The sequence below is a fragment of the Erwinia magellanica genome (assembly GCF_039023495.1).
Lineage (GTDB): Bacteria > Pseudomonadota > Gammaproteobacteria > Enterobacterales > Enterobacteriaceae > Erwinia.
Genome location: NZ_JBCHVC010000001.1, coordinates 1,205,005 through 1,320,347, shown reverse-complemented (window position 1 = coordinate 1,320,347; position 115,343 = coordinate 1,205,005). Strand labels below are relative to the sequence as shown.

The following is a 115,343-nucleotide window of genomic DNA, read 5'->3' as shown; positions in this document are numbered from 1 at the left end:
TCTGGCTATATCAAGTTTTTTGTTGGCCTTTTTGCCCTGGTGAATCCCGTTGGCATTATTCCCGTGTTCATCAGCATGACCAGCTATCAGGTTCCTGCTGCCCGTAATAAAACCAACATGACCGCTAATCTCTCTGTAGCGATCATTTTGTGGACATCCCTGTTCCTGGGGGACTCTATCCTGCACATTTTCGGCATCTCTATTGATTCGTTCCGTATTGCAGGCGGGATTCTGGTGGTGACCATTGCTATGTCGATGATCAGTGGCAAGCTGGGGGAAGATAAGCAGAACAAGCAGGAGAAGTCTGAGACTGCCATTCGCGAAAGTATTGGCGTGGTGCCGCTTGCGCTTCCTTTAATGGCGGGGCCGGGCGCCATCAGTTCAACTATCGTCTGGAGTACGCGTTATCACAGCTGGCTGAATTTGCTGGGTTTCAGCCTGGCCATTGCGCTGTTTGCCTTCTGCTGTTGGCTTTTATTCCGCGCTGCTCCTCTGATGGTGCGGGTGCTAGGCCAAACCGGCATCAACGTGATAACCCGTATTATGGGGTTGTTGTTGATGGCGCTGGGGATTGAGTTTGTGGTCACCGGCATCAAAGCGCTGTTTCCGGGCCTGGTTAACTAGTCGCATCCCCTACTGCAAAAGGCTGTTAAAAGCGCATATTCTGCGCTTTTTTTCTGTCTGCTCTGTTACGGAGCACCATAATAGTGCCTTGCCAGGTTTTTATGCCCCAATCTGGTGCGGTTATTCAACTGGCTTAATATTCTTTCACTGATATTAATGCCACTACTGCAAAATCATGTAACGCTCTCATTAAGAACGCTTTCCTGCCTGTATGTGATTTATTTAACAATAATAAAATGGGGATAAATCCATAATAAGGCAGTGCGATACACTGCCTTTCTCGCCCAGTGCCATTTTAAATTCCAAAAACAGCCTGTTGCCAGCAAAACTGTTCATTTTAGCATCGTCTGGTGTCGCGCTTATGCCTGAATTATCAACAATCACCCTATTTAACAGCTTAAATTCATAAGCTTATGCGTTATTTTTTCCCGTTAAATAACGTTTCTGAATATTAAATAAATGTGATAAAAGAGAATTAGTTAACATTTTTGTTATTTTGCTTTGGCGCATAAATCAGCGTTCTGATAGTTTTTGGGGCTGGTCGGCAAAACTGGCATCGGATGTGCAAATAACTCCTCTTTTTCCGGTCCGTCCGCAGATTAACGAACACAGGTAGTTACGCTTAATGAAATTTCTTTCATGTCCACGTCAGTCACTGCCTGTTTCCCTGCTGGTTTTCTCAGGGGTGTTTACAGGAAGCGCAGTAGCCGCCACGGTGCCAGCAGGCGTTGAACTGGCAGAGCAGCAGGCGATAGCCATCAATAACGGCAGTGAAGTCTCATCGCTGGATCCGCAGAAAATAGAGGGCGTACCTGAAAGCAACATTATTCTTAATCTGCTTGAAGGGCTGACGACCACTGACAACCAGGGCCATGTGGTGCCTGGTGCCGCAGAGAGCTGGCAGAGCGAACAGGGAAAAGTCTGGACCTTTACCCTACGTAAAGAGGCCAAATGGAGTAACGGCGAGCCTGTCACCGCTGCGGATTTTGTTTACAGCTGGCAGCGCCTGGTCGATCCAAAAACCGCTTCTCCTTATGCAAGCTATCTGCAATATGCGCATATAGAAAATATTGACGCCATTCTGAGCGGCAAAAAAAAGCCGGATGCGCTGGGTATCAAGGCACTGGATGCGCATCATTTGCAGATTACGCTCAGTGAACCGGTTCCCTATTTTATTGCCCTGACGGGGCATACGTCACTGAAGCCCGTTAATCGTAAAGCGATTGAGCAGTGGGGCGACCAGTGGACGCAACCAGAACACTATGTGGGTAACGGCGCTTACACGCTGAGCGAGTGGGTAATTAACGAAAAAATCGTCCTCAGGCGCAATGCAGGCTACTGGAATAACGCGAAAACGGTGATCGATAGCGCTACGTTCCTGCCGATTGTGTCAGAAGCCAGCGACGTAAACCGCTATCGCAGCGGTGAAATCGATATGACCAACAGCGCATTGCCACCGGACCTGTTTCCAACGCTGAAAAAAACGCTGGGCGCTCAGGTGCATATCAGTCCTTTGCTCTGCACCTTTTACTATGAGCTGAACAACAAGCGCGCGCCGTTTAACGATCCGCGTGTACGTACTGCGGTGAAGCTGACGCTCGATCGAAACATTATTACCGAAAAAATTATGGGGCAGGGACAGATCCCGGCGGGCGGATTTACGCCTCCCTTTATTGATGGCGCTGAGCTGACCGAACCGGACTGGATGAAGCTTACCCAGCAGCAGCGTAATGACCAGGCCAAAAAGTTGCTGGCTGAAGCAGGCTACAGCAGCGAAAAACCGCTGACGTTCCGTCTGCTCTATAACACCTCCGACGTCAATAAAAAGCAGGCCATTGCGGCTGCCTCTATGTGGAGCAAAAACCTGGGGGCTAAAGTAGCGCTGGATAACCAGGAATGGAAAACCATGCTGGATAGCCGCCATCAGGGTAACTTTGATGTGGCGCGGGCTACCTGGTGCTCCGACTACAATGAGCCATCCACCTTCCTGAACGCCATGCTGAGCAATTCCTCAAACAATACGGCGTTTTACAAGAGTGAGAAATTCGATGCCTTAATGGCAAAGTCGCTGACCGTCTCCGATCGGGAGCGCGCAGCGATATATCAGCAGGCAGAGCGGCAGTTGGATAATGATTCCGCTATTGTGCCAGTTTACTACCGGGTAAGCGCGCGTCTGGTCAAGCCCTGGGTAGGGGGCTTTACCGGTAAAGATCCGCAGGATCTGACCGATCTCAAATATTACTACATCATCAGGCATTGAGAGGGATTAGCCTCCTTTCAGAGAGAGAAGAGCAGGATAAAAAGACCCGGCGCATTATCGTTCTGATGCGCCGGGCAGAAATCCGGAAACGGGGGTAGCTGATGGTTACAGACCCCATTAGCAATAATAAAAACTGGAGTAGGTAATTCATGAACAACATCACGAAGAAAAGCCTGATTGCTCTTGGCGTTATGACTGCGCTGGCTGGGAATCTGGCAATGGCGGCTACGGTGCCGGCGGGCACTGAATTGGCAGCGAAACAGGAGTTGGTGAAAGGGAACGGGGACGAAGTACAGTCTCTTGATCCGCACAAAATTGAAGGTGTGCCAGAGTCTAACGTAAGCCGTGACCTGCTTGAAGGGTTGGTGATCAGCGATGTTCAGGGACATCCGATTCCGGGCGTGGCGGAGAGCTGGGAAAACAAAGAGGGTAAAGTCTGGACCTTCCATCTGCGTAAAAATGCCAAATGGTCAAACGGTGAACCCGTAACCGCACAAGATTTCGTCTATAGCTGGCAGCGCCTGGCAGACCCTAAAACGGCTTCGCCTTATGCCAGCTATTTGCAGTATGGCCATCTTGAAAACATCGATGAGATCATCGCCGGTAAGAAAAGCCCGGATACGCTGGGTGTGAAAGCGATTGATGCCAATACGCTGGAAGTGACGCTTAGCGAATCAGTTCCCTATTTCTTCAAACTGCTGATCCACCCATCTATGTCTCCGGTCTATAAACCAGCTATCGAGAAGGCTGGCGAGAAGTGGACGCAGCCGGAAAACTGGGTGGGCAACGGCGCTTTCAAATTGCAATCGCACGTTATTAACGAACGTATTGTGGTCGTGCGTAACCCCGATTACTGGGATAATGCCAACACCAAACTGGATAAGGTGACTTTCCTGCCTATCTCTTCTGAGGTCAGCGACGTTAACCGCTATTTCAGTAATGATGGCAGCGACATGACCTACAACAATATGCCAATCGAGCTGTTTAAAAAGTTACAGCGCGATAACCCGAAAGAGCTGCATGTTGATCCTTACCTCTGTACCTATTACTACGAAATTAACAACCAGAAGCCGCCGTTCAACGATCCTCGTGTACGTGAAGCGCTGAAGCTGGGTATCGATCGCGATATCATGGTGAACAAAGTTCTGGCTCAGGGCCAGCTGCCAGCCTACAGCTACACGCCTCCGGCTACTGATGGCGCCGACCTGACCAAACCAGAGTGGTTCAGCTGGTCGCAGGAGAAACGTAACGCTGAAGCGAAAAAACTGCTGGCAGAAGCGGGCTATACCGCCGATAAGCCGCTGACGTTTGAGCTGCTCTATAACACCTCTGATCTGCACAAGAAGCTCGCTATCGCCGCCTCTTCTATCTGGAAGAAAAACCTGGGCGTTAACATCAAGCTGAATAACCAGGAGTGGAAAACCTTCCTGGATACGCGTCATCAGGGTAACTTTGACGTTTCCCGTGCGGCATGGTGCGCGGATTACAATGAACCCAGCTCCTTCCTGAATACTATGATTTCCAACAGCAGCTCTAACACCGCCCATTACAAGTCGCCGGCATTTGATAAAGTGATGGCTGAGTCTGCTAAGGCGAGTGACGAGAAGGGCCGCAGCGATCTCTATGCTAAAGCTGAGCAGATCCTCGATAAAGACTCTGCTATCGTGCCAGTCTACTATTACGTGAACGCCCGTCTGGTGAAAACCTACATCGGTGGTTACACCGGTAAAGATCCGCTGGACAACGTGTACGACAAAAATCTCTACATCATTAAACATTAATGGCAAAAATTAGGGGGAAGGGACTCCTTCCCCCTGTGTGTCTATTTTGAGCAGTGCTGAGGCACAAGCCAGCAGGTACGGGCAATGTTAAAATTTATTTTTCGTCGGTGTCTGGAAGCGATTCCGACGTTACTTATTCTGATTACCATCTCTTTCTTTATGATGCGCCTGGCGCCCGGTAGCCCTTTTACCGGAGAACGCACGCTGTCGCCTGAAGTGATGGCCAATATCGAAGCTAAATACCATCTCAACGATCCGATCTGGAAGCAGTATGGCGACTATCTGTTCCAGCTGGCTCATGGTGATTTCGGTCCGTCGTTTAAATACAAAGATTACTCGGTTAACTATCTGGTCGGCCACGCCTTCCCGGTTTCTGCCAAGCTCGGCCTGGCGGCCTTTTTGCTGGCGGTGATCCTGGGTGTTTCTGCGGGGGTTATCGCTGCCCTGAAGCAGAACAGTAAATGGGATTTCGTTGTCATGGGGGTAGCGATGACCGGGGTGGTTATCCCGAGCTTCGTGGTGGCGCCACTGCTGGTACTGGTCTTCGCCATTGCGCTGAAGTGGTTACCCGGCGGAGGCTGGAACGGCGGCGAGGTGAAATATATGATCCTGCCGATGGTGGCGCTGTCGCTGGCCTATATCGCCAGTATCGCGCGTATTACCCGCGGCTCCATGATTGAGATCCTGCACTCCAACTTTATCCGAACGGCCCGCGCGAAAGGGCTGCCGATGCACCGCATCGTGCTGCGTCATGCGCTGAAACCAGCAATGTTGCCGGTAATGTCTTATCTTGGCCCGGCCTTTGTCGGTATCATTACTGGCTCTATGGTGATTGAAACCATCTATGGTCTGCCGGGTATCGGACAGCTCTTTGTCAACGGCGCGCTGAACCGTGACTACTCGCTGGTACTCAGCCTCACCATTCTGGTGGGCGTGCTGACCATTGTGTTTAATGCGATTGTTGATGTGCTCTACGCCGTCATTGATCCGAAAATTCGTTATTAATCCGGAGCTCGCCATGATATTGAGTAAAAAAAATAGCGAAGCTCTCGATGCCTTCAGCGAAAAGCTGGAGGTCGAAGGTCGCAGCCTGTGGCAGGACGCCCGTCGTCGTTTTATCCATAACCGTGCCGCGCTTGCCAGCCTGATTGTGCTGCTGGTGATTGCCCTGTTTGTTATCTTCGCCCCTATGTTCTCTTCATTCACCTATGACGATACCGACTGGGGCATGATGTCTTCCGCACCAGATATGGTATCCAAACACTATTTCGGCACCGACTCATCGGGCCGTGACCTGCTGGTTCGTGTGGCGATTGGTGGGCGTATTTCGCTGATGGTCGGCATCGCCTCCGCGCTGGTGGCGGTACTGGTCGGCACGCTCTATGGCTCGCTCGCGGGCTATCTGGGTGGCAAAACCGACTCGGTGATGATGCGCCTGCTGGAGATCCTGAACTCCTTCCCGTTCATGTTCTTTGTTATCCTGCTGGTGACCTTCTTTGGCCGCAATATCCTGCTGATTTTTGTCGCTATCGGTCTGGTCTCCTGGCTGGATATGGCGCGTATCGTGCGTGGACAGACGCTGAGCCTTAAACGCAAAGAGTTTATCGAAGCGGCACACGTTGGCGGCGTTTCCACCTTTAATATCGTCCTGCGCCATATCGTGCCAAACGTGCTGGGCGTGGTAGTGGTCTACGCCTCGCTGCTGGTGCCAAGCATGATCCTGTTTGAATCCTTCCTCAGCTTCCTGGGATTAGGCACACAGGAGCCATTGAGCAGCTGGGGCGCCTTACTGAGCGACGGTGCCAACTCAATGGAAGTCTCTCCGTGGCTGCTGCTGTTCCCGGCCGGTTTCCTGGTCGTGACGCTGTTCTGTTTCAACTTTATCGGCGATGGCCTGCGTGATGCCCTCGACCCGAAAGATCGTTAAGGAGTCTCCCGATGAGCGTAATTGATATGCCTGTGGCAAAAAAAACGGGAACCGACCTTCTTCTCGACGTAAAAGATCTCCGCGTCACTTTTGGTACGCCTGACGGTGATGTGACTGCCGTTAACGATCTCAATTTCAGCCTGCGTGCGGGTGAAACGCTGGGCATCGTAGGTGAATCGGGATCGGGCAAATCGCAGACGGCTTTTGCCCTGATGGGCCTGCTGGCGAGCAATGGCCGTATCGGTGGCTCCGCCTTGTTCAACGGCAGGGAGATCCTCAACCTGCCGGAGAAACAGCTCAATACGCTGAGGGCGGAACAGGTTGCGATGATCTTCCAGGATCCCATGACCTCGCTCAACCCCTATATGAAAGTAGGCGAGCAGCTGATGGAAGTGTTGCAGCTGCATAAAGGCATGAACAGTGCGCAGGCGTTTGAAGAGTCTGTGCGTATGCTGGATGCGGTGAAAATGCCGGAAGCGCGCAAGCGTATGAAGATGTATCCCCATGAATTTTCCGGTGGGATGCGCCAGCGCGTAATGATTGCTATGGCGCTGCTGTGCAGGCCTAAACTGCTGATTGCGGATGAGCCGACCACTGCCCTGGACGTCACGGTACAGGCGCAAATCATGACCTTGCTGAACGACCTGAAGCGGGAGTTCAATACCGCGATCATCATGATTACGCACGATTTGGGCGTGGTTGCGGGGATCTGCGAGCGCGTGCTGGTGATGTATGCCGGTCGCACCATGGAATATGGTACGGCGCGTGATGTTTTCTACCAGCCTACACACCCTTATTCCATCGGCTTACTCAATGCTGTGCCGCGACTGGATGCGGAAGGCGACGCGTTGACTACCATCGCCGGTAATCCACCCAATCTGCTGCGTCTGCCGAAAGGCTGCCCGTTCCAGCCACGTTGCCAGCATGCAATGGAGATCTGCTCCACCATGCCGCCGCTTGAGCCATTTGGCGAAGGACGCCTGCGTGCCTGCTTTAAACCTGTGGAGGAGCTGGTATGAGCGCCGTAGCAGAAAAGAAAGTGCTGTTAGAAATTGCCGATCTCAAAGTCCATTTTGATATCAAAGATGGCAGGCAATGGTTCTGGCAGCCATCGAAAACCCTGAAAGCTGTTGATGGCGTCAGCCTGCGGCTCTATGAAGGCGAAACGCTGGGGGTCGTGGGCGAGTCTGGCTGCGGCAAATCCACGCTGGCGCGAGCCATTATTGGTCTGGTGCAGGCCACCGAAGGTCGCGTAGCCTGGCTGGGGCGCGATCTGCTGGGACAAAGTGAAGAGGAGTGGCGTCGGGCGCGCAGCGATATCCAGATGATTTTCCAGGATCCGCTGGCCTCGCTTAACCCACGCATGACCATTGGCGATATCATTGCCGAGCCGCTCAGAACCTACCACCCGAAAATGGCGCGTCAGGAAGTCAAAGATCGGGTCAAAACCATGATGATGAAGGTTGGCCTGTTGCCGAACCTGATCAACCGTTATCCCCATGAGTTCTCCGGTGGCCAGTGTCAGCGTATCGGCATTGCCCGCGCACTGATCCTTGAGCCGAAGCTGATCATCTGTGATGAACCGGTCTCTGCGCTGGATGTTTCAATTCAGGCACAGGTGGTCAACCTGTTGCAGAAATTGCAGCGAGAGATGGGGCTGTCACTGATCTTTATTGCCCATGACCTGGCGGTGGTAAAGCATATCTCTGACCGTGTGCTGGTGATGTATCTGGGTCATGCCGTTGAGTTAGGCACCTATGATGAGGTCTATCAGAACCCTCAGCATCCCTACACCCGAGCGCTGATGTCTGCGGTGCCGATCCCGGACCCGGATCTGGAAAAGAACAAAACCATTCAACTGCTGGAGGGGGAACTGCCCTCGCCAATCAATCCGCCTTCAGGCTGTGTGTTCCGCACGCGCTGCCCGATTGCCGGGCCGGAATGTGCCAAAACGCGTCCTTTGCTGGAAGGCAGTTTCCGCCACGCCGTCTCATGCCTGAAAGTAGATCCGCTGTAACAGCAAAAGGCCGGGCAATGCCCGGCCTCTCTTTATGCTTATTTACTCACGCCACAGAATATGGCAGAGCTTGTGATCTTTCTCACGGCACAACAGCACGCGGGCAAAGACATCGTTGATCGGCTCGCCATCGGCATCGCCCAGCCCAATCACCACTTCAGAGAAGAAGTCGGGGTCAAGATCATAATCCACATGCTCTGCCCAGTCTTCAGAAGGGTCGAACAGTTCGGCGCCGCCACGCTCTTCAAACTGCAAGTTGAACAGAATAACGTCGGCCGGATCGAGGTTATCTACGGCCAGTTCCAGAAAAATATCGTAGGCCTGTTCCAGCGTTTCATCTTCGGTAAGGCGGTTATTTAAATCCATAACAATTCCCATAATGCCCGTGCGGGCGCTGTGCAATTTCGCTCGTTTTACAGCAACGGACTGAAGAAGTAAAACAGTCGTTCAACAATACGCTGCCAGTAAGCTCTTCTTGACCAGCGTTGCGCATCTACCAGGCGGGAACGGGCAATATAATCGTCCTGAACGCGTGCCAGGTCGCCGCCAAACCCATCATCGTCAATCACCAGCGTAATCTCAAAATTAAGCCACAGGCTACGCATATCCAGATTAACCGTTCCAATCAGGCTAAGCTGTCCGTCAACCAGCACGCTTTTGGTATGCAGCAGGCCATCCTCAAACTGATAAATCTTCACCCCGGCCGCCAGCAGTTCGGCAAAGAATGCGCGGCTTGCCCAGCCCACCAGCAGGGAATCGTTATGGCGCGGCACGATAATGCTGACCTCGACGCCTCTTAGCGCAGCGGTGCAGATAGCGTGCAGCAGATCATCGCTGGGCACAAAATAGGGGGTGGTCATAATCAACTGTTCGCGGGCAGCATACACGGCGGTCAGTAAAGCCTGGTGGATCAAATCTTCCGGGAAGCCGGGGCCGGAGGCGATGACCTGAATTGTGTGCCCGCTCTCCTGTTCAAACGGCATCACGTTGCCGTCGGGCGGCGGCGGCAAAATGCGTTTACCGGTCTCAATCTCCCAGTCGCAGGAGTAGATAATCCCCATGGTGGTGGCGACCGGGCCTTCCATTCTAGCCATTAAATCAATCCACTGGCCCACCCCCGCATCCTGTTTAAAGTAGCGGGGATCGACCAGGTTCATGCTGCCTGTATAGGCAATATAGTTATCTATCAGCACCACTTTACGATGCTGACGCAGATCCATCCGGCGCAGGAATACACGCCAGAGGCTGACTTTTAAGGACTCGACTACATCGATACCGGCATTGCGCATCATCGCGGCCCAGGGGCTGCGGAAAAACTGCACGCTTCCGGCAGAGTCCAGCATCAGGCGGCAATGTACGCCACGGCGGGCTGCCGCCATTAAAGACTCCGCAACCTCATCGGCCAGCCCACCTGGCTGCCAGATATAGAACACCATCTCAATATTATGACGTGCCAGCTGGATATCGCGCACCAGCGCCTGTAGCGTATCGTCCGTTGAGGTCAGAAGCTGCAACTGGTTACCTTTGACGCCCGCCACGCCCTGACGATTTTCGCAAAGCTGAAACAGGGAACGCGCCACATCGCTGTTTTCATGCGCAAAGATTTGATGACAGGATTTCAGATCGTTCAGCCATCTGGCGGTGGAAGGCCACATAGTACGGGCGCGTTCGGCACGGCGCTTCCCCAGATGCAGCTCACCAAACGACAGGTAAGCGACAATCCCAACCAACGGCAAAATATAGATAATAAGCAGCCAGGCCATGGCAGAAGGCACGGCGCGTCGCTTCATCAGGATGCGGAGCGTCACGCTGGCAATCAGCAGCCAGTAGCCAAAAATCAGCAGCCAGCTGAATACGGTATAAAAAGTCGTCATGTCAGTGAAAATCCTGTTCACACGTGAATAGAGGGAGTTTACGTGGTGATGACAACGGGCGAAACCTTTTCCTGTGATAGTCATCGGACTTGGCCTGAAGGGAGAAAGGTCTATAATGCGGCGCGAGTTTTTCAAGCGTAGAGGGTAAAATGAGACGGAGTAGAAATGAAGTTGCTCGCTGGCGGATGTCACGTCAGATTCAGCGCCGCCGGGCGCGCTGGCTGGAAGGGCAGTCACGTCGATATGGCCGGATGCACGCCATTCGCCATCAACTGAGTCAGCAGCAGCGGCGTTCTATTCTGTTTATCACGCAGATCCCGTAAGCCGCTTGATGCCCCCGCAATGCCGGGGGCGTTGGTCAGGGGTTAACCAGCATGCTTCTGTATTAGTGCAACGAGCTGAGGATTTTTCCGCAGGCTGCACTCTGTACAGCCTCTGTTATCCCCGCCAACAAGCTAAACAAGGCTCACTGAGAGCACGGTAATTTCACTGGTCTTTAAGTTCATCAGCTCTTTAATGCTAAAGATATACTGCTCCAGTGCCTCTTCCACCTCTTCTCCTTCAAAAAAGCCGTGCGTGGTCTGGTGCTCTTTCTCTTCTTCTTTGATGACGTACGAAACAAACCATTTCTTTTTTTGCATGTTTTTCTCCACAAATTGTCGATTCATTACTTATGTTTAGTTCTGAATACCGCACAACTCAAGTTAAGCAAAGCTTCTGTGCACGGCTCATCGCTCCTGCCCATAAAAGTCAGCTTTGAGCGCAAGGGGCAGATTTTTTGAGCAGGGCACCCGCCAGCGCTGGTTGAATCTCAGGCGACGCGGTGGTGATGAAGTGGTGAAAGCACATAGCGGGCAGTGAAAACAGAAACGATTGGGAAGGTTTTCAGATGTCGAAAGGTAGTCGTAAAAAAATTTTTGATTTTGGTTCAGATGCCATTGTTATTCAGCGCAAGTTTAAGGCGCTGGGGGCGGTGAACGATCTTTTTATAGCCACTTGGTTTCTGGGCGGAAGCATACTCTTCTTTTTTGATTCACTGATGACGGCTGGAACCTGGCTGTTTGTGGCGGGGAGTGTGCAGCTTCTGCTGAGGCCTGCGTTAACCCTTGCGGAGTTGATCCATATAAAAAATATTGACCGCTGAGGTTCCTTAACGCTCATTTCGTTTTGCAGAAGAGGCTGGAGTGCCTCTGCTCGGGAGCTGTATGGAAAGAGAGCTGAGAAAAAGCCAGAAAAACGGGCGGAGTTTACACCCTGTTTTCTGGCTGATTCACAGCCTGTCAGCGGGAACCAATCTTCTCTTGTCAGAAGACTCGCTTAAAGGGTTTAACCGCAACGTGCTTGTAGACGCCCGCTGCAATATAAGGGTCGTCCTGCGCCCATGACTGGGCGGCTTCCAGTGAAGGGAATTCCGCCACGATAGTCGAGCCGCTAAAGCCCGCTTTGCCTGGCTCGTTGCTGTCAACGGCTGGCATTGGGCCGGCCACTATCAGACGACCTTCATCCTGCAACAGTTGCAGACGCGCAAGGTGGGCAGGGCGCACAGCGGTACGCTTCTCCAGTGAATCAGCATTATCTTCCGCGTAAATTACGTAGAGCACGTTTACAACTCCTGTCAGGTCCAATTATCGCTCATCACGTTAAGTCATCGTTCAGTGAACTGCAATCTAAAGATAACATGGCCTTGATAACGGTCAGGGGATGAGAGGATTATAAGGAAATTCGGGCCGTCAGGGCGAGAGGTTATTGAAACTGATTGCTATTTGCATTTAAACTTGCAGCTTCACCCTTACAGCAGAAAGATTATGACGACGCTTGCAGAAAACTCTTTACCCCGACGTATGTCGCTGCCGATGCTGTTTTCAGTCGGGCTGCATGCCGCAGTGATTGGGGGGATACTCTATGCTTCTTTTCATCAGGTTGTGGAAGTGCCCAAAGCGTCTCAGCCCATTAGCGTTACTATGGTTGCGCCTGAAGTGCAGCCAGAGCCACAGCCTGCGCCGCAACCCACACCGGAGCCGATACCTGAGCCGGAACCTGAACCGACTCCGGCACCGGAGCCACCTAAACCCGAACCTGTTCCCATCCCTGAGCCTGTGCCCAAGCCCAAGCCAAAGCCCAGGCCGGTGAAGAAGGAAGTGGTAAAGCCGAAGAGAGAAGTGAAGCCAGAGCCAAAGGCGGCCTCACCCTTTAACAATAAAAAAACCGCCGAAGCGCCGAAGCCTTCAACTGCGCCTGAAACGTCCCCGGCGCCTTCCACCGCCGTGGCAACCGGCCCTAAGGCGCTGAGCGTCGGCAAGCCTGCCTATCCTGCCCGTGCGTTTGCGTTGCGTATGGAAGGCCGTGTGAGGGTGCAGTTTGACGTCGACAGTGGCGGAAAGGTGGAGAATATCCGCATCCTTTCTGCCGAGCCGCGTAATATGTTTGAGCGTGAGGTAAAGCAGGCAATGAAAAAATGGCGCTATGAAGCCAACAAGCCCGGTAAAAACATGACGATGAATATCGTTTTCAAAATCAATGGTGGCAGCAGCATCGAATAAAAAGGCGGTCATCCGCCTTTAATCACCTAATCCTGTTCATTGTCGCTGAAGTTGCTTTTGCCTTCAGGCAAGGGGCGGGATTTTCCTTCATCATCTACGGCGACATAGATAAAGACCGCCTCGGTGGTGCAGTAGCGCTGGCCAATGGGTTCAGAAGAGACTTTCTTGATCCAGACTTCGATATTAATGGTGATTGAACTGGTGCCGGTGCGGATACAGCGAGCATGGCAGCTCACCACATCACCGACGGCAACCGGCTTCAGGAAGGTCATCCCATCTGCACGCACGGTGACCACGCGTCCTCCGGCAATCTCCTTTGCCAGAATGGCCCCGCCCATATCCATCTGCGCCATCAGCCAGCCGCCAAAGATATCACCATTGGCGTTAGTGTCAGCCGGCATCGCCAGCGTACGCAGCACCATCTCCCCCTGCGGGACTCTGTTTGTCACTTCGTTCATTCTCAGGCTTCTCAGTCAATAAGTGCAAAAGGCCCATAGCCGGGCACGCGTGTTAATTTTCTTCTTGCGGCAAAATGATGCCTGAAGATGTTTGAAACTCAAGTAATTCTGGTTGAATTATATAATAAATTCAACTGGTTAATTGCGAGTATCTTGTGTCTTGTCTGCTTTCGCCTGATCCTGAATGGCTTCAGTTTATGATTCTGTTTATACACTACTGTCTGTAGATAAAAGAAGCGTACACATGGCTTACTGAAACAAAGCTCAGAAGATTTACTGCTAATGCCTGGAAAAAGTCGGAGCCATCTCTGGTGCTCAGGATCTGAATGCGGACTAACCCCTGCCGGGACCGCGACATTTTTCAACCGCGACTGTTGCAGGGCCAGACCCGATCGTTGAGCATTGCGAAGTATCCAACTCTATCCTTATCACAGGCAAGGGATCGCGGCAAAAATTGTGTAGCGGGATAAGTAAAGGCTATGACTTCCGCAGGAGGCTGTGCTGAACAACAGATGAAGGGGGCCCAGAGGGTAGAGGAAGCCCCTTAAACGACACAGACCTCATCTTACCGCTTGAGAATACCCCATTAGCGCCAGTAATGGCTGGCAGCCCGAGGGTGCAGATGTAAAAGTCGCTGGCTTCTATACCCTGCGACGTGAAATCGTTTTGTGAGAGCCGGGAAAATGATTTTACCCTCTGTGCTGAGCGCGCAAAATGCTGGCGAAACCTGTTATTCTGTAAGACGCCATTTAAACAATAGAAGTTGTCTGCGGTTGATCAATTGAAGAGGATATTTTTTCTTTCACTGACTACAATGGAAAAAGTTACAGATAAAATCTGTAAACGCCTCTGCTAACAAAATCTATGCACTAACCCTTTCATATCTCTTCCCACTATTAACAGATCTGATTAGTTATACCTTCACATAAAAGAAAAGACTTCAGACTTTCAAATACTCTCTGATTGAACGGTAAAAAAGATCATTACTGTCAGAGCGAAATTACTCACTACCCCTACCAGGGCGAGTGAGATATTAAACAATAAAAACAGGCAGTTAAATTTTTTAATCGTTATTACTGATCAAAATTTGAAAATTGATCGGAACAAACAATTAGATCAAATTATAACCAGAATATACTTTTAGAGGGTCAAGGGAGTTGATTATGAAACGTAAGGATATATGGATAATGATGATGGTTGCTTGTATTTTTATCTGGCTAATGGTTCTGACACTAATTTATAGAATTATAATTATGCTTCTCTACTAAGGAGTGTCCCGCCTTAGTTTATAGAACACCAGGTGCCCGGCATATGCCGGGCTTTTTACTTTTAAGATAGTATATTTTTAATGCTTTTTTTAGTAGGGTTATAATTTATTTTTGCGCTAATGAATTATTAAAATAGTGCTTATATTTACAGAAATTGAGCATTGAAACGGTGCGGTGTGAACCGAACCGGGCAAGATTAAGGGCTGGATCAGCTTTGAGTTATAGCGATATCAGTGAGGGGCTAAGACTGGCAGGATCAGGAAGCGAGAAGGGGGTTGTTAAAGGGGATTTACATCCCCCGAAGCGTTTCACAGGCTGACTTTACTTCTCTTCTTGCGGCATCAGACGATAGATATAGAGTCCGCTGATCACCGTAAACAGCAGCGTGAGGCCAGTCAAACCAAACACTTTAAAATTAACCCAGAATTCCTGAGACAACCAAAACGCGACATAAATATTTGCCAGGCCACAGGCGAAGAAGAAGAGCGCCCAGGCCACATTCAGCCTGCGCCAGGCCGCAGCGGGCAGCGTCAGCTCTTTACCTAACATCGACTGAATAAGCGGTTGCTTCATCCAGAACTGACTGAACAGTAACGCCACGGCGAACAGGGTATAGATAACGGTTACTTTCCACTTAATGAATTCGTCATTGTGGAACACCAGCGTTAAGGTGCCAAAGACTGTCACCAGTACAAAGGTAATCAGGGTCATTTTTTCCAGCTTGCGGTAGAGCACCCAGCTGACGACCAGCGCCAGTGCCGTGGCGGCGATTAACGCACCGGAAGCGACAAAAATATCGTACATCTTGTAGAAGATAAAAAAGACCACAAGGGGAAGGAAATCAAGTAACTGCTTCATAAAGGTTTCCAGAGTCCAGACTGAAAAGTGACCTGCTGGTGGCGTGCCGCAGAGCAGGCACGCCGCCAGAAATCAGCGTAACAGCATATAGAGGCGATAGAGGTAAATAATCAATATGGCTGAGATCAGATTGCTCAGAGCATTGAGAACCACCGACGCCACGTTAGCGGGCAGGATAGTAAGCGAAGAGGCCAGCAGCAGCACCAGGATCTTTGCCAGCAGCCAGACGGCCACGGCAGGCGCTACCACTTTCATCTGGCTCCAGACCAGACGAACACTGGTGCGCATAGCGGCAAACAGGCCGACTTTCTCCGTAGAGAGGATCACCGGCGACAGGGCCAGCACCACGGCAAGGATCACCCCAGGCACTACCAGCACCATAAAGCCAATCTGAATAATCAGCGTCATGATGAACACCAGCAGCAGCAGGCGCGGCAGCGTTGGTGCGGAAGCGCCAATAGCGCGCAGGGCGCTCACGCGCTGTCCGGCTGAAACCATAGGGATCAGACTTAGCATCCCGCCCAGTAGCAGGGTATTTCCCACCAGTGAGGCAAAGGTTCCCGCCGCAGAAGCCCGCAGCAGAACGCGCTGCTGATCGGGTGACATGTTCTGCACCATCTCCAGCAGGCTCATCCCCGAGCCGCTCTCTCCGTCGGTCAGGATTGAGAGCTGGTCAGCGCCTGGCGTCAGCGCATGGCCGATCAGTACGGTGATAAAAGAGGTCAGCAGCGCCATCAGCACAATAGTGATCAGCTGGTGACGAAGAAAATTCCCCGTGTCACGGTATAACGAACCCGCCGTGATAGACATGTACTCTCCTTGAAAAACCAATTGTTGCGATCCCGCGATTGTACATGGTCTGCGAGCAACCTGGCACCCTGACTTACATAACTTTCAGTTAAAGAAGAGATTAAGGGTCAGTAATGGCAGCATAAAGAGGGATCGGTTTGTCAGCCGTTTGTGTGCCAGCACCGTAACTCGTAAGGGGTATCGGTGGCGGGGCTTGTTATAAATTGATCTGAATCAACTCTATGTTTTATAAGCGCTTTGAAAGAAATGATCCAGATGCTTTTTACAAAATTTCGGGTAAAACTGTTGCCAATAAAAACAACGTCGCCCTCAGTGGCTGGTTTTATCTTTGCAAAGGAGTGGTTATGAAAATCAAAGCGCTGGCGCTTGCAGTCGTGGCTCTGCTGCCGGTAGTGGCTTCTGCTCACCAGGCAGGAGATTTCTTTATGCGAGCCGGATCGGCAACCGTTCGCCCAACAGGAGGCTCTGACAATGTGCTGGGTCTGGGCGAATTTGATGTCAGTAATAATACCCAACTCGGCCTGACTTTTACTTATATGGCCACCGATAACATTGGTATTGAATTACTGGGGGCAACGCCGTTCCGTCACAAAGTGGGGCTGCCCGCTACGGGCACGCTGGCTACGGTACACCAGTTACCGCCAACGCTGATGGCGCAGTGGTACTTCATGGGGAACAGCAGTAAATGGCAACCCTATGCGGGCGTGGGCGTGAACTACACCATGTTCTATGACAACGATTTTAACCAGACCGGGCGCGATGCCGGGCTAAGTAATCTTAAAGTGAAAAATTCATGGGGCATTGCAGGCCAGGTGGGGCTGGATTATCAGCTGACGCCAGACTGGATGCTGAACGCCTCGTTATGGTACATGGATATTAATACCAAAGTCAGTTTCGATTCGGCGGCGGGTCACCAGAGTATCGATACGCACATCAATCCTTTTGTCTTCTTCTTTGGCGCAGGCTATCGCTTCTGAGTGGCGTAGTGGAAATAAAAAAAGGCGCCTGGCAGCGCCTTGTTTGTTTTCAGCAGAGGTTACTTAATCTGCATATTGTTGGTAACAGAAGTGACACCCTTCACGCTACGGGTGATCTGCACAGCGCGGCTGGCAGAAGCGGCGCTGGTAACGAACCCGCTGAGCTGAACGCGGCCTTTAAAGGTTTCCACGTTGATCTCAGTCGATTTCAGAGAATCATCTTTCAACAGTTCGGTTTTAACCTTGGTGGTGATTACCGTGTCATCAATATAACCACCGGTTCCTTCTTTAGTTGGCGTAGGGGCGCAAGCGCTGACCGTCAGAGCCACAACTGCTGCAATAACCATACCCGAAAGCATTTTAAACAACTTCATTCTCTTCTCCCTGTCATTCAATAATTGGCCGTAGCCATGTTTACAGAAACGCTCTGTCTCAAAAGCTTAGACTGTAAACGTCACTTTACCAGCAGAGGATGTAATAAAGAGTGTAAAAATAGTGCCTTACCCGAAAAGTTAAGGCACTTAAGTGAAATCAGCGCGTGGCGGCTTTCAGCGAACTCACAAAGGCTTTCAGTTCAGAAAGCATTGTTGGCGCATCAGCATGGTGTTGCTCGATGATTTTGACAATGGCAGAACCGGAAATGGCGCCAGCTGCGCCTGCATTCAGCGCCTCTCTTACCTGGCCTGGCTCAGAAATGCCAAAGCCCTGTACCGGCGGCGCAGCATGATACTCACGCAGCTTATCTACCAGATGTTGGAGCGAGTGGCTGACGCCACGACTCTCGGTACCGGTTACGCCTGCACGTGAAAGCAGGTAGATGTAACCACGACCGTGCGAGGCGATTTCACGCAGCAGATCGTCACTGGCGTTCGGCGGACAGATAAAGATAGGCGCAACGTTGTGACGCAGAGCGGACTGGCGGAAAGGGGCAGACTCCTCAACCGGGACATCAGCCACCAGCACCGAGTCGACGCCCACTTCCTGGCAACGGGCATAGAAATTGTCGATCCCGTTAGAGAAAACGAGGTTGGCATACATCAGTAAACCAATCGGAATCTCGGGATATTTCTGCCGGATGCTCTTCAACAGCTCAAAGCATTGTGACGGTGTCACGCCTGCTGAAAAGGCACGCAGTGCGGCATTTTGAATAGTCGGGCCATCCGCCAGCGGATCGGAGAAGGGTATTCCCAGCTCCAGAGCATCGGCACCGCCTTCCACTAATGCATCAATAATTTGCAGCGAAAGTTCTGGCGTCGGGTCGCCCAGCGTGACGAAAGGCACAAATGCACCTTCCTTTTTGGCAGCAAGACGGTTGAAAAGCTGGTCATAACGCTCCATCAGATCTCTCCCTTAGCAGTCAGAATATCGTGTACGGTGAAAATATCTTTGTCGCCGCGTCCCGAAAGGTTCACCACCAGAAGCTGCTCTTTTTCTGGCGCTTCCCGCATCATTTTCAGTGCATGTGCTAGGGCGTGAGAGGATTCCAGCGCCGGGATAATCCCTTCGCTGCGGCACAGCTCTTTAAAGGCCTCCATCGCTTCATCATCGGTAACCGACACATAGTCTGCGCGACCAATACTGTTCAGGTAGGCGTGCTGTGGGCCAACGGAGGGGAAATCCAGACCGGCAGAGATAGAATAGGACTCTTCAATCTGACCATCTTCCGTCTGCATCATTGGCGATTTCATACCAAAATAGATGCCGACGCGGCCATGCTTCAGCGGCGCGCCGTGTTCACCCGTTTCAATACCGTGTCCGGCTGGCTCGACGCCAATCAGGCCTACTGCGGCATCGTCAATAAAATCAGCAAACATGCCGATGGCGTTAGAACCGCCGCCCACGCAGGCGATCAGCGCATCCGGCAGACGGCCTTCTCTTTCCAGAATCTGCGCTTTGGTCTCTTCCCCAATCATCCGCTGGAATTCACGAACGATGGTCGGGAACGGATGCGGGCCAGCCGCGGTTCCCAGCATATAGTGGGCGGTATCATAGCTGCCAGACCAGTCACGCAGCGCCTCGTTACAGGCATCTTTCAACGTGGCTGAGCCGCTCTGTACCGGGATAACTTCAGCGCCCATTAAACGCATTCTGAAAACGTTTGGCGACTGACGCTCAATATCTTTAGCGCCCATATAGATTCGGCACTTCAGCCCCAGCAATGCGCTGGCCAGTGCAGAAGCCACACCATGCTGACCGGCACCTGTTTCGGCGATGATCTCTTTCTTACCCATGCGTTTAGCCAGTAATGCCTGGCCTAACACCTGGTTGGTTTTATGCGCGCCGCCGTGAAGTAAATCTTCACGCTTGAGATAGAGGCGGGTTTTGGTACCAGCAGTAAGATTTTTACACAGCGTCAGCGCTGTAGGACGTCCGGCGTAGTTTTTCAGCAGATCGGTGAATTCGGCCTGAAAGTCCGGGTCGCGCTGAGCGCTGACAAAGGCTTCTTCCAGCTGGCGCAGGGCGGGCATCAGGATCTGTGGCACATACATGCCACCAAATTCACCAAAGTAGGGATTCAATAAAGTCATGTCGCTTCTCTTTTCGCTACAGGGGCTGCCGGAGCAGCCCCGACGGTCAGTACGCCTTCAGCGTATGAAACACTGAGGCAATCTTTAAGGCATCTTTGATCCCAGGCTCGCTTTCCACCCCGGAATTGAAATCGAGTCCGGCACAGCCAAGCTGGGCAGCTTCCACGCAATTATCTGCGCCCAGTCCGCCGGCCAGCAACACGTTGTCCAGCGACTCGCCACGCAGCAGAGACCACTCAAAGCGTTTTCCGCTTCCGCCGTTGCCGTTATCAAAAACGTAGCGATCGACATGCTGCCAGTCGCGGGCGGGAAGGGTCTCTTTAATGCTGAACGCTTTCCAGATTTGTACCCGCTCGGGTAATTCTGCTCGCAGGGCGGTAACAAACGCCTGGTCTTCCTCGCCGTGCAGCTGCACGGCTTGCAGATCCAGTGCCGCCACGGTAGTGACAATGTCACTGAGAGCGTTATTGCGGAATACGCCTGCATACTTCAGCGGCGCACCGCTCATTACCTGACGTGCTTTCTCTTCATCCACCTGGCGTGGAGAACCTTCGGCGAAGATCAGGCCGCCATAAATAGCACCAGCTTCATGGGCGGCACGGGCATCTTCAGCCCGCGTCAGACCACATACTTTGTTATCGCCCAGCATCACGCGCCGCACGGCGGCAGAGAGATCGTCCTCGGACATCAGGGCTGACCCAATCAGGAAGCCGTTAGCAAAGCGGCTTAGCTCACGCACCTGCGCATAGCTGTTAATGCCGGATTCGCTGATAACCGTCACGCCATGCGCCACTTTGGGTGCCAGACGACGCGTGCGATCAAGATCGATTGAGAGATCGCGCAGGTCGCGGTTATTGATGCCAATAACTTTTGCTCCCAGTGCGGTAGCGCGTTCAAGCTCTTCATCGCTGATCACTTCAGTCAGCACGCCCATGTTCAGGCTATGGGCTACGGCTGCCAGCTGGCGATACTGCTCGTCATTTAACACGGAGAGCATCAACAGGATTGCATCTGCCTGATAATAACGCGCCAGATAAACCTGATAGGGGTCAATCATAAAGTCTTTGCACAGCACCGGTTGGGTGATGGCGGCGCTGACCACAGGGAGAAAATCGAAGCTGCCCTGAAAATATTTCTCATCGGTCAGTACGGATACCGCAGAAGCGTAGTGCCTGTAGATCCCGGCAATAGCGGCAGGATCGAAATCTTCGCGGATCACCCCTTTTGACGGAGAGGCTTTCTTGCACTCCAGAATAAAGACGGTTCTCGCACCCTGTAAGGCGTGGTAGAAGCTACGGGTGGAGGGCTGCACCTCATCCTGAAACGAGGAGAGCGGCTGCTGCTGCTGACGTTCTGCCAGCCAGAGCGCTTTATCCTGCACAATTTTATTCAGTACGGTTTCCTGCATGATTATCCTCTTGCTGCAAGCGCAACAACGCGTTCATAGGGCTGACCGCTGCGAATGGTGCGCAGGGCCTGCTGAGCGTTCTCACGTAAATCTTCATGACCAAAAATCTTCAACAGCAGGGCGACGTTAGCGGCAACAGCCTCTTCGTGCGCGCGCTCGCCCTTACCCTGGAGTAATCGCGTCAGAATGTCACGGTTTTCTTCAGGCGTGCCGCCAGCCAGCGCTTCCTGGGGATGAGAGTCGAGGCCAAAATCTTCCGGCGTCAGCTGATAGCTGGTAATTTCACCTTCGCGCAGTTCGGCAACATGGGTCGCGCTGTGCAGCGCCACTTCATCCATGCCGCCGCCATGAACCACCGCCGCACGTTTATAGCCCAGCACCTTCAGCGTCTGAGCAATGGGCAGAACCAGCTCCGGGCTGTAGACGCCAATCACCGCCAGCGGCGGGCGGGCGGGGTTGATCAGCGGGCCAAGCACATTAAACAGCGTGCGGGTTTTCAACTGCTGACGCACCGGCATGGCATGGCGGAAACCAGTGTGATACTGCGGTGCAAACAGGAAGCAGACATTCAGCTCATCCAGCGCCTGACGTGCCATTTCAGCAGGCAGATCCAGGCTGATGCCAAACGCCGCCAGCAGATCGGAAGAGCCGGACTTGCTGGAAACGCTGCGGTTGCCATGCTTCGCCACTTTCAGCCCGCAGGCCGCTGCCACAAAAGCGCTGGCTGTTGAGATATTGATGCTGTTGCTGCCGTCGCCGCCGGTGCCCACGATATCGGCAAAGGCGTAATCCGGGCGCGGGAAGGGTTTTGCATCTTCCAGTAGAGCGGTGGCTGCGCCAGCGATCTCTTCGGGCCGTTCACCGCGAACCTTCATGGCGATCAGCGCCGCGGCCAGCTGCGTGGGTTCAAGCTGACCGGTAATAATGGCAGAAAAAAGCTGGTGGCTCTCTGCCTGTGTCAGGGTTTTCGCCTGGTAAAGTTTTTCCAGAATAGCGTTCATCGCATGCTCCTTTTTATTATGCCAGCGCCCAGGCGAGGGTTTGTTCCAGAAGGCGTGCGCCCTGGGTGGTCAGGATCGATTCCGGGTGGAACTGAAATCCGCAGACCCGATCTTCGTCATGACGAACGGCCATCACCATGCCGTTGAAGGTGGCGTTTACCGTCAGCTCTTCCGGCACGTTACTGCCTACCAGCGAGTGATAACGGGCTACCGGCAGCGGGTTGGGCAGGCCGGCAAACATGCCGCTTTCGTCGTGAGTGATGGCAGAGGCCTTGCCATGCAGAATTTCGCCTGCCTGACCAACGTGCCCGCCATAAGTTTCCACTATCGCCTGGTGACCCAGACAGATGCCGATAACTGGCAGGCGTCCACGCAGGCGATTCAGCAGCTCTGGCATGCAGCCCGCTTCCGCCGGAGCGCCAGGGCCGGGCGAAAGCATCAGTACCGGGTTTTCCATCGTCTGAAGGCGTTCAATCAACGTCTCTGCCGGGACGTTGTTGCGGTAGATCACCACGTTATGGCCAAAGGCGCGTAACTGGTCAACGAGGTTGTAAGTAAAGGAGTCAATATTGTCGAGCAGCAGGATATCGGCCATCAGAAAATCTCCTTGCAGTGATGAGCAGTGGCAATGGCGCGCAGCACCGCGCGGGCCTTATTGCGGCTCTCATCGGCTTCCGCCTGTGGAACAGAATCGAGCACTACGCCAGCGCCAGCCTGGACGGTGGCTATGCCATCCTCCACGTATGCTGAACGGATCACGATGCAGGTATCAAGATCGCCGCTGGCAGTGAAGTAGCCTACTGCGCCGCCATAGCTGCCACGACGGGTACCTTCAGCACCGGCAATCAGCTGCATGGCCCGCACTTTCGGCGCGCCGCTAAGCGTGCCCATATTCATGCAGGCGCGGTAGGCATGCAGCACGTCCAGGTCTTTACGCAGCGTTCCCACCACGCGGGAGACCAGATGCATCACAAAGGAGTAGCGGTCAACTTTAGTCAGGTCGGCCAGGTAGCGGCTGCCTGGCTCACAAATTCGCGCCAGATCGTTACGAGCCAGATCCACCAGCATCAGATGCTCTGCCAGCTCTTTGTGGTCTGTACGCATTTCCAGCTCAATACGGCTGTCGAGATCGCGGTCCAGTGACCCATCAGCATGGCGGCCACGCGGGCGCGTACCGGCAATGGGATAGATTTCAATTTTGCGGCTGGTGGCATCATATTTCAGCGAGCTTTCCGGAGAAGCACCAAACAGGCTGAAATCCTGGTCCTGCATAAAGAACATGTAAGGGCTGGGGTTGCTGTTCTTCAGCGTGTCATAAGCGGCCAGCGGAGAAGGGCAAGGCAGCGAGAAACGCCTTGAGGGCACAACCTGGAAAATCTCACCGATGCGGATCGCTTCCTGCATCTGGCGCACCACGCGGCAGTACTCTTCATCGCTCTGGCTTTCGCTCAGCGCCATCTCTTCTACTTTCTGAACCGGCAGGGGTGGCGCTGGCTGTAACATCTGCGTATGCAACTGCTCGATGCGGCTCTGTAACCGCAGGAATTCAGTGGGGGCTGGTGTAAACAGCGAGGCTTGCAGGCGAGAAGTCTGGCTCTGATGGTCAATCACCAGCAGCGTCTCGGCCAGATAAAAACAGTAGTCCGGGCAGCGTTGCTGATTCTCCAGCGGCGGCAGATCTTCGAAGCTGGCTACCAGGTCATAGGCAAACAGGCCACCAAGCAGCATCGCTTCACGCTCCTCTTCCGGGCTGTTCACCAGATGCGGGATAAGGCGTAAAGCGTCAAAAACCGAGGTGGCTTTCAGCCGGGAATCTTCATCCTGGACTTCAGTGTTAGCCGGAAAGGTCAGTTCGCGGCCATCGGGGCGGACAGTGCTCTGCACGGTGGCAGGAAGCGCAGCGTCAAGCAGCGGCAAAATAGCGCGCCCATTTTCAGAGAGCGCCTGCACACTGACGGTGTTTCCCTGCGCCTTGATGCGCAACGCGCTGTCCACAATCAGCAGGCTTTTCAGATTACGTTTGCTGTCGATATCAGCGGACTCCAGCAGCAGCGTCGCCGGACGGGCGCCGCACAGCTGATGGAAAACGGCAGCCGGATCCTCGCGATAGGGTGCGTTGCCGGTTATCAACTTCACTGTAGGTTTGGCATTTTGCATGAGGTCACTTCTCTGAATTTTGCTTAAAAAAAAGCCCGCTTTTGGCGGGCCTGGGTATCTGCACAACGTCTGGTTGCGTGCAAGACTCCTTCGCCCATTCAGGGTGAAGTGCGCCACCAACCTGTCATTACCGTCTGCGTCATAGTCATGATTACAATACCCTTGCATGTGAACTTGCGTACTAGTTAACTGGTTCGTGACAAAAAAGTCAACACTCTTTTTCCCCAGGGCAAACTAAACCTGGTTATCATGTTGTGACATTCATTACCCAATGCCGGAGCCGTTTTGACAGAGTCAACCCCGCTTAATCCCTATCCCATCCATGACTTACACAGCCATACCCGCGCTTCAGATGGCTTACTCACGCCGGAAGAGTTGGTGCTGCGTGCGGTAGAACATCGGGTTGGCGTGCTGGCAATAACCGACCACGATACGGTTGCAGGGGTTCAGCCGGCTCTGGACGCCGTGGCTAAACACCAGCTTCCGCTGAAAATTATGGCTGGAGTGGAAGTCTCCACGCTGTGGGAGAATCACGAAATTCATATTGTCGGGCTGGGCGTGGACATTACTCACCCGGTGCTGACCGCATTTCTGCATGAGCAAAACACCCGCCGGCTGGCCCGCGCAGAGCTGATTGCCGAGCGGCTGGAAAAAGCGCGAATCCCTGGTGCGCTGGCAGGAGCGATGGCTCTGGCAGAAGGCGGCGCTATTACCAGGGGGCATTTCGCCCGTTTCCTGATAGCCGAGGGGAAAGCGGATAATATGGCTAAAGTGTTTAAAAAATATCTCGCCCGTGGCAAAACCGGCTACGCTCCGCCACAGTGGTGTACAATTAAACAAGCTATTGATGCCATTCATCATTCTGGCGGGCGCACGGTGCTGGCGCATCCCGGCCGCTACGGCCTCTCCGCGAAGTGGCTAAAGCGACTGATTGCCCATTTCAGCGAGGAGGGCGGTGATGCAATGGAGGTGGCTCAGTGTCAGCAGGCGCCGGATGAGCGAACTCAGCTGGCACGTTATGCCCAGGATTATCAGCTCGCTGCATCACAAGGTTCCGATTTCCATCAGCCTTGTCCCTGGATTGAGCTGGGGAAAAAATTATGGCTTCCTGGCGGCGTTGAGGCCGTGTGGCTGCGCTACCCGGAAATTGTACCCGCATAATCGCTGGCGGGTGCGGCAGACAAGAGGTTAGTTATGAGTCAATTTTTCTATATACACCCGGAAAATCCACAGCCAAGGCTGGTCAAACAGGCCGTTGAGCTACTGAATAAAGGCAGCGTGATTGTTTACCCGACGGATTCAGGGTACGCGCTGGGGTGCAAGCTGGAAGACAAGAATGCGATGGAACGCATCTGTAGGATCAGAAAGCTGGATGGGAACCACAATTTTACGCTGGTGTGCCGCGATCTCTCGGAGCTTTCTACCTACGCTCACGTGGATAATACGGCTTTCCGGCTGATCAAGAACAACACGCCGGGCAATTACACCTTTATTCTGAAGGCCACCAAAGAGGTGCCGCGTCGTTTAATGAACGATAAGCGTAAAACAATCGGCTTACGTGTTCCTTCCAACCCGATTGCGCTGGCTTTGCTGGAGCAGTTAAATGAACCCATGATGTCCACCTCGCTGATGCTGCCGGGCAATGACTTTACCGAGTCCGATCCCGAAGCGATTCAGGAGAGCATAGGTAAACAGGTGGATTTGATTATTCATGGCGGCTACCTGGGGCAGCATCCTACTACTGTGATTGATTTAACTGAAAACAGCCCGAAAGTGGTGCGCGAAGGCGTGGGCGACGTTCAGCCATTCTTATAACTCTTTCAGGCTCGTCGGCCAATCTGTTCTGCCACGAGCCTGTAAGTCCGCAGAGGCATCATTCCTCTTTTTACTTTCCCTTCAGGCTTTATTTGCATTAAGTCGTCGATTTGCTCAGCCACTCTTTAAAGTCCTTGTAGGGGATATAGAGTGAGACATTCTTAAGGGGGACTGCTGTATTTTTATGGCGTTTAATTTCACTGGTAAAGCCCACAATCACCCCACCAATAGTGTCGTCCTTGTTATAAACCGCGCCGCCTGACATTCCTTTAACCACGCCCGCATCAGAGACCATGGCGACGCAGGGGCGTTTATTCCACTCATTACGAATACCAGTAAGAGCCAGATTAACGCCCGAAGACTCAACCGGCATGGCGGTAATAAAACTGTAACCGTACATTTTAACCGGTTCACCTATATCACCATTGCGGAATTTGGGCAGGGTTTTAATATCATTCTTGTGGTAGATAATCGCGAGGTCGCAGTAGGGGTGATAAGCCTTTACGCGCTGCACGGAGAGCTTAGCGACATGCGCCGCCGTCAGGCTGTATTCCGGGGTGAGAGGAATGCTGGTGCCCAGCGCGCCGATGCCCAGAATGGTAGGAATGCCGGTGAAATTCATATCCACCCGTTTCATGGCTTCACTGCTGTACTCATATTTACCCACAGAGCAGCCGGACAGCATTAGCGCCGCTAATGCGGGTAAGATCGCTATTTTTTTCATATTTTTTTACGCTTTGTCGGACACGTCAGTAAATCCCTGGTGAGGAGAGATGACGTGTAATGCCGATGCTGATACGGGATCAGCGTTTTTTTTGAGGAGTCATGCCCCTCTTATTAATTAATAAATCTTAATGTTACTGCTTTTATATTTATGGACTTAAGCTAAATTATAATAATTTTTAACAATCCATTTTTTAAAGTAATCTGAATTGTCTGATTGAATTCTACACAAACTTATTAACGGCGCAAATTAATAAACGTTCTTCATCGTTAAAAAAAGTGATGATCCAGAATTAAGTCAACCTGCTATTTAAATAGTCTGTTTATTTGATGTTGAGTTCGTTAACCGAAAGGTTTATTTAGATTACCGCAGAATTAAAATCTGTTGGGCATCCAAAATCAGGTGTTAACAACTATCTATTCTTTTAACGCTGGTACGTCACGCTACCCGAAGGCCATTTATCTTTATTTTTAATTTAAATGCAGGGCGGGCGGGAGAAGAGGGGGAAATAAGGGTAAATAATAATCTTTATCACTGTGGCTTTATTAATTAACAAGATAGTAACATTGCTGATTTTTTACAGGGAAATCATTAACGTGGTACACCCTTCGCCCGGAGTGTTTGTTCAGTATCGTCACTGCTTTCGGGAATTCTGGCGCTCATTACGGAATTTTAAGCTTCGAAGCCGTGAAAGGCTGCGCTCAGGCACTGCCTGCGGGTGCGTATAGCGTTATCAATAAAGATGAACATAGTGTAGAATGCGCTTCCCCTGAAAAGGGCAGAGATTTGCCAGGGTGTACGCGCAGGGCGCGGCACAGCAGACTTTGCCGCCGGACACGGGCCACTTGAATAGCATGACGCCTGGGAAGGCGACACAGAGGTAGCGCCATGAGCGAAAAATTACAGAAAGTATTAGCACGCGCCGGGCACGGTTCCCGCCGCGAAATTGAAACCATGATCTCTGCCGGACGCGTCAGCGTGGACGGCAAGCTGGCGACGTTGGGCGACCGCGTTGAATCCAGCCCTTCTATTAAGATCCGCGTAGATGGCCACCTGGTCTCCGTAGCGGAATCCACCACTGAAGTCTGCCGCGTTCTGGCTTACTACAAGCCTGAAGGCGAGCTTTGTACGCGTAACGATCCTGAAGGTCGTCCAACCGTTTTTGACCGTCTGCCTAAATTGCGCGGCGCCCGCTGGATTGCCGTAGGCCGTCTGGATGTGAATACCTGCGGTCTGCTGCTCTTTACCACTGATGGTGAACTGGCAAACCGGCTGATGCACCCGAGCCGTGAAGTTGAAAGGGAATATGCGGTTCGCGTATTCGGCGCTATTGATGATGATAAGATCAGACAGCTGAGCCGCGGCGTACAGCTGGAAGATGGTCCTGCTTCTTTTAAAACGCTGAAATTTACCGGCGGAGAAGGGATCAACCAGTGGTATACCGTAACGCTGACAGAAGGTCGTAACCGTGAGGTGCGCCGTCTGTGGGAATCCGTCGGCGTGCAGGTCAGCCGTTTGATCCGTACCCGCTACGGCGATATCACGCTGCCGAAAGGGCTGCCACGCGGTGGCTGGACGGAGCTGGAACTGGCTCCAACCAACTATTTACGTGAGCTGGTTGGTCTGCCAGCAGAAACCACCAGTAAGGTGGCGGTAGAGAAAGATCGCCGTCGCACCAAAGCGAATCAGATTCGCCGCGCGGTCAAACGCCATTCGCAGGTAAGCGGCACTCGCCGTCCTTCCAGCAAACGTGGCTGATTAGCTTTTCCGCAGCAGTAAAAAAGCCCCTGATGCAGCGCATCCGGGGTTTTTTTTTAGCTGTTGAGTGGCAGGTGACTGAGCAGCGTGCAAGTCAACGGGTGCGCTATCGTCGGTTAATCCCCTGGGGGAATTACCAGTCAATACCTTGCTGTGCCTGAATCCCTGCATCAAATGCATGTTTCACCGGACGCATTTCGGTAACGGTATCGGCTAACTCCAGGATTTCGCGATGACAGCCTCTGCCGGTGATAATCACGCTTTGATGAGCGGGGCGGCCTTTCAGTGCGGCAATCACCTCTGCCAGAGGGAGATAGTCATAGCTGACCATATAAGTCAGCTCATCCAGAACCACCAGATCAAGGCTCTCATCCTGCAACATCCGCTTGCCATGCTGCCAGACCTGGAGACAGGCTTCAGTATCCGTTTCACGGTTTTGCGTATCCCAGGTAAACCCGGTAGCCATAACCTGGAACTCTACGCCCTGGGGTTCCAGTAAATTGCGTTCTCCGTTGGGCCACTCTCCTTTTATAAACTGAATGACCCCGGCACGCTTCTGATGGCCTACGGCACGGGTGGCAGTGCCAAAAGCTGCGGTGGTTTTCCCTTTGCCGTTGCCGGTGAAGACCATCAAAATACCGCGAACTTCCGTGGCTGAAGCGATGCGGGCATCAACCTTCTCTTTCAGCTTCTGCTGACGCTGCTGGTGGCGCTCTTCAGCCATTATTCTGCCGCTCCCGGTTTACGACCGGGCTGGGCATCGTAACTGATACCCGTTTTTCGTTTACTGTCATCACCCATCAAATAAAGGTAGAGCGGCATAATGTCCGCTGGCGTTTTCAGCTTGTGCGCATCTTCTTCCGGGAAAGCACTGGCCCGCATTTTTGTGCGCGTACCGCCGGGATTGATACAGTTTACCCGCAGATGCTTGCTGTCATATTCATCTGCCAGCACCTGCATCATGCCTTCAGTGGCAAATTTTGACACAGAGTAAGCGCCCCAGCCTGCACGCCCCTGACGTCCCACGCTGGAGGTGGTAAAGACCAGTGAAGCTGAAGGGGATTTCAACAGCAGCGGCAGCAGCGCCTGGGTCAGAAAGAAGGTGGCATCTATATTGACCCGCATCACCTGCTGCCAGACGACGGGATCCTGCTTGTCCATGGTCACAATCTCGCCCAGCAATCCTGCGTTGTGCAAGACGCCATCGAGGCGGGGAACCTGGGCAGCGACTTCTTCAGCCAGCTCCCGGCAACGCTCAGGCGTGGCCTGCTCTAAATCGAGGAGAAAAAAGTGCGGTCTCTCTTTTCCGGTTGCGGCAATCTCATCCGCTACCCTCTCTAATTTCTGCGCATTACGCCCCAGCAACAAAACCTGGGCACCATAGCGGGCGTAGGTCAGGGCGGCTTCGCGGCCAATGCCGTCGCTGGCTCCGGTAACAAGGATAATATGGTCGGTGAGTAAGTTATCTTTAGGTTGATAGTGCACGGTGAACTCCTCTGGCGGGAACCTGGGGCATACGGTGAACCTGCCGGTAAACCCTTGCCCGCAATCGATAATGTGCTTTATGCCCTAATTTACAGAGCAGTTCAATGTTCAGCAAAGGTAAAAGCGTGCGCTAACGCCGGGAATCTGACGACGTACTCCAGCGACTCGGCTACAATAGCAGCCTGATCTAATATCATGTAAATAAAGGCGGAATGAGTGGAATTACTCTCTTATTATGGGCTTTTTCTGGCCAAAACGATCACCGTGGTGGTTGCCATTGCAGCAATTGCGGTGTTGATCACCAATCTGGCGATGCGTAAACGCACACAATCTGGTCAGCTTAAACTCACCAACCTGGGGGAACGCTACCAGGAGATGAAAGATGAGATGATGCTTGCAAAAATGAAGCATCAGGATCAAAAACTGTGGCACAAAGAGCAGAAGAAGAAAAATAAGCTGGAAGCGAAAGCCACCAAACAGCGCGCTAAGCAGGGATTAAAACCGGAGAGCGGCAAGCCATCACTCTTTGTGCTGGACTTCAAGGGCAGCATGGATGCCCATGAAGTCAGCTCCTTGCGTGAAGAGATTTCAGCCGTGATGGCCGTAGCAAAACCAGAGGATGAGGTACTGCTGCGTCTGGAAAGTCCGGGTGGCGTGGTTCACGGCTATGGCCTTGCCTCTTCACAACTCCAGCGTCTGCGCGAAAAGGGTATTCGCCTGACCGTGGCTGTTGATAAGGTGGCGGCCAGCGGGGGCTATATGATGGCCTGTGTGGCAGATCGCATCGTTGCCGCGCCTTTCTCCATCATCGGCTCTATTGGCGTTGTTGCCCAGATCCCTAACTTTAACCGTCTGCTGAAGCGGAACAATGTTGATGTGGAACTGCACACCGCTGGCGAATACAAACGTACGCTGACGCTGTTTGGTGAAAATACCGACCAGGGGCGCGAGAAGTTTCGCGAAGATCTGAACGAAACCCATCTGCTGTTCAAGCAGTTTGTTCATCAGATGCGTCCTGCGCTGGATATAGACAGCGTGGCGACGGGCGAGCACTGGTTTGGCACCCAGGCGCTGGAGAAAGGGCTGATTGACGCTATCGGCACCAGCGACGATCTGATCATCGACCAGATGGCTAATCACGAAGTGATCTCCGTGCGTTACACCCGCCGTAAGAAAATGATGGACCGTTTTACCCAAAGCGCTGCGGTTGGCGCAGAACGTCTTCTGCTTCGCCTCTGGCAGCGTGGTGAAAAACCTCTGCTGTAACGCTTTCAGCGTCCGTTATGCGGACGCTGCTACTTTTTAAGCGTGTAGTTGGGTGAAAGTTGCACCGTTAAATATTTAAACACGTTAAACACCACCATACTCTTTTCCCCAGGCAAGCCCTGTTCATCCAGAAAATAGTCTCCGCGGAAAATAAGCAGATCACCTTTTTGCTCCACGTCAGTTGCGGCTAATCCCCTGAAATAATCTTTATGGTCGGCAATCATCTCATTCGCCAGTGCCAGTAAATTATCTCGATCTATCGTCTGGGTCTGATTCATGTTTTCTCTCCTTTATAGTAGACGCGCGTAAAAGAGTATATTACCTCCCGCAGGGTAAAAACCACAATGTCAATGCGGGCATGCAGCAGGTAACTCTTTTTAACCAACTTTCTGGCGGAAATGGCAGGCAGATGCTAATTAAGTTGCGTATCAGATTTTATCAGGTACAGTGTGGGCGTTTCAGTTTCCGGGCGTAAAAGTGGCATTACGCAATGTTTGAAATGCACTGAACAGGTTGTAAAAGGTGTCGTTAATCAGCAAGTTGGCTCTCTGAGTTGGGAGCATCAACAGGGCAGTAAAACACCGGGTTGAAAATCATTAACCCCGTGGCCATATCGTTAACGCGTCTCGCTTGCCCTGGCAAACGGCACAATTTACTCTCGGATGTTTTAATCAGGTAAAGGTAATTATGGGTAAAGCTCTCGTAATAGTTGAGTCCCCGGCAAAAGCCAAAACAATCAATAAATATCTCGGAAACGACTACGTGGTAAAGTCCAGCGTAGGTCATATCCGGGATTTGCCGACCAGTGGATCAACAGTTAAAAAGAGCGCTGACTCTACAACCAGTAAACCAGCCAAAAAAGTCAAGAAAGATGAAAAGGCGGCGCTGGTCAGCCGCATGGGCGTCGATCCTTATCACGGTTGGGAAGCGGACTACCAGATTCTGCCAGGCAAAGAGAAAGTGGTTGCAGAGCTGAAGTCTCTGGCCCAGAACGCCGATCATATCTATCTCGCAACGGACCTTGACCGCGAAGGGGAAGCCATTGCCTGGCACCTGCGGGAAGTGATCGGTGGCGATGATTCACGCTTCAGCCGCGTGGTCTTTAACGAAATAACCAAGAATGCTATTCGTCAGGCTTTTGAAAAGCCGGGCGAACTCAATATCAACCGCGTCAACGCGCAACAGGCACGCCGTTTCATGGACCGTGTGGTGGGCTATATGGTCTCACCGCTGCTGTGGAAAAAGATTGCCCGCGGCCTCTCCGCTGGACGTGTTCAGTCCGTCGCTGTGCGGCTGGTGGTGGAGCGTGAGCGCGAAATCAAAGCCTTTGTGCCTGAAGAGTACTGGGAACTGCATGCCGATCTGAACACGCCAAAAGGCATCGGCCTGCCAATGGAAGTCACGCATCAGCATGACAAACCCTTCCGCCCGGTTAATGGCGACCAGACTCATGCAGCAGTCAGTCTGCTGGAAAAAGCCCGCTATGTGGTGGCCGATCGCGAAGATAAGCCAACCAGCAGCAAGCCGGGCGCACCTTTTATTACCTCCACGTTGCAGCAGGCGGCGAGCACGCGTCTGGGCTACGGAGTGAAGAAAACCATGATGATGGCGCAGCGTCTCTATGAGGCTGGACACATCACTTATATGCGTACTGACTCTACCAATCTGAGCCAGGATGCGGTCGGCATGGTACGGGGTTATATCGAAAGCGAGTTTGGCACCAAATATCTGCCAAAAGCCGCCAACGTTTACACCAGCAAAGATAACTCTCAGGAAGCGCACGAAGCGATTCGTCCTTCTGACGTCGCTATCCAGGCCGAGCAGTTAAAGGATATGGAAGCGGATGCACAGAAGCTTTATCAGCTGATCTGGCGTCAGTTTGTCGCCTGTCAGATGATGCCGGCGCAATATGACTCGACCACGCTGACGGTGACTGCCGGTGATTTCAAACTCAAGGCAAAAGGGCGCACGCTGCGTTTTGATGGCTGGACGAAAGTGATGCCTGCGCTGCGCAAGGGCGATGAAGATCGGACCTTACCCCCAATTGAAATAGGGGAAGAACTTAAGCTACAGCAGCTCAAGCCAAGCCAGCACTTTACCAAACCACCGGCTCGCTTCAGCGAAGCTTCGCTGGTGCGTGAGCTGGAAAAACGCGGTATCGGACGTCCTTCAACCTACGCATCGATTATTTCGACCATCCAGGATCGTGGCTATGTCCGCGTGGAAAGCCGTCGTTTTTATGCGGAAAAGATGGGCGAAATCGTGACTGACCGTCTGGAGTCTAACTTCCGTGAGCTGATGAATTATGACTTCACCGCCCATATGGAAGACAGCCTGGACCAGGTAGCGAATAACGAAGCGCAGTGGAAAGGCGTGCTGGACAAGTTCTTTGCGGACTTCAGCCAGCAGCTGGAGCAGGCGGATAAGGATCCGGAAGAGGGCGGCATGCAGCCTAATCAGATGATCCTGACCTCAATCGACTGCCCAACCTGCGGTCGTAAAATGGGGATCCGCACCGCCAGCACCGGCGTCTTCCTGGGCTGTTCAGGCTATGCGTTGCCGCCAAAAGAGCGCTGCAAGCAGACCATCAATCTGATCCCTGAGAATGAAGTGCTGAATATTCTTGAGGGTGACGATGCGGAAACGAACGCGCTGCGCGCCCGTCGCCGCTGCCAGAAATGTGGCACCGCCATGGACAGTTACCTGATCGATAATCAGCGCAAGCTGCACGTCTGTGGTAACAATCCCGGCTGTGATGGTTATGAAATCGAGCAGGGCGAATTCCGCATCAAAGGCTATGACGGCCCGGTAGTGGAGTGTGAGAAGTGTGGTTCAGAAATGCACCTGAAAATGGGGCGTTTCGGCAAGTACATGGCCTGCACCAACGACGAGTGTAAAAACACCCGTAAGATCCTGCGCAATGGTGACGTTGCGCCACCGAAAGAAGATCCGGTTCCGCTGCCAGAGTTGGCTTGTGAAAAATCGGATGCTTATTTTGTCCTGCGTGATGGCGCAGCTGGCGTCTTCCTTGCGGCCAACACTTTCCCTAAATCCAGGGAAACGCGTGCGCCGCTGGTGGAAGAGCTGCAACGCTTCCGCGATCGTTTGCCAGAGAAGCTGCGTTATCTGGCCGATGCGCCAGCCAGTGACGAAGAGGGTAACAAATCGGTGGTTCGCTTCAGCCGTAAAACCAAACAGCAGTATGTCAGCACCGAGAAAGACGGGAAGGCAACAGGCTGGTCGGCGTTTTACGTTGACGGCAAATGGGAAGTGACTACCAAAACCTCGAAAAAGTAAGCTGATGGGCCAGCACTCGCTGGCCCTCTCTCCTCTCTGCTCGCTATACATCCTTTTCATATTTGGTATAGTGGTTATAGAAATTCCTTTCTTTATTATCAAATCGCATTAGACCGGGTCCATCAGTGCTGCGGCGGTGTCTTCACGGCTTTTGCACGGCCAGGCGTTAAGTGCGTGGCTTCAAACCTCAAATGGAATGAAAAATGAAATTGCAGCAGCTGCGTTATATCGTTGAAGTGGTGAATCACAATCTTAACGTCTCCTCCACCGCTGAAGGGCTTTATACGTCACAACCTGGTATCAGTAAGCAAGTCCGTATGCTGGAGGATGAACTGGGTATCCAGATTTTTGCCCGCAGCGGTAAGCACCTTACTCAGGTTACCCCGGCAGGGCAGGAAATTATTCGTATTGCCCGTGAAGTGCTCTCTAAAGTTGATGCAATCAAATCTGTGGCGGGCGAGCATACCTGGCCCGATAAAGGCTCGCTCTACGTTGCCACAACCCATACACAGGCTCGCTATGCTTTACCCAATGTGATTAAAGGCTTTATTGAACGCTACCCGCGCGTCTCGCTGCATATGCATCAGGGTTCGCCCACGCAGATTGCAGAAGCCGTTTCTAAGGGGAATGCTGACTTTGCCATTGCCACCGAAGCACTGCATCTCTATGACGACCTGATTATGTTGCCGTGCTATCACTGGAACAGGGCGATTGTGGTCACGCCCGACCATCCCCTGGCGGGCAAAGCGAAAGTTTCCATTGAGGAACTTGCAGAATATCCATTAGTGACCTATACGTTCGGTTTTACGGGCCGTTCTGAACTGGACACCGCCTTCAACCGGGCCGGGCTTACCCCGCGCATCGTCTTTACCGCCACCGATGCTGATGTAATTAAAACCTATGTACGCCTGGGCCTGGGTGTTGGGGTCATTGCCAGCATGGCGGTAGACCCTGTCTCCGATCCCGATCTGGTTCGTATCGAGGCAACTGATGTATTTAGCTTTAGTACGACCAAAATCGGCTTCCGTCGCAGCACCTTCCTCAGGAGCTACATGTATGACTTCATTCAGCGTTTTGCGCCTCATCTGACGCGCGATGTGGTTGATACTGCTGTAAGTTTGCGTTCCAACGAAGATATAGAAGCGATGTTTAAAGATATCAAATTGCCCGCCCGATAATTTCCCCCGTGATTGCTATCGCTAAGTCAAGGCCACTTTTGTGGCCTTTATTAATAGATTGGTACTTTCTATTACTCTCATCGATAAAAGCTTTTAATTCTTTTTACGTAAATGAAACATGTATCACATGTTTTTTCTTTGTTATTCATTAAATGAGAAATGGTACACACTTTTCACCCGAACACTTTGCGTATGGTTAGGATGATTCTCATACTCTGGTTATAGAGTGACGGAGAGGGGCGGTTCTTAAGGCTGAGTAAAGTTTTCTCCAGAAATGATTGGATCTGAAAGGGAGTTTAAACGCGGTTATTTGGGTTAGAACGTAATTAATTGACTTAAGTTTGATTAATCACAAAGGATATAGTTTTTCTTGTTTGATTAATCTCTTTAATCGTTTTGTTCAATAAAAATTACTGGATTTCGCCCAAAATAATGTTTAGGATTCATCCTAATTTCTGATTGGTTCAAACAATCGTTTTCAATGAGAGTGATTATCAAAAACTATGGCTACTAGATTATCTGTACAACCCGACTTTGGACACAAAACCATCAAGGTTCAGCGTACCAGCAGTCTGAAACGCAAGGCCTGGTTAGCGGTATTCGCCGGTTCAGCGCTGTTTTGGATTGTTGTTGCATTCATGATCTGGCGTGTATGGGGTTAACTATGTTCTTACAAACTCTGAATCAGAAAACGCAACAAACCAACAAGATGAAAGAACGTTATTGCAAAGGCAAAAATGCGGATGAAGTTGCTATTCCAGACGCGTGGGGCCTGAGTGAATTACAGCGTAATTTTATTGATTCCATGATCGATAAGAAAGCGAAGTAACAGCCGCACTTTTCAGCCGGTGCGTTAAGATTTTTATATAATCAAAAATTTGACTTTAATTGCCAACTTTATGGCCAGGCACCTTTATGCCTGAATGATGGAAAAGCCATCAATAAACGGTTAAGCCTTTATCTCTAAAGGTTTTGATTCAAGAACATTTTTGGTCCTGGCGGCCTGAGGGAGTGAAAAAAATGAATTTAACTCAAATGACCTGGTTTAGTACCTGGACTTTCTCAGCCTTATTCTGGACAAGCGCCGTCTGGGTCGGTTTGATGATGCATTAATAGTGCATAGTTAAACAATTCATCTTTATATAAAAACGCCTCGCTGGAATATCCCGCGGGGCGTTTTTACGTTCAGGGGCCTCTCCTTTATAGTCGTTTCGTGTTGTTATCAAAACGTTACTTCTCGTTTGTACTATCTTTAAATCAAACCCTGTAATGTCTCAGGTTATGTTCAGAGATCCATGAAGGAGGAGCGATGTCGTCTACCCTACATAATAAAGCCAGGGCTACACTGGATGTCAAAGGCCAGCGTTATACCTATTACAGCCTGCCCCAGGCCGCTGAAGAACTGGGCGATCTCTCCCGCCTGCCCAAATCCTTAAAAGTCCTGATGGAAAACCTGCTGCGCTGGCAGGATGAAGATTCTGTCACCGCAGAGGATATTGCCGCTCTGGCGGGCTGGCTTGCCCATGCGCACGCTGACCGGGAGATTGCCTATCGTCCGGCACGTGTATTAATGCAGGACTTTACCGGCGTTCCCGCCGTGGTCGACCTGGCCGCCATGAGAGAAGCCGTGAACCGGCTGGGCGGCGATGTGGCCAAAGTAAATCCGTTATCCCCGGTTGATCTGGTAATTGACCATTCGGTTACCGTTGACCATTTTGGCGATGATGATGCATTTGAAGAGAATGTGCGCCTGGAAATGGAGCGCAACCACGAGCGCTATGTTTTCCTGCGCTGGGGACAGAAAGCATTTAATCAGTTCAGCGTGGTGCCACCAGGTACGGGCATCTGCCATCAGGTCAACCTTGAATACCTCGGCAAAGCGGTCTGGCATGAAACCACAAATGGCGAAGAGATAGCTTATCCCGATACCCTGGTCGGAACCGACTCGCACACTACCATGATCAATGCTCTGGGTGTGTTAGGGTGGGGCGTGGGGGGTATTGAGGCAGAAGCTGCCATGCTGGGGCAACCCGTCTCTATGCTGATACCTGACGTAGTAGGGTTTAAGCTAACCGGAAAATTACGACCTGGCATCACCGCAACTGATTTAGTCCTGACCGTGACTCAGATGCTGCGTAAACATGGTGTAGTGGGTAAATTTGTTGAATTCTATGGCGATGGACTGGCCGATCTGCCTCTTGCCGATCGCGGTACCCTTGCCAATATGGCCCCTGAATATGGCGCAACCTGCGGCTTCTTCCCGCTGGATGAAGTGACTATTGGCTATATGAAGCTCACCGGCCGCAGCAGCGAACAGGTAGCACTGGTAGAGCATTACGCCAAAGCGCAGGGGCTGTGGAGAAATCCTGGCGATGAACCTCTCTTCACCAGTACCCTGGCGCTGGATATGAATGATGTGGTGGCCAGCGTTGCCGGGCCAAAACGGCCGCAGGATCGCGTTTCGTTAGGGGATGTCCCCAAAGCCTTCCAGGCCAGTAATGAGCTGGAAGTTAATCAGGCGCTGAAGCAGCATAAAGAAGTCACCTACCACGACAGCAAAACGGGCCAACAGCATACGTTGAAAGATGGCGCTGTGGTCATCTCCGCTATCACCTCCTGTACGAATACCTCGAATGCCAGCATCTTGATGGCTGCCGGGCTACTGGCGAAAAAAGCGGTGTCGCTGGGGCTGAAACGTCAGCCCTGGGTCAAAGCCTCGCTTGCGCCTGGCTCCAAAGTGGTATCGGACTATCTCGCCGCCGCGCGCCTGACGCCCTATCTGGATAAGCTTGGCTTTAATCTGGTGGGCTATGGCTGCACCACCTGCATTGGTAACTCGGGGCCGCTGCCGGATGAAATTGAAAATGCCATCAAAGAGGGCGATCTCACCATGGGGGCGGTGCTCTCCGGAAATCGCAATTTTGAAGGACGAATTCACCCCTATGTGAAAACCAACTGGCTGGCTTCGCCGCCGCTGGTGGTGGCCTATGCGCTGGCCGGGAATATGAATATCAATTTACAGGAGGATCCGCTTGGTGAGGATCAATCTGGCAACCCTGTCTATCTCAAAGATATCTGGCCTTCACCGGAAGAGATAGCTGAAGCAGTGCAGCTTGTCTCTACCGAAATGTTCCATAAAGAGTATGCCGAAGTGTTCACAGGCACGCCTGAATGGCAGCAGATCAAAGTCAGCGAAGCCGCTACCTATGACTGGGACGAAGGATCGACCTATATCCGGCTTTCGCCTTTCTTTGATGATATGGAAAAACAACCCAAGCCGGTTGAAGATATCCACGGCGCGCGCATCCTGGCGATACTGGGTGATTCGGTCACTACGGATCATATTTCGCCCGCAGGCAGTATCAAAGCGGAAAGTCCGGCAGGACGTTACCTACAGGCGCATGGGGTTGAGCGCGGCGATTTTAACTCCTACGGATCCCGTCGTGGTAACCATGAGGTAATGATGCGCGGCACGTTCGCTAATATCCGCATCCGCAATGAGATGGTGCCGGGGGTGGAAGGGGGCGTCACGCGTATGGTACCGGGCGACGAGCAGCTAGCCATTTATGATGCAGCGATGAAATATCAGCAGCAGGGTACGCCGCTGGCGGTGATTGCGGGCAAAGAGTATGGTTCAGGATCCAGCCGCGACTGGGCAGCAAAAGGCCCGCGCCTGCTGGGTATCCGGGTGGTTATTGCAGAATCCTTTGAACGTATACACCGTTCAAATCTGATTGGGATGGGGATCCTGCCGCTGGAGTTCCCGGAGAATGTGACCCGCAAAACGCTGGGGTTAACCGGCGATGAGCAGATTGATGTGGAAAACCTGACTCAGTTGAAACCGGGGGGCACGGTAAACGTCACCCTGACCTATAGCGACGGGCGGAAAGAGACGCTGGCGACACGGTGCCGCATTGATACCGGTAATGAGCTTACTTATTACCAGAACGACGGTATCCTGCACTATGTAATCCGTAACATGCTGAGCGACAAACCCGCTGCGGCATAACTCAGAGCCAGCAGCAAAGCACTCTGCTGTTGCTGAAACAAAAGGGCCAACATAGTTGGCCCTTTTTTAATAAGCCTGGACGTTACTCTTTCGTCAGCAGATGGCCCATTTTAGCGGCCTTGGTGTCCAGATAGTGGGCGTTTTCCGGGTTACGCCCCACAATCAGCGGCACGCGCTCGACAATGTTAATCCCGGCTTCGCTAAGGATCTCTACCTTACGGGGATTATTGGTCAGCAGGCGAACTTCATTCACCCCCAGCAGCTTGAACATATCCGCACAGAGAGTGAAATCACGCTCATCGGCAGCAAAACCCAACTGGTGATTGGCTTCAACGGTATCAAAGCCTTTATCCTGCAACGCATAAGCACGGATTTTATTGAGCAGACCAATATTACGGCCTTCCTGGCGGTGATACAGCAGCACGCCCCGACCTTCTTCCGCAATATGGTTCAGCGCCGCTTCCAGCTGAAAACCGCAGTCGCAACGCAGACTGAAGAGCGCATCGCCAGTCAGACACTCGGAATGGACGCGCGCCAGCACCGCATCGCTGTCAGTAATATCGCCATAAACCAGCGCCACATGATCGTGACCGGTTGCCAGTTCTTCAAAACCTACCATCAGGAAATCTCCCCATGGCGTGGGCAGTTTGGCTTCTGCTACCCGTTTAAGCTGCATGTGACTCTCCAGAAACTTCAAATGTTGCGCTATCATCATGGTAGCGCGCTGTCAGCAAACTGACACAGTTTCCTTATTTTGCCACAATCAGGGCGAAGGCGGTTAACGTCTTAGAGCGATTGTTCAGATACCGCACGATTATCACCTTCATCAACACTATGTTATTATTTTTTCACAAAAACTTAGCGTAAAAACGAGAAATGCTTCATACCGGTAAAGGAAGACAATGAAAGATATCTTGAAACGTACCACCCTGGGCGCGCTGTTACTGCTGCTGATGCCCGTTGGGGTTTTGCTCTCTGGCTGGCACTGGAAGCCGGTAGAGATGGGGCCTGTTTACAAAGCGCTCTTTTGGCTGACCGAAACCGTTACCAGCCCCTGGGGCATCCTCACCAGTGCGCTCCTGTGCGGCTGGTTCTTGTGGTGCCTGCGTTTCCGGCTTAAACCGGCACTCATTTTGCTGATCATCGTGGTTTCTGCCATCCTCGTGGGGCAATACACTAAATCGTTTATCAAAGAGCAGGTCCAGGAGCCAAGGCCATACGTAATGTGGCTGGAGCAGAGCCAGGCCCTGAATGAGCAAACTTTTTACCAGCAGAAGCGACCAGAACGTAGCACGCTGGTGCGGAATGCGCTGATTGATAACACGCAATTGCCGGACTGGCTGAAGCAGCACTGGGAATTTGAAACAGGGTATGCTTTCCCCTCGGGCCATACTATGTTTGCCGCCAGCTGGGCACTACTGGGAATAGGGTTGCTCTGGCCGCGCCGACGCATCGTGACAGTCATACTGCTGACAGGCTGGGCGATTGGAGTGATGGGTAGCCGGTTAGCGCTGGGGATGCACTGGCCGCAGGATCTGATCTCCTCTACCCTGATTAGTTGGGTGTTGGTCAGCCTGGCTACCTGGCTGGTACAGCGTTATTGCGGCCCGCTTACCGTTCCGCCGCAGGAAGAGCGTGAAATTGAGCAGCGCGATCGCGAGTGATTGTCTTTTTGATGTTTGCACCCATATTACCAGTCAGGAGACTCTTTTTTCACGGTCGCAGCTTCTGAGGGTGCAACGGACAAGCAACAGCGCATTTTTTTTGGCATAATTCATCTGGTTAACACCAGACTATGGGATGGACTGTGAAATATTTGCTGATTTTTTTACTGGTATTAGTGATTTTCATTATCTCGATTACGCTTGGGGCGCATAATGATCAGGTGGTTACCTTTAACTATCTTCTGGCGCAGGGCGAATATCGGGTTTCAACGTTGTTAGCTGTTCTGTTCGCGGCCGGATTTCTCCTTGGCTGGGCCATTTGTGGCCTGTTCTGGCTGCGCGTCCGTGTGTCGCTTGCTCACTCTCAACGTAAATTAAAACGCCTCCAGCAGCAGCTGGGGCAGGCAGAAGAAGCTGTGACAGCGTCACAAGTTCCTGCCCTCAAGGAATAATCTCTTATGTTGGAATTGCTGTTTCTGTTACTGCCTGTAGCCGCCGCTTACGGCTGGTATATGGGGCGCCGCAGCGCACAACAGGACAAGCAACAGGAAGCAAGCCGCCTGTCGCGGGACTATGTGACAGGGGTAAACTTTTTGCTTTCCAACCAGCAGGATAAAGCGGTCGATCTCTTCCTTGATATGCTCAAAGAAGATAGCGGCACGGTAGAAGCTCACCTCACGCTGGGTAACCTTTTCCGCTCACGAGGAGAGGTTGACCGCGCTATCCGCATCCATCAATCCTTAATGGAAAGCGCCTCCCTGACCTACGATCAACGACTCCTGGCTGTGCAACAGCTGGGGCGTGATTATATGGCTGCTGGCTTTTACGACCGTGCTGAAGAGATGTTCAGCCAGCTGGTTGATGAAACAGATTTCCGGGTAGGCGCGTTGCAGCAGCTGTTAATCATCCATCAGGCAACCAGCGACTGGCCAAAAGCGATCGAAGTGGCCGAGCGGCTGGTTAAACTGGGTAAAGATAAGCAGCGCATGGAGATCGCCCATTTCTATTGCGAACTGGCTCTACAGGCGATGGGCAGTGATGACCTTGACCGGGCCATGAGCCTGTTGAAAAAAGGGGAGTCGGCAGATCGGCAGAGCGCACGCGTCTCGATCATGATGGGGCGCATTCACATGGCGAAAGGTGAATATGCTAAAGCGATGGGGCATCTGCAACGCGTGATAGAGCAGGATAAAGAGCTGGTCAGCGAGACGCTGGCGATGCTGGAAACCTGTTATCAGCAGCTTAATCAACCTCAGGCCTGGGCAGAGTACCTTCAGCGCTGCGTGGAGGAGAACACCGGCGCCGCTGCGGAACTCTATCTCTCTGACGTTATAGAGCGTGAAGAGGGAGGGGAGGTGGCTCAGCTCTATATTAATCGCCAGCTCCAGCGTCACCCAACGATGCGTGTTTTCCACCGGCTGATGGACTACCACCTGCACGAAGCGGAAGATGGCAGGGCGAAAGAGAGCCTGATGGTGCTGCGCGATATGGTGGGCGAGCAAATCCGTACTAAACCTCGTTACCGCTGCCACAAGTGTGGCTTTACCGCCCATGCGCTTTACTGGCACTGTCCTTCATGCCGGGCGTGGTCTTCCGTAAAGCCTATCCGCGGTCTGGACGGCCAGTAACCCTGCGAAGGGACTGGCCTTTTCTTTTCGCGCACTTTAGTTACAACATACTATTGGTGGTTAAACTAACACGGTTACAGAAGCAACAGAGATAACCCTCGTCAGGCAGGGCAAACTGCAAAATCTGAACCGGCAAACTATGCATTTGCCGGTGGCAAAGGTAGAATGCTTGCCGTTTATCTCTTGTGCTACTGGCGCATCACTTTCAGAGGGCTTTTCCATGCAATCACCTCAGGTAACCGGTTCTCCCATTCTGGTCGCGCTGGATTATCACGATCTCGCTGCGGCTATGGCATTTGTTGACCGGATTGACCCGCAGAGCTGTCGGCTGAAAGTGGGCAAGGAGATGTATACGCTGTTTGGCCCCAATCTGGTCAGAGAGTTACATCAACGCGGATTCCAGGTCTTTCTGGATCTGAAGTTTCACGATATTCCTAACACCACAGCGCATGCCGTCGCTGCGGCTGCCGATCTTGGCGTCTGGATGGTGAACGTACACGCAAGTGGGGGAGCACGGATGATGAAGGCGGCCCGTGAAGCCTTACTGCCCTTTGGCAAAGAGGCACCCCTGCTGATAGCCGTCACCGTACTCACCAGCATGGAAGCGGCCGATCTCCGGGATATCGGGATCGATGCTTCACCAGCCGACCACGCAGAAAGGCTGGCCCGGCTCACTCAGCAATGTGGCCTTGATGGCGTGGTTTGCTCGGCGCAGGAAGCTGCACGCTTTAAACAGGCTCTTGGTGCAGAATTTAAGCTGGTGACGCCAGGCATCCGGCCTGTGGGAAGCGAAGCGGGCGATCAACGCCGCATCATGACGCCGCAGCAGGCGCTACAGGCTGGTGTAGACTATATGGTGATTGGACGTCCGATAACCCAGTCTTCAGATCCTGAAGCCACCTTAAAAACCATTCTGGCATCATTACAGGAGGCATAATGGCGGAGAATAACAGTCGCCTGGTTTACTCAACTGAATCGGGACGGATTGATGAACCCACGCCGCAAACCCAGCGGCCAAAAGGCGATGGCATCGTTCGTCTTCAGCGCCAGACCAGCGGCAGGAAGGGGAAGGGCGTCTGCCTGATAACGGGCCTGGATATGGCCGATGCAGAGCTGGAAAAACTGGCGGCAGAATTAAAGAAAAAATGCGGATGTGGCGGAGCAGTAAAGGAGGGCGTTATCGAAATTCAGGGTGACAAACGAGACTTGCTAAAGACGCTGCTTGAAGCAAAAGGCCTGAAGGTGAAACTGGCCGGAGGTTAAAGAAAAAAAGGCCGCGTTTTATCGCGGCCTTTTACTGTTGTTACGCTGTGTGAAGATTTTTTTATTAACGACTAATCTGGTGGCCGATGATACCGCCAACTGCGGCACCGCCTACGGTTCCCAGCCCGCTACCATTGGTGAGAACGGAACCACCAATCGCTCCCGCGCCGGCGCCGATAGCCGTGTTACGGTCGCGTTTAGACCAGTTAGAGCAAGCGCTCAGGGAAAGAACTAACGTCGCGGCCAGCAGGCCTGCGGAAATACGTTTTGCAGTCAATGTCATCATCACTTCTCCTTGATTTTTACAGCAGAGGTCTCTTTAACAGTATAGCGACAGCTCTGCATTTCAGGCCCAGCCCTGACAAATATATAAGTGGTTTATCTCACATAAAGGAAATACGCCGCTGGATAATGTTGTCACCTGCCCGCTCAGGCAGCCAGTAATCGGGTCGCTGACCGCAGCAGAAAGATAGAGGACTAACTATCACCTGCGGTTTTGATGCCAGGCTTTATTGTAGCGTCTGGCGATGGCCGCAACAGGTAAATTATCCGATTTCATTCCGCATTTCTGATCCGTCAGCTGAAATCATCCCCGCATCCAGCCAATATCTCCATACCCAGATTTCAGCGCTGCGCGGAGAATGGAGAAAAACGGCTGGAGAGAAAAAATGTTAGAAGCGTTAAAACAACAGGTGCTGGAAGCGAATCTGGCCTTGCCCGGACACGGACTGGTAGTTTTCACCTGGGGTAACGTAAGCGCTATAGATCGCGACAGCGGTCTGATGGTGATCAAACCTTCTGGTGTCAGCTATGACGCCATGCAGCGTGACGATATGGTGGTAGTGAATGTTGATACGGGTGAAGTGGTGGAAGGCGAGAAGCGCCCCTCTTCTGATACGGATACCCACCGCGCGCTCTATCAGGCCTGGCCTGGTGCAGGCAGTATAGTCCATACCCATTCCAGACATGCCACCATCTGGGCGCAGGCAGGGAAAGATCTTCCTGCATGGGGCACCACGCATGCCGATGATTTTTTCGGCGCCATTCCCTGTACTCGTCAGATGACACCGGAAGAGATCCAGACGCGCTATGAATGGGAAACGGGCAATGTGATCATCGAAACATTCCGCCAGCGTGAACTCGATCCTGAAACTATCCCAGCGGTGCTGGTCAACTCACATGGTCCCTTTTGCTGGGGGAAAACGGCAGCAGAGGCGGTGCATACTGCGGTAGTGCTGGAAGAGGTGGCCTATATGGGCATCTTCAGTTTACAGCTTTCACCGGGGCTGCCGGCCATTCAGTCCGCCTTGCTGGATAATCACTATTTGCGTAAGCACGGCAGTAATGCCTGGTATGGTCAAAAAAAGTAAACTAATCAGGCCCGGTTACCGGACAGTAACAAAAGGTTCTCCTGCAAAGCAGGCAACGGGTTTAGCCACATCATCAGGCTAAATTCCCGCCTGCTTCACCCTGTTTTATCTTAAAAATCAAAAGCAGATTTTGTGATCACGCGCTCTGGATTACGCTGGAACCGCGCTTAAGCGCTCCCATAATCAGAGGATCACAAAATGACAGTAATTAATCAGACTACATGCCGGTTGTTTAGCGAAGTTGGACATACCACACAGCTTTCTGCCTACTATGAAGAGGGCCGTCGTACCATGTGGATGTTACTTCGCGCGCAACCCCGTCCGAGCTTTAATCACGAGCTTATCGAAGAGATCATGAATCTCAGCTATGCCGCGCAGCGCTCTGGTTTACCCATCGATTTTTGGGTGACCGGCTCTTTAGTACCGACCATGTTTAATGCCGGTGGCGATCTGCGTTTCTTTGTGGAATCGATAAAAAATGGACGGCGCGAGGCTCTCAGAGCCTATGCGCGGGCATGCGTGGACTGTATTCATGCAGCGGCAAGGGGATTTGATACCGGAGCCGTCAGTATAGCTATGGTCGAAGGCAGCGCATTAGGAGGAGGCTTTGAAGCTGCGCTGGCCCACCACTTCATTCTGGCGCAAAACAGTGCCCGAATGGGCTTCCCTGAAATTGCTTTTAACCTTTTCCCAGGCATGGGGGGCTACTCACTGGTCGCCCGCCGGTCCGGTATGAAGCTGGCAGAAGAGTTAATCTGCGAAGGGGAGTCGCATACCGCAGAGTGGTTTGAACAGCGCGGTCTGGTCGATAAAGTGTTTCAGCCGGGTGATGGTTATCAGGCGACACGCACGTTTATCGATACCATCAAGCCAAAACTGAATGGGGTGAAAGCCATGCTCAAAGCGCGTCAGCGAGTTCTGCAACTGACACGCGCGGAGTTAATGGATATTACGGAAGATTGGGTCGATTTCGCTTTCACTATCGAGCCGAAAGATATTGCCTATATGGAGCGCCTTGTTCAGCTACAAAACCGTCACAGTGCCCAGGTACTGCGTAAAGTTGGCTAAGCGTTAATTTTTTCCGCTCTGTTAGCAAGCCAGTGCTCAATATCTTCTGCGGGCATTGGCCTTGCATAGTAAAACCCCTGGCGGGTGCCAACGCCATTCGCCAGGACAAATCTTTCCTCTTCTTTGGTTTCAATACCTTCAGCAATGACCTTCAGCTCCAGCGCTCTGGCAACGGCTACAATGGCACGAACCAGCGACTGAGAAACAGGCTGCTCATTTACCCCGCGCACAAAACTCTGATCCAGTTTAATGGCATTGATTGGAACGCGCGCCAGCTGTGAAAGCGAAGAGTAGCCGGTGCCAAAATCGTCAAGGTGAACTTCCGCCCCCAGCTGCTGGAACTGGCCCATCAGCGCCAGCGCTTTTTCTTCATTTTCAATCAGGCAGCTTTCCGTAAGCTCAATATCAATCGGGCAATGATCCAGATTAGCCTGTTCCAGCGCCAGCTTGAGATCTGAATAGATACTCTGGTCTATGAGCTGACGGGGAGAGACGTTCACCGCCACCCGTAAATTAATGCCTCGCTCACGCCAGCGAACAATCTGTTCTAAAGCGGTTAACATTACCCAGCGGCCCAGCGGAACGATCAGCCCTGATTCTTCAGCATAAGAGATAAAGCTGCCTGGCGGCACCAGTCCACGCTCTGGCGAGAGCCAGCGAACCAGCGCCTCCACGCTTCTCACCTCGCCATCCGCATCAATCTTGGGCTGATAGTGAATAATCAGCTGATTTTGATCCAGCGCCTTACGTAAATTGGTATCCAGCCAGAGATACTCAAAGACCCGCTGATTCATTTCGGCGCAGAAGATGCAGAATTTGCCGCGACCACTCTCTTTAGCGGTATACATTGCGGTGTCCGCGTTACGGATCAAACTTTCCCGGTCCTCACCGTGCTGCGGACTGACGGCGATACCGATGGAACAGCCGGAATAGACCTCTATCAATCCAATGCGGAAGGGCTGTTTAAGCCGATCCAGAATACGTGAAGCCATCGCCTCCAGTGAGGCCTGGCTGGTATCCGTAGCCAGCACAATAAACTCATCGCCACCCAGCCTGGCCAGCGTCTGGTCTTTTTCCAGACAGCTCAGGATCGCCAGCGAGACGGCCTGCAACAGCTGATCGCCAAACATATGGCCGTACGCATCGTTCACCTTTTTAAAGTTGTCCAGATCGAGGTAGACGATGCCAACCTGCTGCCCGACACGGTTTTCCAACGCTTCGGCAATCGCGTAATTGATTGCGTTACGGTTTGGCAGGCCGGTGATGGTATCCGTATTAGCCAGTACGCGCAGTCTCTCCTGAGCACGGCGCTCCTCGGTAATATCTGTACCTGAACAAATCAGATAGATTTCATTTTTACCGCTGCCGCTGTGAACGAATTTATTGCGGAATAAAAAGAGCCGCTGGCCTTTTTTCGTTTTGATCCAGCGCTCGACTTCATAAGAGCTGCCGTCACGGAAAAAACCACTGATATTACGGCGGGAAGCGGAGGCTTCCTGTTTAGTCATAAACAGCTGGAAGACATTTCGCCCAATGACTTCCTGCTCTTTAAGACCGGTGTATTCTTCGCTCAGGCGGTTGAAACGCTGAATGTTACCGCGCTGATCGACGATAACAATCACGGAATTCGCTTCGGACACCACCTGTTCAGCAAAAGAGAGACCTAATACTAAATCCCGCGCCACGGCAGAGGTATCACCCCAGGCAGAAGCGCTGCCCGCCCAGGAGGTCTGGTTAACCCTTCGGCCAACAAGGTGCATGGAGAGCGGTTCGCCATATAACGAGAGGGTTAAATTGGCGCTGGAGGTAATCACGGTCATGCTGCGGATCAGGTTTGCCTGAGGTCCGGTAAGCGGAACGGCTATATGCGTACTTGCCTGTTCATCTTCAGCAAAAAGAAGGGCATCACTGTCGGCCTTTAAACGCCAATGAGGGCTGGTAGTACCAAAATAGGTATAGAGTAAAGATTGCCCTTGTTCATCGGTCATCAGGTGTCTCCTTAAGGGACGCTATTCATGCTGTATCTTCTTATTTTAGCAACAGTATTCGGCAACCAGCAGAATCTCAAGGTGTATTGAAATATATTTTTGGTTTGCGTTTAGCAGAGGGCATAAAATGCCCCGGTCGGTTGACCGGGAGCGAGGGGTTAGCAGGGACATTTACCTAATTTTCCGCCTTTTCCGGGAAAGCGGGCCTCCAGACAATAGCGGTGAAATTCCTTTTCTGTCATGGGCTTAGTGGCAGGGTGCTGCTGATTCATATGCCGCAGGTAGGTCGGGTAATCCTGGACACCTACCATTAACCGGAAACTCTGTGCGAGACGTGACATTAACAAACGTAACGTTAATTTTTCTGGCGTTTTGCCTGGCATAGGAACCACACGCCGGATAACGAAAAAACTTCTCTGACGTGGACGGGAAACGGCATCAGACATGGTGAGCCTCATTTCTCAAAGAAACGCTGGTTTCATGAGTAGTTGGTTTTTCACTTTTAAGCGCACGCCGGATAACAAAGAAGGCGGCGATCAGCATCGTTACCGCGACAAGCATAAAGAAGGCGCACAGGGCGGCATTGATCTGATTGCTGAAGACAATCGTCTGCATATCTGCCACCGTTTTAGCTGGCGCAATCACCACGCCATTCTCAATACCTGTAGAGAATTTCTTCGCCTGCGCCAGAAAACCAATACTCGGTTTTTCGTGGAAAATCTTCTGCCAGCCAGCAGTCATCGAGGTGATAAACAGCCAGGCGGTTGGCAGAATGGTTACCCAGGCATAGCGCTGTTTTTTCATTTTGAACAGCACCACGGTGCCCAGGATTAGCGCCATAGAAGCCAGCATCTGGTTACCGATACCAAACAGCGGCCAGAGCGTATTGATACCGCCCAGCGGATCTACCACGCCCTGATAGACGAAGAAGCCCCAGCCCGCCACGGCAACGGTGGTGCCAGCCATATTGCCAGCCCAGGAACGATTGTTCGCCAGCGACGGCACCACGGTGCCCACCAGATCCTGCACCATAAAACGACAGGCCCGCGTACCGGCATCCACAGCGGTCAAAATAAACAGCGCTTCAAACAGAATGGCAAAGTGGTACCAGAAGGCCATCATCACCCGGCTGTTAAACACCTCGGTAATGATATGCGCCATTCCTACCGCAAACGTTGGTGCGCCGCCTGCACGTGAAAGAATGGAAGTTTCACCCACGTCACGAGCAATCCCTGTCAGCATTTCAGGGGTCACCACAAAGCCCCAGCCGTTAATTGCCTGTGAGGCCGACTCCACCGTGGTGCCAATCAGTGCGGCAGGCGAGTTCATGGCGAAATAGACGCCAGGTTCAATAACCGAGGCGCAGATCAATGCCATGATTGCCACGAAAGACTCCATCAGCATCGCACCGTAGCCGATAAAGCGAATATGGCTTTCGCGTTCAATCAGCTTGGGCGTGGTGCCGCTGGAGACCAGCGCATGGAAGCCGGAAATGGCACCGCAGGCAATGGTGATAAACAGGAAGGGGAACAGCGCGCCTGAGAAGACCGGGCCGCTACCGTCAATAAAGCGCGTCACGGCGGGCATTTTCATTTCCGGCATGGCAAACAGAATGCCCACGGCCAGACCTAAAATAACGCCAATTTTCAGGAAGGTGGAGAGGTAATCACGCGGCGCCAGCAGCAGCCAGACCGGCAGAACCGAAGCGATAAAGCCATAAATGACCAGCACCCAGGTCAGCGTCGTGCCTTTCAGGGTAAAGAAAGGACCCCAGTAAGGATGCTGCGCGATATCGCCGCCATAGATAATCGCCGCCATCATCAGCACGAACCCTATCAGCGATACCTCAGCAATTTTGCCGGGCCGGATAAAGCGCATATAGATGCCCATCAACAGCGCAATCGGGATTGTGGCCGCGATGGTAAACAGGCCCCATGGGCTGTTGGCCAATGCTTTTACCACCACCAGAGCCAGCGCGGAGAGGATAATGATCATCACGCCCAGGGCGCCCAGCATCGTCACCACACCGGCAAAAGCACCCAGCTCTTGTTTGGCCATTTCCCCCAGCGACCGGCCATCGCGCCGGGTGGAGATAAAGAGGATCAGGAAATCCTGCACGGCACCGGCCATCATTACGCCTACCAGGATCCAGATTGTGCCGGGCAAAAAGCCCATCTGTGCCGCCAGAATCGGCCCGACCAGCGGCCCGGCACCGGCAATCGCGGCAAAGTGGTGTCCAAACAGCACCCATTTATTGGTAGGGACATAGTCCAGACCGTCGTTATTTCGCTCGGCTGGGGTACGCCGACGATCGTCCAGCTCAAAAATATTTTTGGCGATAAACAGACTGTAGAAACGGTAAGCGATGCTGTAACAGGCGACAGAAGCCACCACCAGCCACAAGGCGTTAACATGTTCGCCCCGGCTGAGCGCCAGCATGGCAAACGCTCCGGCACCCACTAACGCCACGACAGACCAGGTTACACCGGTTTTGACGTTTTTCATCACATGACTCCTTGCATGTTCGATAAGAGGAACTGAACAACAAGTTTAAAGTAATGTAATTATTTGTTAATGAAAGCGAAGGCAGAGAGAAGTGTGAGGCAAGAAGCGTTTTTTCGCGAAGAAGAGAGAAGGCGGGATAAGCCAGGTTATCCCGCCTGATAAAACGTTATGCTACCGGACGTGCCACGACGCTACGGGTTTCCATGCGCACTTCCGCAATGGTCACTTCAATCAGGTCAGTGACGCGGTATACCACCTCGCCCTTGATCTGCACGCTGCCATTTTCCTGGCTGCAAACCAGTTCATCACGGACGGCATGAATGAAGGGAGCAGGGATAAAGGCTACCGCACCGTTGTCCGTCAGACGGACGCGCATCCCGCCGCGGGAAACATCAATGATCTCGGCATTAAAGCGGCGATCGGTGCCGGCAGAACTTTGCAGGAAACGTGAATAGAGCCAGTCGCCTACGTCACGTTCGGCCATACGGTTCAGACGGCGACGTTCGCCCATTTTCACCGTAATTTCATCCTGCGGTCGGGTAGCCGCTTCACCTTTAATCATCGATTTCAGCAGGCGATGGTTGATCATATCGCCATATTTACGGATCGGTGAGGTCCAGGTTGCATACGCTTCCAGACCCAGGCCAAAGTGCGGGCCTGGCTCGATGCTGATCTCCGCAAACGACTGGAAACGGCGAATGCGGCTGTCCAGGAACTGCGTCGGCTGGGCATCCAGCTCGCGGCGCAGCTCGCGGAAACCCGCCAGCGTAGCGATAGCCAGCGGATCCACTTTCAGACCGTGGTTTTCCAGCATATTGGCGGCCAGTTCCGCTTTTTCGGCATCAAAGCCCAGGTGAATGTTATAAACACCAAAGCCCAGCTTCTCGCGCAGCACGGTAGCCGCACAGATATTGGCTGTGATCATCGCTTCTTCCACAATGCGGTTAGCAATGCGGCGATGCTCAGCAATAATATCCAGCACTTCCCCTTTTTCTCCCAGCAGGAAGCGGAAATCAGGACGGTCTTTGAATACCAGCGCATGGGTCTGACGCCACTCGCTGCGCGCCAGACAGAGGCGGTGCAGCAGACGGATTTGGCTGGCAATAGCCTCGTTTTCTGGCTGCCAGTCACTCTTGCCGTCGGTTTCCAGCCAGTCGGAAACGTTGTCGTAAGCCAGCTTAGCTTTTGACTCAATCCAGGCGGCAAAGAAGTGGATCTCCTGGCTCAGCGTACCATCGGCAGCCACGTTTACGCGGCAGGCGAGTACGGGGCGACGCTCGTTCGGGCGCAGCGAACAGATATCGTCCGACAGCTGACGAGGCAGCATCGGGATATTAAAGCCCGGCAGGTAGTTAGTGAAAGAGCGCTCTGCCGCAATGGCGTCAAGCGCACTGCCCGCTGCCACATAAGCTGTGGGATCGGCAATTGCAATCGTCAGACGGAGTTCACCCTCTGCGGTTTCTTCCACATAGAGCGCATCATCCATATCTTCGGTGCTGGCGCTGTCGATGGTGACAAACTCCAGAGCCGTAAGATCTTCACGCTCTAACTGCTCGTCCAGCATCTCACCGGTCACGGCTTCTGGCGCTTCACGCTCCAGATTATGACGGGAAAGCGTCACCCACCACGGCGCAAGGTGATCGTCGGCCGTGGTAATAAATGCGGTAAGTTCTGCGTAGAAGGTGCGGTCACCCTTAAGGGGATGACGACGCATCTCGGCCACGGCCCAGTCGCCAGCCTGAAAATCATGCGTGACGTTTCGGTCAGCACGACACTGGATAGCGTCTTTCAGCAGCGGGTGATCGGGAACGATAGAGAGGCGGTCATCTTTGCGTTGAATACGGCCAACAAAACGCGTCAGAAAAGGTTCAATCAGCTTTTCCGGATCGGCAACTTCACGATCTTTATCGGTTTGCAGCACCGCAACCACGCGGTCGCCATGCATGACTTTTTTCATGAACGGCGGTGGAATAAAGTAGCTTTTCTGTGCATCGACTTCCAGGAAGCCAAAGCCTTTCTCGGTGCCTTTCACTACCCCCTCAACACGCGGCGTCTGGGAGTGGAGTTTCTCTTTGAGCTGCGCGAGCAGCGGGTTATCCTGGAACATAATCTCAACAGTTTTCGTGGCCTAAGAGCGGCAGACAGTTTTACGCGATTAACCGCCTCGCGGCAAGTAAAAAGCCGGGAAACCCGGCTTTGTTTACAACAGTTAACGCTGAGGATCAGGCGATACGCAGACCAGGTTTTACTTCCGAAAGGGTGACCTTTACCGGCACTGATTTCGAGGTTGGGGTGCCGCTGCCGTCGCCAAAGCTGGAAAGAGGAACCAGCGGGTTGGTTTCCGGGTAGTAAGCGGCAAGGTTGCCCTTGGGAATGTTGTAAGGCACCAGTTTGAAGCCGAAAACTTTACGGGTGATGCCATCATTCCACAGCGTTTCAATATCCACGTTATCCCCGGCGGCAAAGCCCAGCTTTTCCATATCTTCCGGGTGAATAAACAGCACTTCACGCTGGCCATACACGCCACGATAACGGTCATCGAGGCCGTAAATGGTGGTGTTGTACTGATCGTGGGAACGCAGCGTTTGCAGCGTGAAAGGCACTTCCACATCGCCAAGCTGCGGGAATAAAGAGTCCGGCAGGCGGGCGCTGCTGAACTGCGCTTTATTGTTCAGAGTATTAAAGCGGAACTCAGCTGCGGCGTTACCCAGGTAGAAACCACCTTTGATATCGCATTTCGCGTTGAAGTCGCTGAAGCCAGGAATGGTGGCAGCAATATGCTCACGGATTTGGTTGTAATCCGCAGCCAGCGCCAGCCAGTCCAGCTTCTCGCTGCCCATCACCGCATTGGCAATACCGGCCACAATAGCGGTTTCAGAACGCTGCGTATCGGCGATAGGTTTGCCCACGCCTTCAGAAGCGTGAACCATGCTGAAGGAGTCTTCAACGGTGATGAACTGCGGGCCGCTGGCCTGGATATCCTGCTCGGTACGGCCCAGCGTAGGCAGGATCAGCGCATCAACGGCACCAGGGCAGAGATGGCTACGGTTGAGTTTGGTACTGATCTGCACGGTCAGGTCACAGCGGCGCAGCGCTTCTTCTGTACGAGGGCTGTCCGGTGCTGCCGCAGCCAGGTTACCGCCGAGCGCAATCAGCACCTTGATTTCGTCACGCAGCATCGCTTCCAGCGCTTCTACAGTGTTGTGTCCGGCGCTGCGAGGCGGTTCAAAGCCAAAATGGTTAGCCAGGTTATCCAGGAAAGCCTGAGTCGGCTTCTCATCAATACCCATCGTGCGGTTGCCCTGCACGTTACTGTGGCCGCGAACCGGGCAGAGGCCTGCGCCTTTCTTGCCTAACTGACCAAACAACAGCTGAAGGTTAACGATCTCACGTACGGTATCCACAGAGTGTTTATGTTGAGTGATGCCCATCGCCCAGGTACAGATCACGCGCTCAGCGCTCTGGTAAATGGCGGCAGCTTCACGCAGCTGCTGCTCAGAGAGGCCGGACTGCTGCTCAATCTGCGACCATTCCGTTGCCTCAACGGCGGCAAGATAGGCCTCCATCCCTTCAGTTTTGGCATTGATAAAGACTTCATCAAACAGGCCTTTCTGACCGGCGGCAACCAGCTCCTGGTGCGACTGGTTCAGGGCTTTCACCATGCCACGCACAGCGGCCATATCGCCACCAAGATTGGGCTGGTAGTAAGTAGAACTGATGGTGCCCGCTTTACTGGTCACCACTTCCAGCGGCTTTTGCGGATCGGCAAAACGCTCCAGGCCACGCTCGCGAAGGGTGTTAAAGGTGACAATTTTTGCACCGTGGTCGGCAGCGTGACGCAGGCTGTGCAGCATGCGCGGATGGTTAGTGCCGGGGTTCTGACCGAAAACAAAAATGGCATCTGCATGGTCGAAATCATCCAGACGGATCGTGCCTTTGCCCACGCCAATGCTGCGCTTGAGGCCGGTACCGCTGGCTTCATGGCACATATTCGAGCAGTCAGGGAAGTTATTGCTGCCGTTCATCCGGCCAAAGAGCTGATAGAGCCAGGAGGCTTCATTACTGGCGCGACCGGAGGTGTAAAGCTCCATCTGATCGGGATTGTCCATCGCCTTAATGTGTCTGGCAATCAGCTTAAAAGCATCATCCCAGCTGATGGGTTCGTAATGATCGGTTTCACGGTTGTAGCGCAGCGGCTCGGTGAGACGCCCCTGATATTCAAGGAAGTAGTCGCTTTGTTGATAAAGCGCAGAAACGCTGTATTTCTCAAAGAAGCTGGCATCGACAAAGCGACGTGTTGCTTCCCAGGTCACCGCTTTGGCACCGTTTTCGCAGAAGCTGAAGGTGCTTTTATTATCATCGCCCCAGGCGCAGCCGGGGCAGTCAAAGCCTTTGGCTTTGTTCATGCGCATCAGGTTACGCATGTTTTTCAGAACTTGTTTGCTGTCGAAAACGAAACGGGTGGTGGCTTCAAGAGAACCCCAGCCGCCCGCCGCTGCCTGGTATGGCTTAATTGCAGTTTTAAATTTCATATTGCTTCGCAGGTAATTTAATTGTTTTTGATATGTTAAGAGGTTATTACTTCTTTTGTGGGATTAGTCTGCAACCTGGTAAAAAAATTGTCTAATTGATTGGTTTAATGGTGCGATAGGCGCGGTTTATCGCAAAAGCGTGAACCTGTTCAAAGAATTGCTCATGACGATCTGTAATTACCAGGCCGCAAATGCAGAGCTGGCTAATAATTAGGCTTTCTTAAATCAGCCAGAGGTGCCCGTGAAAGAATTCGCCAGCAAAATTCATGCTTTTGGTAAGGCACTGATGATGCCGATTTCGGTTATCGCCGCCGCCGGTATCTTCCTGGGCGTGGCCGCTGCCATGCAAAACCCGGCGATCACCGGAGAAGCCTTTGCCAGCCTTCATACGCCACAACTGATTATCGGCTTTATTCGTAAAGTCGCCGGGGCGCTTTTTGCCAATCTTCCGCTGTTCTTTGCCGTGGCCAGCGCCATCGGGCTGGCAAAAGCGGAGAAGCCCACGGCGGCGTTTGCTGCCGTTATCGGGTTTATTGCCATGCATGTGGGCGTCAGCGCAACGCTGAGTGCGCAGGGGCTGACCGCCGCGACAACCACACCGGAAGCGTTACAGGCGCAAGGCATGGCGCAGACGGCGGCGATGATGACCTCTGCCGAATATATCGAGATGCTGGGGATCTTCACCTACAACATGAGCGTGCTGGGTGGGGTGATAGCGGGGCTGCTGACGGTGGTTATCCATAACCGTTTTTATACTACGCAGTTGCCCACGGCGATCAGCTTCTTCGGAGGCCGCCGCTTTGTGCCCATTGTCACGGTGCTGGTTCTGCCGCTGGTGGGCGTGCTGCTGGCTATGATCTGGCCTGCTATCGGCGCCGGGATCGCCTGGGTAGGCGAACTGATAGGTAAAAGTGGACAGTATGGTGCGTTCTTATACGGTACCAGTGAACGGCTGCTGATCCCGACCGGGCTGCACCATATTCTGAACGAAACGGTGCGCTTCACCCCCATAGGCGGTATAGCCACGGTAGATAACCAGACCATTGTGGGAGCGCTGAATATCTTTAACAGCGCATTAACCCATCCCGGCTCCATTCCGGACGAAACGGTCAGAAACGCCACGCAATTTCTTGCTCAGGGCAAAATCCCGGTAATGATGTTTGGCCTGCCGGCTGCGGCGCTGGCTATCTATCACACTGCCCGACCGGAACATAAGCAGCGGGTAAAAGCATTGGTGCTGGCGGGGGCGTTAACCTCATTTACCACCGGTATTACCGAGCCGCTGGAATTCTGCTTTATCTTTGTCTCGCCCGTTCTCTATCTGATGCATGCCGTGCTGAGCGGCCTCTCCTTTATGCTGATGTCCATGCTGCATCTGATGATTGGGAACGTGCAGGGTGGCGCGATTGATCTGGTGGTCTTTGGCATTTTAGGCGGCAGTAAAACGCAGTGGTGGTGGAGCCTGGTACTGGGGCTGATCTATATTCCGGTTTACTACTACGCCTTTAAATTTGTTATTACCCGGATGCGCGTTGAAACGCCAGGAAGGGAGAGTGAGGAGGTGGAAAGCCAGCAAAAAACGGTCTCCGCTGACGACAGGACGCAGGTCATTATCAGCGGCCTGGGGGGTGAAGCCAATATAGAGGATGTCGATTGCTGCTTTACCCGTCTGCGGGTCAGGGTAAAAGAGATGAAAGAGGTAGTTGACCAGACTCTGATGACCACCGGTGCAAACGGCGTAAACCGCGTCAGCGATCACGATGTGCAGGTGATTTATGGCCCGCAGGTAGAGAAAATCGCTAATGAGGTGAAAATGGCACTGGGCGTAGCCTGATCGCTGCCGATAACAGTGACTAACCAGCATTGCAAAGCTCAGGGTGTGCAGTGCGCAGCAAGACATCATGACACTATACAGAATTGTCTGTAGTCTGCATCTGGTCACCAGCCCTGTGGCGTAGCGGGTTAACGTAATTGAATTATGGATATTAAGCAGCTTATTTACCTCTGCAACCTTGAGCGCGAACGCCATTTCGGCCGCGCCGCGGAGGCGAGTTTTGTCAGTCAGCCTACGCTGTCGATGCGGCTGAAAAACCTTGAGCGTGAGCTGGGTCTTTCGCTGATCAACCGCAGCAACAACTTTGACGGCTTCACGGCGGAAGGGGAACGGGTACTCTCATGGGCCAGAGAGATCGTCTCTGTTTACCAGGGCCTGAAGCTGGAGGTAGAGTCTCTTAAGCATGGCGTTAACGGCACGCTGCGCATTGGCGTGGTGCCACAGTGCAGTCTCTCACTGCCGCTGATGTTGAAAGCAATCAGTGACCGCTATCCTCAGCTTGATTATCGTGTTGCCGTACTCAGCGCCGATCAGCTGCTGGAAGCGCTGAACAGCCATACCGTAGATGTTGGTATCGGCTTTTTTGAACTGGCTACGCTGCGCGAGCTTCATTTTCAGGCTGAGCCGCTTCAGGATCATGGCGTTGAAGTGATGTTTCACCCACACCATTTTCCGCAGCTTACTGGCGAAGGGGCGCTGGCGCTGGAAAGTTTGCAGGATATCCCACTCTGTCTTGCTGAACAGACCCGCTATTTCCGACGTTATCTGGATACGCATTTTCGTGATGCCGGGGTCAGGCTACGTGTGATCTTCGAAACCACTTCGGTGTTTCAGTTAGTTCAGGCAGCCCAGGTGGGGCTTGGCTGTCTGATTTCGCCAACCGGCCACCTGCTGCCGGGAATGACGCCCGAGCTGCACAGCCGGGCGCTTTCCATCGAGCCGATGTCGCGCCAGGCCGCCCTGGTTATTGCGGAACCCGGCAGGGCGACCCCTTTGTCACAGCATTTCTTTGACGAGGTTCGTCGCTTGCTTAGTGAAGGCCAGGCCGTAAAGTTATAACGGCTCGGCGCGCTCTTGCACTTGTGGCTGAGTTGACCCCAGCGCATGCATCAGCCGATTATTCCAGCTCGCCAGCGCGGTACTTTGCAGCAGAGTAAATACCATTTTATCGCTGAAGCCCGCCTCTTTTAACGGCTGGAGATGCGCTGCGCTGAATCGTTCAGGGGAGCGCGTAAGCTGCGCGGCGCAGTGAATAATCGCCTTCTGCTCTGGCGTTGCCAGAGACAAAGCTTCATCAATCCCTTCCAGCAGCGCCTCTCGCATCTCTCCCTCAGCAGCGTTTGCAAAACAGACCGGGCTACCATTAATTCTTGCTGCCACAGCGGCGGCAAGGCGCGCTTCGGGGGAGTCAGTGCTCTCTTTCAGGGCGTTGAGCAGGTTTGCCCAGCCATACAGGGTCTGGCCATCATGCGCCAGTAGCCAGGCGCTGTGGTCAGGGAGTGGCAAGGGCTGACAACAGGCCAGTGCTGCGATCTGGCTTTCAGAGGCGTAGCGTAACTCTACCGGTGGCAATAGCGGGCGCCACGGCGAAGCTGGCGTGAAGCCGTCCCGACCAGCATCCTCCGGCAATGTTCCGCCAGGGATCCAGCGCACCGGCAACGCCAGCAGCGCATTCATCCCGGCCACTGTCCGCGCCTGGTAGCTGACAAAGCCAATGAGCTGATGGAAGGTCACAATATCAGGTGCGGTTAACCCCACATCATCAAGGCGTGACAGGGCGGCTTCATCAATCAGCGTCGGCTGGCTTGCAAGCTGGCGGGCATATTCAGTGATCTGGGTCAGACGACGATTACTCTCACGGGTAGAGTCCGGGCCTGGTAAGGGATTCAGGCGGGCAGCATAATGATTGCATAACCGTTGAATGCCCGTGACCTGCGCCACGGTTAAGGCCGTGCTCAGGCGATCGTAAAGGGTAAGGGTATGGGTTTTACTGGTGGTGAGCTGCCGGGGTAACAACAGCTGATACAAATCGCGCGATGCCAGCATGGCGGGTTGGGTTTGCAGTAAAGTCTGTTGCAACTCGTTCTGGTACTGCTGCGCAAGCCCCAGCAGAAAGCGGTCTTCAATCTCTGCCGCTTCAGGAAACAGCGGAGCGGCATGCGGGGTGAGGGTCGATTGCGTTTCATGATACCAGTGGCTGTTGCCGGGAAAACGGCGCTGTTCCATGATCATTCCTTTTCAAGTTTACCGGCCAGCCGAGCGAAAAAAAGAAAATCGGCAGTGTAGCGGGCCTTAAGATTTTCCCTATCCTCGCGCATGGTAAGAAGCGAATGAAAGAATGATCGGTGCTAACACATAGCGGAATGGTATAACGGCACTTATTCAGCGCTGAGCGGCTGAAACCGTACGGAAAAGCGCCTCTTTGGTGCGGTTCTGGCAAAGCTTAGCGAAAGTTCAGCCATCTTTACGCCAGGCGTCGGCGGTTAACGCCTCACCAAAGTGGCTGTTGATAAGCCTTTTGGTCAGATCATGCAGCGGGCTGGCCAGCACATCTGCCGTACTGCCGCGCTCCACCACCTCGCCCTGGTGCATCACAATTACCTGATCGCTGATGTGCTTCATCATGCCCAGGTGCTGGGTCACATAGATGTAAGCAATGCCGTGTTTCGCCTGCAACTCCAGCATCAGATTGATCAGCTGAGAGCGCATGGACATATCCAGCGAAGCCATCGCCTCATCGGCAATGATCACTTTTGGTTGCAGTATCAGGGCGCGCGCCAGGCCAACGCGCTGTTTCTGGCCGGGGGCAAGCATGTGCGGATAATAGGCGGCGTGATCGCGCAGCAGCCCGACCTGGCGCAGCGTGGCGATAATGCGTTTTTCCCGCGCCTCTGCGGTCAGTTCGGTGTTCAGCCGCAGCGGGAAATCGAGTATCTGACTGATACGCTGTCGTGGATTAAGGGAGGTGGAGGGATCCTGGAAAATCATCCTGATCCGCTGGCTGCGGTAGCCATAGTCACCATATTGCAGTGGATGATCGTCTATCAGGATATCGCCAGCGCTGGGTTCAATCATGCCGCTCAGCATTTTTGCCAGCGTGGATTTACCGGAACCGTTCTCACCAATAATGGCCAGCGTTTGCTTTTCCCGCAGCATAAAGCTGACCTCTTTTACCGCCTCAACATGCTGACGACGAAACAGGCCGGTGCGGTAGCGAAACGTCTTACTGAGGTTACGCACTTCCAGCAGCGTTTCAATCATTTATGACTCTCCATGTTAAGCGGGAAGTGGCACGCAAACAGGTGCGTTTTGGGGCCAGCCAGGCGGGGTGTTTCGGTACACTTTTTCTGGGCATAAGGGCAGCGAGGCCCAAGACGGCAGCCGATTGGCAGATGTTCCAGCGAAGGAATAGCACCCGGCAGCGTGTTCAGGCGGCTTTTATGCGGCAGAGAGCGGCCAAAGTCTGGCATCGCACGGATTAGCGCCTGCGTATAAGGATGGTGCGGGGTCGTAATCAGATCTTCACTGCGCGCGGTTTCCACCGTCTGGCCGCAGTACATAACGTTGATCCTGTCTGCCCAGTGGCTGAGCATCTGCAAGTCGTGGCTGATCAACAAAATCGTGGTGTTATTATTCTGATTCAGACGTGCCAGCAGGCGGAAGATCTGAGCCTGAGTGGTGGGTTCCATCGCATTTGTGGGTTCATCGGCAATCAACAGGCGCGGCTGGTTCGCCAGAGCAATGGCGATCATCACTTTCTGGCATTCACCATCGGTCAGCTCGTAGGGAAAGCTGCCCATAATATCTTTATGATCTTTGATCCCCACGCGATGCAGCAGCTCTATGGCACGGCGGTAACGCCAGCGGAACCGTTGGTACCAGCGACCTTTGTAGGTCCAGCCGGGAATAGCCTGCACAATCTGCTTACCAATATTTTCTGAAGGATCCAGACAGGATTGCGGCTCCTGAAAAATCATCGACACATTGTGGCCAATGATTTTACGTCTTTCGCGCGGAGTAAGATGCAGCAGGTCGATATCATTAAAGCGCATACGGTCAGCCGTGACGCGCCAGTTATCTTTAGTGACGCCGCAAATGGCTTTGGCTATCAGACTTTTTCCGGAGCCGGACTCGCCAACCAGACCGCGAATTTCACCTTCCGCCAGGGTGATACTGACGCGATCCACAGCCTTAACCGGGCCGTCTGCGGTCATGAATTCAATGGTCAGATTACGTATATCAAGCAGCGGCATCTATTCAACTCCCGCAACAATGGCCCGGCGTATGCCGTCACCTAACAGATTAACAATCAGCACGCTAAGCATAATAGCCGCACCGGGCAGCATCACTGTCCAGGGCGCAACGTAAATCAGTTCCAGCGCATCGCCCAGCATCGCTCCCCACTCGGGAGAGGGAAGCTGCGCCCCCAGATCCAGAAAGCCCAGCGCGGCGATATCCAGAATGGCCATCGACAGCGCGCGGGTGAACTCGGACACCAGCAGGGCAAGAATGTTCGGTAATACCGCATACCAGAGAATATCCAGGCTGCTGGCGCCGTCCAGCCGCGCGGCAATCACATAATCTTTCTCCAGCTCATCATGCACTGCCGTATAGATGGCTCGCACCAGGCGCGGAACAATTGCCAGCCAGACGGCGAGCAGTGCATGCTCCAGCCGTGGTCCCAAAAAAGCCACCACGATAATCGCCAGCAGCAGCGAAGGGATCGACAATAGCGTATCCAGCACGTGATTAAGGAGCGCAGAGCGCAGACCCCGCGTCAGTCCGGCAAAGACACCTAAAATCATGGCACACAGCGCGGCAAAAAGCGTGACCAGGATCGCTGAACCCACGGTGGGTAAGGCCCCGCTGATTAACCTGCTGAGGATATCCCGCCCCAGATCGTCAGTGCCCAGGAAAAAGGAAACATCGCCATACCGTGACCAGGAAGGCGGTAGCAGCTGGTAGCCCAGAAACTGCTGATCCAGCCCGTAAGGGGCCAGCAACCGGCCAAACAGGCAGACCAGTAACAGGGCAATAAACAGATAGAAGCCCACCATCGCTGAGGTGTCGCGATAGAACAGCCTCCAGGCATTACGTAACGTGCTTGGGAGCCGCTTTTCGGCATAGATATTATCGGCGGGCATACCACTCCTTATGTTTCAGTGGCGTCATCATTGCGCCCAGAATATCGGCCAGAACATTCACGGTGATCACCAGGCCGCCCACCATCATTACGCCAGCTGAAATTGCCGCATAATCCTGCTGGCGGATGGCATCCACCAGCCAGCGACCCAGACCTGGCCAGCTGAAGACCACTTCCGTGATCATCGCCAGCGTCAACATGGTGGAAAACTGTAACCCCAAACGCGGAATAACCGGCGGCAGGGCATTATGCAGAACGTGCCTGCGGATAACTGTAAAGCGAGACAGGCCACGGGTTGCGGCAGCCTTAATATAGTTTTCTTCCATCACCTCGCGGGTACTGATTCGCAGCAGGCGTACCACTTCGGTAGTGGGCGCCACGGCCAGCGCCGTTACCGGCAAGACCAGGTGCATCAGGGCGCTGACCATCATCTCATGCCGCCAGGGAGAGTGGCTCAGCCACGCATCGAGCAGGGCAAAACCGGTGATGTTCCTGACGGGATAGAGCAGATCGAAGCGACCGGAAACAGGCAGCCATCCCAGGTTCAGCGAAAAGAAGAGTGTCAGCAGCAGAGCCAGCCAGAAGACCGGCATGGAAAAGCCCAGCAGGGCGAGGGCGCTGATCGCTTTGTCCTGCCATTTGTTGCGCATTACGCCAGCCGCGATGCCAAGAGGAATGCCCGTGGCCATCGCCAGCACAAATGCCATGATGCACAGCTCAAGCGTGGCGGGAAACACTTCACGGATCTGCTCTAAAATTGGCTCGCCATTAATACTGGAGACGCCAAAGTCCAGTTGAAAGACTCCCTGATACCAGAAGAGTAAAGCATCCGTCAGCGATGCGCCCTGTAGGGGAGCATGCGGGGTGAAATAACTCAGGCTGAAGCCAACCAGCGTCAGCATAAAGAGCGTCACCAGCCACAGCACCAGACGGCGCAGCGTATAAATTACCATGACTACTTAACCTCGCCTTTTTCACGATGCACACCGGCAAATGAGGCATTGCCAAAGGGGCTGAGTACCAGTCCCTGGATATCGTGACGGTACGCCTGCAAACGAAGCGAATAGGCCAGCGGCAGCACCGGTAACGACTCTGCCAGCATCTTTTGTGCCTGAGCGTAGTAATCCACCCTGGAGGCAAGCTGTTGCGAAAGCAGCGCCTTATGCAGCACCTCATCAAATCTGGTATCGCACCAGTGAGCATAGTTGGTCTGTGAACCAATGGCGGCGCAGCTTAACAGCGGACGGAAAAAGCTGTCCGGATCGTTGCTGTCGGTGGCCCAGCCGGTCAGCGTCATATCGTGATTCATCTCCATCAGCCGCGCTTCCTGAAAACGGCCCTCCACGGAAACAATACTCACCGTGACGCCCACCTGAGCCAGGTCAGCCTGGATCAGCTCGGCCGTTTTCAGCGGGCTGGGGTTCCAGGATTGTGAAGCTGAAGGAACCCACAACGTCAGATTAAGATCCTCCACGCCCAGCGCTTTGAGCGCCTCGCGGGATTTTTGCGGATTATATTCTGTCACCCGTGCATCATTATTATAAGCCCAGGAGGCGCGGGGAAGGATTGAAGCTGCTGTCTCCGCCGTGCCGTAATAGATCGACTCCATCAGGCGTTCGTTATTAATGGCCAGCGCCAGCGCCTGACGCACTTCAACGCGATCCAGCGGAGCTTTACGGGTATTAAAGGCAAGGTAGGCGATATTCATCCCTGGCCGCAGCGTCAGGCGCAGACGGGGGTCGTCCCGCAAAATCGAAATCTGACTGGCAGCCGGGTAGGCCAGCACGTCGCACTCGCCCGTCAGCAGTTTAGAGAGCCTTCCGGTGCCGCCTGCACCCATATCAATCACCACCTGCGGCATTCGCGGCAGGCCTTTCCAGTAGTCGGGGTTGCGCGCCAGACGGATATATTGCCCGGTTCGGTATTCGCTCAGCATAAACGGCCCGGTGCCCACCGGCTGGCGATCCATCTGCTCCTGGCGATCGGTCTTTGTCAGCAAACTGGCATATTCAGCCGAGAGAACCGGTGCGTAATGGGTGGCAATGTGCCAGAGAAAGGAGGCGTCCGGGTTGTGCAGGCGGATCTCTACCGTATCTTTGTCCAGCTTCTTCACGCTTTTGACAGCATCAGGAAATTGCAGGCTGTCGAAGTAGGGGTAGCTGCCGCCGTTGACATTATGCCAGGCGGAATGGCGGTTAAAAATTCGCTGAAAGCTGAAGACCACATCATCGGCATTCAGCGCACGGGTCGGGGAAAACCACGCCGTCTTCTGGAAATGCACATTATGCCGCAGATGGAACCGGTAGGTTGCGCCATTATCCAGCACTTCCCAGCTTTCAGCCAGCTCAGGGATCAGCCGGTAGGTATAGGGGTCCACATCCAGCAGACGGTCGTAAAGCTGGGCCGCCAGCGTGTCGACCACCAGCCCACCGCTCGCCATCTGCGGATTAAAGGTGGTGATCGCGCCGTTAACGCAATAGACGAAGCCGCTCTGACGAATATCGCCGGGCGTGTTGCACCAGGCTGAGGCGCTGAACAGGCTAAAGCTGAGTAAAAGCGAGGAGAATAGTGTGCGCATAAGTTATCTGAATATCAGGCAATAGTGAGAGTGTACCGCACTCTGCGGTCCGGCCCAAAATTTGCCAGGTTAAGCGAGCTTTTTTCCGGCTAAAAGCGGCCCTGTCGCGCCCCTGGCAACCGCCGCGTTGTGCGGAATACGCCCAGGGTTGTTATGGTAATGAGAAAAATTCTCAACAAACCACTTTACAGTTGGTGCTGAGAATGATTATTATTCCCCTGCGCTTCGACGGTGGCTCTACCGGAGAAGAGCACGACATTGCTCACATTGCTTCCAGTATTTTTTAGCCCGCTTCGCGCGGGCTTTTTTTTGTCTGTTTTAATTATCCCCGGCAACACCATGCTTTTTCAACATCGCCCGCAGCTGATGATATGTGACGCCAAGCAATTCTGCGGCGCGGCGTTGATTAAACCTCGCCTGAGCCAGACTTTTCTCCAGCAGCTCTTTTTCCTGTTCGTTCTGCCAGCGGCGCAGATCGAGCGGCAAAGTGGGCAGGGAAGGCGCAGGCAGCGCCTCTCTCTCAGCAGCGGGCTGCTGGCGCTGGAAAGGGTTGATGATAATGCTGTCCAGCTCCTGCTCGCTATCGGTGTGACGATAAACGGAGCGTTCCACCACGTTTTTGAGTTCACGGACATTGCCAGGCCAGTGGTAATCAAGCAGAACCTGCTTTGCCTCTGCGGAAAAACCGGCAAAGAGTTGCAGTCCCAGTTCCCGGCACATCTGAATAGCGAAATGCTCCGCCATCACCAGTATATCGCTCCGGCGTTCACGCAGAGGGGGCAACTGAACGACATCAAAAGCCAGACGGTCAAGCAGATCGGCACGGAATTTCCCCTGCTGCGCCAGCAGTGGTAAATCATCATTAGTGGCGCAAACCAGCCGCACGCTGACCTGAAGCGGCTGGCTCCCGCCCACGCGCTCAAGGTGGCCATATTCAATAACCCGCAGAAGCTTTTCCTGCACCAGCATGGGGGCAGTTGCCAGTTCATCAAGGAATAATGTCCCGCCATCTGCCCGCTCAAACCTTCCCAGATGGCGCTTCTGCGCGCCGGTAAAAGCGCCCGCCTCATGGCCAAACAGTTCAGAGTCGAGCAGATTTTCATTCAGCGCGGCGCAGTTAAGCGAAATGAACGGCCCCTGCCAGCGCTCGGAAAGATAATGCAGGCGGCTGGCGATCAGCTCTTTTCCTGTGCCGCGCTCGCCAGTGACCAGCACCGGCTTGTTCAGCGGTGCCAGCCGGGAAACCTGTTCCAGAACTTCCAGGAAATTATTCGACTCACCGAGCAGGGTATCGTTATTTTCACTCATGAAATTCACCAGAAGTTAGTTATTTACGCCACCTTAGCCAATTATCGGCCGGGAGTAAATAAAAGGAATTCAATAAAATCAGCAAGATAAAAGTTGGCACGGGTTTTGAATAGTGTTTACCGTAGCCGCAACTGTTGCGCACATTTTAATAACATCCAGAGGACACTGATTATGGGTATCTTTTCTCGCTTTGCCGACATCGTAAACGCCAATATTAATTCGCTGCTGGAGAAGGCAGAAGATCCGCAGAAGCTGGTGCGTCTGATGATCCAGGAAATGGAAGACACGCTGGTGGAAGTTCGCTCTACCTCCGCCCGTGCGCTGGCTGAAAAGAAACAGCTGGTGCGCCGCATCGACCAGGCTGAACTCCAGCAGGCAGAGTGGCAGGAAAAAGCTGAGCTGGCGCTGCGTAAAGAGAAAGACGATCTGGCGCGGGCTGCGCTGATTGAAAAACAGAAACTGACCGATCTGATCGCTTCGCTGAAAAGGGAAGTTGAGCAGGTAGAAGAGACGCTGACGCGCATGAAGGGCGAAATTGGCGAGTTAGAGAAAAAACTCAGCGAAACCCGCGCCCGTCAGCAGGCACTGACCTTACGTCATCAGGCTGCCTCTTCTTCACGCGATGTCCGTCGTCAGCTCGACAGCGGCAAAATTGATGAGGCGATGGCGCGTTTCGAGTCGTTTGAACGCCGTATCGATCACATGGAAGCGGAAGCAGAGAGCCAGAGCTTTGGTAAAAAGAAAACGCTGGATCAGGAATTTGCCGACCTGCAAGCCGACGATGAAATCGGTGAGCAGCTGGCGGCGTTAAAAGCCAAAATGAACCGCAGCGAGTAATATCTGCTACTGGCATCCCGCAGGGATGCCCGTTCCTGACCCACTCTGGTAGCTATTTCAAGGAGAATGAATGAGCGCGTTATTTCTGGCCATACCCCTGACCATCTTCGTGCTGTTTGTGGCGCCGATCTGGTTATGGCTTCATTACAGTAACCGTCAGAACGGCGGAGCTGAACTGTCGCAAAGCGAACTGCAACGCCTGCAACAGCTGACCCAGGATGCAAGACGGATGCGTGAACGTATTCAGGCACTGGAAGAGATCCTGGATGCTGAGCATCCCAACTGGAGGCAGCCATGAGCGGAGTGACCATTAAAGGCAAAAAACTTTACTGCATCCCGGCGCGTGGGAAAGTGAAAGGCGTTTGTGCCGGAATAGCGGATTATCTCGATATTCCGGTGAGGCTGGTCAGGGTCATCGTGGTGTTGTCGATGTTCTTTGGTCTTTTTATGTTCACGCTGATTGCCTATTTTGGCCTGGCTTTCGTGCTGGAAGAAATGCCCGATAATTTACAAAAGGGTGAAAAAGCACCCACTGCTCACGAACTGCTGGATAAACTCAGCCGGGAGTTGAACGGTGGCGAAACCAGCCTGCGCAACATGGAGCGTTACGTCACTTCCGAAACGTTCAGCGTTCGCAGCCGTTTCCGTCAGCTGTAATTTCTCTGAGCAGGCTCGCAGGCGGGCCGCTCAGCTACTTCAGGAGTCACTTTTATGCCTCACTGGCAGACTGCATTAAAACGTAACGCCGTGCCGACGCTGAAGAAGGCAGGGAAATTTGTGCTGATCAGTGCCATGACCTATGGCCCTGGCGGCGTGGCCGGCTGGGCGGTGAAATCGGTTGCTCACCGGCCGCTCAAGCTGTTTCTCGCCTGGGCGCTGGAACCGCTGTTACGGCGCGCGCTGCGCGGTATGTCCGCGCGGTGGAATAAACCTTAACAACTTATTTTTGCTGTAATTTGCTACAATTGCCCTCTTGTTAACTGCATTAAACAGAATAATAAAAGGTGCCGACACCCCATGAAACGACTTCAAAATGAATTGCTGTCGCTGGTGAATCGGGGCGCGGATCGCCATCTTCGCCTTGCAGTCACCGGCCTCAGCCGCAGCGGAAAAACCGCTTTTATTACCTCCCTGGTGAACCAACTTCTTCATGTCAATTCCGGTGCCCGGCTGCCCATGTTCTCAGCGGTTCGCGAAGAGCGCCTGCTGGGCGTAAAGCGCGTGCCGCAGCGGGATATGGGCATTCAGCGCTTTACCTACGACGAAGGTCTCTCGCAGCTCTATGGTTCGCCGCCAGACTGGCCAACGCCGACCCGTGGCGTCAGCGAGATGCGCCTGGCGCTGCGCTACCGTTCCCGTGAATCGCTGCTCCGCCATTTTAAAGAGACGTCCACGCTCTATCTGGAGATTGTCGATTATCCGGGTGAATGGCTGCTGGATCTACCGATGCTGGCGCAGGACTATCTGGGCTGGTCGCGGCAGATGACCGGTCTGTTGCAGGGCGATCGTGCCATCTGGTCTGAACGCTGGCGAAAACTCTGTGAAGGGCTGGATCCGCTTGCCCCGGCAGATGAGAACCGCTTAGGTGAGATCGCCGCCGCCTGGACTGACTATCTGCAAAAGTGTAAGCAGGAAGGCCTGCACTTTATTCAGCCGGGCAGGTTTGTGCTGCCTGGTGATATGGCTGGCGCCCCCGCACTACAGTTTTTCCCCTGGCCAGAGATTGCCGAAGGCAGTGAAAGCCGTCTGGCTCAGGCGGACGCTAACAGCAACATCGGTATGCTGCGCGCAAGGTTCAACTACTACTGTCAGCACGTGGTGAAGGGGTTCTACAAAAATTATTTCCTGCGTTTTGACCGCCAGATTGTGCTGGTGGACTGCCTGCAACCGCTGAACAGTGGCCCGCAGGCGTTCAACGATATGCGCCTGGCGCTGACGCAGCTGATGCAAAGTTTTTCCTACGGCCAGCGTACGTTGTTCCGCCGCCTTTTTTCGCCGGTAATTGATAAGCTGCTGTTTGCCGCCACCAAGTCGGACCACGTTACGGCAGATCAGCACGCTAATCTGGTTTCGCTGTTGCAACAGCTGGTGCAGGACGCCTGGCAAAACGCGGCCTTTGAAGGCATTACCATGGATTGCCTGGGCCTGGCTTCCGTGCAGGCCACCCAAAGCGGGCTGGTGGATCATCAGGGAGAAAAGATCCCGGCTCTGCGGGGCCATCGCCTTGCGGATAATGTGCCGCTGACCGTCTATCCTGGCGAAGTGCCGCCTCGCCTGCCCGGCAGCGCCTTCTGGCAGCAGCAGGGCTTCCACTTTGAGCAATTCCGGCCGCAGGATCTGGATGTTGACCGTCCGCTGCCACATATTCGTCTTGACGCGGCGCTGGAGTTTTTACTGGGAGATAAACTGCGATGACTACCCCCATCAAACCGCGAATCGACTTCGCAAAACCGCTGGAGGCGGAAAACATTCCTGCCCTGAAAGCCGCACAGGCTTTTGAACAGCAGAATGCTGTTTTTATCCCCGAGGAGCCAGACCTGCAACCGGAAGAGGAGGGCGAAGGTGAGCGCGTGGTCGAAGCAGCGCTAAGGCCGAAACGCAGCCTCTGGCGCAAAATGGTTAAGCTTGGCCTCGCCGTGATGGGCGTCAGCGTGGTGGCGCAGGGCGTACAGTGGGCGCATACCGCCTGGCTACAGCAGGACTGGATAGCCCTGGGCGGCTGCGTGGCTGGCGGACTGATTGTTTTTGCAGGTGCCGGTTCGCTGGCGGCCGAATGGCGTCGGCTTTACCGGCTGCGTGAGCGTGCTGAAGAGCGGGACGTCGCGCGCGAGCTGCTACAGAGTCACGGAATGGGCAGAGGACGGGAGTTCTGCGAAAAGCTGGCGAAGCAGGCGGGGCTTGAGGCGGGCCATCCGGCGCTGCAACGCTGGCAGGCTTCGCTGCATGAAACCCATAATGACCGCGAAATTGTCGGACTTTATGCCCAGCTGGTGCAGCCCACCCTGGATCGTCAGGCGCGGCGTGAAATTGGCCGCAGCGCGGCCGAGTCCACCCTGATGATTGCTGTGAGTCCGCTGGCGCTGGTGGATATGGCTTTTATTGCCTGGCGCAACCTGCGGCTGATAAACCGTATAGCGGCGATCTACGGCATTGAATTAGGTTACTTCAGCCGTATTCGTCTTTTCCGTCTGGTGATGCTTAACATCGCTTTTGCCGGTGCCACTGAGCTGGTGCGGGAAGTGGGCATGGACTGGATGTCCCAGGATCTGGCCGCGCGCTTCTCTGCCCGTGCCGCACAGGGTATTGGTGCGGGGCTGCTGACAGCGCGTCTGGGGATCAAGACCATGGAGTTATGCCGTCCCCTGCCGTGGATTGAAGGTGATAAACCCCGGTTAGGCGATTTCCGGCGCGATTTGATTGTCCAGCTGAAAGAGACGCTGCAAAAAACCCCCGGCCCGGCGGATAAATAGCTGGAAAATTGTGCGCCAGCCAGGGAAGTTGCCGGGTTGGTGCGCATTCAGCACGCTTCCTGTCAACTTTTCCTTCCAGAGCACTTCTGGCGCTCAGGGGGATAGCGTATTATCACTCCACGCCCGAAATGAACGAAGGTTGCCCCGCTATGCGTCTGGAAGTTTTTTGCCAGGACCGACTTGGTCTTACCCGCGAACTGCTCGATTTACTGGTTGAACGCAGCATCGATCTGCGCGGAATTGAAATCGCCCCCATCGGGCGGATCTACCTCAACTTCAGCCCGGTTGAATTTGACCAGTTCAGCCAGCTGATGGCGGAAATCCGCCGTATCCCCAGCGTAACGGATGTCAGAACCGTGGCTTTTCTTCCCTCCGAACGCGAACACCGGGCGCTGAGCGCTTTGCTGGTGGCGTTACCGGAACCCGTTTTCTCAATTGATATGAAAGGCAAAGTGGAGCTGGCTAATCCGGCGGCTCAGCTGCTGTTTTCGTTAAACGAAGAGAAAATGCGCAGCTTCAGCGCGGGGACGTTAATCAGCGGTTTTAATTTCCAGCGCTGGCTGGAGAGTGAACGTATTGAAGCTCAGGCTCACCATGTGGTGATCCAGGGGCGTGACTTCCTGATGGAAATTACCCCTATCTATGCGGCTGGAGAGCAGGAACAGGCGCACAATCCGGTTGGCGCAGTGGTGATGCTGAAATCTACCGCCAGAATGGGGCAACAGCTGCAAAACCTGGCCGTTAACGATGACAGCGATTTCCAGCACATTGTGGCGGTGAACCCGAAGATGCGTCAGGTGGTGGAGCAGGCGCGTAAGCTGGCGATGCTTGATGCGCCGCTGCTGATCGTCGGCGATACCGGTACGGGTAAAGATATGCTGGCGAGGGCCTGCCATCTGCGCAGCGCCCGCGGCAAAAAGCCGTTCCTGGCCCTTAACTGCGCATCGCTGCCTGATGATGTGGCAGAGAGCGAGCTGTTTGGTCACGCGGCAGGGGCGTACCCGAATGCGCTGGAAGGCAAAAAAGGCTTCTTTGAGCAGGCCAGCGGCGGGTCTGTGCTGCTGGATGAGATTGGTGAGATGACGCCACGGATGCAAACCAAGCTGCTGCGCTTCCTGAACGACGGAACATTCCGCCGGGTAGGGGAAGAGCATGAGGTGCATGTGGATGTGCGGGTGATCTGCGCCACGCAAAAAAATCTTACCGAAATGGTTCAGCGGGGGGAGTTTCGTGAAGATCTCTTTTACCGTCTGAACGTACTGACGCTGAATCTGCCGCCGCTTCGCGATCGGCCACAGGATATTTTACCGCTGACCGAAATGTTCGTGGCGCGCTTTGCCGATGAACAGGGGCTGGTACGGCCTAAACTCTCTCCGCAGCTGAATGCTTTTCTGAGTCGCTATACCTGGCCGGGCAATGTCCGTCAGCTGAAAAATACGCTCTATCGGGCGCTGACACAGCTGGAAGGCAATGAGCTGCGCCCTCAGGACATTACGCTGCCGGAGTTTGCGCTGGATATACCGCTGGGCGAAGAGGTGATGGAGGGATCGCTGGATGAGATCACCAGCCGGTTTGAACGATCGATTCTCAGCCGCCTTTATCTCTCATACCCCAGCACGCGCAAACTGGCGAAACGTCTTGGCGTTTCCCATACTGCTATTGCCAATAAGCTACGTGAATATGGTCTGAGCCAGAAGAAAGTGGACGACGAAGCGAAATAGAAACAGAAAAAGGGCGGAACCCGGTTCCGCCCTTGCTACAGAGGTATTCAGGGCAAAAGGCCCCTCTGCGCCGCTATTTTAAGGCAGCCAGCGCCGCCTCATAATCTGGCTCAGTGGTGATCTCTTCCACCAGCTGGCTGTAAAGAACGTTATCTTTCTCATCCAGCACCACAACAGCGCGTGCTGCCAGACCTTTTAACGGGCCATCTGCAATTGCCACGCCGTAATCCTGTTTGAAATCGCTGCCGCGCAGCGTGGAGAGCGTGACCACGTTACTCAGTCCGTCTGAACCACAAAAGCGGGACTGGGCAAAGGGCAAATCTGAGGAGATGCAGAGCACCACGGCATTGTTCATTTCGCCGGCGAGCTGGTTGAATTTGCGGACGGAAGCGGCGCAAACGCCGGTATCAATGCTTGGAAAAATGTTTAACACTTTACGCTTACCGGCATAGTTAGTAAGCGAGACTTCTGAAAGATCTTTGGCTACCAGTGTAAAAGGCTTAGCGGTCTCGCCTGGTACAGGAAGCTGACCGGCGACGGCAACAGGGTTGCCCTGAAATTTCACTGTCTGAGACATAGTTTTTCCTTATAAGCGCAGTAAACACGGCATTGAGTGTATGTCATGCTGGCAGACACAGACAGTAAAACCTCCATAAAGCGCTACGCATTGCCAAAACCCGTTTCTCAAGTCTATGTTGTGGGTGTGCTTTTCTTTCTTTTCGCTACTAAGGATTTGTTGATGAGAGCTGTAAAGGTTTATCCGGAAGCCTGGCCGCTGCACACCGCTTTTGTTATCGCCCGCGGCATAAGAAGTGAGGCTGGTGTGGTCGTGGTTGAGCTGGAAGAGGAGGGCATTCGTGGCGTGGGTGAATGTACGCCTTATCCACGTTATGGTGAAACGGAAGCCTCGGTGCTGGCACAAATTGCCACGCTCTTTACCCAGCTTGAACAGGGGATGAGCCGTGAAGAGCTGCAACAGGCGCTTCCGGCCGGTGCTGCCCGTAATGCCATCGATTCCGCTCTTTGGGATCTACAGAGCAGAAAGCAGGCAACCGATCTGTGGCATCTCACTGCCACCAGCCAGCCCCCGGTGATTGAGATGGCGCAGACAGTCAGCATCGATACGCCAGAAATGATGGCCAGCTCCGCGCTGGCGCTGTGGGAAAATGGCGCCAGGTTAATCAAGATCAAACTCGATAACACATCGATCACGGAAAGACTGGTCGCAGTGAGAACCGCCGTACCTGAAGCGACGCTTATCGTGGATGCCAACGAATCCTGGCATTGCGAAGGATTGGCCGCCCGCTGCCAGCTGCTGGCTGACCTGGGCGTGGTGATGCTGGAGCAGCCTCTGCCCGCAGGCGATGACGCGATGCTGGCGAATTTCATTCACCCTCTGCCCATCTGCGCAGATGAAAGCTGCCATACGCGCGCCAGCCTGCCAGCGCTGAAAGGCCGCTATGAAATGGTGAATATCAAACTGGATAAAACCGGCGGGCTGACCGAAGCGCTGGCGTTGGCTGAGGCGGCCCGGTCGGCGGGATTTGAGGTGATGCTTGGGTGCATGCTCTGTACCTCAAGGGCGATTGCTGCCGCGCTGCCTTTAGTGAATTCGGCCCGCTTTATCGATCTCGACGGGCCAACGTGGCTGGCGGTGGATGTGGACCCGGCGCTACCGTTCAGCTGTGGAAAAATTACCTTTTCAGGGCTGCCAGTTCAGTAAATCCACCATCGCGCCCAGGTAGTTCTCCGTTGCCTCATCAGCGGAGATGGGCGGAAGCTCTGCGGTGATCACCGGGATAGCCAGGTCAGCACACCAGCTGCCAAACGAGCCGGGGGTGGCATAACCCACGGAGGTCACCAGCGGCAGATCCATTTTCTTCGCCAGCCAGTGCCCCAGCGGCGTGGTTTGCGGATCTTCTATACAGGCCAGCGGCTCGTGGAAGGTCACAATCCAGCCCGGCTTCAGCGCGTGGATCAGATTGCACAGCGCCTGCGTTTCCGGCTCTGAACCGGACTTCTCACCGGTAGAGAGCCGGACATCCCGCTCTTCCGCCACGCTGTTCCAGCGGTATACCGTTTCACCGGGCTGCCAGTTAGCCGAAGGGAAGTTGCGGTTCAAATCAACACCACGGGCATTAGCCCGCAGGCCCAGCTGGCAACCGTCCGGGTTCACCGCCAGCACTACGTGATGACGACGATGAGACTCAAGCAGCGTGCGCATGGCGCAGGAAAGGGTGACCACCGCAGCAGTCTCGTCACCGTGCGTGCCCGCCAGAATCAATCCACTCTCTTCATCTGCCGCAGGAGCGGGAAACCATAACAGCGGTGCGCCCAACACCGAGGCGCCGTAGACTTTGCTTACTGCATCAAGTTTGCCGCGTAAAGGGCGCGGATGGACTGGTGACATGCTCGTTCACTCCTGAAGGGTTTTCCTAAAGCTAGCCTAAAAGTGAGATGAACAAAAGCTGTGCCTGCGTCACGTTATGGCGTGCCGGTTGAAAAATGCTATTTATTTATCAAATCTTTGCGTTAAAGTGCCGAATATTGCTCCGTTTCTCGCCCTGTTGAGGTCTCCTGATGAACAACTTCCGTTTTACGCTGGGTTTACTGGCGCTATCCGTCACTGCTTCCCTCTCTGCTGCGGTGGTTCCTCCCGGAACAACGCTGGCGGAAAAACAGGAAATTGTCCGTCATATCAAAGATGAACCGGCCTCGCTGGATCCCGCCAAAGCGGTGGGACTGCCTGAAATACAGGTGATCCGCGATCTGTTCGAAGGGCTGACCAATCAGGATGCCAAAGGGAATATTATTCCCGGCGTGGCCACGCAGTGGCAGACTACCGACAATAAAACCTGGATATTCACGCTGCGCAAAGAGGCAAAATGGTCGAACGGTCTTCCCGTTACCGCGAACGATTTTGTTTACAGCTGGCGCCGACTGGTGGATCCGACGGTAGGTTCGACCTTTGCCTGGTTTGCAGAGCTGGCGGGAATTCAGAACGCGGGTGCGATTACCAAAGGCGAGATGAAGCCAGATAAACTTGGCGTGACGGCGCTGGATGACCACCGCCTCAAGGTGACGCTGGATAAGCCTGTTCCCTGGTTCGTCAGCCTTACCGCCAATTTCAGCATGTATCCGGTGCCGGAAAAAGTGCTTGAAAGCTCAGGCAAGGAGTGGACGCAGCCGGGCAACCTGGTGGGCAACGGTGCCTACAAGCTTCAGGAGCGTGTGGTGAATGAAAAACTGGTGTTAGTGCGCAATGAAAACTACTGGGATAATGCCCACAGCGTGCTGACCAAAGTGACTTTTCTGCCGATCAACGAAGAGTCGAGCGCCACTAAACGCTATCGCGCCAATGATATTGATATCACTGAATCCTTCCCGAAAAATATGTACAGCATGCTGAAAAAAGATCTGCCGGGAGAGGTCTATACGCCCGATCAACTGGGCACCTATTATTACGCCTTTAATACCACCAAAGGCGCCACCGCTGACGTGCGGGTTCGTCAGGCGCTCTCCTGGAGCATAGACCGCAAAATTATCGCGGAGAAAGTTCTGGGCACCGGCGAGAAGCCCGCCTGGCACTTTACGGCAGATGTCACCGCAGGCTTTACGCCTAAGCCTGGTTTCCTGCAACAGCACTCCCAGGAGGAGCTTAATATGCAGGCCAGAGCACTGCTGGCGGCGGCAGGTTACGGCCCGACTCATCCGCTGAATTTAACGCTGCTCTATAACAGCTCTGAAAATAATCAGAAGATTGCCATCGCGGTCGCCTCTATGTGGAAAAAAAATCTGGGCGTCACCGTTAAGCTGCAAAATCAGGAGTGGAAAACCTATATCGACAGCCGTAACAGCGGTAATTTTGACGTGATCCGCGCTTCCTGGGTGGGGGATTATAACGAGCCTTCAACCTTCCTGAGCCTGCTGACCTCCACCCACAGCGGCAACATCGCCAGATTCAAAAGCCCGGAATATGATGCGATTATGGATAAAGCCAGCCGGGAAACGAATGCGGAAGCGCGCAATGAAGATTACAACCGTGCCGAACAGATCATTGCGGCAAAGGTGCCGATTGCGCCGATCTACCAGTACACCAATGGCCGTCTGATCAAGCCGTGGGTAAAAGGTTACCCGATAACCAATGCAGAAGATGTGGCTTACAGTCGCGATCTCTATATCATCAAACATTAGGTTTATGCGCGCTCGACGACCCTGCAAAGCCGGTCATTAAACTCGCTTCTTAACAGATCTGCCGGGGAGAAACCGGCAGGTCTGGCACTCTTTTCTTCTGCTGGCCATTACATCTGTCCCCGCTTCAACCCCCGGTTAATTGAGCAATAAGCCAGCAAAGTGCCTGACTGCTTGCAGCATCGATCCCGTGATCTTGCACTGATAATGGCTGATATCCTTCTATTTCAGAACAGGTGCTTTATGCTGAAAGTCGTTTGCCTGGTTGCCACTGCGCTGCTGCTCTCCGGCTGCGCGTTAAAACAGTATCCTTCTTCTCCTCCCGTCAGTCAGGTTCAGGCTACCACTCTGGACTGTTCCGGCGTGGGGGCGGAAATTGCTAATCAGAATCGGGTGCAGGCGCAAATCAATAAAACCGGCGAGTTTGATGGCCTGACCGTTTTAGGTGTTATTGGTGATTTCGGCATTGGTAACGGCGTGGCGAAGGGGCTGGCCCAGAAGCATGCGGATGAGCGGATGAGCCAGCTTAAAACCCTGCAACAGAGTAAGTGCAGTAGTCTGGTGCAGGGCAGCTGAAAAGGGCGGCGGGAAAGTTGATTTACCCCTGTCAGCAGAGAATGAGCCAGCTTTGGCCTGTAAACCGCCGCATCAAACGGGGGATTACTGATTTTAGTTACACAATAACAGTATTTATAACCGTTACTCGCATCTGCCAGTTTTGTTTCAGACCCGCAGCAGGCTAGACTGTATGACATTGATTATGCTAAATGCGGAGCAGGTGTGGACGTTATTGCAGGTAAAGCTTTACAGATTTCAGACGCCATTATTTCCTGCCAGCTGGATGGGAAGGGCGGCTTAATCCCTATTGATGACAAAGATGTCATTAACTGCGATCGGCCCTGCTGGCTGCATCTCAACTACACCCATCGTGAAAGTGCAGAGTGGCTGACCAGCACGCCGCTGCTACCCGATTCAGTGCGTGATGCGCTGGGCGGCGACAGCATGCGCCCCCGCGTCAGCCGTCTGGGCGATGGCACCATGATTACGCTGCGCAGTGTCAATCTGAACAGCGAGTCGCGTCCCGATCAGCTGGTGGTTATCCGGGTCTTCATTAACGACAAGCTGATAGTCTCTACGCGCCAGCGCAAAGTGTTTGCGATTGATGAAGTGCTGACGGACCTGCAAAACGGTAACGGGCCGGTTAACGGCGGTAGCTGGCTGGTGGAGGTCTGTGACGCCCTCAACGAACATACCAGTGAATTTATTGAAGAGCTGCACGACAAAATCATCGATCTGGAAGATGCCGTAGTGGAACAGCAGGTACCACCGCGCGGCGAACTCGCTCTGATCCGTAAACAGCTTATTATCATGCGTCGTTACATGGCGCCACAGCGGGATGTCTTTTCGCGGATAGCCAGCGAACGGCTGCCGTGGATGAGCGATGATGATCGCCGCCGCATGCAGGATGTGGCAGACCGGTTGGGCAGAGGGCTTGATGACCTGGATGCCAGCGTGGCAAGAACCGCAGTGCTGGCTGATGAAATCAGTACGGTCATGGCGGAGGCGATGAACCGCCGAACCTACACCATGTCGCTTTTAGCGATGGTTTTCCTGCCCACCACATTTCTCACCGGGTTGTTTGGCGTGAATCTGGGCGGCATCCCTGGCGGAAACTGGCGGTATGGCTTTGGCACCTTCTGCTTTCTGCTGGTCGCGCTGGTGCTTGGTGTTGCATGGTGGTTAAGGCGACGTAAATGGTTGTGAGCAAAGCAAGAAAGAGTGAAAAAACCTTTCCAGAAACTGACCAAAATCAATATTTCCAGGGCCGCAATGCGGGAAACTCTTTTCCGCAGGTGAATGCAACGTCAAGCGATGGGCGTTGCGCTCCACATTGTCTTACTTCCTTTTTTGAATTACTGCATAGCACATTTGATTCGTAACAGCCGGGGTTTCCCGGCTTTTTTTTGTCCATTTGCCAGCGATGGTTCAGGTGCCTATGCTTTAGATTCATGCTTTATCTGAGGAGGAAGAGATGTTAACTGCCAATATGATGGATATCACGCGGGCTTCTGACCCCATCCCCACCGATCCGCTTCCCATTCCAGATCCGATTCCTACACCGCAGCCGATGCCCGATCCACCGCCTGGCGATCCGGATCCGATTCTCGACCCGCCGCCTCATATGTAGCCGTTATCTCACGACGGTGTTAACACTATGACGGCCAGAAAAGGGGATGCGTCCCCTTTATTCCCCTCATCACTGCCAGCGTTGCCTTGCTCCTTCAGGCTGGCCGCCAGCGCTGAACATTTCAACCTGCCGTAAAAACCCGTATACTCCCCGGCAATACAGGGTTAAACAAGCCATCTACATCACCTGGCGGCACGAGAAGTAGCTATGAATCAGACAGATACAAGAAAAGAATCGCTGGAATACAATAAACTGCAAAAGCGTCTGCGGAGAAATGTTGGCAACGCCATTATCGACTACAACATGATTGAAGAAAATGATGTGGTGATGGCCTGCATGAGCGGTGGCAAAGACTCCTTCGCTATGCTCGATATTCTGCTGAATCTGAAGAAGGTTGCGCCGATCCATTTCGATGTGGTTGCCGTAAACCTTGATCAGAAGCAGCCCGGCTTCCCTGAGCATATTCTTCCTGACTATTTTGAACGTCTGAATATTCCTTACTACATCGTGGATAAAGACACCTATTCGGTGGTGAAAGAGAAGATCCCGGAGGGGAAAACCACCTGTGGCCTTTGTTCAAGGCTGCGCCGTGGAACGCTCTACTCCTTTGCTGAACGTATTGGTGCCACCAAAATTGCGCTGGGTCATCACCTGGACGATATCGTGGAAACGCTGTTTCTGAATATTTTCCACGGCGCGCGCATGAAAGCGATGCCGCCGAAACTGCGCTCTGACGATGGCCGCAATGTGGTGATACGCCCGCTGACCTATTGTCGCGAAAAAGATCTCATCGCCTATGCGGAACATAAAGCGTTCCCTATTATTCCCTGCAACCTTTGCGGTTCTCAGGAGAATTTACAGCGTCAGGCGATCAAAGCGATGCTGAGCGAATGGGACAAAAAAGAGCCGGGCCGCGTGGAAAGCGTGTTTAAATCCATACAGAACGTCAGCCCCAGCCAGCTTGCGGACCGCAACCTGTTCGATTTTGTTAACCTGCCGCTGGAGAGAGAGGGTGACCGGGAAGAGTACGCCTTTACGGAAGCTACGGTCTCTTCCAGCAATATAGATAAAGCCCTGTATATCGACGTAACCAATCTTTAGCCCTGTCTCACCGGCTGGCATTGGGCCATGCCGGTGTTCCCGTTAATTGCCCGGCAGTAACGGGGAACCGTGGTTTCTGCTACACTCAGCGCCATTCCGCCCGCCGGTTTTATCAGAGAGTATTTTGTGACTGCTTTTTCAACCCTGACATCCCTGCCAGCCAGCCAGATCGACAATCTCAACGAGCTGGGCTACCACACCATGACCCCAATCCAGGCCGCTTCTTTGCCCGCCATCCTGGAAGGGAAAGACGTTCGCGCCCAGGCGAAAACCGGCAGCGGCAAAACCGCGGCATTCGGTCTTGGCGTGCTGCACCGCATTGATGTCAGCCAGTTTGTCACGCAGTCGCTGGTGCTTTGCCCGACGCGTGAGCTGGCCGACCAGGTAGCAAAAGAGCTGCGTCGTCTGGCGCGCTTCACCGCGAATATTAAAATTTTAACCTTGTGTGGCGGTCAGCCTGTGGGCGCTCAGCGTGACTCGCTGGTGCATGCGCCGCATATTGTGGTGGGGACGCCCGGCCGTATTCTTGATCATCTGAAACGTGAAACGTTGCAGTTAGGTCAGATTACCACTCTGGTGCTGGATGAAGCGGACCGGATGCTGGAAATGGGCTTCCGCGAAGATATTGATGCGATTATTCGTCACTGTCCGCCGTCCCGTCAGACGCTTTTGTTCTCTGCTACCTGGCCGCAGGATATAGCGCAAATCAGCCAGTCGGTTCAACGTGACCCTGTCACCGTTGAAACCGATGTGGTCTCCGATCTTCCCGCTATTGAGCAGCGCTTTTACGAAGCGGGTCCGCGTGAAAAGCTGACGGCGCTTATCGGCTTACTCAGCGACCGCAAACCGACTTCATGCGTGGTGTTCTGCAATACCCGGCGGGAGTGCGATGACGTTGCTTATGCTCTGGAAAAAGAGAATATCAGCGCGCTGGCGCTGCATGGCGATTTAGAGCAGCGTGACCGCGATCAGGTGCTTATCCGCTTCGCTAACGGCAGCTGTCGCGTACTGGTGGCAACTGACGTTGCTGCACGTGGTCTTGATATTAAAGCGCTGGCGATGGTGGTGAACTACCAGCTCTCCTTTGATCCGGAAGTGCATGTGCACCGTATTGGGCGTACTGCCCGCGCGGGAGCTGAGGGGATTGCTATCAGTCTGGTGGCACCCGACGAGATGAGCCGTGCCCATGCGCTGGAAGATTATTTGCAGAAGAAGCTGAGCTGGCACAGCGTCTCTGAGCTGAAGTCTGTGGCTTCACAGCCGCTGCTGGCGGAGATGGTGACCCTGAGCCTGGACGGCGGTAAAAAAGCCAAAATCCGGCCGGGAGATATTCTCGGTGCATTAACTGGTGAAGCGGGATTAAGCAGTGAAATGATCGGCAAGATTGATATTGCCCCCACTCAGGCTTACGTGGCTATCCGCCAGGAGAGCGCCCGTCAGGTGATGAAGCAGTTGCAGCAGGTCAAAATCAAAGGGAAATCGTGCCGCGCCCGGTTAGTGAAGTAACCCCTGCGACAGCAGAATAAGAAAAGGCCAGCTTGTCTGGCCTTTTTTTATCAGGTCGCTCAGATTTTATGGACTTCCGGCGCTCTGGCCAGCAGAGGTTCCGCATCAGCCATCAGCGTCTGGAAATGCGGCTGACTGCCGTGGATCTCAACCGCTTCGGCATTGCGCCAGGTTTCGTGGAACAGAAAGACATTACCATCCTCCACGCTGCGGTAGAGGTCATAATGCAGGCAGCCCGCTTCTTCACGGGCAGGCTTCACGCCGTGGTTCAGCACTTTCTTTAACTCATCAGCCTTACCGGGCCTGGCGGTAAACTTCGCCACAATAAGAATTGTTTTATCGCTCATCGACTTCTCCCTCTCGTTTCTGCATATCCAGGCCGAAAATCGGCCCTGTAACCGGGCAGGATAGCGTCAGCGTCAGACCGTCCGGGCTGTAAGCGCCGGAACGAGCCTTTCGTTGCACCTCACTAATGGCATCATGCCATAAACGCCAGATCACTTCAGGTAGTCTCTTCTCTCAGAGGGATAAAAAGGGCGGGAATAAGAGAGCCATGCCGCTTGCAGCAGAAAAACAGAAACATTAAGGCGGCATTACGTGACAACGTCACAGCATCAGCGCTGCTAACCCGTTGCGGCTGGCTGAAAAGAGTCAGGTGAGCGCCATGGCTTAACCTTTTGAAAAAGGGGTGTTTTACAGGCTACGTTTGCCCGGGGAAAAAATGAGACGTCTGGCTATTGCTATTTTTGAGCTTTTAATTTGGTAAATATTCGTGACAGCTCTCGACCCGCCTGAGTTCGTAGCCTATGCTGGCTTTCTGCATAATTACCGTTCCCGGAGAAGAGATGAAAGCAGCGACCTTTCTGCTTGTGGGTTGTGCGCTGTTGCTGTCCGCTTGCAGCAGCAGTGAAACCGACAACGAACCGCCGCAACAGGCAACCAGCGCCCACGTGCCACCGCGTGTTGTGATGTCAGATTTAGCCGCCAGCACCTGCGCCAGTGCGGGGGGAACATTAGCTCTCTCCCGCCAGCTGGATGGCAGCGCCGTGGGCATGTGTCAGTTAGCCAATGGCCGTCGCTGTGGTGAAAGCGCGCTGGCTGGCGGTACCTGCGCCCGCTAAACCGGCCGGCAGAAGAGTAACCGGCCAGCATTCTGCAAATTATGCAGTCAGATCGTTCTGGCAGGGCTGACCGGTTGTTAATTGTTTAAGATTTTCCAGCGTCGTTTCAGCAATGCTGGTCAGGGCTTCCGCCGTCAGGAAAGCCTGATGCCCGGTAAACAGCACGTTATGGCAGGCTGAAAGGCGACGGAAAACATCATCCTGGATCACATCGTTCGATTTATCTTCAAAGAAGAGATCCCGCTCGTTTTCGTAGACATCCATTCCCAGCGAGCCAATTTTTTGCTGCTTCAGCGCGTCAATTGCCGCCTGGGAATCTATCAGCGCGCCCCGGCTGGTATTAATAATCATCACGCCATCTTTCATCTGTTCGAACGCGGCCATATTTAACAAATGGTGATTTTCCGGCGTGAGCGGGCAGTGCAAAGAGATCACATCGGACTCTCTGAACAGGGTATGGATATCGACATATTCAATGCCCAGTTCCAGCACGGCGGGGTTAGGGTATGGATCAAATGCCAGCAGGCGCATGCCAAAGCCCTTGAGGATACGTAGCGTGGCAAGACCAATTTTTCCGGTTCCCACCACGCCAGCGGTGCGGCCATGCATGTTGAACCCGATCAATCCTTCCAGAGAAAAGTTGGCGTCACGGGTACGCTGATAAGCACGATGAATGCGGCGGTTAAGGGTCATCATCATGCCCACGGTATGCTCTGCCACTGCCTCTGGCGAATAGGCTGGCACGCGAACGACTTTGATACCCAGCTCTTTTGCGGCCACAAGGTCGACATTATTGAAGCCAGCGCAGCGCAGGGCGATAAATTTCACTCCCAGTTCGACCAGCTCCTCCAGTACCACCCGGCTGGCGTCATCGTTAACAAAAATGCAGATGCCGTCGCAGCCCACGGCATTTTTCGCTGTGCGTTCGGTCAGCAGAAAGTCAAAGAACTCCAGTTCAAAACCATACTGCCCATTGACCTGCTCCAGGTATTTCCGGTCATACTGTTTGGTACTGTATACCGCAAGTTTCATGTTCTTTCTCCTGTCACCGTAAGGGAATGCTACTTCCATCATAGTAACAATATTTCATAACAAGCGGGGACTTGCTGGCTGTCGCCGCGCAGATTTGTGCAGATCTATGATTATCGGTTAAAAACTTCTCCAGCGGGGGATTCCATGCCATCATTTCATTCTCTGCTCTTCACGGATGGAACTGAATGTTGACTGGCCTCTCACGTGGCTGGAGAGTCGTCACTGCGATACTGGTCATCGTGGTGCTATCGCTCGCCGCTCTGCTGCTGACTGTGCCTCACTGGCTGCCCCGGCTGGTGGGGTTGTGGTTACCTGCTAATACCTCTGTGGTGATGGCGGGGAGTCCGCAATGGCGGTCAGGTAAACTGACGCTGCCGGGCCTGCGGTACCTGGTGGCAGAGTGCGAACTGGCCGATATCCGCGATCTCTCATTAGGGCGTAAAGCGGGGCGTTGGGCGCTACAGGCTGGCAGCGTGGCCATAGAGAGCAGCTGTGCCAGCAAGCTCCCGGCCGGCGAACAACCTGGTACGCCGCGCACCCTGGCTGACTGGCAGGCAATGCTGCCCGCTGCGGATATTGCCATCACTCGTCTCACGATCTCCCCCTGGCAAACCTGGGCTGGTGCGCTCGATTTAAGCACCGATAATCAGCAACAAACGCTGCACTATCGCAGCCATAATCTGGTGCTGGACGCGCAGCTTCATGGTCAGACGCTGGCGCTGAACACGCTAACCCTTAACCTGCCGGGGGTTCCTGAGCCTGTGACTATTGCCGGTACGTTACGCTTACCCACTATTCCTGACACGTTACCTGATAGCGGTAAACTGAACGGAAAAATGACCCTTCAGGGTGTTCCCGCTCCCCTGAGTGTTGACCTGGAGTGGCAACAGCAGGCGGGAGAACTGGTTATCCATGAGCAGGGGGATGAGAGGCCGCTGGTCAGCCTGCCGTGGCAGGCTGATGAGCAGCAGATCCTGATCCAGCAGGGCCAGTGGCGCTGGCCGTATGCGTCCCAGCCTCTCTCCGGCGGCGTTACCCTGGCCCTGAAAAACTGGCAGCAGGGCATCCCGGCAACAGAGATAACCGGGCGACTGAACGTACTGACTCAGGGCCGTGGGGGGAAAGGAAACGTAGTGCTTTCACTGGGGCCTGGCCATCTTGACTGGCAGAAGAGCCAGCTACCCTTTCGGTTGACCGGTGAGAGCAAACTCGCTTTGCTGCAATTCTATGCCGGTCTGCCCGGCGAGCTGCAAGGCCCGCTGCTGGACCCGGTAGTGCAACTCAAGCCTGGCGCGTTGCTGCGGCTGCGTGGTCGTCTGCTCTCCACGCTGGAGGTTGATGAAGCCCGCTGGCCGCTGGCGGGGGTAACACTCTCTTCGGCGGGAATTACTGGCCGTTTACAGGCAATCCTCACGGCTCACGATCCGCAGTGGGGCCGTTTCAGGCTGCATCTGGATGGTCGCGCTGCTGATTTCTGGCCCGATAAAGGCAAATGGGGCTGGCGCTACTGGGGCGAGGGGTATATGGCGCCGCTTGCAGCCAAATGGGATGTCAGTGGCCGGGGCCGTTGGGAAGGGTCACTGATTGAGCTTGTATCCCTTTCCACAGGCTTTGACCAGATAAGTTACGGCAGCGTTAACGTCCGGGCGCCACGGCTGAGTCTGGCAGAACCGGTTCACTGGCAACGTGGGAGTGAAAACCCGGCCTTTGCGGGTAAATTCCGGCTGGATGCGCAGCAAACCACCTTCAGCAACGGCGGTTTTTTACCGCCCGCTACCCTCAGCCTTAACCTGAAAGGGCGCGATCCTGCCGCGTTTCTTTATAGCGGCACGCTTCAGGCTCAGGAGATTGGCCCGGTGCGCCTGCAAGGGCGTTGGGATGGGGTGCGCCTGCGTGGTCAGGGCTGGTGGCCGGAACAGTCGCTGAGCGTTTTCCAGCCGCTGCTGAGTGATGATCTTAAAATGAAAATTCAGGGTGGCAAGCTTAAAGCGCAGGTCGCTTTTTCCGCCGCCGCCGATCAGGGATTCGAAGCGGGCGGGCACTGGGTAGTCAGTGAGGGCAGCGTCTGGATGCCGGACAATGAAATTAACGGTATTGATTTCTCGCTGCCGTTCCGGCTTCGGGCGCACCAGTGGTATTTCGGCGCAAAAGGGCCGGTTTCGCTGCGCATCAAAGAGGTGAAGAACCAGTTTGCGCTGAAGGATATCACTGCTGATTTACAGGGCTGGTATCCCTGGAATGCCAGAGAGCCACTGCGGCTCAGCAACGTCTCCGTCGATGTGCTGGGCGGGCAGCTCAGTATGGAGAGTCTGCAAATGCCCCAGAGAGAAGCGGCGACATTGCGTCTGCACAATATCAGCATGAGTGAGCTGGTGACGGCGATGAAACCCAAGCAGATTGCTATGTCCGGGCATATCAACGGCGCGATGCCGCTCTGGCTGAACAATTCTCGCTGGCTGATTAAAGATGGCTGGATCGCTAATAACGGGCCGCTTACCGTCCGGCTGGATAAAGATTTCGCGGACGCCATCGCCAGTAACAGCATTGCCGCCGGTGCCGCGATGGACTGGCTGCGGTATATGGAGATCTCGCGCAGCTGGGCGACGATAGATATTGATAATCTTGGGGCGATGACCATGAAGGCGCAGGTCAACGGCACCAGCCGCTTCAGTGATAAAAACCAGCGCGTGTCGCTGAATTACACGCAGCAGGAAAACCTCTTTCAGCTCTGGCGCAGCCTGCGCTTTGGCGATAATTTGCAATCCTGGGTGGAACAAAATGCCACGCTGCCGACGCAAAAGGAAACGACTGATGAAACGCATTAGCCTGCTGATGCCTGCCGGCATATTGCTGCTGAGCGGCTGTGTACCGCGTATTGAAGTAGCGGCACCGAAAGAGCCTATCACCATCAATATGAACGTGAAGATTGAACATGAGATCCATATCAAAGTTGATAAGGATGTCGAGGCGTTGTTAAAGAACCAGAGCGGTCTGTTCTGAGGAGCCAGCATGAAATTAAAAAGTCTCCTGCTGGCGCTGCTGCTACTCTCTCCGGCAGCCCTGGCTCTGAACCTGGATGAAGCGCGGGCTGAGGGGCGGGTAGGTGAAACGCTAACGGGCTATATAGCGCCGCTGAAGCAGGACAAAGAGACGCTGGAGCTGGTAGATCGCATTAATCAGGGACGTAAGCAACAATATCAGACGCTGGCACAGCGAAATAATATGACCACTGCGGCGGTCGCCAGGATAGCAGGGCAAAAGCTGGTTGAACGGGCAGCGGCCGGGGAATATGTACGGGGCATTAACGGGCAGTGGTTGCAAAAAGAGCAATAAAAAAGCAGCCCACTGGGCTGCTTCTCTGAAAAGCTGGCGTTAAGCTGCAACGATCTGCTTGAGAACGTCTTTGGCATCGTTAGCCGCTTTGGTCGCCACTTCCGGACCGTAAGCAATGCCTTCAGCGAAGACAAAATGCACGTCGGACATACCCAGGAAGCCCAGGAACAGCTTCAGGTAAGGGGTCAGCAGATCGCTTGGGGTATCTTTATGGATGCCGCCACGGCTGGAGATCACCACAACTTTCTTACCGGTGATCAGGCCTTCAGGGCCGTTTTCGCTGTAACGGAAGGTCACGCCAGCACGGGCAACCAAGTCAAAGTAGTTTTTCAACTGCGTTGGGATGTTGAAATTGTACATCGGCGCCGTCATAACAATGGTGTCATGAGCCTGGAGTTCTGCAATCAGCTCGTTGGAGAGATCCAGCGCTTCCTGCTGACGTGGTGTCAGCGTGGCATCTGAAGGACGCAGTGCGCCAACCAGCTCGCCATCCAGAACCGGGATTGGGTTTGCAGCCAGGTCACGTACGGTGATTTCATCGCTGCCGTGCGCTGCTTTCCACTCTTCAATAAAGTGGTCCGCCAGCTGATTTGACTGGGAGTAACCGGCAAGAATACTGGATTTCAGAACTAAAACTTTGCTCATGTTAATTTCCTGTTTGGTATGCGAAAGGTGTTCCGCTCAATGCTTTACACTCTAGGGATAATTGATTCTCAGTGATAGTGCAATATTCTGAGGCCTATGTTCGAAATTACTGAACAAGCTTACCCGCGCAGAGCCAGAGCTAAGTGTTTGTCTGTGCTACAATAGGCAAAATTTTTATCCCCATCGTCTGCCGCACGCCCGGCAATTAGCGAGTTTTGAATTTTATGTCGATAACACCGCCATCGCCCCTTGCCACGCTCTTTCCCCGTCTGGACGCAGTTATGCTGCGCGATCGCCAGCGGTTGCTGAAGCGCCTGCACGGGGCTAAAAAAGCCAGGCCAGCCGCCTTACAGGCCATTGCTGACGAGCTGGCAGCAGAAATTACCCTGGCTGAACAGCGGGTAGCACAGCGTCGTGCAGCAACGCCTGTGATTCGTTATCCGGAAAACCTGCCGGTCAGCCAGAAGAAACAGGATATTGCGAACGCCATTCGTGATAATCAGGTGGTGATTGTTGCCGGTGAAACTGGCTCAGGTAAAACCACTCAGTTACCCAAAATTTGTCTTGAACTGGGCAGAGGCATCACCGGGCTGATTGGCCACACCCAGCCGCGCCGCCTGGCTGCCCGCACGGTGGCCGATCGCATTGCCGATGAGCTGGAGACCAGCCTCGGCGGCTGCATTGGTTATAAAGTCCGGTTTAACGACCAGGTGAGTGAAACCACCCAGGTCAAGCTGATGACCGACGGTATTCTGCTGGCCGAAATCCAGCAGGATCGGCTGCTGATGCAGTACGACACCATCATTATCGATGAAGCGCACGAGCGCAGCCTGAATATCGATTTCCTGCTGGGCTATCTGCGGGAGCTGTTACCGCGTCGCCCCGATTTAAAAGTGATCATCACCTCTGCGACCATCGATCCGCAGCGCTTCTCTAAACATTTCAACAATGCGCCGGTGATTGAAGTTTCCGGCAGAACTTACCCCGTTGAGGTGCGCTACCGGCCCGTGGTGGAAGAGGCTGATGATACCGATCGCGATCAGCTACAGGCAATTTTTGATGCGGTGGACGAGCTGGGTAAAGAGAGCCGCGGCGATATCCTGATCTTTATGAGCGGCGAACGCGAAATTCGCGATACTGCCGATGCGCTCAACCGTCGCGACCTGGCTCATACGGAAGTCCTGCCGCTCTACGCCCGTTTATCGAACGCCGAACAAAACCGCGTGTTCCAGTCCCATGCCGGCAGGCGTATCGTGCTGGCTACCAACGTGGCAGAGACCTCGCTGACCGTGCCGGGCATCAAGTATGTTATCGATCCGGGAACGGCGCGCATCAGTCGCTACAGCTTCCGCACCAAGGTGCAGCGCCTGCCCATTGAACCGGTTTCCCAGGCTTCAGCTAATCAGCGTAAAGGGCGCTGCGGCCGTGTTTCTGAAGGGATCTGTATTCGTCTCTATTCAGAAGAGGATTTCAATAATCGTCCGGCGTTTACCGACCCGGAAATCCTGCGCACCAATCTGGCTTCGGTCATTCTGCAAATGACCGCGCTGGGCCTGGGCGATATCAGCGCGTTTCCCTTTGTGGAGGCGCCGGATAAGCGCAATATTCAGGATGGCGTCAAGCTGCTGGAAGAGCTGGGCGCTATTACCCAAAGTGAAAATCAGCACTACAAGTTAACCGCGTCGGGCCGGGCGCTGGCGCAGCTACCGGTAGATCCCCGTCTGGCCAAAATGGTGCTGGAAGCCCAGCGCTACGCCTGTACGCGGGAGGTGATGATCATTACTGCGGCCCTCTCAATTCAGGACCCGCGCGAACGTCCGGCAGAGAAGAAACAGGCCTCTGATGAAAAACATGCCCGCTTTGCGGATAAAGAGTCCGATTTTCTGTCGTTCGTGAATCTGTGGAACTATCTACAGGAGCAGCAAAAGGCGCTCTCTTCCAGCCAGTTCCGCCGCCTCTGCAAGATGGAATACCTTAATTATCTGCGCGTGCGTGAATGGCAGGATATCTATACTCAGCTGCGGCAGGTTGTGCGTGAGCAGGGAATTCCGCTAAACAGTGAGCCAGCAGATTTCCGTGGTGTGCACACGGCGCTGCTTACCGGGCTGCTCTCCCATATCGGGCAAAAAGATGCCGATAAGCAGGAGTATACCGGCGCGCGTAACGCCCGCTTTGCTATTTTTCCGGGGTCCGGGCTGTTTAAAAAACCGCCTAAATGGACCATGGTGGCGGAACTGGTCGAGACCAGCCGGCTGTGGGGACGTATTGCCGCCCGCATCGATCCGGAATGGATTGAGCCAGTCGCCCAGCATCTGATTAAGCGCAGCTACAGCGAACCCCACTGGGAAAAAGCTCAGGGCGCGGTGATGGCCAGTGAAAAAGTGACGCTGTATGGTCTGCCCATTGTTGCCGCCCGCAAAGTCAATTACAGCCAGATCGATCCGGTTTTATCCCGCGAGCTGTTTATTCGCCATGCGCTGGTGGAAGGCGACTGGCAGACTCGCCACGCATTTTTCCGCGCCAACCTTAAACTGCGTGAGGAAGTGGAAGAGCTGGAGCATAAATCCCGTCGTCGCGACATTCTGGTAGATGATGAGACGCTGTATACCTTTTACGACAGGCGTATTCCGGCAGACATTGTCTCGGCACGCCATTTCGACAGCTGGTGGAAACAGGCGAGCCGCGAAGAGCCGGAGCGGCTCAATTTCGCTAAAGAGATGCTGATTAAAGAGGGCGCAAATGATGTCAGCAAGCTCGATTATCCCAACTTCTGGCAGCAGGGAAATCTTAAACTGCGTCTGAGTTATCAGTTCGAGCCGGGAACGGATGCGGATGGGGTGACGGTGCATATTCCGCTACCCTTGCTGAATCAGGTGGAAGAAGGGGGCTTTGAGTGGCAGATCCCCGGTCTGCGCCGTGAGTTGATTATTGCCCTGATCAAATCCCTGCCGAAACCGGTTCGCCGTAACCTGGTACCCGCCCCTAACTATGCGGATGCATTTTTAGGCCGCGTGACGCCGATGGCGCTGCCGCTGCTGGAGGCGCTGGAGCGCGAGTTCCGCCGCATGACCGGCATCACCATTGACCGCGAGGCGTGGCAGTGGGATCAGGTGCCCGATCACCTTAAAATCACCTTCCGGGTAGTGGATGAAAACAACCGCAAGCTGAATGAAGGGCGCGACCTTGCCGCACTTAAGTTGCAGTTAAAAGGTAAGGTGCAGGAGACGCTGTCGCTGGTGGCGGACGATGGGCTGGAACAGAGCGGGCTGCATATCTGGAGCTTTGGCGATCTGCCCGATCATTTCGAACAGAAGCGGGGTAACTACAGCGTCAAGGCCTGGCCTGCGCTGGTGGATGAAAAGGATAGCGTAGCGATCCGGCTGTTTGATTCAGAGCACGAGCAGAAAAAAGCGATGTGGCGGGGGCAGCGTCGTCTGCTGCTGCTGAATATTCCTTCGCCAATTAAATATCTGCATGAAAAACTGCCGAACAAAGCCAAGCTGGGACTCTACTTTAACCCTTACGGCAAGGTGCTGGATCTGATTGATGACTGCATCGCCTGCGGCGTGGATAAGCTGATTGCCGAACACGGCGGCCCAAGCTGGCAGGAAGCTGGTTTTGCAGCGCTGCATGAAAAAGTGCGGGCAGAGCTGAATGACACCGTGGTTGATATTGCGAAAAAGGTGGAACAGATCCTGACGGCGGTCTTCAACATCAATAAGCGGCTGAAAGGGCGCGTGGATATGACCATGGCGCTGGCGCTCTCTGATATCAAAGCGCAGATGTCCGGCCTGGTCTACAAAGGGTTTGTGACTCAGAACGGCTGGAAGCGTCTTTCCGATACGCTACGTTACCTGAACGCTATTGAACGTCGTCTGGAAAAGCTGCCGGTCGATCCGCACAGCGATCGTGCCAGAATGCTGAAGGTAGAGAATATACAGCAGGCATGGAACACCTGGTACAACAAGCTGCCGCCGGTTCGCCGTGAGGATGAAGATGTCAAAGATGTCCGCTGGATGATTGAGGAACTGCGCGTCAGCTACTTCGCTCAGCAGCTGGGTACGCCTTATCCGGTTTCAGAGAAGCGCATCCAGCAGGCAATGGATGAGATCGTGGTGTGACCGAACGCTGAATTGTTGTTGATAAAAAGGGCAGCAGATTTATATCTGCTGCCCTTTTTGACATGCTGCGCGGGTAATCCGGCGCGCTATGGTCACCCTCCGGCGGCATTACACGCCGCGTCGGGGATTACTCCTGCGCTAACGCTTCGAGATTATCGCGAAACGCGGTGACGGCAATAGCGCGGTTGTCCGCCTGATAACGATCTTTCGCCGCCGGGGCGGAGCTTTGCACCGCAATCAGCTGCCAGACGTTATCCACCTGCATCAACAGCGGTGAGCCGCTGTCGCCGGGTAGCGTATCGCACTGATGCGACAGTACGCCTTTCTGCGCCCATCCGGTCACCAGACAGTTGCTGTGGGAATAGAGCGTTTCAAGGTGGTCCAGCGGATAGCCCGCCTGGGTGACTTTACGATCCTGTGCTTTCAGCGCGGCAGTTAAATCGCTGCGGCTGCCGTCGAACAGCGGGACCGGGGTAATACCAGAGGGCGGATTATGTAATATCACCAGGCCATAATCGTAAGGGGCGGCGGAAGAGGGCACAATCCACCCGTCGCCATCCGCTTTCAGCTTGTGGCCCAGTTCAGGATCGACACGCGTTTCAATATCATGAATTTCATAACGCCAGTGGCCTTTATTGGTGGCAATAAAGCGCAGGGCGATAGCGTTGTCGATTTTACCCGGCGGGGTCAGCAGGCAGTGGCCGGCAGTCAGCACCAGGTGGGCTGAGATCAGCGTGGCGCTACAGAGGTTGCCGCTGGCGGTTTCCAGTTGTCCAATCGCCTCCCAGGGCTGGCTGGCGGTATCAGCAACCGCTTTTCGATCGTCGTGACCAAAGAAGAGCGTTTTGACATCAGCTTCGCTCGGACTTTCATCATCATCGTCAGCATGGGAATAAAAAGAAAAGGCTAAGCATCCAATTAAAAAAACAGCTGTCAGGCGCATGTTTCTCTCTGAGTGGAGAATGAAGAGTAAGGGTTAACCACGAAGTGATCATAACTATAGACGGATAGCGGTAAAAAAGGGAGTTTAATTTGGAATATCAGCACGCTACGCAAGTTAAAGATAAAAGCTGGCGGCAATAACCCCACAGACGATCATAAAGCCCAGGATAATTTCGAATAAATAGCGGCGTACCATCATCCGATCTCCAGGAAAGAAACACCCGGAATAATCCGGGTGTTTGAATGAAATCATGTTGAGGGGGGAGCCAGGCTCCCGCTTCATTAATTACGCTTTAGGCGCAGCGGCGGTCTTAGCCACTTTCTTGTGGTGAACTTTTTTAGCAGCCTGAGCTTTCTGCGCTACTGGTTTAGCTGCTTTCTTGTGGTGAACTTTTTTAGCAGCCTGAGCTTTCTGCGCTACTGGTTTAGCTGCTTTCTTGTGGTGAACTTTTTTAGCAGCCTGAGCTTTCTGCGCTACTGGTTTAGCTGCTTTCTTTTGGTGTACTTTTTTAGCGGCCTGAGCTTTCTGCGCTACTGGCTTAGCTGCTTTTTTGTGGTGCACTTTTTTAGCTGCCTGGGCTTTCTGATCTACAGGTTTTTTGGCGGCTTTTTTGTGGTGCTTTTTAGCTGCCTGCGCTTTCTGGACGGTAGCTTTATGGTGTTTCTTGTGGTGTACGGTCGCTTTTGCCGGCGCAGAGGTAGTGGCAGACGCGGCTGGTGCAGCGGTGGTCTCCGCAGCGAAAGCCATTGAAGAGATACCCATTGCAGCGGCTACAACCAGAGCAAATAATTTTTTCATTGCAAAACCCTCAAATGTTTAGTTCATGTATCAGCCCACTGCGGGGCCGGTAGAGCAACTATAGGGGAAGGCATGAGGGCTTTCAGTGAGTGATTGGTATCGGCGTGTAACGGATTGTACAACCGGGAAGAGCAGGCAGAATGCCTGCTCTGAAGGGGGATCAATGACCGTTAAGGTAGCGGTTTTCCAGATGCTGGCGGAAATAAGCGGGATTGAGATCTTCACCCGTTGCATTCTCAATCAGCTGACGGGTGCTGAAACGGCTGCCGTGCTGCCAGATGTTTTGCTGCAACCACTCAAACACCGGCTCCAGGTTGCCCTCGCGCAGCAGTTCGTTAACCTGCGGCAGCGCTTTTTTCACGCCCTGGAACAGCTGTGCGGCATACATAGCGCCCAGCGTGTAGGTCGGGAAATAGCCGAAAGCACCATCGGTCCAGTGAATATCCTGCATACAGCCGTCGCGGTAGTTGCCTGTGGTATCCAGCCCCAGTAGCGTCTGCATTTTCTCCTGCCACAGGGCAGGAATGTCGTCGACCTCAATGTCACCGGCAATCAGCGCACGTTCAATTTCATAGCGCAGAATAATATGGGCCGGATAGCTGACTTCATCCGCGTCGACGCGGATCAGGCCCGGCTTCACCCGCTGATTCAGAGCGATAAAGTTAGACTCTTCCAGCGCAGGGCCGTCGCCGATCAGCAGCTTCACCTGCGGCAGGATCAGGCTGAGGAAATCGGCGCTGCGTCCAAGCTGTTTTTCAAAGAACAGACTCTGGGATTCATGGATTGCCGTCGAACGCGCCAGGGAAACCGGCTGGCCTGCCCACTGCTTCGGCAGATTCTGCTCATAACGTGCGTGGCCCGTTTCGTGGATCACGCCCATCATGGCGCTGATAAATTCATTCTCATTGTAACGCGTGGTAATGCGAACATCTTCCGGCACGCCGCCGCAGAAGGGGTGCGCACTGACATCAAGCCGCCCGGCGTTGAAGTCAAAACCCAGCTGCTTCATGATCGCCAGGCCAAGCTGTTTTTGCGACTCCACGGCAAAAGGCCCCACCGGGACATCCACGGTTTCCTGCGCCTGTTTCTCAACGATGCGTTGCAGGAGATCTGGCAGCCAGGCTTTGATATCGCCAAAGGTTTTATCCAGCTTCGCGCTGGTCATGCCCGGCTCGAAAATATCTAACAGGGCATCGTAGCGCGAGCAGCCGTTGGCCTGAGCGCGGATTTCCGCTTCCTGGCGACTGAGTTTTACCACCTCTTTCAGATTCTCTGAAAACCCCTGCCAGTCATTGGCGGGGCGCTGCTGGCGCCAGGCGTGTTCACAGCGCGAACCCGCCACCGACTTCGCTTCCACCAGCGAAGCGGGAAGCAGCGAGGCCTGCTGCCAGGCGCGACGCATCTCGAACAGGTTGGCGCGTTCCACGTCGTTTAAAGAAGCCTGTTCAGCTTCGTTCAGCCACTCTCCCACCTCTTTTGCCGTCAGAATTTCATGCTGCAACACGCTGAGTTCAGCAAGCGCAGCGCCACGGGCACTGCTGCCGCCGGGGGGCATCATGGTCATCATATCCCAGCCGGCAATGGCGGAAAGATGACCAAAACGTGAAAGGCGGGTAAAGGTACGGGTTAAGTTAGCGTAGGCAGTTGACATGAGGCTCCCTGTAAAGTTTTTTGCGCTGTCAGGCAGCGCCTGTAGAGGATGATAAGGGTAAATCAACAGGCCAGCAAAAGCGAACGCTGGCGCCGCCGAGCGGGCTGGCATCTATTAACACATAACCATTAAAGGCCTGAGCGACAGAGTGAACAATTGCCAGACCAAGACCGCACCCGCCGGTGGCGCGGTCACGGCTGGGGTCGAGCCGGACAAAGGGTTCAAACACCCGTTCCCGCTCATCCAGAGGAATGCCTGGTCCGTCATCCTCTACCTGAAGGCAGGCGGTAGTGCCATCAAACCAGAGGCTGATGCGCAGCCGCTCACTGGCGTAGCGCAGCGCATTGTTCACCAGATTGTCCAGCACGCGTTCCATCAGGCGCGTATCGGCAACGCCTGTGTTATGCCGCTGCGGCATATCAAGTTCAATCGCGAAAGCAGGGTGCAGGGTGCGGATATCGTCGAGCCGCTCCTGTAGCCATTCGGCCAGATCCAGAGACTGAAGGTTAAGATCGACTTTTGGCCGATCGAGCCGCGCATAGGTCAGCAGCTCTTCAATCAGCGACTCAAGCTGGCCAATATCACGGTTAAGGGCCGCAGCTTCCGCCTCTGTTAAGTTATCGCTCATCTCCAGCCGGTAGCGTAAACGCACCAACGGCGTTCGCAGCTCATGAGCAATCCCGTCTATCAGCTGTTTTTTACTGGCCACCAGGGTGTTGATATTGTCCGCCATCTGGTTAAAGGCCACCCCGAGCCGCAGCAGGCTGGATGCACTGTCAAAATGGATGCGCTCGTTAAGATGCCCCTGGCCAAAACGCTGCGCGGCCGTTTCCAGCCGCAGCATATCTTTCCAGTGCGGCCGCATCCAGATAAACACCGGCAGCGCCAGCGAAATGCCGATAAAGGCCAGCAGCACGATATCGAGAATGCGCATCTCATGCAGGAAAAACAGATAGGGGATTGGGCCTACCGCCAGCACATAATGACTGCGGGGAATATGCTGAAGAAAGGTGTACTCATCGTCCAGCGCCACTATCTCCCCGGCGCGCAGGCGCCGCAAAGTAACGGCATCAAGCTGAAGCTGATATTTGCTCATTGGTTCAATATGCAGCTTAAACGAAAGATTCAGCTCCAGATTATCGATGGTCTTGTTCCAGTCGCGCGGCGGGATCTCACGCAGTTCACTACGCATCAGGTAGAGCGAGCTTTTCATCAGGTCGTCCATCGACTGACGTCCGGCCCGTTCGGCAGTGAATTTGTAGACCAGGCCAACCAGCATTGCCATCACCAGAAAGCAGACAAACAGCAGCAGATAAAACTGAATAAACAGTTTTTTCATAGGGCGTCCCAGGCATGGGGAGCAAAGAGGTAGCCTTTGTTGCGGATAGTTTTGATGCGATAAGGCTCGGTGGCGCTGTCGAGCAGTTTTTTACGCAGTCGGGAGATGGCCACGTCGATACTGCGATCCATGCCATCGTAGCTGACGCCGCGCAAGGTTTTTAACAGCGCATCGCGATTCAGGATAGAGCCAGCATGCGTCGCCAGCTCCCACAGCAGGTCAAAATCGGCGGTGGAAAGGGCAACGACCTCACTGCCAAGCGTGACCTGACGGTTGACCGGATCGATAGAGAGCGTGCCAAAACGGAGCGCATTCTGTCCCGCAACCTTAGGCGCAATCTCATCGCCCTGGCTGCTGCTGCCAGCCTGACGCAGATGCAGCCGTAAACGGGCCAGAAGCACAGCCGGCGGGGTGGTTTTCAGGATGTAGTCGTTAGCGCCCATTTCAAGAGAGAGAATATGATTCATGTCGCTGTCCAGTGAGGTCAGCAGCACAATGGGGCCAGACCAGCTTTGACTGGCGCGCAAGTCACGGCACAGCGTCATGCCATCTTTGCCGGGCAGCATAATATCCAGCATCACCAAATCTGGCAGGGCCGCCGCAATCGTCGCTTCTGCCCGATCGCCACGGCTCTCAACAATCACTTCAATATCATGACGATTCAGGTAAGCAGCAATCAGCTCGCCCACATCCTGGTCATCTTCAACGAATACAATTTTGTTCATAGCGCTGTTTTTCTGGGGTGAGAGGGCAAGATTACTCTTTGTTAAACTTAACTACTATTACCCACCGCTAAATAACGTCAGATGTATAGTATAAGCACCCTTACTTATGCCATTATAGCCGCCGGCCTGCCGTGGCAGCCCGTGAGGAGTAATCACCAGAGAAAGGAGAATAAGAGTGTCTGATAAAAAGCTGGCTTCTGCCGGGCACAGTGACTATATCTGCCTCAATTATATCGATTTCCTCGCCGCTTCCTGTAAAAAGCGCTGGAGCTTTGTCGACGCTATCTATGGCGTGATGCCTATCTTCGGCCTGGTTACCAGGAACTCCCGCAATTTGCCCCAGGTGCCCTCAGAGCGGTTAAAAGCCCTTGCGTTGCAAATCATCTCTACTCAGGTCAGTGATGAAATTAATATCGCCCGACTGATAACGCTGGCTGAACAACAACATATCGAAAAGTTTGATATTCTGCTGCCCTATACGCTGTCAGAGCCACAGCTTGACCTCGTGCGTCAGGAGTATGTTAAACCCCTTACTCTCCAGCAGCATGATGACCGTTTGACGGTCAGCATTCCAGCCTGGTCGCACTGACACAGCTTTACCCCTTCAGCATTGCGGCGTGGTGACACCTCTCGCCAGAGTATGATGACCGTGTGACGGTCACCATCCCTGCCTTTGCGCCCTAACGCAGCAGTACCCACAACGCCGGAGCCATTCCTGCCATCAGCAGAGCCATAGTGCCTTTCTCCAGCATGCTGAGTTTTTCCACACCTCGTCCACCCCGGCGCGCAAACAGGAACAGCAACACGCCTGGCGCGTAAAGCACCACGGAAAGCAGCAAATGCAGAGGCCCGGAGGCGTAAAGAAGCCAGAGTCCGTATGCGCTGGCACCGCAGGCGATAGCCATTACGCCTGGGCGTTTACGGGATTTGGCAACCTTAAACAGGTAGGCACCCACCAGGAAATAGGGCACCAGAATCATTTCCGAGGCGATAGTCAGCAGCGTGTTGTAGTCGGAACCGGTGAGCCAGATAAGTACCAGACAGACCTGCACGCTGCCATTGGTCAGCCACAACGAGGCGGCGGGGGCGCCGCGGGCATTTTGCCTGGTCAGCGAACGCGGAAAGGCACCCTGTGCGGCGGCAAGCAGGGGCACTTCAGCTGCCATAATTGTCCAGCTCAGATAGGCACCGCAAACCGAGACCACAAGGCCAACTGCAATAATCAAATCGCCCCAGGAGCCAACCAGACGCGTCATTAGTCCCGCCATAGAGGGATTGCGCATCTCTGCCAGTTCCGCGCGCGGCACAATCCCCAGCGAAAGCAGCGTGACCAGCAGATAAACGATCAGCGCCGCTATCACCGCCAGCATCGTGGCACGCCCCACATCCCGTTTGTTGCGGGCGCGGGCCGAAACCACCACAGCACCCTCGACGCCTATAAACACCCATAACGTGATCAGCATGGTGTCTTTAACCTGCTGCCAGACGGGTTTACCCAGCGCCACGCCGGTGAAATCAAAATGAAAACGGTCGTAGTTAAAGGCCAGTAGCGCCAGCACCACAAACAAGCCCAGAGGGAGAAGTTTACCCAGCGTTGCCACTATATTAATGCTGGCTGCGGTTTGCACTCCCCGCAATACCAGCCAGTGAACCAGCCACAGCAGTAGTGAAGCCCCCAGCATCGCCTGCCAGGTATTGCCATCACCAAACACCACATGACCTGGGGAGTCGGTAAAGAAGCTCAGCGCAGAAAAAACGATAACCAGGTAGGAGACATTAGCAATGACCGCGCATAGCCAGTAGCCCCAGGCGGAACAGAAGCCGACAAGCTCACCGAACCCGGCTCTGGCATAGGTATATATGCCGCCGTCCAGCTCTGGCTTCAGCCGCGTCAGCAGCAGCAGAGCGAGCGAGAGCAGAATAATACCGCATCCCGTAATGGCCCAGCCAATCAGCAAGGCGGCCGGGCTGGCCACCATGGCCATATTTTGCGGCAGACTGAATACGCCTGCGCCGAGCATTGAACTGAGCACCAGCGCGGTAAGGGCGGCAAGGCCTAATTTTTTGTCCAAAGAAAGGTCCCAATAGCAGAATAAAAAACCAATCCAATGGTAAACCTTCGCTTTTCATGCCGGTAAAGCGCAACCGAGATGAAGGAATACCCTGAAGTCGGCGGCGATTCTACGGAGTGAGAACAGGAGATGCAATGCGATTAGGGAGGATTGTGAGTGGTTATGCAAAATAACCGCCTTCACTATGCAAAGGAACAGGGACGGCGGGCGCCGTCCCGGAAGAATTACTTAAAGAGGTCTGCGGAGACGGTAAGGTTACCGCCGCTCTGATTAGACCATTGGCGGGTGACGTGGTAGTACTTGGCGCCTTTTTTAATGGCGGCCTGACCTACTGCCTCGGACACCTCTGTTGGCGTACCAAAGTGGCCAGTAAAGGTTACGCTGTCAAACGGCTGCATCTGTGCCGCCGTGATGGCGTTAACTTCCTGAACGCTTTTACCATCTGGCGTTTTAATGGTGTAACGCTGGCCCGTGGAGGACTGCGTTTCAAAGAAACGGCCTACGTTAGCACTGGGGGTTTCTGAAGAAGCCACGCCGGGGATCTGAACAGTTTTAGCCGCAGCGCCGCCGGTAGCCAGCGCCGCTTTACCCGCCTGAGAGTCAGCGGGGATCAGATCGGGAGACTGAACTTTACGCTCTGGCGCATCCGCTTTGTAAACGTAAGCGGTGATGTACTGGTTACCGCCGCTGTTGGCATCGATCTGGCGAATAATAAAGAAGGAGGCTGCCTCTTTCGCTTTTGCCGCTTTGGTAATAGCGTCATTCACTTCTGGCTGACTGCGGTAGAAACCACTTATCGAAACCGTATCGAAGGGTTCAAGCTTGTAGGCTTCTGCCTTCTTTAATTCCCGGATGCCATTGATGATACGATCGTCCGAAGGGGCCGCTTTGGGCGCATCCGCATGATAGAGATCTGCCACTACGCGCCAGTTCCCGCCGTTTCCGTTGGTATCGCTGATATTCTGAATGTAGTAAGAAGCCGCGCCCATTTCGTCGGCACGTTTTGACACCGCTGCGCTGGCGTCATTGATAGCATTAAAACGACCGGAAACCGCAATACGATCAAACGGTTTCAGCGAGGCCGCTTTTTCCGGGGCCAGCTCCTGTGCCGCAAAAGCGGATAATGATGTCAGTGACAGCAGGGCTGATGCCAGAAGGGTGTTCTTCAGCTTCATAAAAATAATCCTTCGCCTTACGCAAAAAATGAGTACGAAAACGTGCTGGACTCTTGATGTGTAACAGATTAGCTGCCGATTATTGCATGTAATAATGCCTGCTGTCTCAGCCATTTTGAGTCATGAGCCACGCTTCGCTTTGCCGGAGCGTTTAACGATATTAATAAATTGTTAAATTACGCTGTTAGCCCGTCGCTTACCACTTAAGCTGGTTATTGATACCACTAAATAAGTTAATTCATTGTTAAATAGTGTTTTTTCTATTTCATTAATCGGCCAATGCACTTTTTTAGCCAGCAGATTATGCGCTATTATCGAATAAATTCAGCCGCAATGTGCTGCTTTTGCTGCCTGCCTCTGAATTATTGTATGAAAAGAGACGAACCGGCCCGCTGCGGCTGGATCGCAGCACATATTTTCAGTAGGTTATAAACAGTTTGAAACAGATCCTGTCGCGGTCATACGGGCCGTGGCAGGCAGGACCAACATCAATTTACCTCTGATGAAAGGGAATATTATGCTAATTGGAATAACCAAAGAGCGCTTGCCCAACGAAGCCAGGGTGGCTGCCACGCCAAAAACGGTAGAGCAGCTACTGGGGCTTGGTTTTACCGTCGCCATAGAGCGCGACGCAGGGAAACTGGCGAGCTTTGATGATGCTGCCTATGCCGCAGCTGGAGCCACCCTGGTGGATACCGCCACCGTCTGGCAGTCAGACATTATTCTGAAGGTCAATGCGCCAACTGAAGAAGAGATTGCGTTAACCAAAGAGGGCAGCACGCTGGTCAGCTTTATCTGGCCTGCACAAAACCCCGATTTACTGGAAAAGCTGGCTGCCCGCAAGGTCACCGTGATGTCGATGGATGCGGTGCCCCGTATCTCCCGCGCGCAGTCGCTTGATGCTTTAAGTTCCATGGCCAACATTGCCGGTTATCGGGCGATTGTTGAGGCCGCCCATGAGTTTGGCCGTTTCTTTACCGGGCAAATCACCGCCGCAGGTAAGGTGCCGCCAGCAAAAGTCATGGTAATTGGCGCGGGCGTGGCTGGCCTTGCGGCTATCGGCGCAGCAGGCAGCCTGGGTGCCATTGTCCGTGCTTTTGATACCCGTCCGGAAGTCAAAGAGCAGGTACAGAGCATGGGCGCCGAATTCCTTGAGCTGGATTTTGAGGAGGAAGCGGGCAGCGGCGATGGCTATGCAAAAGTGATGTCTGAAGCTTTTATCAAGGCAGAGATGGCGCTGTTTGCCGCCCAGGCAGAAGAGGTGGATATCATCGTCACCACCGCGCTGATCCCCGGTCGTCCCGCACCGAAGCTGATTACTGCCGATATGGTGGCTTCAATGAAGCCTGGCAGCGTGATTGTCGATCTGGCGGCACAAACCGGCGGCAACTGTGAACTCACGGTGGCCGACCAGGTGACCACTACCGACAACGGCGTAAAAATTATCGGCTATACCGATCTGCCAAGTCGTCTGCCTACCCAGTCGTCACAGCTCTACGGCACTAACCTTGTCAATCTGCTGAAGCTGCTCTGTAAAGAGAAAAACGGTGAAATTACCGTGGATTTCGATGATGTGGTGATTCGCGGCGTGACGGTCATTCGTGACGGCGAGGTCACCTGGCCAGCGCCACCTATTCAGGTCTCTGCTGCCCCTAAAGCGGCGCCAGCATCGGCTAAAGTCATTGAAAAAGAAGAGAAAGTACCCGCCTCTCCGTTCCGCAAATATGCGCTGTTCGCGTTGGCAATTATCCTGTTTGGCTGGTTCGCCAATGCGGCTCCTGCCGCTTTCCTTTCTCACTTTACGGTGTTCGCGCTCTCCTGCGTAGTGGGCTACTACGTGGTCTGGAATGTGAGTCATGCGCTGCATACGCCACTGATGTCGGTAACCAATGCAATCTCCGGGATTATCGTGGTCGGCGCAGTGCTGCAAATCGGACACGGCGGCTGGGTCAGCTTCCTGTCGTTTATCGCGGTGCTGATTGCCAGTATCAATATTTTCGGTGGTTTCACCGTGACTCAGCGCATGCTGAAAATGTTTCGTAAGAACTAAGGGGTAATCAATGTCTGGCGGATTAGTGACTGCAGCATACATTGTTGCCGCAATTCTTTTTATATGCAGCCTGGCTGGGCTGTCAAAGCATGAAACCTCTAAGCAGGGCAACCTGTTTGGCATGAGCGGGATGGCAATCGCGCTGCTGGCTACCCTGCTTGGCCCGGACAGCGGTAACGTTGGCTGGGTACTGGTGGCGATGGTGATTGGTGGGGCCATCGGCACACGGCTGGCGAAAAAGGTCGAAATGACCGAAATGCCTGAGCTGGTTGCCGTACTGCACAGCTTTGTTGGTCTGGCTGCGGTGCTGGTGGGCTTCAACAGCTATCTCGACCACGCCCCTGGCATGGACGCGGTACTGGAAAATATTCACCTTACCGAAGTGTTTGTCGGGATCTTCATTGGCGCGGTGACCTTCACCGGATCGCTGGTGGCGTTTGGCAAGTTGCGCGGGAAAATTTCTTCCCGTCCGCTGATGCTGCCCCATCGTCATAAGCTGAATCTGCTGGCGCTGGTTGTCTCTCTCTGCCTGCTGATCGCCTTTGTCCGCACTGACAGCGTTGGCGTGCAGGTCTTTGCTCTGTTGATTATGACGCTGATTGCGCTGGCCTTTGGTTGGCATCTGGTCGCTTCTATTGGCGGCGCAGACATGCCGGTAGTGGTTTCAATGCTGAACTCCTATTCAGGCTGGGCGGCGGCGGCGGCGGGCTTTATGCTCAGCAACGACCTGCTGATCGTGACCGGTGCGCTGGTGGGGTCAAGCGGGGCAATTCTCTCTTACATCATGTGTAAGGCGATGAACCGCTCCTTTATCAGCGTGATCGCGGGCGGCTTTGGTACCGACAGCAGTTCAACCGGTGAAACGGATGAAGCGGGCGAGCACCGCGAGATTGATGCGCAGGCAACGGCAGAGCTGCTGAAAAACTCCAGCACGGTGATCATCACGCCAGGCTACGGCATGGCGGTGGCGCAGGCTCAGTATCCGGTGGCTGAAATTACCGAGAAGCTGCGTGCACGTGGCATCAAGGTTCGCTTTGGCATCCATCCCGTTGCTGGTCGTCTGCCAGGGCACATGAACGTCCTGCTGGCTGAGGCGCGCGTTCCTTACGATATCGTGCTGGAAATGGACGAAATCAACGAAGATTTCAGCGAGACAGATACGGTACTGGTGATCGGCGCAAATGATACGGTTAACCCGGCCGCGCAGGAAGATCCTCGCAGTCCAATTGCTGGCATGCCGGTGCTGGAAGTGTGGAAAGCGCAGAACGTCGTGGTGTTTAAGCGTTCAATGAATACCGGTTATGCCGGTGTGCAAAATCCGCTGTTCTTTAAAGAGAACACGCAGATGCTGTTTGGCGATGCGAAAGCCACCGTCGACGCAATTCTGAAAGCGTTATAAGCACAAACTCCACCGTCGCGGTGGGGTTTATTAATGAACAGGGCCAGCTAAGCTGGCCTTTTTATTTTCTGTAGTCAGGCTCAGTCGTCTTCGTCATCTTCCAGTTCAACCGGAGAGACAAATCCGTCTGGTTTAATCGCCAGCAGATCGCAACGCAGATGGTCAATTACCTGTTCGGCGGTGTTGCCCAGGAAAGCTGCTGAAAGGCCTGTGCGCCCAATAGTACCTAATACCACCACGCCCGCATCCAGATGCTCCGCCAGGTTTGGGATAACCTCTTCAGGAAGCCCTTTGTCCACATGAGTGAATTTTTCGTCGATACTGAATTTCTGCCGTAACGCTTTCATCGCCAGCAGATGCTGACCGCGGATGGCATCGTTATAGACGCTGGGATCGAAGTCGGGCAGTTCAATGGCGATATTGATTGGCGTAATCGGGTAAGCTCCGACCAGATGCACTTCCGTATGATTAACCAAATTAGCCATCTCCAGCGTCTCTTTCACCAGCTTGGTGTTCAGCGGATCGTGATGCGGCTCTTCACTGGCCAGATTCACGGCGACAACGGCGCGCCCACCTTCCGGCCAGGGTTGGTCTTTCACCATCCAGACCGGGCAGGGGCATTTGCGCAGCAGATGCCAGTCGGTTGGGGTGAAGACCACCGACTGCAAGCGGTCATGCTGATGTGCCATTTTCAGCACCAGGTCATAACGGCCATTCAGGACTTCCTGAATAATCGCCTCATAGGGGCGGTTATGCCAGATAACCTTGATATCAATCTCCACGCCGGCCTCCAGGTAAGCCTGGGCCTGGTCGCGGATCCACTCGGTGCGCTGACTCACCACCCCTTTGCGCATGGTGGTACGCTCGTCCGGTGAAAGCAGGGTAGTCATCTCATAGGAAAAGTCATAAATAGGCAGGAAGGCTGTGATCCGGCCGCCAAGGCGCTGGTTCAGATAAACAGCACGGCGGAGCGCTGGCTGGTCATCCTGCTGCGGATCGACAGCCACGAGAATATTTTGATATTTAGCCATAACGGGACCCTCATAAGCTGGTTAGCTTAAAGATAGCCCAATCAGAGGCCGCGCAGAAGGAAAAAGTTATAGCTGGATCAATATTATAACTAATAATAAGCAGACTATTTACGGTCCTTCAGTGAGCAGAGAGAGGGGGAAGAGAACCGGGATGGCAGGGCAAAATTTATCACCGGGATTTCAAAAAAGATGAACGGTTAGCGCATGACGGGGAAGGAGAAACCGGGTTACGCTGTTAACCGGGTTAACAGCGTAACCCGGTTAACAGGGATCAGGCGATGGCGCGGCTCTGCCCAGCCAGCTGCGACAGCACATCGTGATCTTCAATAGTGATGTACTTGCCTTTCACCGCCAGCATTCCGCTTTTCTGGAAACGGCCCAGCAGACGGCTGATAGTTTCGACAGTTAAGCCAAGATAGTTACCGATATCGCCACGGGTCATGGTCAGCCTGAACTCACGCGGTGAAAAACCGCGTTCAGCAAAGCGACGAGAGAGGCCATAAATAAAGGCCGCCAGGCGCTCTTCCGCATTTTTCTTGGAAAGGAGCAGGATCATCTCCTGGTCACCCTTAATCTCACCGCTCATCAGGCGCATCATCTGCTGACGCAGGCTGGGCATTTTGCCTGAGAGATCGTCCAGGGTTTCAAACGGGATTTCGCAAACCATTGCCGTTTCCAGCGCCTGCGAGAAGCTCGGGTGCTGGCCGCCGTTAATGGCATCGAACCCTACCAGGTCTCCGGCCAGATGGAAGCCCGTAATCTGCTCATCACCCTGTTCGGTAATCGTGTAGCTCTTGATGGTCCCGGAACGGATGGCGTACAACGACTTCAGTTCATCCCCAGCTTTGAACAGCGTCTGGCCTTTCTGGATCGGCTTTTTGCGTTCGATAATATTATCCAGCTGATCAAGCTCATGCTCGTTCAGCGTAAAGGGAATACAGAGCTGGCTGATGCTGCAATCCTGACAGTGAATCGCACAACCGCCAGACTGGATACGTCTGTTGATAACACGCTTTTCTGGGATCATAGTGATACGCTCGAGTGATTATTGACTGGGGTCAATTTTACAATTTTTTGTTAACGAAGGGAACTGATCCGAGCAGTTTTAGGCACATAAAAAGCAGGGATGCTGTTCTGCTGCCAGCATCCCGTTGAAAGTATTGATTTTAGTGAGTTTTACGAATTGTTATCCGCAGTAATCACCGCAGGGCGGGACGTTATTTTACTCTTTGTTGCCACGCGGGCAGGTTGCTCTACTTTGATGATCAGCGTCAGGATCCCCGCCACCAGATATAAACCGGTATAGGTCCAGACAACCCCGACGATATCAAAGAACGGCAGAACCAGTGAAGCGATGGCTGGCGCAAGGAAGTTACTCAAACCGGCAGAGAGGTTATAAATGGAAATAGCCGCGCCTTTATGTTCAGGTTCCAGCACCGGAAAAACAGCAGTCATAGGTACAAAGGCGGCCACCGTTATTCCCAGCATCACCGCAGGTATCATGGCAATCCAGTAATTATGTCCGAAGGTCACCGGCAGATAATAGAACGCCAGACTGGAGAGGGCGCAGCCCAGGCAGCCAAACCAGCGTACCTGACGGATCCAGCCGATATATTCGCCCAGCACGCCCCACATGATGTTGGTGAAAATGGTGACAAAGAAGAAGACTGCCCAGATTTGCAGCCATTCCGACATGGTAAAGCCCAGGCGGCCAACAAACAGCATCGGCATGATTACCGCAAAGCCAAACAGCGACAGGGTATTAATGATCCTGATCAGACAGGCGAGGAAGATATTGCGATTCGTAAAGAGGATGGTGACCGCTCTTGAAAGCTCGGTAAACTTCTCTCTGGTCGTCAGGTTAGCCTTTTCGCTCTCCCCGCCCACCTTACGCAACAGCGTCATGGCCATCACGCCTCCCACCACAACCCACGCAATCGCAAACCAGAGAGTGCCGGTTTCGCCAATCCAGGGAATGGTAAAGCTGGGCAGATAGCTCCCTATGCAGCCAATGCCAACAGAATACATGGCCCAGAACCAGCCCATAGCCGAGGAGAGCTGATGTTTCGGCACGTTCTGCACCACCAGCATCACGAAAGAGTAGATAAAGAGGGGATAAGCCAGCCCGCGAATACCGTAGAACAGCAGCATCAGCGGATAGTTACGCATGCCCAGTCCCAGCGTCATAAACAGGATATGCATCACCACCCACAGGATAAACCCGATCTTCATGGCGCGCTGAGGGGTAATAATTTCCGCTACCACGCCGGAACTCCAGGCTGCCAGCGCCGCCGCCGCACCATAAATCGTAAACACCAGCGCAGATTGGGCTGGGGTAAATCCTAAATCGGTAATGTGCTTTGACAGAAATGCCATTTCAAACCCATCACCACTCATAAACATGGCGATAGCGATGTAGCCCCAGATTAAAGGGATGGGGAGACCGAACCAGTTTGTTGCTGATTTCATCTTATTTCCTTAACAGCGGCCGGACGACAGTTGTCGCCGGACAGGATTAAAAGCCGAGTGCACGAGCCTCAAGCTGTTGTTGGTAAAGCAGCCGGAACCAGGCGAGCCGTTTTTGCAGCGAGTGATGGCGACCGGCATCAGGGAGATAGCGCTGGAGCACCGGCGGTTTCTGGCAAACCTCAGCCTCATCGCCGCCATCTGCCAGCCATCCCAGCCGGGCGGCACCGAGCGCGCCTCCCGCTTCGCCGCCCTGATGGGTAACGATAGGCATGTTGAGCACGTCGGCTATCAGCTGAGCCCACCAGGGACTGCGAGCGCCACCGCCAATGAGTGAGCAGCATTCCAGTGAGGTTCCTGCTTCCTCCAGCGCTTTCAGCCCGTCAGCTATGCCGAAGGTCACCCCCTCCAGGACGGCATAAGCCAGTAAGGCGCGCCGGGTAGTGTGGGTTAATCCATGAAAGGCACCTGTTGCCTGCGGATCGTTGTGCGGCGTCCTTTCCCCTGAGAGGTAGGGCAGGAATAGCGGGGCGCTGTGGCAGTCAGCCTGGCTCAGCGTCGCCACTTCGGAGAGAAGCGTGGTTTCCGATGCGCCCAGCAAATCACACAGCCAGCGCAGACCGCTGGCGGCAGTCAGCATCACGCTCATCTGATGCCAGCGGTGGGGTAACGCATGGCAGAAAGCATGTACCGCCGATGACGGGTTGGGGCGAAAGCTGTCGTTGACGGTAAACAGCACGCCCGAGGTTCCCAGAGAGATAAAGGCGTCCCCCGGCGCCACCGCCCCAATTCCCACAGCGCTGGCCGCATTGTCACCGCCGCCACCGGCAATAATCACCTTCTCGCTTAGTCCCCACTGGCGAGCCAGTTCCGCCCGGAGTTTGCCGGCAGGTTCGGAACCTTCAACCAGCCCCGGCATCTGGGCGCGGGACAGGCCGCAGGCGGATAACAGGCTGTCAGACCAGTCCCGCTTCGCCACATCCAGCCAGAGTGTGCCTGCTGCATCGGACATATCGCTCAGCTTCTCGCCGCTCATTTTCCAGCGCAGATAATCTTTTGGCAGCAGGACGCAGGCGGTCTGCTCGAAAATCGCTGGCTCATGACGAGCCACCCAGAGCAATTTGGGTGCCGTGAAGCCGGGCATCGCCAGATTACCGGTAATGCTGTGCAAATCGGTCGCCAGCGCGGTGAGTTCACGACATTCAGCCGCGCTGCGCATGTCATTCCACAAAATGCAGGGGCGCAGTACCCTGTCCTGATTATCAAGCAGGACGGCACCGTGCATCTGCCCCGAGAGGCCAATGGCGCGGATCTCGCCCCAGGCGTTGCCAACCTTTTGCCGTAATTCCGTTATGGCCTGCTGTAAAGCCTGCCACCACTCGGCAGGATCCTGCTCACACCAGTGAGGATGAGGGCGTTGCAGAGTCAGTTTTGCCCCTGCCGTGGCGAGGATGCCGCCCTGAGCATCAATCACCAGCGCTTTGATTTCCGATGTCCCGGCATCTATTCCAAGGTACATAGCGACTCCTTATTCAGTGACGGGTTGAGGGTGTTTTGCCCAGCTTTGCAGGCTGGCAACGGCGCTGTGCAACAGTTGAGCAAAATCGCTGCTGGATGCCAGTGAGCCAAACAGAGCGCTGTTTGCGGCAAACCGCGCCAGCGCATCTTTCTGGCTGAGCAAGGCGTGCAGGGCTTCAGCATCCAGCGCGCCATCCTGATAGTGATAAGGAAGCTCCCCCTCGTGCCAGCGCTGCAAAAAGAGGAAAAACAGGGCAGGCAGCAGCGTTGTTGCTCGCGGCGTCTCTCCGCGCTGGTAGGTTTCAATCAGGGTCGGAGTAATAAAACCAGGGATTTTAGATAGCCCGTCTGCCGCCACGCGCTGGTTAGTATCCTGAATATAGGGGTTGGCAAAGCGCGCCAGCACCACATCGCGATAGGCTTCGAGATCCAGCGGGCTGGGCATCAGCGAAGGGATAACGTCCTGGGTGACATACTCCCAGGCCATCTCTTTGATCTCCTGAGTTTGCGTACTCTGATGAATATAATCCTGCCCGACCAGCGTCCCGGCCCAGGCGATGCAGCTGTGACTGGCGTTCAGTATGCGGATTTTGGCTTCTTCCCACGGCAGCACCGAGGCCACCATCTCCACGCCTGCATTTTCCAGCGCGGGCCGTCCTGCGGCGAAATCATCCTCAACGACCCACTGAATAAAGGCTTCAGCCATCACCGGGGCTTTATCTGCGAAACCCGTAGCGGCCAGCACGCGCGGCGCGATGTCGGCAGTGGGGCGTGGGGTGATGCGGTCAACCATGGTATTTGGGGAAGTGGTGTGCGCGGTTACCCAGGCGTGCAGGTTTTCTTCCCTGCGCAGCTGTAAAAAGGTCAGAAAGCCCTGGCGGAAGCGCTCGCCGTTGTGACGTAAATTATCGCAGTTCAACAGCGTCACGGGGTCGCCATGCGCCTGCATTCTTGCCTTTAAGACACGGGTAAGCGCGCCATAAATTGTTCGGACTTCCCCATTAATATCCGCTTTAATATCGGGATGATCGGCATCAAGCTGATGCTCTGTATCTAAATAGTAACCGCTCTCGGTCACGGTAAAAGCGATCACTCTGGTGCGGGGATCGGCACCCTGAGTAATCAGGCCCTGTAGCTCTGCATCCCAGGGGATCAGTTTTTTGATGGAGGTGATTTTTTCATAATTGCGTTCACCTTCCGGTGTTACCGTTTCCAGCGTATATTCGCCGTTTTGCTCAGCAAGAACGGTGAGCAGGGGCACAGCGTCATCGCGGATATTGCTTAAGGCAATCTCCCACCGGTTATCACCTGCCTTCAGCAAACGGTGCAGATACCAGGCCTGATGGGCGCGGTGGAACGATCCTGCACCAATGTGCAGCCAGACAGAGGGGGCGGTTAAGGTCATCATTATCTCCTGTTTTGGGCTTTTGCTCTCCATGAGAGCTTTTGCCTGGTATGGCTATAGCCTGGTGATCTCTGCTGCGAGTGTCTGCGGGAGAGATCACAAAAATTGCTTTTGCCCACCATTCGGGCAATTATTCGGACCAGGATGAGTAAAACGCGGGGAAAAGAGCAATGAGCAAACATAATAAGAAACTGGATCAGGCTGCACGGGCCGCCTGGATGTATTACGTAGCGGGCGAGACGCAGCATGATATCGCCGACAAACTGGGTGTTTCGCGCCAGGTTGCGCAGCGCCTGGTCGCACTGGCGGTAGAGGAGGGGCTGGTCAGCGTAAACATTACGCATCCGGTGGCTGACTGTATGACGCTGGCAGAGCAGCTTAAAGCGCGTTTTCAGCTGCAACTCTGTCAGGTTGTACCTTCCGCGGGCGTTGAATCGGCCGGATTGCAGCAGATGATTGCGGTAGCTGGTGCAGAGGTAATGGCGCAAACCCTGAAGCAGGAGCAGCCGCAAATCATTGCTGTTGGCTCGGGGCGGACGCTTCGCGCCACCATTGATGAGTTGCCGGCGTTCGAACGCCCACAGCACAGCTGTGTCTCACTGATTGGCGCCATAGCCAGCGACGGCTCCTGTACCCGTTATGATGTGCCGCTGTGGATGGCGGAAAAAACGCAGGGCCGCTATTTTATTCTGCCTGCACCACTTTATGCGGACAGCGCGGAAGATCGTGCGCTCTGGTGCCATCACCGTATCTACCGTACCGTCACGGACAAGGCCGCGCAGGCTGACGTGATGTTTGTCGGCATTGGCCAGGTTGCCGCAGGGTGCCCGCTTAATGCGGACGGATTTATCAGCGACAGTCAGGTAAACCAGCTGGTGAAGCAGCATGTGGTGGCAGAAATGCTGGGCCATTTTATTGGCGAGGATGGCGAGCGGGTGCGCAGTGAACTGGATGAGAGGCTAACCAGCGTTGAACTCACAGCGCACACGCAACGCAGGGTTATTGCTTTCGCTGGCGGAGCAGACAAACATCGGGCAATTGCGGCAGCTCTGCGTGGTGGCTGGATGACGGGACTGGTTACTGACGAGGCAAGCGCGCGTTTTGCTCTCGGGTTAAATGATTAAGGAGATCGCATCCCGGCGCGGTTTTGCTAAACTAGCCGGGTAACTCGCTTTCCTCTTTTCCAGTTCAACGGGGGACCTGCATGATGGAATTTGACGATTGGGATTTGTTCAAAGATGCCATGGAAGACGTCACACCGCTTAAGGATTGCGCTAACGTACACTGGTTGAAATCCCCCGCAACAAAACCAGCCCGCGCAACCCTGCATGACCTTCAGCTGGATAATCCCCTGACTACGGGATATCTCAACATTGTGCCCCTTACCAGGCCGCTTGAGTTCAAAGCAGAAGGTATTCAACAGGGGGTTCTGGAGAAGCTGCGCATGGGGAAATATGCCCAAAGCGCCACGCTCAATCTTATCAGGCAGCCCGTGGAAAGCTGTCGGCAGCAGCTCTTTACCTTTATGCTACAGGCCGAGCAGGAGAATTATCGCAACCTGCTGATTGTGCATGGTAAAGGCCGTGAAGAGGGGTCACATGCGAATATTGTGCGCAGCTATCTTGACCGCTGGCTACAGCAGTTTGAGCAGGTGCAGGCCTATTGCATGGCCCAGCCTCATCATGGTGGCAGTGGAGCATGCTACGTGGGATTGCGTAAAAGTGAGCAGGCGCGACTGGAGAACCGGGAACGTCACGCCAAGCACAGTCGCTGAAGCGCGGCTAGCCAGAATGAGATTTGCGCACGGTAGCCATAAAGACTTGCGCACTCAGGCTTAATGGCGCGCCGGAGCGGGTAATAATGCCCACTGACTCGCCTGGCCCGTGTGCGGCAATGGGCAGGGCAGCCAGAGAGTTATGCAGCAAATCTTCCTTTATCGCGCCTGAAGGCACAAACCAGACGTAGTTGTAGCGGAGCGCAAGCTGTCGGGCCAGTGAGGTGGCGGAAGTTTCCACCAGCGTGGAGGGCAGCCGGCAGCCATGCTCTTTTATCATCTCGTCGGCCAGCCTTCGTGGTGCCGTGCCTTCCGGAGAGATCACCACCGGCCACGACAGGGCTTTGGACAACGTGACGTTGTCACTCAGGAGAGGGTGTCCTGGCCGTACCACCAGCCGCAGCGACTCCATAAACAGCAGCTCATAACTTAATCCTGCCATCATATCGGGGTCGGCCATCCGGCCAATGCCAACGTCAAATTCATCCGCCCTGAGTCCGGCAAGCAGCACATTGTTGTGCAGCGTCGCGACCTGAACAATGGCCTGCGGCTGTAACTGATGAAAGCGATCCAGGATTGAAGGCAGCATTCCCAACGCCACGGTAGTGAGTACGCCGGTGCGCAGCACTGCCGGTTCATCCAGTTCGGAAGGCGTAAAGGATTGTCCGGCGTGGTTGAGGGCATCCAGCACCCGCACCGCATGGGTGAGAAATTGTTCCCCCATGGTGGTTAACTGGGCACCCAGCCGCCCTCGCTCAAATAATCTGGCACCCGCCAGCTCTTCCAGTTCGTTCAGCGTCTTAGAGAGCGCAGGCTGGCTGAGAGAGAGGGTTTCGGCGGCACGCCCCAGCGTCCCTTGCTGAGCAACGGCGACAAAGGTGTGCAGATGGCGCAGGCGAATGCGCTGATTAAACTGGTAATTTTTATCCATACCTCAGCGTAAGCAGTGGGCCAGTGAACAGGCAAGCCGCACAGCAGAGATTTGTTAACCTTATTGCAAAATTTAGTTAACATTCGCCGCTTTTGCACAGTTTTCCATCACCTTTAAGCCCGCTGTGCGCAGATAACCATCAGTGGTGATTATCTAAACCCTCAGATAATGGCGCCTAAGCTGCTGTCCGCCGGGCAGCGCGAATTAGTCAGGTGCGTTGATGGCCAATCCGTTATTATATCGCACACTTTTTTCAGTTGAGGCCAGCGCCGCGACAGACTGGCTTATGGAGTGCTTACGTGGAAAATACCGCTGCGATTGATGTGCGTGCCTTGATTAATCAGGGCAGCATCAGCCGTTACCAGCAACGTATTATTGCCCTGTGCTTTGCCGTAGTGGCCATGGATGGTTTGGATATCGCCCTGATGGGCTTTATTGCCCCCGCGCTGAAAAGCGACTGGGGTGTGACGACTCATCAGTTAGGCATCGTGATCAGCGCCGCGCTGATTGGCCTCGCCTCTGGCGCAATGGTGGCTGGCCCGCTGGCAGACCGTTTTGGCCGCCGTGTGGTGATTATCAGCAGCGTCTTCTTTTTTGGTCTCTGGACGCTGGCCACCGCGCTGTCACAAAACAGCGAGCAGATGATGCTGTTTCGCTTCCTGACCGGGCTGGGCCTGGGGGCAGCAATGCCGAACGTCAGTACGCTGGTGGCCGAATATTCTCCGGAGCGTAAACGCGCTTTCATTATTACCGTGGTTTTCTGTGGCTTTACCTTTGGCGCGGCAGGGGGCGGTTTTGCCGCCTCCTGGCTTATTCCAGCCTTTGGCTGGCATTCCGTGTTGATTATGGGCGGATTGCTGCCGCTGCTGATTGTCCCGGTATTGCTGAAAGGGCTGCCTGAATCCGTTCGCTTTCTGGTCTCCCGCCAGGCACCCAGCGAACAGATCCGTAAAATTGTCGCCAGAATGTCGCCGGACTATCCCCTCACCGGACGCGAATTTGTTATGCCGCTGAAGGAGCAAGGCCAGGGGTCCGCCAGGCTGGTGCTGAGTCGTCCTTACCTCCTGGGCAGCACCTTGTTATGGGGTGCCTATTTTATGGGGCTTTTTCTGGTCTATCTGATTGGCAGCTGGCTGCCCAGTTTGATCAAAAATATGGGGATGACGGTGACACAGGCGGCGCTGGTGACCGCAATGTATCAGGCGGGCGGCACGGTGGGATCGCTGTTTGCCGGCTGGATGATGGACCGGTTCAATGCCAATCTGGCGCTGGCCGCCATCTATTTTATCGGGGCTGTTGCCACCGTCGCGATAGGTTTTGCCCCTGCGCAGACGCTGATCCTGAGCCTGGTGGCCTTCAGCAGTGGGTTTTGCCTGAACGGTGCTAATACCGGAATGAATGCGCTCTCTGCCAGCTACTATCCCACCCATGCACGGGCAACCGGCTCAAGCTGGATGCATGGCATGGGCCGAATCGGCGCGATCCTCAGCGCATTTGCCGGTGCGCAAATGCTGGCAATGGGCTGGGATATTACCGATGTCTTCTCAAGTCTGGCGATCCCCGCCGTACTGACCTCACTTCTGTTACTGGCAAAATACCGTTATGGCTACCGGCGTTAGCCTGACCTCTGTCGCGATCACACTTTATCAATAATTTTCTCCGCAGCCGTTACTTTCCAGTACTCTGACAGCAACAGGCTATCGGGAGGCAAGAAATGGAAAGTGCATGGATTTCCGCCAACGCTATTCGCGCCAGCTTTGCCAGCGCGATGTCGGCGATGTATCAGCAGGAAGTGCCGCAGTATGGAACCTTACTGAGGCTGGTGGCGCAGGTAAATCAAGAGGTGCTGGAGCAGGAGCCGCAGCTGAAACAGCAGATGGTTCGCGATAATGAACTCGC

The 115,343-nt window shown here is 53.9% G+C and carries 105 protein-coding genes, 1 pseudogene and 1 other annotated feature (2 of these 107 only partly in view); of the genes and pseudogenes, 55 read left to right on the top strand and 51 right to left on the bottom strand.

Annotated elements, in window-relative coordinates; translation table 11 throughout:
• The 7 genes from AAH450_RS06000 to oppF all read left to right on the top strand — a co-directional run.
• Positions 1–624, top strand: partial view of a YchE family NAAT transporter gene (locus tag AAH450_RS06000; protein ID WP_342909362.1) — the 3' portion only. 24 nt of this gene lie to the left of the window's left edge; the window shows 624 of its 648 coding nt (coding positions 25–648); its start codon lies off the left edge, out of view; its stop codon occupies positions 622–624.
• Between the two features lie 625 nt (positions 625–1,249).
• A complete protein-coding gene (locus tag AAH450_RS05995) occupies positions 1,250–2,884 on the top strand; it encodes an ABC transporter substrate-binding protein (protein WP_342909361.1) in 1,635 nt (544 codons plus the stop codon).
• A gap of 149 nt (positions 2,885–3,033) precedes the next feature.
• The gene (gene oppA / locus AAH450_RS05990; RefSeq protein WP_342909360.1) at positions 3,034–4,665 is read left to right on the top strand and encodes an oligopeptide ABC transporter substrate-binding protein OppA; all 1,632 of its coding nucleotides are present in this window, start codon (positions 3,034–3,036) and stop codon (positions 4,663–4,665) included.
• Between the two features lie 84 nt (positions 4,666–4,749).
• The gene (gene oppB / locus AAH450_RS05985; RefSeq protein ID WP_318790311.1) at positions 4,750–5,670 is read left to right on the top strand and encodes an oligopeptide ABC transporter permease OppB; all 921 of its coding nucleotides are present in this window, start codon (positions 4,750–4,752) and stop codon (positions 5,668–5,670) included.
• A 13-nt stretch (positions 5,671–5,683) separates the two neighbouring features.
• Entirely contained in the window at positions 5,684–6,592 is a 909-nt protein-coding gene (oppC, locus tag AAH450_RS05980; protein WP_342909359.1) for an oligopeptide ABC transporter permease OppC, read from the top strand.
• A gap of 11 nt (positions 6,593–6,603) precedes the next feature.
• Positions 6,604–7,611: an ABC transporter ATP-binding protein gene (oppD, locus tag AAH450_RS05975; protein WP_342909358.1), complete on the top strand. Its 1,008-nt coding sequence runs from the start codon at positions 6,604–6,606 to the stop codon at positions 7,609–7,611.
• Positions 7,608–8,609: a murein tripeptide/oligopeptide ABC transporter ATP binding protein OppF gene (gene oppF / locus AAH450_RS05970; protein WP_342909357.1), complete on the top strand. Its 1,002-nt coding sequence runs from the start codon at positions 7,608–7,610 to the stop codon at positions 8,607–8,609. Before oppD ends, oppF begins: the two co-directional genes overlap by 4 nt.
• Positions 8,610–8,651: 42 nt before the next feature.
• On the opposite strand, the gene AAH450_RS05965 is transcribed toward oppF, so the two are convergent.
• A complete protein-coding gene (locus tag AAH450_RS05965) occupies positions 8,652–8,981 on the bottom strand; it encodes an HI1450 family dsDNA-mimic protein (RefSeq protein ID WP_342909583.1) in 330 nt (109 codons plus the stop codon).
• 41 nt (positions 8,982–9,022) lie between these two features.
• Positions 9,023–10,483, bottom strand: coding sequence for a cardiolipin synthase (gene cls, locus AAH450_RS05960; protein WP_342909356.1), 1,461 nt, complete (start codon positions 10,481–10,483; stop codon positions 9,023–9,025).
• A gap of 149 nt (positions 10,484–10,632) precedes the next feature.
• Here cls and AAH450_RS05955 point away from each other — a divergent pair, with 149 nt between their 5' ends.
• The gene (locus AAH450_RS05955) at positions 10,633–10,806 is read left to right on the top strand and encodes a YciY family protein (protein WP_342909355.1); all 174 of its coding nucleotides are present in this window, start codon (positions 10,633–10,635) and stop codon (positions 10,804–10,806) included.
• A gap of 132 nt (positions 10,807–10,938) precedes the next feature.
• Here AAH450_RS05955 and AAH450_RS05950 read toward each other — a convergent pair whose 3' ends face one another.
• Entirely contained in the window at positions 10,939–11,124 is a 186-nt protein-coding gene (locus tag AAH450_RS05950) for a hypothetical protein (protein WP_342909354.1), read from the bottom strand.
• Between the two features lie 248 nt (positions 11,125–11,372).
• On the opposite strand from AAH450_RS05950, the gene AAH450_RS05945 reads away from it, so the two are divergent.
• Complete coding sequence (locus AAH450_RS05945) at positions 11,373–11,627, top strand: YrhK family protein (RefSeq protein ID WP_342909353.1); 255 nt, start codon at positions 11,373–11,375, stop codon at positions 11,625–11,627.
• 160 nt (positions 11,628–11,787) lie between these two features.
• On the opposite strand, the gene AAH450_RS05940 is transcribed toward AAH450_RS05945, so the two are convergent.
• A complete protein-coding gene (locus tag AAH450_RS05940) occupies positions 11,788–12,084 on the bottom strand; it encodes a YciI family protein (RefSeq protein ID WP_342909352.1) in 297 nt (98 codons plus the stop codon).
• A 204-nt stretch (positions 12,085–12,288) separates the two neighbouring features.
• Here AAH450_RS05940 and tonB point away from each other — a divergent pair, with 204 nt between their 5' ends.
• Positions 12,289–13,023, top strand: coding sequence for a TonB system transport protein TonB (gene tonB, locus AAH450_RS05935; protein WP_342909351.1), 735 nt, complete (start codon positions 12,289–12,291; stop codon positions 13,021–13,023).
• A gap of 26 nt (positions 13,024–13,049) precedes the next feature.
• Here the strand turns inward: tonB and yciA are convergent, their stop codons facing one another.
• From yciA to AAH450_RS05920, 3 genes are all read right to left on the bottom strand, one after another.
• Positions 13,050–13,481, bottom strand: a complete 432-nt coding sequence (gene yciA, locus AAH450_RS05930; protein ID WP_342909350.1) for an acyl-CoA thioester hydrolase YciA — start codon at positions 13,479–13,481, stop codon at positions 13,050–13,052.
• Between the two features lie 1,589 nt (positions 13,482–15,070).
• A complete protein-coding gene (locus AAH450_RS05925; RefSeq protein WP_318790301.1) occupies positions 15,071–15,607 on the bottom strand; it encodes a septation protein A in 537 nt (178 codons plus the stop codon).
• 72 nt (positions 15,608–15,679) lie between these two features.
• On the bottom strand, positions 15,680–16,417 hold the full coding sequence (locus tag AAH450_RS05920) for a YciC family protein (RefSeq protein ID WP_342909349.1): 738 nt from the start codon (positions 16,415–16,417) through the stop codon (positions 15,680–15,682).
• A 344-nt stretch (positions 16,418–16,761) separates the two neighbouring features.
• On the opposite strand from AAH450_RS05920, the gene ompW reads away from it, so the two are divergent.
• The gene (ompW, locus tag AAH450_RS05915) at positions 16,762–17,394 is read left to right on the top strand and encodes an outer membrane protein OmpW (RefSeq protein WP_342909348.1); all 633 of its coding nucleotides are present in this window, start codon (positions 16,762–16,764) and stop codon (positions 17,392–17,394) included.
• A gap of 59 nt (positions 17,395–17,453) precedes the next feature.
• Here ompW and AAH450_RS05910 read toward each other — a convergent pair whose 3' ends face one another.
• From AAH450_RS05910 to AAH450_RS05885, 6 genes and pseudogenes are all read right to left on the bottom strand, one after another.
• A complete protein-coding gene (locus AAH450_RS05910) occupies positions 17,454–17,768 on the bottom strand; it encodes a BON domain-containing protein (protein ID WP_342909347.1) in 315 nt (104 codons plus the stop codon).
• Positions 17,769–17,925: 157 nt separating this feature from the next.
• Complete coding sequence (gene trpA / locus AAH450_RS05905; RefSeq protein WP_342909346.1) at positions 17,926–18,732, bottom strand: tryptophan synthase subunit alpha; 807 nt, start codon at positions 18,730–18,732, stop codon at positions 17,926–17,928.
• The gene (gene trpB / locus AAH450_RS05900; protein WP_342909345.1) at positions 18,732–19,922 is read right to left on the bottom strand and encodes a tryptophan synthase subunit beta; all 1,191 of its coding nucleotides are present in this window, start codon (positions 19,920–19,922) and stop codon (positions 18,732–18,734) included. The genes trpA and trpB overlap by 1 nt, the downstream gene beginning before the upstream one ends.
• Positions 19,923–19,968: 46 nt before the next feature.
• Positions 19,969–21,330, bottom strand: a complete 1,362-nt coding sequence (trpCF, locus tag AAH450_RS05895) for a bifunctional indole-3-glycerol-phosphate synthase TrpC/phosphoribosylanthranilate isomerase TrpF (RefSeq protein WP_342909344.1) — start codon at positions 21,328–21,330, stop codon at positions 19,969–19,971.
• Positions 21,331–21,332: 2 nt separating this feature from the next.
• Positions 21,333–22,926: pseudogene (gene trpD, locus AAH450_RS05890) on the bottom strand (bifunctional anthranilate synthase glutamate amidotransferase component TrpG/anthranilate phosphoribosyltransferase TrpD).
• Positions 22,926–24,488, bottom strand: coding sequence for an anthranilate synthase component 1 (locus AAH450_RS05885; RefSeq protein ID WP_342909343.1), 1,563 nt, complete (start codon positions 24,486–24,488; stop codon positions 22,926–22,928). Before AAH450_RS05885 ends, trpD begins: the two are co-directional and overlap by 1 nt.
• A gap of 25 nt (positions 24,489–24,513) precedes the next feature.
• Positions 24,514–24,613, bottom strand: a sequence feature (Trp leader region).
• 160 nt (positions 24,614–24,773) lie between these two features.
• On the opposite strand from AAH450_RS05885, the gene rnm reads away from it, so the two are divergent.
• Both rnm and AAH450_RS05875 read left to right on the top strand, forming a co-directional pair.
• Positions 24,774–25,649 (top strand): RNase RNM, encoded by an 876-nt coding sequence (gene rnm, locus AAH450_RS05880; protein WP_342909342.1) that lies wholly within the window; start codon positions 24,774–24,776, stop codon positions 25,647–25,649.
• Positions 25,650–25,682: 33 nt separating this feature from the next.
• Positions 25,683–26,303: an L-threonylcarbamoyladenylate synthase gene (locus tag AAH450_RS05875; protein WP_318790290.1), complete on the top strand. Its 621-nt coding sequence runs from the start codon at positions 25,683–25,685 to the stop codon at positions 26,301–26,303.
• 97 nt (positions 26,304–26,400) lie between these two features.
• On the opposite strand, the gene AAH450_RS05870 is transcribed toward AAH450_RS05875, so the two are convergent.
• Positions 26,401–27,027 (bottom strand): serine protease family protein, encoded by a 627-nt coding sequence (locus AAH450_RS05870; RefSeq protein WP_342909341.1) that lies wholly within the window; start codon positions 27,025–27,027, stop codon positions 26,401–26,403.
• A gap of 888 nt (positions 27,028–27,915) precedes the next feature.
• Between AAH450_RS05870 and rluB the strand changes: the two genes are divergently transcribed.
• Entirely contained in the window at positions 27,916–28,785 is an 870-nt protein-coding gene (rluB, locus tag AAH450_RS05865) for a 23S rRNA pseudouridine(2605) synthase RluB (protein WP_342909340.1), read from the top strand.
• Positions 28,786–28,918: 133 nt separating this feature from the next.
• On the opposite strand, the gene cobO is transcribed toward rluB, so the two are convergent.
• The gene (gene cobO, locus AAH450_RS05860) at positions 28,919–29,509 is read right to left on the bottom strand and encodes a cob(I)yrinic acid a,c-diamide adenosyltransferase (protein WP_342909339.1); all 591 of its coding nucleotides are present in this window, start codon (positions 29,507–29,509) and stop codon (positions 28,919–28,921) included.
• Positions 29,509–30,270, bottom strand: a complete 762-nt coding sequence (locus AAH450_RS05855) for a YciK family oxidoreductase (protein ID WP_342909338.1) — start codon at positions 30,268–30,270, stop codon at positions 29,509–29,511. Before AAH450_RS05855 ends, cobO begins: the two co-directional genes overlap by 1 nt.
• A 216-nt stretch (positions 30,271–30,486) precedes the next feature.
• Here AAH450_RS05855 and sohB point away from each other — a divergent pair, with 216 nt between their 5' ends.
• On the top strand, positions 30,487–31,536 hold the full coding sequence (gene sohB / locus AAH450_RS05850) for a protease SohB (RefSeq protein WP_342909337.1): 1,050 nt from the start codon (positions 30,487–30,489) through the stop codon (positions 31,534–31,536).
• A 29-nt stretch (positions 31,537–31,565) separates the two neighbouring features.
• Here sohB and AAH450_RS05845 read toward each other — a convergent pair whose 3' ends face one another.
• Positions 31,566–31,814 carry a DUF2498 family protein gene (locus AAH450_RS05845; RefSeq protein WP_342909336.1) on the bottom strand — a complete coding sequence of 83 codons (249 nt, stop codon included), beginning with the start codon at positions 31,812–31,814 and terminating at the stop codon, positions 31,566–31,568.
• A gap of 409 nt (positions 31,815–32,223) precedes the next feature.
• Here AAH450_RS05845 and topA point away from each other — a divergent pair, with 409 nt between their 5' ends.
• From topA to acnA, 5 genes are all read left to right on the top strand, one after another.
• Complete coding sequence (gene topA, locus AAH450_RS05840; RefSeq protein WP_342909335.1) at positions 32,224–34,833, top strand: type I DNA topoisomerase; 2,610 nt, start codon at positions 32,224–32,226, stop codon at positions 34,831–34,833.
• Between the two features lie 203 nt (positions 34,834–35,036).
• The gene (cysB, locus tag AAH450_RS05835) at positions 35,037–36,011 is read left to right on the top strand and encodes an HTH-type transcriptional regulator CysB (protein ID WP_318790282.1); all 975 of its coding nucleotides are present in this window, start codon (positions 35,037–35,039) and stop codon (positions 36,009–36,011) included.
• A 503-nt stretch (positions 36,012–36,514) separates the two neighbouring features.
• On the top strand, positions 36,515–36,673 hold the full coding sequence (locus AAH450_RS05830) for a YmiA family putative membrane protein (RefSeq protein WP_342909334.1): 159 nt from the start codon (positions 36,515–36,517) through the stop codon (positions 36,671–36,673).
• 2 nt (positions 36,674–36,675) lie between these two features.
• On the top strand, positions 36,676–36,840 hold the full coding sequence (locus tag AAH450_RS05825) for a hypothetical protein (protein WP_342909333.1): 165 nt from the start codon (positions 36,676–36,678) through the stop codon (positions 36,838–36,840).
• A gap of 480 nt (positions 36,841–37,320) precedes the next feature.
• On the top strand, positions 37,321–40,020 hold the full coding sequence (gene acnA / locus AAH450_RS05820) for an aconitate hydratase AcnA (RefSeq protein WP_342909332.1): 2,700 nt from the start codon (positions 37,321–37,323) through the stop codon (positions 40,018–40,020).
• An 82-nt stretch (positions 40,021–40,102) separates the two neighbouring features.
• Here the strand turns inward: acnA and ribA are convergent, their stop codons facing one another.
• A complete protein-coding gene (gene ribA / locus AAH450_RS05815) occupies positions 40,103–40,696 on the bottom strand; it encodes a GTP cyclohydrolase II (protein WP_306205573.1) in 594 nt (197 codons plus the stop codon).
• A gap of 226 nt (positions 40,697–40,922) precedes the next feature.
• Here ribA and pgpB point away from each other — a divergent pair, with 226 nt between their 5' ends.
• The 5 genes from pgpB (at position 40,923) to yciH (ending at position 44,575) form a co-directional block, all read left to right on the top strand.
• On the top strand, positions 40,923–41,684 hold the full coding sequence (pgpB, locus tag AAH450_RS05810; protein ID WP_342909331.1) for a phosphatidylglycerophosphatase B: 762 nt from the start codon (positions 40,923–40,925) through the stop codon (positions 41,682–41,684).
• A 143-nt stretch (positions 41,685–41,827) separates the two neighbouring features.
• The gene (locus tag AAH450_RS05805) at positions 41,828–42,136 is read left to right on the top strand and encodes a LapA family protein (protein WP_318790277.1); all 309 of its coding nucleotides are present in this window, start codon (positions 41,828–41,830) and stop codon (positions 42,134–42,136) included.
• Positions 42,137–42,142: 6 nt separating this feature from the next.
• Positions 42,143–43,312: a lipopolysaccharide assembly protein LapB gene (gene lapB, locus AAH450_RS05800; RefSeq protein ID WP_342909330.1), complete on the top strand. Its 1,170-nt coding sequence runs from the start codon at positions 42,143–42,145 to the stop codon at positions 43,310–43,312.
• 220 nt (positions 43,313–43,532) lie between these two features.
• Positions 43,533–44,249, top strand: a complete 717-nt coding sequence (pyrF, locus tag AAH450_RS05795; protein WP_342909329.1) for an orotidine-5'-phosphate decarboxylase — start codon at positions 43,533–43,535, stop codon at positions 44,247–44,249.
• Positions 44,249–44,575, top strand: coding sequence for a stress response translation initiation inhibitor YciH (yciH, locus tag AAH450_RS05790; protein ID WP_342909328.1), 327 nt, complete (start codon positions 44,249–44,251; stop codon positions 44,573–44,575). Before pyrF ends, yciH begins: the two co-directional genes overlap by 1 nt.
• Before the next feature lie 64 nt (positions 44,576–44,639).
• On the opposite strand, the gene osmB is transcribed toward yciH, so the two are convergent.
• Positions 44,640–44,858 (bottom strand): osmotically-inducible lipoprotein OsmB, encoded by a 219-nt coding sequence (osmB, locus tag AAH450_RS05785; protein WP_342909582.1) that lies wholly within the window; start codon positions 44,856–44,858, stop codon positions 44,640–44,642.
• Positions 44,859–45,243: 385 nt separating this feature from the next.
• Here osmB and araD point away from each other — a divergent pair, with 385 nt between their 5' ends.
• Positions 45,244–45,945 (top strand): L-ribulose-5-phosphate 4-epimerase, encoded by a 702-nt coding sequence (gene araD / locus AAH450_RS05780; RefSeq protein ID WP_342909327.1) that lies wholly within the window; start codon positions 45,244–45,246, stop codon positions 45,943–45,945.
• 198 nt (positions 45,946–46,143) lie between these two features.
• Positions 46,144–47,013 carry a crotonase/enoyl-CoA hydratase family protein gene (locus AAH450_RS05775; RefSeq protein WP_342909326.1) on the top strand — a complete coding sequence of 290 codons (870 nt, stop codon included), beginning with the start codon at positions 46,144–46,146 and terminating at the stop codon, positions 47,011–47,013.
• Here the strand turns inward: AAH450_RS05775 and pdeR are convergent.
• From pdeR to AAH450_RS05750, 5 genes are all read right to left on the bottom strand, one after another.
• Positions 47,010–49,001: a cyclic di-GMP phosphodiesterase gene (gene pdeR / locus AAH450_RS05770; protein ID WP_342909325.1), complete on the bottom strand. Its 1,992-nt coding sequence runs from the start codon at positions 48,999–49,001 to the stop codon at positions 47,010–47,012. The two genes, AAH450_RS05775 and pdeR, sit on opposite strands and share 4 nt — an antisense overlap.
• A gap of 158 nt (positions 49,002–49,159) precedes the next feature.
• Complete coding sequence (locus tag AAH450_RS05765) at positions 49,160–49,447, bottom strand: YbdD/YjiX family protein (RefSeq protein WP_342909324.1); 288 nt, start codon at positions 49,445–49,447, stop codon at positions 49,160–49,162.
• A complete protein-coding gene (locus AAH450_RS05760; protein WP_342909323.1) occupies positions 49,440–51,506 on the bottom strand; it encodes a carbon starvation CstA family protein in 2,067 nt (688 codons plus the stop codon). Before AAH450_RS05760 ends, AAH450_RS05765 begins: the two co-directional genes overlap by 8 nt.
• Before the next feature lie 166 nt (positions 51,507–51,672).
• Positions 51,673–53,613 carry an exoribonuclease II gene (locus AAH450_RS05755; protein WP_342909322.1) on the bottom strand — a complete coding sequence of 647 codons (1,941 nt, stop codon included), beginning with the start codon at positions 53,611–53,613 and terminating at the stop codon, positions 51,673–51,675.
• Positions 53,614–53,728: 115 nt separating this feature from the next.
• Complete coding sequence (locus AAH450_RS05750; protein ID WP_342909321.1) at positions 53,729–56,038, bottom strand: FdhF/YdeP family oxidoreductase; 2,310 nt, start codon at positions 56,036–56,038, stop codon at positions 53,729–53,731.
• A gap of 286 nt (positions 56,039–56,324) precedes the next feature.
• Between AAH450_RS05750 and AAH450_RS05745 the strand changes: the two genes are divergently transcribed.
• Together AAH450_RS05745 and AAH450_RS05740 are read left to right on the top strand one after the other, a co-directional pair.
• Positions 56,325–57,872, top strand: a complete 1,548-nt coding sequence (locus AAH450_RS05745) for a PTS transporter subunit EIIC (protein WP_463322712.1) — start codon at positions 56,325–56,327, stop codon at positions 57,870–57,872.
• 144 nt (positions 57,873–58,016) lie between these two features.
• Positions 58,017–58,931 carry a LysR family transcriptional regulator gene (locus AAH450_RS05740; protein ID WP_342909319.1) on the top strand — a complete coding sequence of 305 codons (915 nt, stop codon included), beginning with the start codon at positions 58,017–58,019 and terminating at the stop codon, positions 58,929–58,931.
• Here AAH450_RS05740 and AAH450_RS05735 read toward each other — a convergent pair.
• The 7 genes from AAH450_RS05735 to pspF all read right to left on the bottom strand — a co-directional run bounded on the left by AAH450_RS05735 (position 58,926) and on the right by pspF (position 66,901).
• Positions 58,926–60,098 carry a CMD domain-containing protein gene (locus AAH450_RS05735; protein ID WP_342909318.1) on the bottom strand — a complete coding sequence of 391 codons (1,173 nt, stop codon included), beginning with the start codon at positions 60,096–60,098 and terminating at the stop codon, positions 58,926–58,928. The two genes, AAH450_RS05740 and AAH450_RS05735, sit on opposite strands and share 6 nt — an antisense overlap.
• A gap of 228 nt (positions 60,099–60,326) precedes the next feature.
• On the bottom strand, positions 60,327–61,133 hold the full coding sequence (sapF, locus tag AAH450_RS05730; RefSeq protein ID WP_342909317.1) for a putrescine export ABC transporter ATP-binding protein SapF: 807 nt from the start codon (positions 61,131–61,133) through the stop codon (positions 60,327–60,329).
• Positions 61,130–62,125 (bottom strand): putrescine export ABC transporter ATP-binding protein SapD, encoded by a 996-nt coding sequence (sapD, locus tag AAH450_RS05725; RefSeq protein WP_342909316.1) that lies wholly within the window; start codon positions 62,123–62,125, stop codon positions 61,130–61,132. The genes sapF and sapD overlap by 4 nt, the downstream gene beginning before the upstream one ends.
• On the bottom strand, positions 62,126–63,016 hold the full coding sequence (sapC, locus tag AAH450_RS05720; protein ID WP_342909315.1) for a putrescine export ABC transporter permease SapC: 891 nt from the start codon (positions 63,014–63,016) through the stop codon (positions 62,126–62,128).
• Positions 63,003–63,968: a putrescine export ABC transporter permease SapB gene (gene sapB, locus AAH450_RS05715; RefSeq protein ID WP_342909314.1), complete on the bottom strand. Its 966-nt coding sequence runs from the start codon at positions 63,966–63,968 to the stop codon at positions 63,003–63,005. Before sapB ends, sapC begins: the two co-directional genes overlap by 14 nt.
• Positions 63,969–63,970: 2 nt before the next feature.
• Entirely contained in the window at positions 63,971–65,593 is a 1,623-nt protein-coding gene (gene sapA, locus AAH450_RS05710; RefSeq protein ID WP_342909313.1) for an ABC transporter substrate-binding protein SapA, read from the bottom strand.
• Between the two features lie 318 nt (positions 65,594–65,911).
• Entirely contained in the window at positions 65,912–66,901 is a 990-nt protein-coding gene (gene pspF / locus AAH450_RS05705; protein WP_342909312.1) for a phage shock protein operon transcriptional activator, read from the bottom strand.
• A gap of 171 nt (positions 66,902–67,072) precedes the next feature.
• Here pspF and pspA point away from each other — a divergent pair, with 171 nt between their 5' ends.
• The 7 genes from pspA (at position 67,073) to tyrR (ending at position 72,929) form a co-directional block, all read left to right on the top strand.
• The gene (gene pspA / locus AAH450_RS05700) at positions 67,073–67,738 is read left to right on the top strand and encodes a phage shock protein PspA (RefSeq protein WP_318790256.1); all 666 of its coding nucleotides are present in this window, start codon (positions 67,073–67,075) and stop codon (positions 67,736–67,738) included.
• A 70-nt stretch (positions 67,739–67,808) separates the two neighbouring features.
• Positions 67,809–68,036 (top strand): envelope stress response membrane protein PspB, encoded by a 228-nt coding sequence (gene pspB, locus AAH450_RS05695; protein ID WP_306205527.1) that lies wholly within the window; start codon positions 67,809–67,811, stop codon positions 68,034–68,036.
• Positions 68,033–68,395: an envelope stress response membrane protein PspC gene (gene pspC / locus AAH450_RS05690; RefSeq protein ID WP_342909311.1), complete on the top strand. Its 363-nt coding sequence runs from the start codon at positions 68,033–68,035 to the stop codon at positions 68,393–68,395. The genes pspB and pspC overlap by 4 nt, the downstream gene beginning before the upstream one ends.
• A 54-nt stretch (positions 68,396–68,449) precedes the next feature.
• Positions 68,450–68,674 carry a phage shock protein PspD gene (pspD, locus tag AAH450_RS05685; protein ID WP_318790253.1) on the top strand — a complete coding sequence of 75 codons (225 nt, stop codon included), beginning with the start codon at positions 68,450–68,452 and terminating at the stop codon, positions 68,672–68,674.
• Positions 68,675–68,755: 81 nt separating this feature from the next.
• Positions 68,756–70,153 (top strand): YcjX family GTP-binding protein, encoded by a 1,398-nt coding sequence (locus AAH450_RS05680; protein WP_342909310.1) that lies wholly within the window; start codon positions 68,756–68,758, stop codon positions 70,151–70,153.
• The gene (locus AAH450_RS05675) at positions 70,150–71,208 is read left to right on the top strand and encodes a YcjF family protein (RefSeq protein WP_342909309.1); all 1,059 of its coding nucleotides are present in this window, start codon (positions 70,150–70,152) and stop codon (positions 71,206–71,208) included. The genes AAH450_RS05680 and AAH450_RS05675 overlap by 4 nt, the downstream gene beginning before the upstream one ends.
• A gap of 149 nt (positions 71,209–71,357) precedes the next feature.
• The gene (gene tyrR, locus AAH450_RS05670) at positions 71,358–72,929 is read left to right on the top strand and encodes a transcriptional regulator TyrR (protein WP_342909308.1); all 1,572 of its coding nucleotides are present in this window, start codon (positions 71,358–71,360) and stop codon (positions 72,927–72,929) included.
• 73 nt (positions 72,930–73,002) lie between these two features.
• Here the strand turns inward: tyrR and tpx are convergent, their stop codons facing one another.
• Positions 73,003–73,506, bottom strand: coding sequence for a thiol peroxidase (gene tpx, locus AAH450_RS05665; RefSeq protein WP_342909307.1), 504 nt, complete (start codon positions 73,504–73,506; stop codon positions 73,003–73,005).
• Positions 73,507–73,668: 162 nt separating this feature from the next.
• On the opposite strand from tpx, the gene ycjG reads away from it, so the two are divergent.
• The gene (ycjG, locus tag AAH450_RS05660; RefSeq protein ID WP_342909306.1) at positions 73,669–74,652 is read left to right on the top strand and encodes an L-Ala-D/L-Glu epimerase; all 984 of its coding nucleotides are present in this window, start codon (positions 73,669–73,671) and stop codon (positions 74,650–74,652) included.
• On the opposite strand, the gene mpaA is transcribed toward ycjG, so the two are convergent.
• Positions 74,632–75,339 carry a murein tripeptide amidase MpaA gene (gene mpaA, locus AAH450_RS05655; protein ID WP_342909305.1) on the bottom strand — a complete coding sequence of 236 codons (708 nt, stop codon included), beginning with the start codon at positions 75,337–75,339 and terminating at the stop codon, positions 74,632–74,634. The genes ycjG and mpaA overlap by 21 nt on opposite strands.
• Before the next feature lie 170 nt (positions 75,340–75,509).
• On the opposite strand from mpaA, the gene AAH450_RS05650 reads away from it, so the two are divergent.
• The 6 genes from AAH450_RS05650 to dbpA all read left to right on the top strand — a co-directional run bounded on the left by AAH450_RS05650 (position 75,510) and on the right by dbpA (position 81,915).
• Positions 75,510–77,123 carry a peptide ABC transporter substrate-binding protein gene (locus AAH450_RS05650; RefSeq protein WP_342909304.1) on the top strand — a complete coding sequence of 538 codons (1,614 nt, stop codon included), beginning with the start codon at positions 75,510–75,512 and terminating at the stop codon, positions 77,121–77,123.
• 240 nt (positions 77,124–77,363) lie between these two features.
• A complete protein-coding gene (locus tag AAH450_RS05645; RefSeq protein WP_342909303.1) occupies positions 77,364–77,696 on the top strand; it encodes a hypothetical protein in 333 nt (110 codons plus the stop codon).
• A 204-nt stretch (positions 77,697–77,900) separates the two neighbouring features.
• On the top strand, positions 77,901–78,884 hold the full coding sequence (gene zntB, locus AAH450_RS05640; RefSeq protein WP_342909302.1) for a zinc transporter ZntB: 984 nt from the start codon (positions 77,901–77,903) through the stop codon (positions 78,882–78,884).
• 268 nt (positions 78,885–79,152) lie between these two features.
• Positions 79,153–79,308 (top strand): proline-rich small protein YnaL, encoded by a 156-nt coding sequence (ynaL, locus tag AAH450_RS21095; RefSeq protein ID WP_463322699.1) that lies wholly within the window; start codon positions 79,153–79,155, stop codon positions 79,306–79,308.
• 207 nt (positions 79,309–79,515) lie between these two features.
• Positions 79,516–80,409, top strand: coding sequence for a tRNA 2-thiocytidine(32) synthetase TtcA (gene ttcA / locus AAH450_RS05635; RefSeq protein ID WP_342909301.1), 894 nt, complete (start codon positions 79,516–79,518; stop codon positions 80,407–80,409).
• Positions 80,410–80,535: 126 nt separating this feature from the next.
• Complete coding sequence (dbpA, locus tag AAH450_RS05630; RefSeq protein ID WP_342909300.1) at positions 80,536–81,915, top strand: ATP-dependent RNA helicase DbpA; 1,380 nt, start codon at positions 80,536–80,538, stop codon at positions 81,913–81,915.
• A gap of 59 nt (positions 81,916–81,974) precedes the next feature.
• Here the strand turns inward: dbpA and AAH450_RS05625 are convergent, their stop codons facing one another.
• Both AAH450_RS05625 and AAH450_RS05620 read right to left on the bottom strand, forming a co-directional pair.
• Positions 81,975–82,262 carry a putative quinol monooxygenase gene (locus AAH450_RS05625; protein WP_342909299.1) on the bottom strand — a complete coding sequence of 96 codons (288 nt, stop codon included), beginning with the start codon at positions 82,260–82,262 and terminating at the stop codon, positions 81,975–81,977.
• Positions 82,252–82,416 carry a hypothetical protein gene (locus AAH450_RS05620; RefSeq protein ID WP_318790236.1) on the bottom strand — a complete coding sequence of 55 codons (165 nt, stop codon included), beginning with the start codon at positions 82,414–82,416 and terminating at the stop codon, positions 82,252–82,254. Before AAH450_RS05620 ends, AAH450_RS05625 begins: the two co-directional genes overlap by 11 nt.
• Positions 82,417–82,760: 344 nt before the next feature.
• On the opposite strand from AAH450_RS05620, the gene AAH450_RS05615 reads away from it, so the two are divergent.
• A complete protein-coding gene (locus AAH450_RS05615) occupies positions 82,761–83,036 on the top strand; it encodes a putative hemolysin (RefSeq protein ID WP_318790235.1) in 276 nt (91 codons plus the stop codon).
• A 39-nt stretch (positions 83,037–83,075) separates the two neighbouring features.
• Here AAH450_RS05615 and AAH450_RS05610 read toward each other — a convergent pair whose 3' ends face one another.
• Positions 83,076–84,068 carry a 2-hydroxyacid dehydrogenase gene (locus AAH450_RS05610; RefSeq protein ID WP_342909298.1) on the bottom strand — a complete coding sequence of 331 codons (993 nt, stop codon included), beginning with the start codon at positions 84,066–84,068 and terminating at the stop codon, positions 83,076–83,078.
• Between the two features lie 185 nt (positions 84,069–84,253).
• Between AAH450_RS05610 and AAH450_RS05605 the strand changes: the two genes are divergently transcribed.
• Genes AAH450_RS05605 through AAH450_RS05595 form a run of 3 tightly spaced genes read left to right on the top strand, consistent with a single transcriptional unit; the run spans position 84,254 to position 87,401 of the window.
• On the top strand, positions 84,254–86,893 hold the full coding sequence (locus AAH450_RS05605) for a YdbH family protein (protein WP_342909297.1): 2,640 nt from the start codon (positions 84,254–84,256) through the stop codon (positions 86,891–86,893).
• Positions 86,880–87,068, top strand: coding sequence for a YnbE family lipoprotein (locus AAH450_RS05600; RefSeq protein WP_041692015.1), 189 nt, complete (start codon positions 86,880–86,882; stop codon positions 87,066–87,068). Before AAH450_RS05605 ends, AAH450_RS05600 begins: the two co-directional genes overlap by 14 nt.
• 9 nt (positions 87,069–87,077) lie before the next feature.
• Positions 87,078–87,401, top strand: coding sequence for a YdbL family probable chaperone protein (locus tag AAH450_RS05595; protein ID WP_342909296.1), 324 nt, complete (start codon positions 87,078–87,080; stop codon positions 87,399–87,401).
• Positions 87,402–87,440: 39 nt separating this feature from the next.
• Here the strand turns inward: AAH450_RS05595 and AAH450_RS05590 are convergent, their stop codons facing one another.
• Positions 87,441–88,046 (bottom strand): FMN-dependent NADH-azoreductase, encoded by a 606-nt coding sequence (locus tag AAH450_RS05590; protein WP_318790231.1) that lies wholly within the window; start codon positions 88,044–88,046, stop codon positions 87,441–87,443.
• 224 nt (positions 88,047–88,270) lie between these two features.
• On the opposite strand from AAH450_RS05590, the gene hrpA reads away from it, so the two are divergent.
• Entirely contained in the window at positions 88,271–92,167 is a 3,897-nt protein-coding gene (gene hrpA / locus AAH450_RS05585; protein WP_342909295.1) for an ATP-dependent RNA helicase HrpA, read from the top strand.
• A gap of 127 nt (positions 92,168–92,294) precedes the next feature.
• On the opposite strand, the gene AAH450_RS05580 is transcribed toward hrpA, so the two are convergent.
• From AAH450_RS05580 to rstA, 6 genes are all read right to left on the bottom strand, one after another.
• Complete coding sequence (locus tag AAH450_RS05580) at positions 92,295–93,110, bottom strand: trypsin-like serine peptidase (protein WP_342909294.1); 816 nt, start codon at positions 93,108–93,110, stop codon at positions 92,295–92,297.
• Between the two features lie 114 nt (positions 93,111–93,224).
• Positions 93,225–93,305 (bottom strand): small membrane protein YdgU, encoded by an 81-nt coding sequence (gene ydgU, locus AAH450_RS21090; RefSeq protein ID WP_463322711.1) that lies wholly within the window; start codon positions 93,303–93,305, stop codon positions 93,225–93,227.
• Between the two features lie 90 nt (positions 93,306–93,395).
• Positions 93,396–93,908: an acid resistance repetitive basic protein Asr gene (gene asr / locus AAH450_RS05575; RefSeq protein ID WP_342909293.1), complete on the bottom strand. Its 513-nt coding sequence runs from the start codon at positions 93,906–93,908 to the stop codon at positions 93,396–93,398.
• Between the two features lie 160 nt (positions 93,909–94,068).
• Positions 94,069–95,559: a carboxypeptidase M32 gene (locus AAH450_RS05570; RefSeq protein WP_342909292.1), complete on the bottom strand. Its 1,491-nt coding sequence runs from the start codon at positions 95,557–95,559 to the stop codon at positions 94,069–94,071.
• Positions 95,560–95,587: 28 nt separating this feature from the next.
• Positions 95,588–96,898 carry a two-component system sensor histidine kinase RstB gene (gene rstB / locus AAH450_RS05565; RefSeq protein ID WP_342909291.1) on the bottom strand — a complete coding sequence of 437 codons (1,311 nt, stop codon included), beginning with the start codon at positions 96,896–96,898 and terminating at the stop codon, positions 95,588–95,590.
• Complete coding sequence (gene rstA / locus AAH450_RS05560; protein ID WP_342909290.1) at positions 96,895–97,623, bottom strand: two-component system response regulator RstA; 729 nt, start codon at positions 97,621–97,623, stop codon at positions 96,895–96,897. The genes rstB and rstA overlap by 4 nt, the downstream gene beginning before the upstream one ends.
• Before the next feature lie 175 nt (positions 97,624–97,798).
• On the opposite strand from rstA, the gene AAH450_RS05555 reads away from it, so the two are divergent.
• Complete coding sequence (locus AAH450_RS05555) at positions 97,799–98,212, top strand: hypothetical protein (protein WP_342909289.1); 414 nt, start codon at positions 97,799–97,801, stop codon at positions 98,210–98,212.
• 91 nt (positions 98,213–98,303) lie between these two features.
• Here AAH450_RS05555 and AAH450_RS05550 read toward each other — a convergent pair whose 3' ends face one another.
• Together AAH450_RS05550 and ydgH are read right to left on the bottom strand one after the other, a co-directional pair.
• A complete protein-coding gene (locus AAH450_RS05550; protein WP_342909288.1) occupies positions 98,304–99,695 on the bottom strand; it encodes an amino acid permease in 1,392 nt (463 codons plus the stop codon).
• A gap of 224 nt (positions 99,696–99,919) precedes the next feature.
• Complete coding sequence (gene ydgH, locus AAH450_RS05545; RefSeq protein ID WP_342909287.1) at positions 99,920–100,870, bottom strand: DUF1471 family protein YdgH; 951 nt, start codon at positions 100,868–100,870, stop codon at positions 99,920–99,922.
• Positions 100,871–101,387: 517 nt separating this feature from the next.
• Here ydgH and pntA point away from each other — a divergent pair.
• A complete protein-coding gene (pntA, locus tag AAH450_RS05540) occupies positions 101,388–102,920 on the top strand; it encodes a Re/Si-specific NAD(P)(+) transhydrogenase subunit alpha (protein WP_342909286.1) in 1,533 nt (510 codons plus the stop codon).
• A 10-nt stretch (positions 102,921–102,930) separates the two neighbouring features.
• A complete protein-coding gene (gene pntB, locus AAH450_RS05535) occupies positions 102,931–104,319 on the top strand; it encodes a Re/Si-specific NAD(P)(+) transhydrogenase subunit beta (RefSeq protein WP_342909285.1) in 1,389 nt (462 codons plus the stop codon).
• Positions 104,320–104,399: 80 nt separating this feature from the next.
• On the opposite strand, the gene uspE is transcribed toward pntB, so the two are convergent.
• The 5 genes from uspE to dalD all read right to left on the bottom strand — a co-directional run bounded on the left by uspE (position 104,400) and on the right by dalD (position 110,739).
• Positions 104,400–105,350, bottom strand: a complete 951-nt coding sequence (gene uspE / locus AAH450_RS05530; RefSeq protein WP_342909284.1) for a universal stress protein UspE — start codon at positions 105,348–105,350, stop codon at positions 104,400–104,402.
• Between the two features lie 271 nt (positions 105,351–105,621).
• The gene (locus tag AAH450_RS05525; RefSeq protein ID WP_013202029.1) at positions 105,622–106,377 is read right to left on the bottom strand and encodes an FNR family transcription factor; all 756 of its coding nucleotides are present in this window, start codon (positions 106,375–106,377) and stop codon (positions 105,622–105,624) included.
• 149 nt (positions 106,378–106,526) lie between these two features.
• On the bottom strand, positions 106,527–107,819 hold the full coding sequence (locus AAH450_RS05520; protein ID WP_342909283.1) for an MFS transporter: 1,293 nt from the start codon (positions 107,817–107,819) through the stop codon (positions 106,527–106,529).
• A gap of 46 nt (positions 107,820–107,865) precedes the next feature.
• Complete coding sequence (xylB, locus tag AAH450_RS05515; RefSeq protein WP_342909282.1) at positions 107,866–109,335, bottom strand: xylulokinase; 1,470 nt, start codon at positions 109,333–109,335, stop codon at positions 107,866–107,868.
• Positions 109,336–109,344: 9 nt separating this feature from the next.
• Positions 109,345–110,739 carry a D-arabinitol 4-dehydrogenase gene (gene dalD / locus AAH450_RS05510; protein ID WP_342909581.1) on the bottom strand — a complete coding sequence of 465 codons (1,395 nt, stop codon included), beginning with the start codon at positions 110,737–110,739 and terminating at the stop codon, positions 109,345–109,347.
• A gap of 170 nt (positions 110,740–110,909) precedes the next feature.
• On the opposite strand from dalD, the gene AAH450_RS05505 reads away from it, so the two are divergent.
• Together AAH450_RS05505 and smrA are read left to right on the top strand one after the other, a co-directional pair.
• On the top strand, positions 110,910–111,863 hold the full coding sequence (locus AAH450_RS05505; protein WP_342909281.1) for a sugar-binding transcriptional regulator: 954 nt from the start codon (positions 110,910–110,912) through the stop codon (positions 111,861–111,863).
• 83 nt (positions 111,864–111,946) lie between these two features.
• Positions 111,947–112,513 (top strand): DNA endonuclease SmrA, encoded by a 567-nt coding sequence (gene smrA, locus AAH450_RS05500; protein ID WP_342909580.1) that lies wholly within the window; start codon positions 111,947–111,949, stop codon positions 112,511–112,513.
• 7 nt (positions 112,514–112,520) lie between these two features.
• Here the strand turns inward: smrA and AAH450_RS05495 are convergent, their stop codons facing one another.
• Entirely contained in the window at positions 112,521–113,444 is a 924-nt protein-coding gene (locus tag AAH450_RS05495; protein ID WP_342909280.1) for a LysR substrate-binding domain-containing protein, read from the bottom strand.
• A gap of 299 nt (positions 113,445–113,743) precedes the next feature.
• On the opposite strand from AAH450_RS05495, the gene AAH450_RS05490 reads away from it, so the two are divergent.
• Both AAH450_RS05490 and hglS read left to right on the top strand, forming a co-directional pair.
• Entirely contained in the window at positions 113,744–115,063 is a 1,320-nt protein-coding gene (locus AAH450_RS05490) for an MFS transporter (protein ID WP_342909279.1), read from the top strand.
• A 95-nt stretch (positions 115,064–115,158) separates the two neighbouring features.
• Positions 115,159–115,343 carry the beginning of a 2-oxoadipate dioxygenase/decarboxylase HglS gene (hglS, locus tag AAH450_RS05485; RefSeq protein WP_342909278.1) on the top strand. The gene runs 1,165 nt beyond the window's last position, so only the first 185 of its 1,350 coding nucleotides appear in the window; it begins with the start codon at positions 115,159–115,161; the stop codon falls past the right edge of the window.

Bases quoted from the DNA above. Each gene is read 5' to 3' on its own strand.
- AAH450_RS05755 (WP_342909322.1), bottom strand. From the start codon at position 53,613: ATGTTCCAGGATAACCCGCTGCTCGCGCAGCTCAAAGAGAAACTCCAC.
- AAH450_RS05955 (WP_342909355.1), top strand. From the start codon at position 10,633: ATGAGACGGAGTAGAAATGAAGTTGCTCGCTGGCGGATGTCACGTCAG.
- ydgU (WP_463322711.1), bottom strand. From the start codon at position 93,305: ATGGTACGCCGCTATTTATTCGAAATTATCCTGGGCTTTATGATCGTC.
- oppF (WP_342909357.1), top strand. From the start codon at position 7,608: ATGAGCGCCGTAGCAGAAAAGAAAGTGCTGTTAGAAATTGCCGATCTC.
- oppB (WP_318790311.1), top strand. From the start codon at position 4,750: ATGTTAAAATTTATTTTTCGTCGGTGTCTGGAAGCGATTCCGACGTTA.
- AAH450_RS05775 (WP_342909326.1), top strand. From the start codon at position 46,144: ATGACAGTAATTAATCAGACTACATGCCGGTTGTTTAGCGAAGTTGGA.
- AAH450_RS05495 (WP_342909280.1), bottom strand. From the start codon at position 113,444: ATGGATAAAAATTACCAGTTTAATCAGCGCATTCGCCTGCGCCATCTG.
- AAH450_RS05525 (WP_013202029.1), bottom strand. From the start codon at position 106,377: ATGATCCCAGAAAAGCGTGTTATCAACAGACGTATCCAGTCTGGCGGT.
- trpA (WP_342909346.1), bottom strand. From the start codon at position 18,732: ATGGAGCGTTATGACCAGCTTTTCAACCGTCTTGCTGCCAAAAAGGAA.
- rluB (WP_342909340.1), top strand. From the start codon at position 27,916: ATGAGCGAAAAATTACAGAAAGTATTAGCACGCGCCGGGCACGGTTCC.
- tpx (WP_342909307.1), bottom strand. From the start codon at position 73,506: ATGTCTCAGACAGTGAAATTTCAGGGCAACCCTGTTGCCGTCGCCGGT.
- sapB (WP_342909314.1), bottom strand. From the start codon at position 63,968: ATGGTAATTTATACGCTGCGCCGTCTGGTGCTGTGGCTGGTGACGCTC.
- dalD (WP_342909581.1), bottom strand. From the start codon at position 110,739: ATGACCTTAACCGCCCCCTCTGTCTGGCTGCACATTGGTGCAGGATCG.
- AAH450_RS05600 (WP_041692015.1), top strand. From the start codon at position 86,880: ATGAAACGCATTAGCCTGCTGATGCCTGCCGGCATATTGCTGCTGAGC.
- cls (WP_342909356.1), bottom strand. From the start codon at position 10,483: ATGACGACTTTTTATACCGTATTCAGCTGGCTGCTGATTTTTGGCTAC.
- osmB (WP_342909582.1), bottom strand. From the start codon at position 44,858: ATGACATTGACTGCAAAACGTATTTCCGCAGGCCTGCTGGCCGCGACG.
- acnA (WP_342909332.1), top strand. From the start codon at position 37,321: ATGTCGTCTACCCTACATAATAAAGCCAGGGCTACACTGGATGTCAAA.
- cysB (WP_318790282.1), top strand. From the start codon at position 35,037: ATGAAATTGCAGCAGCTGCGTTATATCGTTGAAGTGGTGAATCACAAT.
- yciA (WP_342909350.1), bottom strand. From the start codon at position 13,481: ATGAACGAAGTGACAAACAGAGTCCCGCAGGGGGAGATGGTGCTGCGT.
- pntA (WP_342909286.1), top strand. From the start codon at position 101,388: ATGCTAATTGGAATAACCAAAGAGCGCTTGCCCAACGAAGCCAGGGTG.
- mpaA (WP_342909305.1), bottom strand. From the start codon at position 75,339: ATGTCACCAGTCCATCCGCGCCCTTTACGCGGCAAACTTGATGCAGTA.
- AAH450_RS05680 (WP_342909310.1), top strand. From the start codon at position 68,756: ATGAAACGACTTCAAAATGAATTGCTGTCGCTGGTGAATCGGGGCGCG.
- AAH450_RS05945 (WP_342909353.1), top strand. From the start codon at position 11,373: ATGTCGAAAGGTAGTCGTAAAAAAATTTTTGATTTTGGTTCAGATGCC.
- sapC (WP_342909315.1), bottom strand. From the start codon at position 63,016: ATGCCCGCCGATAATATCTATGCCGAAAAGCGGCTCCCAAGCACGTTA.
- AAH450_RS05590 (WP_318790231.1), bottom strand. From the start codon at position 88,046: ATGAGCAAAGTTTTAGTTCTGAAATCCAGTATTCTTGCCGGTTACTCC.
- oppA (WP_342909360.1), top strand. From the start codon at position 3,034: ATGAACAACATCACGAAGAAAAGCCTGATTGCTCTTGGCGTTATGACT.
- ribA (WP_306205573.1), bottom strand. From the start codon at position 40,696: ATGCAGCTTAAACGGGTAGCAGAAGCCAAACTGCCCACGCCATGGGGA.
- AAH450_RS05925 (WP_318790301.1), bottom strand. From the start codon at position 15,607: ATGAAGCAGTTACTTGATTTCCTTCCCCTTGTGGTCTTTTTTATCTTC.
- AAH450_RS05615 (WP_318790235.1), top strand. From the start codon at position 82,761: ATGAAAGCAGCGACCTTTCTGCTTGTGGGTTGTGCGCTGTTGCTGTCC.
- oppD (WP_342909358.1), top strand. From the start codon at position 6,604: ATGAGCGTAATTGATATGCCTGTGGCAAAAAAAACGGGAACCGACCTT.
- pntB (WP_342909285.1), top strand. From the start codon at position 102,931: ATGTCTGGCGGATTAGTGACTGCAGCATACATTGTTGCCGCAATTCTT.
- AAH450_RS05875 (WP_318790290.1), top strand. From the start codon at position 25,683: ATGAGTCAATTTTTCTATATACACCCGGAAAATCCACAGCCAAGGCTG.
- rstA (WP_342909290.1), bottom strand. From the start codon at position 97,623: ATGAACAAAATTGTATTCGTTGAAGATGACCAGGATGTGGGCGAGCTG.
- ttcA (WP_342909301.1), top strand. From the start codon at position 79,516: ATGAATCAGACAGATACAAGAAAAGAATCGCTGGAATACAATAAACTG.
- pspC (WP_342909311.1), top strand. From the start codon at position 68,033: ATGAGCGGAGTGACCATTAAAGGCAAAAAACTTTACTGCATCCCGGCG.
- trpCF (WP_342909344.1), bottom strand. From the start codon at position 21,330: ATGCAGGAAACCGTACTGAATAAAATTGTGCAGGATAAAGCGCTCTGG.
- AAH450_RS05520 (WP_342909283.1), bottom strand. From the start codon at position 107,819: ATGAAATCAGCAACAAACTGGTTCGGTCTCCCCATCCCTTTAATCTGG.
- asr (WP_342909293.1), bottom strand. From the start codon at position 93,908: ATGAAAAAATTATTTGCTCTGGTTGTAGCCGCTGCAATGGGTATCTCT.
- cobO (WP_342909339.1), bottom strand. From the start codon at position 29,509: ATGGCTGAAGAGCGCCACCAGCAGCGTCAGCAGAAGCTGAAAGAGAAG.
- tyrR (WP_342909308.1), top strand. From the start codon at position 71,358: ATGCGTCTGGAAGTTTTTTGCCAGGACCGACTTGGTCTTACCCGCGAA.
- pspD (WP_318790253.1), top strand. From the start codon at position 68,450: ATGCCTCACTGGCAGACTGCATTAAAACGTAACGCCGTGCCGACGCTG.
- AAH450_RS05845 (WP_342909336.1), bottom strand. From the start codon at position 31,814: ATGAATCAGACCCAGACGATAGATCGAGATAATTTACTGGCACTGGCG.
- pdeR (WP_342909325.1), bottom strand. From the start codon at position 49,001: ATGACCGATGAACAAGGGCAATCTTTACTCTATACCTATTTTGGTACT.
- smrA (WP_342909580.1), top strand. From the start codon at position 111,947: ATGGAATTTGACGATTGGGATTTGTTCAAAGATGCCATGGAAGACGTC.
- ompW (WP_342909348.1), top strand. From the start codon at position 16,762: ATGAAAATCAAAGCGCTGGCGCTTGCAGTCGTGGCTCTGCTGCCGGTA.
- oppC (WP_342909359.1), top strand. From the start codon at position 5,684: ATGATATTGAGTAAAAAAAATAGCGAAGCTCTCGATGCCTTCAGCGAA.
- ydgH (WP_342909287.1), bottom strand. From the start codon at position 100,870: ATGAAGCTGAAGAACACCCTTCTGGCATCAGCCCTGCTGTCACTGACA.
- topA (WP_342909335.1), top strand. From the start codon at position 32,224: ATGGGTAAAGCTCTCGTAATAGTTGAGTCCCCGGCAAAAGCCAAAACA.
- pspF (WP_342909312.1), bottom strand. From the start codon at position 66,901: ATGAGTGAAAATAACGATACCCTGCTCGGTGAGTCGAATAATTTCCTG.
- AAH450_RS05675 (WP_342909309.1), top strand. From the start codon at position 70,150: ATGACTACCCCCATCAAACCGCGAATCGACTTCGCAAAACCGCTGGAG.
- pspA (WP_318790256.1), top strand. From the start codon at position 67,073: ATGGGTATCTTTTCTCGCTTTGCCGACATCGTAAACGCCAATATTAAT.
- hrpA (WP_342909295.1), top strand. From the start codon at position 88,271: ATGTCGATAACACCGCCATCGCCCCTTGCCACGCTCTTTCCCCGTCTG.
- AAH450_RS05995 (WP_342909361.1), top strand. From the start codon at position 1,250: ATGAAATTTCTTTCATGTCCACGTCAGTCACTGCCTGTTTCCCTGCTG.
- AAH450_RS05625 (WP_342909299.1), bottom strand. From the start codon at position 82,262: ATGAGCGATAAAACAATTCTTATTGTGGCGAAGTTTACCGCCAGGCCC.
- rstB (WP_342909291.1), bottom strand. From the start codon at position 96,898: ATGAAAAAACTGTTTATTCAGTTTTATCTGCTGCTGTTTGTCTGCTTT.
- AAH450_RS05950 (WP_342909354.1), bottom strand. From the start codon at position 11,124: ATGCAAAAAAAGAAATGGTTTGTTTCGTACGTCATCAAAGAAGAAGAG.
- AAH450_RS05750 (WP_342909321.1), bottom strand. From the start codon at position 56,038: ATGAAATTTAAAACTGCAATTAAGCCATACCAGGCAGCGGCGGGCGGC.
- sapD (WP_342909316.1), bottom strand. From the start codon at position 62,125: ATGCCGCTGCTTGATATACGTAATCTGACCATTGAATTCATGACCGCA.
- AAH450_RS05745 (WP_463322712.1), top strand. From the start codon at position 56,325: ATGATGCCGATTTCGGTTATCGCCGCCGCCGGTATCTTCCTGGGCGTG.
- AAH450_RS05920 (WP_342909349.1), bottom strand. From the start codon at position 16,417: ATGTCTATCACGGCGGGTTCGTTATACCGTGACACGGGGAATTTTCTT.
- AAH450_RS05735 (WP_342909318.1), bottom strand. From the start codon at position 60,098: ATGGAACAGCGCCGTTTTCCCGGCAACAGCCACTGGTATCATGAAACG.
- araD (WP_342909327.1), top strand. From the start codon at position 45,244: ATGTTAGAAGCGTTAAAACAACAGGTGCTGGAAGCGAATCTGGCCTTG.
- sapA (WP_342909313.1), bottom strand. From the start codon at position 65,593: ATGCGCACACTATTCTCCTCGCTTTTACTCAGCTTTAGCCTGTTCAGC.
- AAH450_RS05760 (WP_342909323.1), bottom strand. From the start codon at position 51,506: ATGAAAAACGTCAAAACCGGTGTAACCTGGTCTGTCGTGGCGTTAGTG.
- AAH450_RS05765 (WP_342909324.1), bottom strand. From the start codon at position 49,447: ATGTCTGATGCCGTTTCCCGTCCACGTCAGAGAAGTTTTTTCGTTATC.
- AAH450_RS05580 (WP_342909294.1), bottom strand. From the start codon at position 93,110: ATGCGCCTGACAGCTGTTTTTTTAATTGGATGCTTAGCCTTTTCTTTT.
- sapF (WP_342909317.1), bottom strand. From the start codon at position 61,133: ATGATTGAAACGCTGCTGGAAGTGCGTAACCTCAGTAAGACGTTTCGC.
- yciH (WP_342909328.1), top strand. From the start codon at position 44,249: ATGGCGGAGAATAACAGTCGCCTGGTTTACTCAACTGAATCGGGACGG.
- ycjG (WP_342909306.1), top strand. From the start codon at position 73,669: ATGAGAGCTGTAAAGGTTTATCCGGAAGCCTGGCCGCTGCACACCGCT.
- ynaL (WP_463322699.1), top strand. From the start codon at position 79,153: ATGTTAACTGCCAATATGATGGATATCACGCGGGCTTCTGACCCCATC.
- AAH450_RS05910 (WP_342909347.1), bottom strand. From the start codon at position 17,768: ATGAAGTTGTTTAAAATGCTTTCGGGTATGGTTATTGCAGCAGTTGTG.
- xylB (WP_342909282.1), bottom strand. From the start codon at position 109,335: ATGTACCTTGGAATAGATGCCGGGACATCGGAAATCAAAGCGCTGGTG.
- tonB (WP_342909351.1), top strand. From the start codon at position 12,289: ATGACGACGCTTGCAGAAAACTCTTTACCCCGACGTATGTCGCTGCCG.
- AAH450_RS05830 (WP_342909334.1), top strand. From the start codon at position 36,515: ATGGCTACTAGATTATCTGTACAACCCGACTTTGGACACAAAACCATC.
- AAH450_RS05870 (WP_342909341.1), bottom strand. From the start codon at position 27,027: ATGAAAAAAATAGCGATCTTACCCGCATTAGCGGCGCTAATGCTGTCC.
- trpB (WP_342909345.1), bottom strand. From the start codon at position 19,922: ATGACTTTATTGAATCCCTACTTTGGTGAATTTGGTGGCATGTATGTG.
- AAH450_RS05610 (WP_342909298.1), bottom strand. From the start codon at position 84,068: ATGAAACTTGCGGTATACAGTACCAAACAGTATGACCGGAAATACCTG.
- AAH450_RS05885 (WP_342909343.1), bottom strand. From the start codon at position 24,488: ATGCAAAATGCCAAACCTACAGTGAAGTTGATAACCGGCAACGCACCC.
- pgpB (WP_342909331.1), top strand. From the start codon at position 40,923: ATGAAAGATATCTTGAAACGTACCACCCTGGGCGCGCTGTTACTGCTG.
- AAH450_RS05595 (WP_342909296.1), top strand. From the start codon at position 87,078: ATGAAATTAAAAAGTCTCCTGCTGGCGCTGCTGCTACTCTCTCCGGCA.
- AAH450_RS05740 (WP_342909319.1), top strand. From the start codon at position 58,017: ATGGATATTAAGCAGCTTATTTACCTCTGCAACCTTGAGCGCGAACGC.
- AAH450_RS05605 (WP_342909297.1), top strand. From the start codon at position 84,254: ATGTTGACTGGCCTCTCACGTGGCTGGAGAGTCGTCACTGCGATACTG.
- AAH450_RS05650 (WP_342909304.1), top strand. From the start codon at position 75,510: ATGAACAACTTCCGTTTTACGCTGGGTTTACTGGCGCTATCCGTCACT.
- uspE (WP_342909284.1), bottom strand. From the start codon at position 105,350: ATGGCTAAATATCAAAATATTCTCGTGGCTGTCGATCCGCAGCAGGAT.
- pyrF (WP_342909329.1), top strand. From the start codon at position 43,533: ATGCAATCACCTCAGGTAACCGGTTCTCCCATTCTGGTCGCGCTGGAT.
- pspB (WP_306205527.1), top strand. From the start codon at position 67,809: ATGAGCGCGTTATTTCTGGCCATACCCCTGACCATCTTCGTGCTGTTT.
- AAH450_RS05505 (WP_342909281.1), top strand. From the start codon at position 110,910: ATGAGCAAACATAATAAGAAACTGGATCAGGCTGCACGGGCCGCCTGG.
- AAH450_RS05825 (WP_342909333.1), top strand. From the start codon at position 36,676: ATGTTCTTACAAACTCTGAATCAGAAAACGCAACAAACCAACAAGATG.
- lapB (WP_342909330.1), top strand. From the start codon at position 42,143: ATGTTGGAATTGCTGTTTCTGTTACTGCCTGTAGCCGCCGCTTACGGC.
- AAH450_RS05645 (WP_342909303.1), top strand. From the start codon at position 77,364: ATGCTGAAAGTCGTTTGCCTGGTTGCCACTGCGCTGCTGCTCTCCGGC.
- AAH450_RS05570 (WP_342909292.1), bottom strand. From the start codon at position 95,559: ATGTCAACTGCCTACGCTAACTTAACCCGTACCTTTACCCGCCTTTCA.